The sequence below is a fragment of the Flavobacterium flavipigmentatum genome, from assembly GCF_020911905.1.
Classification (GTDB): domain Bacteria; phylum Bacteroidota; class Bacteroidia; order Flavobacteriales; family Flavobacteriaceae; genus Flavobacterium; species Flavobacterium flavipigmentatum.
In genome coordinates this window covers 1,268,773-1,384,115 of the sequence record NZ_CP087133.1, presented here as the reverse complement: position 1 = coordinate 1,384,115, position 115,343 = coordinate 1,268,773, and the positions used below count along the sequence as shown (strand labels likewise).

The 115,343-nt window shown below is 34.6% G+C and carries 91 protein-coding genes and 1 tRNA gene; 64 read left to right on the top strand and 28 right to left on the bottom strand.

From position 1 onward, the window contains the following. Positions 1-97: 97 nt before the first annotated feature. The 3 genes from LNP22_RS06385 to LNP22_RS06375 all read right to left on the bottom strand — a co-directional run bounded on the left by LNP22_RS06385 (position 98) and on the right by LNP22_RS06375 (position 2,975). The gene (locus tag LNP22_RS06385; RefSeq protein WP_229975826.1) at positions 98-859 is read right to left on the bottom strand and encodes an SGNH/GDSL hydrolase family protein; all 762 of its coding nucleotides are present in this window, start codon (positions 857-859) and stop codon (positions 98-100) included. A 67-nt stretch (positions 860-926) separates the two neighbouring features. After that, the gene (locus tag LNP22_RS06380; protein WP_210666712.1) at positions 927-1,709 is read right to left on the bottom strand and encodes a DUF3050 domain-containing protein; all 783 of its coding nucleotides are present in this window, start codon (positions 1,707-1,709) and stop codon (positions 927-929) included. A gap of 87 nt (positions 1,710-1,796) precedes the next feature. Next, positions 1,797-2,975, bottom strand: coding sequence for an acyl-CoA dehydrogenase family protein (locus LNP22_RS06375; RefSeq protein ID WP_229975825.1), 1,179 nt, complete (start codon positions 2,973-2,975; stop codon positions 1,797-1,799). A gap of 165 nt (positions 2,976-3,140) precedes the next feature. On the opposite strand from LNP22_RS06375, the gene LNP22_RS06370 reads away from it, so the two are divergent. After that, positions 3,141-4,886, top strand: coding sequence for an AraC family transcriptional regulator (locus tag LNP22_RS06370; protein WP_229975824.1), 1,746 nt, complete (start codon positions 3,141-3,143; stop codon positions 4,884-4,886). 25 nt (positions 4,887-4,911) lie between these two features. Here LNP22_RS06370 and LNP22_RS06365 read toward each other — a convergent pair whose 3' ends face one another. Beyond that, a complete protein-coding gene (locus tag LNP22_RS06365) occupies positions 4,912-5,055 on the bottom strand; it encodes an rSAM-modified peptide (protein WP_210666709.1) in 144 nt (47 codons plus the stop codon). 225 nt (positions 5,056-5,280) lie between these two features. Between LNP22_RS06365 and LNP22_RS06360 the strand changes: the two genes are divergently transcribed. Further along, positions 5,281-6,873: a vitamin K epoxide reductase family protein gene (locus tag LNP22_RS06360; protein WP_229975823.1), complete on the top strand. Its 1,593-nt coding sequence runs from the start codon at positions 5,281-5,283 to the stop codon at positions 6,871-6,873. 616 nt (positions 6,874-7,489) lie between these two features. Here the strand turns inward: LNP22_RS06360 and LNP22_RS06355 are convergent. Beyond that, positions 7,490-8,041: a hypothetical protein gene (locus LNP22_RS06355; protein WP_229975822.1), complete on the bottom strand. Its 552-nt coding sequence runs from the start codon at positions 8,039-8,041 to the stop codon at positions 7,490-7,492. 115 nt (positions 8,042-8,156) lie between these two features. Between LNP22_RS06355 and LNP22_RS06350 the strand changes: the two genes are divergently transcribed. Further along, positions 8,157-10,928, top strand: a complete 2,772-nt coding sequence (locus LNP22_RS06350; RefSeq protein ID WP_229975821.1) for a 2-oxoglutarate dehydrogenase E1 component — start codon at positions 8,157-8,159, stop codon at positions 10,926-10,928. An 87-nt stretch (positions 10,929-11,015) separates the two neighbouring features. Continuing rightward, positions 11,016-12,257 carry a 2-oxoglutarate dehydrogenase complex dihydrolipoyllysine-residue succinyltransferase gene (gene odhB, locus LNP22_RS06345; protein WP_229975820.1) on the top strand — a complete coding sequence of 414 codons (1,242 nt, stop codon included), beginning with the start codon at positions 11,016-11,018 and terminating at the stop codon, positions 12,255-12,257. Between the two features lie 94 nt (positions 12,258-12,351). Here odhB and LNP22_RS06340 read toward each other — a convergent pair whose 3' ends face one another. The 5 genes from LNP22_RS06340 to LNP22_RS06320 all read right to left on the bottom strand — a co-directional run bounded on the left by LNP22_RS06340 (position 12,352) and on the right by LNP22_RS06320 (position 18,991). Beyond that, positions 12,352-12,789: a retropepsin-like aspartic protease gene (locus tag LNP22_RS06340; RefSeq protein WP_229975819.1), complete on the bottom strand. Its 438-nt coding sequence runs from the start codon at positions 12,787-12,789 to the stop codon at positions 12,352-12,354. Continuing rightward, positions 12,786-15,410 carry a CHAT domain-containing protein gene (locus LNP22_RS06335; RefSeq protein ID WP_229975818.1) on the bottom strand — a complete coding sequence of 875 codons (2,625 nt, stop codon included), beginning with the start codon at positions 15,408-15,410 and terminating at the stop codon, positions 12,786-12,788. Before LNP22_RS06335 ends, LNP22_RS06340 begins: the two co-directional genes overlap by 4 nt. Before the next feature lie 55 nt (positions 15,411-15,465). After that, complete coding sequence (locus LNP22_RS06330) at positions 15,466-17,418, bottom strand: DUF7849 domain-containing protein (protein WP_229975817.1); 1,953 nt, start codon at positions 17,416-17,418, stop codon at positions 15,466-15,468. A gap of 205 nt (positions 17,419-17,623) precedes the next feature. Further along, the gene (locus LNP22_RS06325) at positions 17,624-18,607 is read right to left on the bottom strand and encodes a hypothetical protein (RefSeq protein ID WP_229975816.1); all 984 of its coding nucleotides are present in this window, start codon (positions 18,605-18,607) and stop codon (positions 17,624-17,626) included. An 84-nt stretch (positions 18,608-18,691) separates the two neighbouring features. Next, positions 18,692-18,991 (bottom strand): hypothetical protein, encoded by a 300-nt coding sequence (locus LNP22_RS06320; RefSeq protein ID WP_229975815.1) that lies wholly within the window; start codon positions 18,989-18,991, stop codon positions 18,692-18,694. A 127-nt stretch (positions 18,992-19,118) separates the two neighbouring features. Here LNP22_RS06320 and LNP22_RS06315 point away from each other — a divergent pair, with 127 nt between their 5' ends. From LNP22_RS06315 to LNP22_RS06290, 6 genes are all read left to right on the top strand, one after another. Continuing rightward, a complete protein-coding gene (locus LNP22_RS06315) occupies positions 19,119-19,700 on the top strand; it encodes an RNA polymerase sigma factor (protein WP_229975814.1) in 582 nt (193 codons plus the stop codon). A gap of 6 nt (positions 19,701-19,706) precedes the next feature. Next, positions 19,707-20,432 carry a tetratricopeptide repeat protein gene (locus tag LNP22_RS06310; RefSeq protein WP_229975813.1) on the top strand — a complete coding sequence of 242 codons (726 nt, stop codon included), beginning with the start codon at positions 19,707-19,709 and terminating at the stop codon, positions 20,430-20,432. Between the two features lie 162 nt (positions 20,433-20,594). Then, entirely contained in the window at positions 20,595-22,253 is a 1,659-nt protein-coding gene (locus tag LNP22_RS06305) for a S41 family peptidase (RefSeq protein WP_229975812.1), read from the top strand. Between the two features lie 106 nt (positions 22,254-22,359). Continuing rightward, complete coding sequence (locus tag LNP22_RS06300; protein WP_210666698.1) at positions 22,360-23,139, top strand: TatD family hydrolase; 780 nt, start codon at positions 22,360-22,362, stop codon at positions 23,137-23,139. A gap of 59 nt (positions 23,140-23,198) precedes the next feature. Next, positions 23,199-24,335, top strand: a complete 1,137-nt coding sequence (locus LNP22_RS06295) for a 1-acyl-sn-glycerol-3-phosphate acyltransferase (protein ID WP_210666697.1) — start codon at positions 23,199-23,201, stop codon at positions 24,333-24,335. Then, positions 24,325-25,353 (top strand): asparaginase, encoded by a 1,029-nt coding sequence (locus tag LNP22_RS06290; protein WP_229975811.1) that lies wholly within the window; start codon positions 24,325-24,327, stop codon positions 25,351-25,353. Before LNP22_RS06295 ends, LNP22_RS06290 begins: the two co-directional genes overlap by 11 nt. A gap of 70 nt (positions 25,354-25,423) precedes the next feature. Here LNP22_RS06290 and LNP22_RS06285 read toward each other — a convergent pair whose 3' ends face one another. Then, positions 25,424-26,665: an MFS transporter gene (locus LNP22_RS06285; RefSeq protein ID WP_229975810.1), complete on the bottom strand. Its 1,242-nt coding sequence runs from the start codon at positions 26,663-26,665 to the stop codon at positions 25,424-25,426. A 91-nt stretch (positions 26,666-26,756) separates the two neighbouring features. On the opposite strand from LNP22_RS06285, the gene LNP22_RS06280 reads away from it, so the two are divergent. After that, on the top strand, positions 26,757-27,629 hold the full coding sequence (locus LNP22_RS06280; RefSeq protein WP_229975809.1) for a LysR substrate-binding domain-containing protein: 873 nt from the start codon (positions 26,757-26,759) through the stop codon (positions 27,627-27,629). Positions 27,630-27,689: 60 nt separating this feature from the next. Next, positions 27,690-27,776, top strand: a tRNA-Ser gene (locus tag LNP22_RS06275). A gap of 43 nt (positions 27,777-27,819) precedes the next feature. Here the strand turns inward: LNP22_RS06275 and LNP22_RS06270 are convergent. Beyond that, complete coding sequence (locus tag LNP22_RS06270) at positions 27,820-28,173, bottom strand: hypothetical protein (RefSeq protein WP_229975808.1); 354 nt, start codon at positions 28,171-28,173, stop codon at positions 27,820-27,822. A gap of 41 nt (positions 28,174-28,214) precedes the next feature. Further along, positions 28,215-29,240 (bottom strand): LacI family DNA-binding transcriptional regulator, encoded by a 1,026-nt coding sequence (locus LNP22_RS06265; RefSeq protein WP_229975807.1) that lies wholly within the window; start codon positions 29,238-29,240, stop codon positions 28,215-28,217. A gap of 162 nt (positions 29,241-29,402) precedes the next feature. Between LNP22_RS06265 and LNP22_RS06260 the strand changes: the two genes are divergently transcribed. From LNP22_RS06260 to LNP22_RS06250, 3 genes are all read left to right on the top strand, one after another. Further along, positions 29,403-32,042, top strand: a complete 2,640-nt coding sequence (locus LNP22_RS06260) for a TonB-dependent receptor (RefSeq protein WP_229975806.1) — start codon at positions 29,403-29,405, stop codon at positions 32,040-32,042. 136 nt (positions 32,043-32,178) lie between these two features. Continuing rightward, a complete protein-coding gene (locus tag LNP22_RS06255; protein WP_229975805.1) occupies positions 32,179-33,399 on the top strand; it encodes an MFS transporter in 1,221 nt (406 codons plus the stop codon). Beyond that, entirely contained in the window at positions 33,389-35,254 is a 1,866-nt protein-coding gene (locus tag LNP22_RS06250) for an alpha,alpha-trehalase (RefSeq protein WP_229975804.1), read from the top strand. The genes LNP22_RS06255 and LNP22_RS06250 overlap by 11 nt, the downstream gene beginning before the upstream one ends. Positions 35,255-35,347: 93 nt before the next feature. Here LNP22_RS06250 and LNP22_RS06245 read toward each other — a convergent pair whose 3' ends face one another. After that, the gene (locus LNP22_RS06245) at positions 35,348-36,322 is read right to left on the bottom strand and encodes a polyprenyl synthetase family protein (protein WP_229976362.1); all 975 of its coding nucleotides are present in this window, start codon (positions 36,320-36,322) and stop codon (positions 35,348-35,350) included. 266 nt (positions 36,323-36,588) lie between these two features. On the opposite strand from LNP22_RS06245, the gene LNP22_RS06240 reads away from it, so the two are divergent. From LNP22_RS06240 to LNP22_RS06200, 9 genes are all read left to right on the top strand, one after another. Beyond that, positions 36,589-37,110 (top strand): YceI family protein, encoded by a 522-nt coding sequence (locus tag LNP22_RS06240; RefSeq protein WP_229975803.1) that lies wholly within the window; start codon positions 36,589-36,591, stop codon positions 37,108-37,110. Between the two features lie 105 nt (positions 37,111-37,215). Then, entirely contained in the window at positions 37,216-37,815 is a 600-nt protein-coding gene (locus LNP22_RS06235) for a TetR/AcrR family transcriptional regulator (RefSeq protein ID WP_210666687.1), read from the top strand. 10 nt (positions 37,816-37,825) lie between these two features. Next, positions 37,826-39,160 carry a TolC family protein gene (locus LNP22_RS06230; RefSeq protein ID WP_229975802.1) on the top strand — a complete coding sequence of 445 codons (1,335 nt, stop codon included), beginning with the start codon at positions 37,826-37,828 and terminating at the stop codon, positions 39,158-39,160. Between the two features lie 11 nt (positions 39,161-39,171). Next, the gene (locus tag LNP22_RS06225; RefSeq protein WP_210667944.1) at positions 39,172-40,239 is read left to right on the top strand and encodes an efflux RND transporter periplasmic adaptor subunit; all 1,068 of its coding nucleotides are present in this window, start codon (positions 39,172-39,174) and stop codon (positions 40,237-40,239) included. Positions 40,240-40,303: 64 nt separating this feature from the next. Further along, positions 40,304-43,480: an efflux RND transporter permease subunit gene (locus LNP22_RS06220; protein WP_229975801.1), complete on the top strand. Its 3,177-nt coding sequence runs from the start codon at positions 40,304-40,306 to the stop codon at positions 43,478-43,480. 213 nt (positions 43,481-43,693) lie between these two features. Continuing rightward, positions 43,694-46,159, top strand: coding sequence for a TonB-dependent receptor (locus LNP22_RS06215; RefSeq protein ID WP_229975800.1), 2,466 nt, complete (start codon positions 43,694-43,696; stop codon positions 46,157-46,159). 56 nt (positions 46,160-46,215) lie between these two features. Further along, the gene (locus LNP22_RS06210) at positions 46,216-46,548 is read left to right on the top strand and encodes a hypothetical protein (RefSeq protein ID WP_210667937.1); all 333 of its coding nucleotides are present in this window, start codon (positions 46,216-46,218) and stop codon (positions 46,546-46,548) included. A 14-nt stretch (positions 46,549-46,562) separates the two neighbouring features. Then, positions 46,563-46,862: a hypothetical protein gene (locus LNP22_RS06205; RefSeq protein WP_229975799.1), complete on the top strand. Its 300-nt coding sequence runs from the start codon at positions 46,563-46,565 to the stop codon at positions 46,860-46,862. Between the two features lie 6 nt (positions 46,863-46,868). Then, positions 46,869-48,422: a PepSY-associated TM helix domain-containing protein gene (locus tag LNP22_RS06200; RefSeq protein ID WP_229975798.1), complete on the top strand. Its 1,554-nt coding sequence runs from the start codon at positions 46,869-46,871 to the stop codon at positions 48,420-48,422. Positions 48,423-48,513: 91 nt separating this feature from the next. Here the strand turns inward: LNP22_RS06200 and LNP22_RS06195 are convergent, their stop codons facing one another. Together LNP22_RS06195 and LNP22_RS06190 are read right to left on the bottom strand one after the other, a co-directional pair. After that, complete coding sequence (locus LNP22_RS06195; RefSeq protein WP_210667934.1) at positions 48,514-48,861, bottom strand: toxin-antitoxin system YwqK family antitoxin; 348 nt, start codon at positions 48,859-48,861, stop codon at positions 48,514-48,516. A 209-nt stretch (positions 48,862-49,070) separates the two neighbouring features. Next, a complete protein-coding gene (locus tag LNP22_RS06190; RefSeq protein WP_229975797.1) occupies positions 49,071-50,066 on the bottom strand; it encodes a TlpA family protein disulfide reductase in 996 nt (331 codons plus the stop codon). Positions 50,067-50,224: 158 nt separating this feature from the next. Between LNP22_RS06190 and aspS the strand changes: the two genes are divergently transcribed. The 17 genes from aspS to LNP22_RS06105 all read left to right on the top strand — a co-directional run bounded on the left by aspS (position 50,225) and on the right by LNP22_RS06105 (position 67,150). Further along, positions 50,225-51,976, top strand: a complete 1,752-nt coding sequence (gene aspS / locus LNP22_RS06185; protein ID WP_229975796.1) for an aspartate--tRNA ligase — start codon at positions 50,225-50,227, stop codon at positions 51,974-51,976. 343 nt (positions 51,977-52,319) lie between these two features. Beyond that, complete coding sequence (locus tag LNP22_RS06180; RefSeq protein ID WP_007137066.1) at positions 52,320-52,514, top strand: cold-shock protein; 195 nt, start codon at positions 52,320-52,322, stop codon at positions 52,512-52,514. Positions 52,515-52,757: 243 nt separating this feature from the next. Then, the gene (locus tag LNP22_RS06175) at positions 52,758-53,123 is read left to right on the top strand and encodes an NADH-quinone oxidoreductase subunit A (protein WP_229975795.1); all 366 of its coding nucleotides are present in this window, start codon (positions 52,758-52,760) and stop codon (positions 53,121-53,123) included. 172 nt (positions 53,124-53,295) lie between these two features. Continuing rightward, positions 53,296-53,844 carry an NADH-quinone oxidoreductase subunit B gene (locus LNP22_RS06170; protein ID WP_127338250.1) on the top strand — a complete coding sequence of 183 codons (549 nt, stop codon included), beginning with the start codon at positions 53,296-53,298 and terminating at the stop codon, positions 53,842-53,844. A gap of 1 nt (position 53,845) precedes the next feature. Further along, positions 53,846-54,367, top strand: coding sequence for an NADH-quinone oxidoreductase subunit C (locus tag LNP22_RS06165; protein WP_210667930.1), 522 nt, complete (start codon positions 53,846-53,848; stop codon positions 54,365-54,367). Between the two features lie 24 nt (positions 54,368-54,391). Further along, on the top strand, positions 54,392-55,630 hold the full coding sequence (locus LNP22_RS06160) for an NADH-quinone oxidoreductase subunit D (protein WP_229975794.1): 1,239 nt from the start codon (positions 54,392-54,394) through the stop codon (positions 55,628-55,630). A 147-nt stretch (positions 55,631-55,777) separates the two neighbouring features. Then, positions 55,778-56,308, top strand: coding sequence for a complex I 24 kDa subunit family protein (locus LNP22_RS06155; protein ID WP_229975793.1), 531 nt, complete (start codon positions 55,778-55,780; stop codon positions 56,306-56,308). Position 56,309: 1 nt separating this feature from the next. Continuing rightward, complete coding sequence (gene nuoF, locus LNP22_RS06150) at positions 56,310-57,677, top strand: NADH-quinone oxidoreductase subunit NuoF (RefSeq protein WP_229975792.1); 1,368 nt, start codon at positions 56,310-56,312, stop codon at positions 57,675-57,677. A gap of 89 nt (positions 57,678-57,766) precedes the next feature. Further along, positions 57,767-58,798 (top strand): NADH-quinone oxidoreductase subunit G, encoded by a 1,032-nt coding sequence (locus LNP22_RS06145; protein WP_229975791.1) that lies wholly within the window; start codon positions 57,767-57,769, stop codon positions 58,796-58,798. Between the two features lie 3 nt (positions 58,799-58,801). Further along, the gene (gene nuoH / locus LNP22_RS06140; RefSeq protein WP_210667919.1) at positions 58,802-59,854 is read left to right on the top strand and encodes an NADH-quinone oxidoreductase subunit NuoH; all 1,053 of its coding nucleotides are present in this window, start codon (positions 58,802-58,804) and stop codon (positions 59,852-59,854) included. Between the two features lie 158 nt (positions 59,855-60,012). Then, positions 60,013-60,558 (top strand): NuoI/complex I 23 kDa subunit family protein, encoded by a 546-nt coding sequence (locus tag LNP22_RS06135; protein ID WP_229975790.1) that lies wholly within the window; start codon positions 60,013-60,015, stop codon positions 60,556-60,558. Next, entirely contained in the window at positions 60,559-61,098 is a 540-nt protein-coding gene (locus tag LNP22_RS06130; RefSeq protein WP_229975789.1) for an NADH-quinone oxidoreductase subunit J family protein, read from the top strand. Continuing rightward, positions 61,098-61,418 carry an NADH-quinone oxidoreductase subunit NuoK gene (gene nuoK / locus LNP22_RS06125; protein ID WP_017494599.1) on the top strand — a complete coding sequence of 107 codons (321 nt, stop codon included), beginning with the start codon at positions 61,098-61,100 and terminating at the stop codon, positions 61,416-61,418. Before LNP22_RS06130 ends, nuoK begins: the two co-directional genes overlap by 1 nt. A gap of 6 nt (positions 61,419-61,424) precedes the next feature. Further along, entirely contained in the window at positions 61,425-63,308 is a 1,884-nt protein-coding gene (nuoL, locus tag LNP22_RS06120) for an NADH-quinone oxidoreductase subunit L (RefSeq protein ID WP_229975788.1), read from the top strand. A gap of 10 nt (positions 63,309-63,318) precedes the next feature. Continuing rightward, positions 63,319-64,758, top strand: a complete 1,440-nt coding sequence (locus tag LNP22_RS06115) for a complex I subunit 4 family protein (protein ID WP_229975787.1) — start codon at positions 63,319-63,321, stop codon at positions 64,756-64,758. Between the two features lie 65 nt (positions 64,759-64,823). Continuing rightward, on the top strand, positions 64,824-66,215 hold the full coding sequence (locus LNP22_RS06110; protein WP_229975786.1) for an NADH-quinone oxidoreductase subunit N: 1,392 nt from the start codon (positions 64,824-64,826) through the stop codon (positions 66,213-66,215). Positions 66,216-66,376: 161 nt separating this feature from the next. Then, positions 66,377-67,150 carry a Bax inhibitor-1/YccA family protein gene (locus tag LNP22_RS06105; RefSeq protein ID WP_210667909.1) on the top strand — a complete coding sequence of 258 codons (774 nt, stop codon included), beginning with the start codon at positions 66,377-66,379 and terminating at the stop codon, positions 67,148-67,150. Between the two features lie 57 nt (positions 67,151-67,207). Here the strand turns inward: LNP22_RS06105 and LNP22_RS06100 are convergent, their stop codons facing one another. Further along, positions 67,208-67,717 carry a PAS domain-containing protein gene (locus tag LNP22_RS06100; RefSeq protein ID WP_229975785.1) on the bottom strand — a complete coding sequence of 170 codons (510 nt, stop codon included), beginning with the start codon at positions 67,715-67,717 and terminating at the stop codon, positions 67,208-67,210. An 81-nt stretch (positions 67,718-67,798) separates the two neighbouring features. Beyond that, a complete protein-coding gene (gene dinB, locus LNP22_RS06095) occupies positions 67,799-68,881 on the bottom strand; it encodes a DNA polymerase IV (protein ID WP_229975784.1) in 1,083 nt (360 codons plus the stop codon). Positions 68,882-69,002: 121 nt separating this feature from the next. Between dinB and LNP22_RS06090 the strand changes: the two genes are divergently transcribed. From LNP22_RS06090 to LNP22_RS06080, 3 genes are all read left to right on the top strand, one after another. Beyond that, on the top strand, positions 69,003-69,737 hold the full coding sequence (locus tag LNP22_RS06090; protein WP_229975783.1) for a metallophosphoesterase family protein: 735 nt from the start codon (positions 69,003-69,005) through the stop codon (positions 69,735-69,737). Positions 69,738-69,785: 48 nt separating this feature from the next. Next, complete coding sequence (locus LNP22_RS06085; RefSeq protein WP_229975782.1) at positions 69,786-70,313, top strand: DUF6646 family protein; 528 nt, start codon at positions 69,786-69,788, stop codon at positions 70,311-70,313. Positions 70,314-70,802: 489 nt separating this feature from the next. Then, the gene (locus LNP22_RS06080; protein WP_229975781.1) at positions 70,803-73,568 is read left to right on the top strand and encodes a pectate lyase family protein; all 2,766 of its coding nucleotides are present in this window, start codon (positions 70,803-70,805) and stop codon (positions 73,566-73,568) included. Between the two features lie 82 nt (positions 73,569-73,650). Here the strand turns inward: LNP22_RS06080 and amaB are convergent, their stop codons facing one another. Beyond that, positions 73,651-75,204, bottom strand: a complete 1,554-nt coding sequence (gene amaB, locus LNP22_RS06075) for an L-piperidine-6-carboxylate dehydrogenase (RefSeq protein WP_229975780.1) — start codon at positions 75,202-75,204, stop codon at positions 73,651-73,653. Between the two features lie 180 nt (positions 75,205-75,384). On the opposite strand from amaB, the gene LNP22_RS06070 reads away from it, so the two are divergent. Beyond that, a complete protein-coding gene (locus tag LNP22_RS06070; protein WP_229975779.1) occupies positions 75,385-76,344 on the top strand; it encodes an MBL fold metallo-hydrolase in 960 nt (319 codons plus the stop codon). Positions 76,345-77,142: 798 nt separating this feature from the next. On the opposite strand, the gene LNP22_RS06065 is transcribed toward LNP22_RS06070, so the two are convergent. Both LNP22_RS06065 and LNP22_RS06060 read right to left on the bottom strand, forming a co-directional pair. Then, positions 77,143-77,682, bottom strand: a complete 540-nt coding sequence (locus LNP22_RS06065) for a 3-hydroxyanthranilate 3,4-dioxygenase (RefSeq protein WP_229975778.1) — start codon at positions 77,680-77,682, stop codon at positions 77,143-77,145. An 89-nt stretch (positions 77,683-77,771) separates the two neighbouring features. Beyond that, positions 77,772-78,869, bottom strand: a complete 1,098-nt coding sequence (locus tag LNP22_RS06060) for an endonuclease/exonuclease/phosphatase family protein (protein WP_229975777.1) — start codon at positions 78,867-78,869, stop codon at positions 77,772-77,774. Between the two features lie 229 nt (positions 78,870-79,098). Between LNP22_RS06060 and LNP22_RS06055 the strand changes: the two genes are divergently transcribed. From LNP22_RS06055 to LNP22_RS05985, 15 genes are all read left to right on the top strand, one after another. Next, entirely contained in the window at positions 79,099-79,998 is a 900-nt protein-coding gene (locus LNP22_RS06055; RefSeq protein WP_229976361.1) for a S66 peptidase family protein, read from the top strand. Between the two features lie 33 nt (positions 79,999-80,031). Further along, positions 80,032-80,391: a YraN family protein gene (locus tag LNP22_RS06050; protein ID WP_229975776.1), complete on the top strand. Its 360-nt coding sequence runs from the start codon at positions 80,032-80,034 to the stop codon at positions 80,389-80,391. A gap of 118 nt (positions 80,392-80,509) precedes the next feature. After that, positions 80,510-81,166: an aspartate kinase gene (locus LNP22_RS06045; RefSeq protein WP_089477609.1), complete on the top strand. Its 657-nt coding sequence runs from the start codon at positions 80,510-80,512 to the stop codon at positions 81,164-81,166. 568 nt (positions 81,167-81,734) lie between these two features. Then, positions 81,735-83,915 carry a glycoside hydrolase family 97 protein gene (locus LNP22_RS06040; protein ID WP_229975775.1) on the top strand — a complete coding sequence of 727 codons (2,181 nt, stop codon included), beginning with the start codon at positions 81,735-81,737 and terminating at the stop codon, positions 83,913-83,915. An 876-nt stretch (positions 83,916-84,791) separates the two neighbouring features. Next, the gene (locus LNP22_RS06035; RefSeq protein WP_229975774.1) at positions 84,792-85,586 is read left to right on the top strand and encodes a hypothetical protein; all 795 of its coding nucleotides are present in this window, start codon (positions 84,792-84,794) and stop codon (positions 85,584-85,586) included. A 337-nt stretch (positions 85,587-85,923) separates the two neighbouring features. Beyond that, a complete protein-coding gene (locus LNP22_RS06030; RefSeq protein ID WP_229975773.1) occupies positions 85,924-86,475 on the top strand; it encodes a hypothetical protein in 552 nt (183 codons plus the stop codon). 150 nt (positions 86,476-86,625) lie between these two features. Continuing rightward, complete coding sequence (locus LNP22_RS06025) at positions 86,626-87,240, top strand: DUF2306 domain-containing protein (protein ID WP_229975772.1); 615 nt, start codon at positions 86,626-86,628, stop codon at positions 87,238-87,240. A 185-nt stretch (positions 87,241-87,425) separates the two neighbouring features. Beyond that, positions 87,426-89,006, top strand: a complete 1,581-nt coding sequence (locus LNP22_RS06020; RefSeq protein ID WP_229975771.1) for a delta-60 repeat domain-containing protein — start codon at positions 87,426-87,428, stop codon at positions 89,004-89,006. A gap of 179 nt (positions 89,007-89,185) precedes the next feature. Beyond that, positions 89,186-89,749: a hypothetical protein gene (locus tag LNP22_RS06015; RefSeq protein WP_229975770.1), complete on the top strand. Its 564-nt coding sequence runs from the start codon at positions 89,186-89,188 to the stop codon at positions 89,747-89,749. Positions 89,750-89,941: 192 nt separating this feature from the next. Beyond that, on the top strand, positions 89,942-90,454 hold the full coding sequence (locus LNP22_RS06010) for a hypothetical protein (protein ID WP_229975769.1): 513 nt from the start codon (positions 89,942-89,944) through the stop codon (positions 90,452-90,454). Positions 90,455-90,599: 145 nt separating this feature from the next. Further along, positions 90,600-91,574: a hypothetical protein gene (locus LNP22_RS06005; protein ID WP_229975768.1), complete on the top strand. Its 975-nt coding sequence runs from the start codon at positions 90,600-90,602 to the stop codon at positions 91,572-91,574. A gap of 57 nt (positions 91,575-91,631) precedes the next feature. Continuing rightward, positions 91,632-92,372: a DUF4919 domain-containing protein gene (locus LNP22_RS06000; protein WP_229975767.1), complete on the top strand. Its 741-nt coding sequence runs from the start codon at positions 91,632-91,634 to the stop codon at positions 92,370-92,372. 177 nt (positions 92,373-92,549) lie between these two features. Continuing rightward, positions 92,550-92,897 carry a hypothetical protein gene (locus LNP22_RS05995; protein WP_229975766.1) on the top strand — a complete coding sequence of 116 codons (348 nt, stop codon included), beginning with the start codon at positions 92,550-92,552 and terminating at the stop codon, positions 92,895-92,897. Between the two features lie 1,125 nt (positions 92,898-94,022). Then, positions 94,023-94,940 carry a HamA C-terminal domain-containing protein gene (locus tag LNP22_RS05990; protein WP_229975765.1) on the top strand — a complete coding sequence of 306 codons (918 nt, stop codon included), beginning with the start codon at positions 94,023-94,025 and terminating at the stop codon, positions 94,938-94,940. A 1-nt stretch (position 94,941) separates the two neighbouring features. Then, the gene (locus tag LNP22_RS05985; RefSeq protein WP_229975764.1) at positions 94,942-97,047 is read left to right on the top strand and encodes a DEAD/DEAH box helicase; all 2,106 of its coding nucleotides are present in this window, start codon (positions 94,942-94,944) and stop codon (positions 97,045-97,047) included. Between the two features lie 165 nt (positions 97,048-97,212). On the opposite strand, the gene mfd is transcribed toward LNP22_RS05985, so the two are convergent. Both mfd and LNP22_RS05975 read right to left on the bottom strand, forming a co-directional pair. After that, positions 97,213-100,578, bottom strand: coding sequence for a transcription-repair coupling factor (mfd, locus tag LNP22_RS05980; RefSeq protein WP_229975763.1), 3,366 nt, complete (start codon positions 100,576-100,578; stop codon positions 97,213-97,215). Then, positions 100,571-101,176, bottom strand: a complete 606-nt coding sequence (locus tag LNP22_RS05975) for a hypothetical protein (protein WP_229975762.1) — start codon at positions 101,174-101,176, stop codon at positions 100,571-100,573. Before LNP22_RS05975 ends, mfd begins: the two co-directional genes overlap by 8 nt. A 316-nt stretch (positions 101,177-101,492) precedes the next feature. Between LNP22_RS05975 and LNP22_RS05970 the strand changes: the two genes are divergently transcribed. Together LNP22_RS05970 and LNP22_RS05965 are read left to right on the top strand one after the other, a co-directional pair. Continuing rightward, complete coding sequence (locus tag LNP22_RS05970; protein ID WP_210665434.1) at positions 101,493-102,431, top strand: L-threonine 3-dehydrogenase; 939 nt, start codon at positions 101,493-101,495, stop codon at positions 102,429-102,431. A gap of 190 nt (positions 102,432-102,621) precedes the next feature. Then, positions 102,622-103,821: a DUF418 domain-containing protein gene (locus tag LNP22_RS05965; RefSeq protein WP_229975761.1), complete on the top strand. Its 1,200-nt coding sequence runs from the start codon at positions 102,622-102,624 to the stop codon at positions 103,819-103,821. A gap of 224 nt (positions 103,822-104,045) precedes the next feature. Here the strand turns inward: LNP22_RS05965 and LNP22_RS05960 are convergent, their stop codons facing one another. The 5 genes from LNP22_RS05960 to LNP22_RS05940 form a co-directional block, all read right to left on the bottom strand. Continuing rightward, on the bottom strand, positions 104,046-106,868 hold the full coding sequence (locus tag LNP22_RS05960; protein ID WP_229975760.1) for a DUF2135 domain-containing protein: 2,823 nt from the start codon (positions 106,866-106,868) through the stop codon (positions 104,046-104,048). Positions 106,869-106,933: 65 nt separating this feature from the next. Next, positions 106,934-108,079: a S1 family peptidase gene (locus LNP22_RS05955; protein ID WP_229975759.1), complete on the bottom strand. Its 1,146-nt coding sequence runs from the start codon at positions 108,077-108,079 to the stop codon at positions 106,934-106,936. A 442-nt stretch (positions 108,080-108,521) separates the two neighbouring features. Continuing rightward, positions 108,522-110,399: a M1 family metallopeptidase gene (locus tag LNP22_RS05950; protein ID WP_229975758.1), complete on the bottom strand. Its 1,878-nt coding sequence runs from the start codon at positions 110,397-110,399 to the stop codon at positions 108,522-108,524. A gap of 31 nt (positions 110,400-110,430) precedes the next feature. Beyond that, complete coding sequence (locus tag LNP22_RS05945) at positions 110,431-112,062, bottom strand: S8 family peptidase (protein WP_229975757.1); 1,632 nt, start codon at positions 112,060-112,062, stop codon at positions 110,431-110,433. A gap of 128 nt (positions 112,063-112,190) precedes the next feature. Beyond that, the gene (locus LNP22_RS05940; protein ID WP_229975756.1) at positions 112,191-113,048 is read right to left on the bottom strand and encodes an MBL fold metallo-hydrolase; all 858 of its coding nucleotides are present in this window, start codon (positions 113,046-113,048) and stop codon (positions 112,191-112,193) included. A 420-nt stretch (positions 113,049-113,468) separates the two neighbouring features. On the opposite strand from LNP22_RS05940, the gene LNP22_RS05935 reads away from it, so the two are divergent. Both LNP22_RS05935 and sufB read left to right on the top strand, forming a co-directional pair. Next, entirely contained in the window at positions 113,469-113,798 is a 330-nt protein-coding gene (locus tag LNP22_RS05935) for a HesB/IscA family protein (protein WP_210665430.1), read from the top strand. 92 nt (positions 113,799-113,890) lie between these two features. Then, on the top strand, positions 113,891-115,339 hold the full coding sequence (sufB, locus tag LNP22_RS05930; RefSeq protein WP_210665429.1) for a Fe-S cluster assembly protein SufB: 1,449 nt from the start codon (positions 113,891-113,893) through the stop codon (positions 115,337-115,339). Positions 115,340-115,343 lie beyond the last annotated feature (4 nt).

Here is a 115,343-nt window from a genome sequence, read left to right as displayed (position 1 = left end):
GCGACATCCTCTTGTGGCGGGGTTCGTCATAAGAGATACAGCGAATAGCGGGACAGGTGTTGTTCTGGAAACAAAACTGCTGCTCCTAAAAAAAAGATTAGTCCTGCAACGCAATTTTTACTTTTGGCAACATGCGCTCTACAAACAGGGTATAAGCAGATTTTGAAGGATGCAAACCATCTGAGGCTACTAAACTGGGAATTTCGATGCCTTTTCTGGTGATGTCGGTGATGGAGGCAAAAACTACTCCGTTGGCGATGCAATAATTTTCTGCAAACTTATTGTAAGCGTCTATTTCTTCTGAAATTTTATTTTTTCCAGCAGCATCGTAAAGGGTGCTGTAAGGTGTGTAGGCATAATCGGGAATAGAAATGACCACTACATTTTTTTTGTCTCCTTTGGCCAAGGTTATTGCTTTGGTCACGAGTTCTGGAAATTCTTTCTGGTAGACCGAGAAATTGATGCTTTGGTACTGATTATTGACTCCGATTAATAACGTAACCAAGTCATAATTGGGTGTGAGATTTTGTGTATTTAGTGCCGAAATTAAGCTGGAAGTTGTCCAGCCTGTGGTAGCGATAACTTTTAATGAAAAGCTGGCACCAGGATAAACCGAACTAAGACTTGATTTGAGCTGTTCTGGAAAACGACATGTTTCGCAAACACTTTGACCAATGGTATAACTGTCGCCCAAAGCCAAATAATGGATATTGCCCACAATTGGAGTTACAGGATTGGGCTGTATGATAACAGGCGGCGTGACCTGCGGTATGGTCTCTGAGGACATTTCCTCGGAGTTACAGCTAAAAAGCAGTAGGGAGAATAAAAACACAACTATTTGTTTGGACTGTATTTTCATAATGTATAGCGATTATATTATGGGACATTCTAAACAAATAGTTACGTTAAAAAAGTAACAGCGGTTTTTAAGCCATTTCGGCTTTCATCACAATCTGCTCTTCGATAGAGTTCCAGAGTCCAATGCGTCTTTCTAAAGCGAGAATTGAAATTTCTTCAACTTCTTTCCACTTTTGTGCATCATTCTCACACAAATCATTGATCATTTGCATTGCCATAGGACCGTGCTCATCGGCATCCAATTCGATATGTCTTTCAAAATAATAAAGCAATTTGCTTAAATTTATTTCAGGTAAGTTTTTCTGGAAGTTTTTTAGGATCGCCGTAAACATACTCGGAATTAAATCTTCTCTTCCGAAAGTAAAAGCAGCTGCAATTTGATGTGGTTTTCCTTCTTCGATTACTCTAAAAGTAAAATCAAGAAAAGCTTTTACATCCGGATGCAGATTACTTTGTTTGATAGCGACAAAAATATTATGAAGCGAATTTACCTCGGCCAAAAAGTTATTGATTCCCGATGTGTCGGCACCACAATCTTCCATTGCCTCGAGATACATTTCGTAATGGCTTTGTCTTCTTCCGTCTATTGTAAGGTCTGTTTCTTCGGCAAGAACGATTTCATTAATCAAATATCTTGTCTGCGGATTTTTGGTCGCAAACCACGGTGTTGTAGTACAAGTAAGTTTGGCTTGCAATGCTTTTAATAAAGACATAAAATCCCAAACGGCAAATACATGACTTTCTAAAAAGCGATGCAAATCGTCTATATTTTGAATTTTATTGTATAATGAATGTTGTAGAAGTTGCTCTTTTTGAGGTTGAATGCTGGTATTGATGGCTTCAATATTCATGTGTGTAATTTTTATGCAAATATAAAAAGCTTCTTGATAACAAGAAGCTTTTTATATTGATTTTGTATATCGGCTAATAGTTGCCTGCTATTTAAAAGCTGGAATGCCCGTTACATCCATTCCTGTAATAAGCAAATGAATATCATGAGTTCCTTCGTAGGTAATAACACTCTCCAGATTCATCATGTGGCGCATGATCGAATATTCGCCTGTAATTCCCATACCGCCTAGCATCTGACGTGCTTCTCGCGCGATATGAATGGCCATATCTACATTGTTTCTTTTTGCCATAGAAATCTGTGCCGTAGTTGCTTTTCCTTCGTTTCTTAAAACACCCAGACGCCATGTTAGCAATTGTGCTTTGGTGATTTCGGTGATCATTTCGGCCAGTTTTTTTTGTTGCAATTGTGTACCGCCAATTGGTTTCCCGAACTGAACTCTTTCTTTTGCATAACGCAAAGCGGTATCGTAACAATCCATAGCAGCACCAATGGCTCCCCATGCAATTCCGTAACGAGCCGAATCCAGACAACCCAGCGGCGCTCCTAATCCTGACTTATTTGGTAATAAATTTTCTTTAGGCACTTTTACATTGTCAAAAATCAATTCGCCGGTAGACGAAGCTCGAAGTGACCATTTATTGTGCGTTTCTGGAGTTGTAAAACCTTCCATACCGCGTTCTACAATTAATCCGTGTATTCTACCTTCTTCATTTTTGGCCCAAACTACTGCAATATCTGCAAAAGGAGCATTTGAGATCCACATTTTAGCACCATTTAAAAGATAATGATCGCCCATGTCTTTAAAATTGGTAATCATACTTCCTGGGTCAGAACCATGGTCTGGTTCGGTCAAGCCAAAACAGCCCATGAATTCTCCTGTTGCCAATTTTGGCAAATATTTCATTCTTTGTTCTTCGTTTCCATATTTCCATATCGGGTACATTACCAAAGAAGACTGCACCGATGATGTTGATCTTACACCAGAATCACCGCGCTCGATTTCCTGCATAATGAGTCCGTATGAAATTTGATCTAGCCCTGCTCCTCCATATTCTACAGGAATATAAGGGCCAAAACCACCTATTTCTCCAAGTCCTTTTATAATTTGTTTTGGAAATTCTGCCTTTTGAGCGTACTCTTCTATAATGGGTGAAACTTCTCTTTTTACCCATGCACGAGCCGATTCGCGAACTAATTTATGTTCTTCTGATAATAAATCGTCGAGGTTATAGTAATCTGGCGCTTGAAATAAGTCTGGTTTCATTTTTTCTAGTTTTTAGAAAACAAATTTACGGAATAAAAATATAACAAAATATACTTAAATTGTTATATTTTTTATAAGAGATCAAAAATTTAAATAAAATAAGAAGCATTAATTCTAGCTTTTTGGTTATTTATAAGCTAAATTTGAGTTTCCAAAACAAATTGAATGAGGTTTACCATCTCTATTTTGCTTCTTTTTATCTTAAATAGTGTTTTTGCTCAACAAAAGAATGTTTTGAGCCAGGAAGAGTATATCCAATTGCAAGCAAAGATCAGACTGAGCGCCAACTCTAACATTGACAGCTCTTTTATATATGCCAAGCAGCTCGCCAAATCCAATAACAATAAGCATTTGGCTTTTGCTACTGCTGCCATGTCTTATTTATACCAACTCAAAGGAAAACCGGAAAAATCAAAAGAAAACTACATTTTGGCTTTTAAGTATTTGGATAAGATGCCAGATTCTAATGATAAAATACAGCTAAAATCCTATATATATAATTATGGAGGATTAAGTGAATGGAAAAGAGGTAATTTTGGGAAAGCTTTAGAAATTTTTCATACCGGAATGAAGCTCTCGGTAGCACTGCAAGATATTATTCAGATCGCCAAGTTTAAAGGCAATATTGCATTGATCAACGACAAAGTTGGCAATTATCAACTGGCAATAAAAAATTTACGCCAGTTAAATGATTTTGTAGATCAAAACGAAAACGTTTATAACAAAGAGCAATTTTTAAACATTAAAAGCAATACCAATCTTACTTTAGGTTCTTCGTATGAAAGTTATTTTATGAAGAATAAAAATAAAAGATTCCTGCTCGATTCTGCGGAGTATTTTTATAAAAAAACAGTTTACTATTCTGAGCTTTTTACAGATAATAAAATGGTCGCTAAACTTAGCTTAGGTAATATTTATAGCATAAAAAGCGATTATGCCAATGCAGAAAAAATTTATTACGATATTATTATTTTTGCCCAGCAGAATAAGCTTCAGGACGATTTATGCGTTGCCAACTATAACCTTGGGGATTTTTATTTTGTTCAGAAAAAATACCGTAAAGCATTGGTGTTTTTTAAAAAAACCGATTCGATTGCAGCTTTATCTAAGGCCAATGAAATAGATTTTCTAAAATCAAATTATTATCAGGCAAAAATTTACAACATCCTAAAAGAGCCCGAACTCGCTTATAAGCATTCTAAAATTTATCTCAATAATTACGAAAAATTCGAAACCAAACTTGATCATGATGTGTTAGAGGTAAATTTAAAACTAGGACTTAATGATCTTGATGCTGAGATGCTTCTTATTGAGGAAAAATACAAATATGATGTCTTATGGAATAAAATTTTAAAGGCATTTTACGGAGTATTAGTTGTTGGTATCATTTTTTTATTGATAAAAAACAGAAAAGATAAAATCAAAGCGCGCAAAAAAATGAATGCCTTGATTGAAGAATTTAAAATCAACCTCGAAAAGAAAAACAATCCAGAACCAGAATTAGCCGTACCTGAAGCGATAGAGGACAGCCCAATTAAAAAGGACGTTGTCAACTTAACTTTGGATGAGGCTAAAGAAAATAGGATTGTAGAAAAATTATTAGCCCTCGAAAATAAACTGGAATACCTAAACGCCGATTTTACGTTACCTTATGTAGCCAAAAAAATCAAAACAAATACTACCTATTTATCGTATGTGGTGAACAAAAGATTCGGAAAATCATTTGGAGAATATTCTAACGAATTGAAGATAAATTATGTAATCAATGAAATGATTACCAATCACATGTATCGAAAATATTCTACACAAGCCATCGCAGAAAGTGTAGGCTTTAAGAATGCCGTTTCTTTTGCAAAATCATTTCGCAAAAGAACTGGAGTATCTCCAGCTCAATTTGCGAATAATATCTAACTAGAATTTTATTTGTATTAAATTCTTAGTTGTTTCCATTACCACCGGTTTTTCCCGGATCAGATCCCGAATTTGGATTTGCCCCATCTCCTCCACGGACTGTTTTTTGCTGATTTTTTGATAATTTTTCGCTTTTGAAATCTTCTAATTTAAATGTTGAAATTGACATAATTTTACGTTTTGTGGTTAGCACTATTTCAAAACTAGACAAAAAGCAAAGCCTTTAATCAAGAATGGGGTTTCGGGCGTTTTACACAATCAATAAAAATCGTAATCTTTTTAAAATCAAATATTTAATTGCTAATACTGTACTTATATAATTTATAAATTGTATGATCTATTATTAATAAAAAGTGTGATTGGAGCATCGTTTTTCAAATAAAAACCCCAATATTTGTCTTATTATTTCGATTATAATAGTTCAAAAGTGATGGTTAAAATTGTTCAAAAATATCTTCAAATCAATAAGTATTCAAACCTAAAAAATGAGTTTGAAGACTTGTTTCTATCGCACCCAAATTATCCTAGTTTGTTTGCGATAACAGACTCTTTAGATTTGTTGTCAATTGAGAACGCAGCGGTAAGAATTTCGAAAGAACAGATACTTGATTTACCAAAATCATTTTTAGCTTATTACAAACAAGAATTGACTTTGGTCGAAAAAAACAAGAAAAACGTAAGAATTTATTCGGACAAAGAAGGCATTCAAAAAATATCGTACGAAGAATTTTTAACTGGTTGGGACGGCGTAATTGTCGCTATCGAAGAGAATAAATTGTTACTAAATGAAGAATCTTCGATTGGTTTTAAATGGCTAAAATATGCATTGCCAGTATTCTTGTTAGCTGGATTATCTTTTGTTTACAATCACTACAACACTTTTAGCATTGCTTTTTTAATTACATCCTTATTAGGGTTCGCATTTAGTGTTCTTATCGTAGATAAAAAAATAGGTTTAAGTCCTAATTTAAATTCAAGATTCTGCAATCTAGGTTCGGCGATTTCGTGTGATTCGGTGATACGATCCGATTTACGAAGAATCAACAAATGGATCAGTTTTACCGATTTACCGCTGATTTTTTTCAGCTCAAGTTTGTTGTCCATTTTGTTATTACCATTTGAATCAGCTGTTTTCGTAGGGTTCTTAAGTTTACTTTCTATACCTATTATTGTATTGTCTGTGTGGATTCAGAAATTTGAAATTAGAAAATGGTGCACACTTTGTCTTATTGTATCTTTTTTGATCGTTTCGCAAAGTATTGTCTGGTTTACCTCCAGCAACTTTACATTGGTCTTTAGTACATCAAATGTTTTTCCTTTTCTGTTTTCTTTCGTTTTATTATTGACGATTTGGCTTGGGATAAAATCTATTCTTAAAAACAGAATCACCAACGAGGTTTCTCTTAACGAATTGAAAAAATTCAAGCGAAACTATTCCGTACTGAATTTCTTATCGCAAAGAATCCCTAAAATAGATGGATTTTCAGATTTAAGAGGTTTGCAGTTTGGGAATAAAAAAGCAAGTATCAATCTTTCGATCATTATAAGTCCGAGTTGTACACATTGCCATAAAACTTTTCAGGAAGCATTCGACTTGGTTTTGAAATTTCCGGATAAAATATTTTTGAATGTTTTATTTAATGTCAATCCGGAAAACAATGAAAATCCGTTTAAGACAGTGGTAGAAAGATTACTGATGATTTATAGATCGACCCCTGGAAAAACGGTTGAGGCGATTTCTGACTGGCACATTAAAAAAATGGAACTAGACAAATGGCTAAAAAAATGGTCTATCGATGGCACAAGCGCGATGATCACACAGGAGATCAACAAACAATATGAGTGGTGCCAGAAAAATAACTTTAATTACACTCCGGTAAAAATTGTTAATGAAAAAGTTTTTCCGAACGAATACGATATTAGTGAGCTTAAATATTTTTTAAACGATTTTGCCGAAGAAATTCATGTTTTAGAAAGAACAGCATAAATAGAATTGTAATAAAAAAACACGAGCGAATAATCTCGAGTGATAAAAAAAAGCTTTAATTAAAAAACTATAATTATGATACAAAATATACTAACCCTAGAAGATGCTGAAGAATTAACAGTAAGTGAGCAAAAAAGCATTCAAGGTACTTATTTGCACGTTTGTACTGGATAGTATATTGTACAAGTCTTAACATAAGAGGATGTATAATAAAAATGTAGCGCTTTTTCAATCTATTGAAAAAGACTAAATATAACGAATACAAGAAGTTGACAATTTGCCTTATTTAAAATTTAGTCATGTTTTTTTTAATTTGTAGGCGCTCAATAATGAAAAAAGTTGAGCACATTCCGATATTGATGGTTGATATTGGAATTCTCAGGAAAATGGTTACTGCGTTAAGCACTAATTTAGTAGGTTTAACCAGTACCATATCCTAGAGGAAATTATTTTGAAGATAAAATCTAAAAAATACTTAAAAGAGAGGAAAACAATTTCTCTCTTTTTTTGTTTAAAAAAACTCCGTTTTACTTTTTTGAAAAATATTGAACAACCAGAGCTAACTTAGAAGAAAATAAAACAATAATTAATAATCCCTTTCTAAAACTTAACCAGGCTAGAAATAAACCCTGACAAATGGCATAAATGCTGACCCGTAAAGACTTTTTTTGTCATTATACAAAACATCGTAGCGAGCTCCAACAGTAACGCCTCCGTTTCGGTAACCCGCTCCGAGATATAAAGCAGTGTTCCAATAATTATCCGAAAACGCGGGCCTTACATTATTTGCTTTGTAATCTGTATTTACGCGCACCTGCTCTAATTCTGCAGACAATTGAAGTTCCGGAATAGGATTTACAAGCGTAACCAAACTTCCTCCATAAACAAAAGAATTATAATAATTTTTTGATGCTAAATAACCAAATTGCAATCCGGCACCAACTGCAATAATCTCATTTACATTATAGATAGCACTTGGCATGACAGAAATATCCGTGTAGCCAGAACCTATCCCTAACCCAAGACCTCCACCAAATTGCACTTTATCCCAGAAATTACTACGATTATCAAAACTCTCTTTTTCCTGAGCAATTGCAAAACTTGAAACCAAGAGTATTAAAATCACAAAAAAGGATTTGAAAACGATTGAGATTTGATTTTTCTTCATTGTTACATCAATTTTTAACAAATTTTTACGTAAAAGTAAACAAAAAAAAGATTTAAATAATATCGATTGTTGTACTTTTGCCATTCTATTTAACAAAAGTATATTCAAAAATATTATGGATAGGTTTTCATTTTTAAATGCAGCGCATACAGAGTTTTTTGCACAATTATACGATCAATATACAGTAAATCCAGACAGCGTTGAGCCTAGCTGGAGAAGTTTTTTTCAAGGTTTTGACTTTGGAATGACTACTTATAATGACGAACACCCTGTACAACAAATAGTTGAATTTGCTGCCAATACTACAGATTATAGTTTAGTTTCGGAAAAATTACAAAAAGAATTCAATGTCCTAAAATTAATTGATGGCTACCGTTCGCGTGGTCATTTGTTTACAAAAACAAATCCAGTTCGCGACCGTAGAGTTTCTTCTCCTTCTTTGGATATAGAAAATTTTGGTTTGTCAGCTGCTGATTTATCAACAGTTTTTGATGCTGCCAAAGTTATTGGAGTTGCGCCTTGCTCTCTACAGGACATCGTGATACGTCTTCAATCTATCTATTGCCAGCACATTGGTATTGAATACATGTACATCAGAAATCCTAGTGTCGTAAAATGGATTCAGGATAAACTAGCAGTAAATGTTAATCAGCCGAATTTCTCTGCTGAAGAAAAGAAAACCATCTTAAACAAATTAAATCAAGCCGTTTCTTTCGAGAACTTTTTACATACGAAATACGTAGGTCAAAAACGATTTTCATTAGAAGGTGGAGAATCTATTATTCCTGCTTTGGATGCCTTGATCGAAAAAGCAGCCGAAAAAGGTGTTGAACAATTTGTAATGGGAATGGCGCACCGCGGGCGTTTGAACGTTTTGGCAAATATTTTTGGCAAATCAACTCAGGACATCTTCGGAGAGTTTGACGGAAAAGATTACGATCAGGAATATTTTGATGGTGACGTAAAATACCACTTAGGACTTACTGCTGACAAAAAAACAAGAACCGGAAAGAATATCAATATCAATTTGGCACCAAACCCATCTCACTTAGAGACCGTTGGAGCCGTAATTGAAGGTATAACCCGAGCCAAACAAGACAAATATTATGCTGATGATTTCTCAAAAGTATTACCTATCGCTGTACACGGTGATGCCGCAATTGCAGGTCAGGGTATCTTGTACGAAATTATTCAAATGGCTCAGCTTGACGGATACAAAACTGGAGGTACCATTCATATTGTGATCAACAATCAGGTTGGATTTACAACCAATTATTTAGACGCTCGTTCTTCTACTTACTGTACAGACGTTGCAAAAGTTACGCTTTCGCCGGTATTACACGTAAATGCAGATGATGCCGAAGCTGTAGTTCACGCCATTTCTTTTGCCTTAGATTACAGAATGGAATTTGGCCGTGACGTATTTATCGATTTATTAGGATATAGAAAATACGGTCATAACGAAGGTGATGAGCCTCGTTTTACCCAACCGGTTTTATATAAAATTATAGCAAAACATAAAAATCCAAGAGATATTTATGCTGAGAAATTATTGTCTGATGGCATAATTGATGCTAGTTATGTAAATGCTTTAGAAAAAGAATACAAATCTTTAATGGAGGAGAATTTAGAAGCTTCCCGTAAAAAAGATTTGACGATTATAACACCATTCATGAAAAACGAATGGGAAGGATTTGTTCAGGTAACCGATACACAAATGCTTCAAAAAGTAGATACAACTTTTGATAAAAAAGGCTTAGATTCTATTATAAATACAATCTCAACTTTACCATCAGATAAAAAATTCATCAATAAAATAACTAAAATTGTTACCGACAGAAAAGCCGGATACGATAACAATACCGTTGACTGGGGAACTGCAGAAACATTAGCTTATGGTTCTCTTTTGACCGAAGGATTTGATATTCGTATTTCAGGTCAGGACGTAGAGCGTGGTACATTCTCTCATCGTCATGCTGTGGTAAAAGTGGAAGATTCTGAAGAAGAAGTAATTTTATTGAATGGTATCGAAAACAAAAAAGGAAAATTCGGAGTATTCAATTCACTTTTGTCTGAATACGGAGTTCTTGGTTTTGATTATGGATATGCCTTGGCTAACCCAAAGGCATTGACAATTTGGGAAGCACAATTCGGAGATTTCTCTAATGGTGCACAAATTATGATCGACCAGTACATTTCGTGTGGGGAAGACAAATGGAACAATCAAAACGGAATTGTTTTATTATTGCCTCACGGTTACGAAGGCCAGGGAGCAGAACACTCTTCTGCCAGAATGGAGCGTTACCTACAGCTTTGTGCAAGACAAAATATGTATGTTGCCGATTGTACAACGCCTGCGAACTTTTTTCACTTGTTAAGAAGACAAATGAAGACCAATTTCCGCAAACCTTTGATCGTTTTCTCTCCAAAAAGTTTATTGCGTGACCCAAGATGTGTCTCTACAGTAGAAGAATTGGCAACCGGAAGTTTCCAAGAAACAATTGATGACAATGCAGTAGACAAAAAAGCAGTAAAAACTTTAGTTTTTGTTACAGGTAAATTCTACTACGACATTGTTGCCGAAAGAGAAAACAATGGTAGAAAAGACGTTGCAGTTGTTCGTATCGAACAATTATTTCCGTTGCCAGTTGAGCAATTAAAAGCGATTATCGCGCAATATCCAAATGCCGACGATTATGTTTGGGCACAGGAAGAACCTAAAAACATGGGAGCCTACAGCTTTATGTTAATGAACTTTGATCTTGTAAAATGGAGATTGGCTTCATTAAAAGCTTATGCTGCACCGGCATCAGGAAGTTACACACGTGCAAAACGCCGTCATGCCGATGCCATTAGAATGGTATTCGATAAAGATTTATTTAGATAAAAAAGAATTGTTTCAAGTTTAAAGTTTCAGGTTTAATGTTAAGCAACTTGAAACTTTAAACAAATTAAACTTTAAACAAAGAAGAAGATGATTTTAGAAATGAAAGTCCCATCACCAGGGGAATCAATAAAAGAAGTTGAAATTGCAACTTGGTTAGTAAAAGACGGAGATTATGTAGAAAAAGATCAAGCTATTGCTGAAGTTGATTCAGACAAAGCAACTCTTGAGTTACCAGCAGAAGCAAGCGGAATCATTACGCTAAAAGCAGAAGAAGGCGATGCAGTAGCAGTAGGTGCAGTAGTTTGCTTAATTGATACAGGTGCAGCAAAACCAGCAGGAGATGCTCCGGCAGCTGAAGCTCCAAAAGCAGAAACACCGAAAGCAGAGGCTGCAAAGGCCGAAGTAAAAACAGAAGCTCCAAAAGCAGCGCCAGCAGCAGCAACAACTTATGCATCTGGCACTCCTTCTCCGGCAGCAAGAAAAATATTAGACGAAAAAAATATAGCGCCAACAACTGTTTCAGGAACGGGCAAAGATGGAAGAATTACTAAAGAAGATGCTTTAAATGCAGTACCTTCAATGGGAACCCCAACTGGTGGAAACCGTGGTTCTGAGCGTACAAAACTTTCAATGTTGCGTCGTAAAGTAGCAGAAAGATTAGTTGCTGCTAAAAACGAAACAGCCATGTTAACGACTTTCAACGAAGTTAACATGACGCCAATTAACTTGATTCGTAACGAGTACAAAGATGCTTTCAAAGCTAAACATGGTGGTCTTGGTCTAGGTTTCATGTCTTTCTTTACAAAAGCTGTAACCAGAGCATTGCAATTATATCCAGACGTCAACTCAATGATGGATGGCGACTACAAAGTATCATACGATTTTGCAGATATCTCTATCGCAGTTTCAGGACCAAAAGGTTTAATGGTTCCTGTAGTACGTAATGCCGAAAACTTAACTTTCCGTGGAATTGAAGCTGAAATTAAAAGATTAGCATTAAGAGCACGTGATGGTCAAATCACAGTTGATGATATGACAGGTGGAACATTTACAATTACTAACGGAGGTGTTTTTGGAAGTATGTTGTCTACACCAATTATTAACCCACCGCAATCAGGAATCTTAGGAATGCACAACATTATTGAGCGACCGATTGCTGTAAATGGTAAAGTAGAAATTCACCCAATGATGTACTTAGCGCTTTCTTACGACCACAGAATTATCGACGGACGTGAGTCAGTTGGTTTCTTGGTTGCTGTAAAAGAAGCTTTAGAAAACCCAGTAGAATTATTGATGAATGGTGATGCTAAAAAAGCTTTAGAACTATAGTTTTAAAATAATTTATAATATTAAAAATCCCAAAATCCAATTATAAGGAGTTTGGGATTTTTTATTTTGCTCAGAAACCACGTTTTGAAATGTATTATTTAAGGTACAAATAATGATTATAATAATCAATAATTGCCTTTCCTTCCATCAAAACATCGGCGCCAATAATGCCATGCACGGCTTTTGCTTTGTATTGCTGCAAGGCTTCATTGACATGTGAAAGGTCAAAAATAACGAGACTAAAATCGTCGTTTTTCCAAGAACCGATCTGCAAAAAATTATGTTTCGAAATTTGAGTATCCATTCCTGTTCCTCCTGCTCCTGCGGCTTTGGTTTCAGAGTTTTTTGTGGTCAGTTCAAAACGTTCAATGCTTTCGTAGCCTACACAGGAATTGGAAGCGCCCGTATCCAAAATAAAATTACCCAACACATTATTGATTTTTATTTTTATTAATAAATGCTGTGTTTTGATGATTTTGAATTTTATTTTTTTATACTTTTCTTTTTTCAGAATTTCGTGTAAGTCTTTCATTTTCGATAGCGATTGAATATCAAAAATAAACCAATTAGTCCCAAAAAACTAAGAAAGTAAACAATATAATTTGTTGGTTTTTCGGGAGGCGAAATAGTACCGTAATACACAAAAGCACTCCAATAATAAGGTGATTTTTTGGCGTTTGTAATGTCGGGATTATTCAAAAAATCATGTTTGACATTGGCATTTGCTTCAAAATAAGATTGGTTATTTTTAATGTTTTGATAAAAATCATCCATAAAAACAGCCGTTGTATAATCGTTTACTTTCCATAACGAAAACAATAAATTTTGGGCTCCTGCCAACTGAAACCCTCTTGCAATGCTCATCGCGCCTTCGGCTTTGTAGAGCTTTCCAATTCCGGTTTCGCAAGCACTTAAAACGACTAAATCTGGCTTTATAGTAAGTCCATATAATTCAGAGTAGAGAATTTCGCGATCATAAAATTTGATGCTGGCAGGTGTTTCGATATCGCCCGAAGAAGCATGAGTACTTAAATGTAAAATAGCATATTGGGCAGCATTATTTTTAAAATTAGCATACGTTGCAGCGCTATTTTCTAAATATTTCCCTTGAAAATTAACCCTTATCGATTGTAGTTCTTTTTTAGAATACGTCAATTCAAAATTGGTATCTTCGAAAATAGGAAAAACACCTAAAATGCTTTTTTCATTGGATGAAAGAGAACTGGAATTCAAGTAAAAACTGGCCGAATTGTTGTAGGCTATATTGAAATCATTGAGGAAATAATGCATTTTAGCAAAATTGATTGTATTGGATTCCTCGGTAATCAACGCTTCAAAAGGCACAAAATTTAAGATACCGTCTGGAACAATGATGAGGTTTTTGTAATTGTTTTTTTTGGGCAATTTTAGTACATCATATGCAATCTTACCATATTTATTATATCCTGAAATATCATTATTGATCGAATTTGAATCATTAAAATAATCAATAAATTGCACGATTTTCGGAATAGCAGTATGAGTAATATTGATATAATTTAAAGCTATTTTTTGGTCCTCAAGTGTAAAAAAATACATCTTTTCGTTGCCCATAAAGTAATAAATCATAAAAGCTTTTTGTTTTTCTAACTTAGATAACAACGCTTCTGTATCAATTTTTTTGGCATCTAAATAATCTTTTTCAAATTGTATTTTCTTTAGCGAAAGCATGACTTCATTTTGCTTTCTAATTGCTTTGTTAATAATCTCAATACTAGCCAAACTTCCTTTTTGTTGCTCTTTTACAATTTCGTTATTAAGGTTTTGAAGCTGTCTCAAAAGCGATTTTTCTTCTGAAGAAGCTGTTTTAACAGTCGCAAGATAATCTTTCAGGATACCTGATTTAGTCTTTTCTGCCAACTCAAAAGCCCTTAACAAATAGGAAGTCTTTTTCTCTTTAAAATACAAATTTTCATAAATCGAAATACATTTTTCGGTACGGTTTCTGGCCCGTAATTGGGTGATAATTTTAGCATTTTCATACACCATTATATTCATGAGTAAATCTTCGATATAAAAAGAAAGTTCAAATGCTTCAAGCGCTTTTTTAGGCTTATTTTGTTTCAAAAAAATCTCGGCCTGAAGATCAATCGCATCCATCAAAAGGGTTTCGGGATACAAATCATTTGTATATGGCAACGTGTTTTTTGCTGTAGTATAATTTGGAAGTAAAATAGACAATATTGTTTTGATTTGCTCGTCACTTTCTCGGTATTTTTTTTGATCAAAAAGCAATACTGCTTTATCATAATAGAGTTTTGTTTTTTTTCGAATTGGCGGATTCTGAATTTCTAAAAATAATTTTTCCGCTTCTTCAAAATAACGATTTGCTACATCAAATTGTTGCCGTTGACGATAGAGAGAAGCTAAATTTCGATACGAATTAGAAAGCGTTTCAGATTGATTTTTTTCGTCTTTCAAATATTGTATTGAGGCATTAAAAGCCTTTTCTGCCTTGTCATCAGAATTTCGAATCAGTAGGATATTCTTTGAACTTAGTAAATAAGCATTCCCTAAATTATTCGACAAAACCCCTTTTTGAATAGTCGATAATTTTTCTGTTTTCAAAGTGTTTTCCAGCAACTCAATCGCCTGATTGTTTTTTCCTGAACTTTGATAGACATTTGATAAATTTAAAATCGCTGCAAATTTTTGACCCGCAGCATCAGGATAATCTGGAGTTGTATTTACTATAAAAAAATACTGCTTTATAGTGTTCTCAGCACTGTCATAGTCTCCTAAAATGGTGTATAAATTGCCCAGAGGTTTCAGGCAATACTCAATGATATCATATCCCTGAAGCTTCTTTTTTTGGTACAATTGCCAGGCTTTTTCGTAACTTTTTATGGACGAACTGGTCTGACCCAATTGATTTTCATAGTAGGCTTTGTTGCAGTTTAAAACCACAATAGCCAGCCATTCTTCTTTGGTTTTTGATTTCGAATTTTTCCAGAAATTGGCTTCTGCAGCTGAAAGTTTCTGCAAACTTTGCATGTTTGGATTTGCAACAAAAACATCAATTGCCCGATATATTGCCTCTTCCGGATTTACATCTTTTTGTCCGAATAAAATCAGAGTAAAAAAGAAGAAAAAATAACAATATCGTTTTGTCATCAGGATTTTATTTCAAAAAAATTAAAATAATTTTGTCTATCGCTGCGCAAGACTATTAAAACCTCCATATTCCGTACAATTGAATATAATTAAAATTTTGCTCCAAATTCATTACATATCGGGCTCCAAAACTGGGTCCGATTCGGGAAAAACCAGCCGTGAGATCCAACAGAAGTCCTGCATTATAACTAGTAAAAGAATTTTTAAAAGAACTAGATTGGGTTCTGGTATTTATTAAAAACCTAGAATCTGCTCCTTCAAAATTTTCAATTTTTATCGTTTGATCATTCTCTTCCGAAACATTTACGTTCGCCTGTATTCCTGCACCAATACCAAAATAATTATTGATGTTGTATCGAATTAGAATCGGGATTTCCCAATTGACATTTTTGTTTTCTGCACTGATTGTAGTACGTTGCAATTGTTTTACACCGTTTGGGTTAACGACAATTTCATCCGTTACACTGGCTTTACTTTCATACTTATTGAGGGCATTAAGCCATTCGACCTGCCAATAAAACCGGTACGATTTGAAAGGAGAAATCGTAGCGCCCACAAAATAACTCGTCGCTTTTTCTAAATCTGAGTAGATATTGTAACCCGCCTTAGCTCCTATCGAAATACCCGGCAAAAATCGTGTCGTAGCATAATTGGTAATAATGGGCTCATTTTTATCAAAAATAATTGCCGTTCTGCTTTTGGTTTTTACTTTATGAAAATCTTCATTAAACTTCATAGAATAACGTACAAAACCTTTGGTACTGTCAATTTCTTTGACATTTTTCTGATTACTTCCGGGCAAATAGATGTTTTTGAAAGTAAAGAAAATTTGTTTTTGCTTGATAATTGTGTCCAGGCAACTTATAGTAGGCACCTCATCTTTTGGACAAATAGGGCACTCGGGATACATACTCTCTATTTGAAACGTTTTTTTGTCAAACATATCCGGAATATCGGTTTCTAAACGAATCATTCTGGCGGGACCTTCGCCATTGTTCTGAAAACGGGTTTTGAATTTTACTCTCTTAAAACGCACCAATCTATAATTGATAAAACTTCCGTTAGAGCCCATTTTATTGGGATCGTGAGAGGTTACAATTTCCATTTCGAGATTCTTGATTTTATGATTTTTAAAACTTCTGTTCGGTACAAAAATCCCACGCATAGTAACGGTTGCGCTGGTGTCTTTTATCATTTCTGGAGTAGTTTTGAAAGTATAAAAAATATTGCGCGTTTCACCGGGATCGGCATTGTCAAAATCCAGAATCGAGACATTTTTATAAAGACTGTTCGCTTCTGCCAGACTGGCTTCTAAATCTTCTTCGGTGGTCGTATTTTTATATTTTTTGCTTTTAAAAGTATTTTCGGCAGAAGCCAAATACGTTTTAGACTCATCAAGATCGGTTGCGCTTGCAAGCGTATTTTCTTTTACTTCGTACTCGCCTGCATAGGTTCTGAAATCAAGAAGTTTGAAATTATTATTTTTGAATTGTTTCTCGTTATAAAACAGATATAATTTTCCGCTGGCTACATAATTTTCCAGATTCTGATAACTCAGCACAACTACCATTTCCTGATCCGGAATGGGATCGCAGTTTTTTTGAATCGCAAATCCGTTTTGGTCTGCTATGGAAGCAATGTCCTGATACAAATCATTTTCTATTTCGTTTACCGCAACTTTTTTTGGTCGTGTCGCAGGAGGTTTGCCGTTATCATAATTGTTGGTAACGGTCAGGCGGGCGGTATAGGTTCCTTTTTTTTTGTAAACATGTTTAGGTTCTGCCTGTTTACTGTAATGGCCGTCGCCGAGTTCCCACAGGTAAGAATAACTAGGTTTTGGGGCTCCTGCAATCGGGATTAAAGGCGGTGTTTCGGGCTTAAAAGTTACCGCATTGGCTTTTTGATTGTAGGTAATATTGGCTCTTCGGGTTATGGTATCTTTTACTTTTGCTTGCGAAAACACCATTACTGATGAGAGACACATAAAGTAGTACAATAGTTTTTTCATAGTCGAGGAGTTTTTAGCCCTGATGGAAGCGGCATCTCCCGATTTAGAAAAACAAGGCTTTTTAGCCGTAGTTTTTATTTATCGGGAATACAGCGGACAGCAGGATTAGCTTCTGAAATTTATAAAAAAGAATCTCAAATTATTTTTAAATGTAAAAAAAAGTGATGAGCAAATCATCACTTTTTCCTGAAAAGTATTTTGTAAGTTACTGAATAGCATTGATAGCCGCTACCAATTGCGCTTCGCTGCCCACTGTTGTTTCTGCCAAAGTAAAGCTATAAGTGCTGCCCGCTGCGATCGTAACCGCTTTGATTGCGTAACGCCATTGACCACTTTCTTCGGTTGCAAAAATAATGTGACAAGCCAATCCTACCGGAATTTGTCCGTAATGCTCGCTAAATAAACCTGCTGTTGTATAGGTGTCTAATTTTGCCAAAGCATTTTGACCTTCGCCATCGTAAGACAAGTAAATTGCACAATTGTTGTTATCGTAGCCCTCTGGAGCATCTACCAGAATAGTCGTTTTTGGTCGTGGATCACTATAAAATTTATCAACGTTTGTCCAGCCGAAGTTTCCAAAAGTTACATAATAATTGTTTCCTTCGCCTTGCACACCACCTTTTCCGCCAGTTCCGTCTGCATTTGGATTAGCTTCTCTCCAAACCAGATTTTCCGGGTCTTCTACATTTCCAAACCACAAAGTCATTTCGTTGTCTAACCCATTTGTCAACGCTGTAGGAACCAAAAGATTAATATTGCACGAGGTTGCCAATTCTTGTCCGCCTTGTGTGGCTTTGATAAAAAATTCACCACCAGAAATAAGCAAGTTTTTCTTTCCGTCAGCGGTTAAACCCATTGTTGGTTTGTTGGTCACCAACATGTTTCCTTTGTCAAAAAGTTCGATGTATTCAATAGTAACGGCACCTGTTACAGGAACTCCTACTTTTGTTAAGCAGTTACCATTGATGTTAATTTTTACGCCTTTGGCCGAAGTTAAAGAAATGGTTCCCGTTCCCGCAGTCGCCGTAAACTTTTGAGTTCTTGTCTCGATAGCAATATTTCTTACATTGGCAAATGCTGTAGCAGATGGTGGTGTTACAATAATATCGTCGCCGTCTGAATTATCGCAACTTACAAATGAGGCTATGGCTAAGAATAATAATCCGATTTTTTTAAAATTTGTGTTCATGATTTCTAGTTTTAAATAGTTATATAGTAATAGATGTTTTTAGTTTTATAATTGTTACCCCTTTTTTTAATTTTTTTTTGAAATTTATTTCGAAAGGCACTTTTCTTCAAAAACATTCCCGTCTTCATCTACCGCCACCAGAATGTTTTTGGTCTTTTTATAACGAATGATCAAATACAGCCAAATAAAAGACCAAAGACCTATAGTAGCAAAAACAAGAAACAAATGAAGAGAAGAATCAATTTGTTTTTTCTCTTTTGTTAAAACAACGTACGGCGATTTGTCGTTACGCTCTGTAATGACAAATCCGTTTTGAATTTTTGTTGAAAGTATTTTTTGAAATTTGGCAAAATCTTTCTCGGTTGTAAATTGATAACTTTCCATTGGATACTAATTTTGTATTTAAAAAATGCTTCTTTTTACCCTATATCCATTTATGTCTTGATTTGTTACCTCTTTATAATCCATTTTTTTCCGAATTCTTTTTTTACATTAGCTAATAATTTTCAATATGGAAAAAAGAACCATTCATCCCGATCAAATGTATATCGACGGACTCGCGAGCAACAATTCGGCAGTGATTCAGTCTATTTATAAAAAGTTTGTTCCGAAGGTGGTTGCTTATATAAAGAATAATTCGGGCGATGAAGATCAGGCGCAAGACGTGGTTCAGGAAATTATGATTCTGCTTTTTAATCAGGCCAAAGCCAATGCGCTGCAGCTGACCTGCCCTTTTGATGCGTACTTTTTTTTACTGTGCAAAAGGAAATGGCTGAATGAACTGAAAAAAACAGCGAACAAAGGGGTAACAATCAACGAAGATTTAGCATCTATAAATGAATCCACTCAGGAGATGATTGTGCAGACCGAAACATTTGACGAAAAACAGCAACTTTTTGATACCATGTTTCAAAAGTTAGGCGACAAATGCAAAGAACTTTTGCAATGGAGTTTTACGCTTAAAACAATGGAAGAAGTTGCAGAAAAACTTCAGGTAACGTATGGTTATGTACGCAAAAAAAAATCGTTGTGCGTAGGACAATTGACCCAGTGGATTCAGGAAGCCCAAGTCTATAAATCGTTAAAAAAGTAAGCCGCCATGAACGAAGAAAATTACCTATTATTTGATCAATACCTTCAGAACGAAATGTCTGTAGAAGCTAAGAATGCTTTTGAAAAACAATTGGCAGCAGATAAATCTTTGGCTTTAGCCTTTGAAACGTTCAAAGAAATGCAGTTTCAATTGACCAATAAATTTGCATTTGAAAAAGATAGAGTAGCTTTTAAAACCAATCTAAAAACAATTTCGGAAGCACATTTCCGATCTTCAAAAGCAAAAGTCATCCAGTTAAAACCTTGGTATTTTACAGTAGCCGCTTCTGTCGCAATTTTGATTGGGATTTTCTTCCTGAATCAAAATTCGAATCCGCGTTTTGAAGATTTCAATCAGCCTGAAGAGGCCTATTTTACAGAAAGAAGCAGTAGTAATAAAACTCTCAAACAAGCCGAAATTGCTTTTAATGCAAAAGAATATAACAAAGCTATTCCGCTTTTTGAAACTCTCTTGAAAGAAAATAAAACGGCTGAAATACAGTATTTTTATGGAATTTCATTATTAGAAGAAAATCAATTTAAGCAGTCTGAAACTGTTTTTAATGAGTTAAAATCGGGAACTTCTGCCTATAAAAACAAAGCTATTTGGAGTCTTGCTTTATCCAAATTAAAACAAAAAGACTACAAAGCCTGCAAAGAAATTTTGTTGACCATACCTGCTGATTATGAGAATTTTGAGGAAGTTCAAAAGTTATTAAAAGAGCTGGATTGATTGTTTTAAGGTATTGGAATTCATTTTTTTTGAATTTTAATTGCACAAATCATCTCTTTTTTATAAAAAATCATCTTTTTAAATATTTAAATAATAAATTCGGGTTGATTTTAAGAAGATCATCAACCCAAATTATTTTTATAAATTTTACCTATTTAGTAAATGAAGAAAATTTCTTTATTGTTATTTGTCCTATTTGTTCAAACATTATTTTCGCAAACCAAAATTACCGAAACCGAGAAATTGGCTACTACTTGTAAAGTTTGGGGTTTCTTAAAATATTATCATCCAAAAGTAGCCAGCGGAGCATTTAATTGGGACAACCAACTTCTTGAAATCCTGCCAAAAATTAATAAAGCGCAGACCAAAGAGGCTTTTTCTCTAGTTCTAGAAAACTGGATTGATAATTTGGGCGAAGTAAAAACAATAGCACCAATTCTTGTTCCAAAAGAGGTAAAATATTTTGACAAAAACTTCGATTTAAGTTGGTTAAAGAGTAAATTATTTTCGAAAAAACTTTCAAAGAAATTAAAATTTATAGAAGAAAATAGATTTCAAGGTGTTCCATTTTATATTGAAGGACAAGAACATGTTGGAAATGTTTCTTTGAAAAATGAAAGTTATGCAAATCCAGATTTTAATAACAGGAATTCAAAACTTAGAATGCTGTTCATGTATTGGAATTTAATTGAATATTTTTTTCCTTATAAATACAAAATGGATCAGAAGTGGAGTACGACTTTAGAGAAAATAGTGCCTTTGGTTGTTACATCTGAAAATGAAGACGATTTTTTTATAGCAATGAAAAAAATGGCCTCTAAAATAGATGATAGCCATACTGAATTCTTTGTATATCCGTCTTTATCAGGTCGTAGAATTAAGAGATATTTTCCTGCTGACGCAAAAATAATTGATAACAGCATAGTTGTCACAGAAATTTTAGGCGATAGTCTGGCTGAGGCAGATGCTATAAAAATTGGAGATGTAATTACTAAAATAAATGATAAATCAATAAAAGACATAATTTTAGAAAACAGAGATTTTATTTGTGCGTCAAATGAGCCTGCGTATTTAGATAAGTTGGTTAAGAAAATATTAGTAAGCGATTCGGATACTGTAAAAGTAGAGTTTTTAAAAGACAGTGAGTATGTTACAAAAACAATGACTTGGTTTAATTATCATGACTCACACCGAAATGAATTTAAAAAAGGAGCCCGAAAAAAGAAAGAAAAATTCAAAGTGTTAGAAAATAATATTGGTTACGTGGATATGGGAATCCTAAAAACAAGAAATATTCCTGACATGATAGAAGCATTGAAGGCGACCAGAGCAATTGTTTTTGATATGAGAAATTACCCCAATGGCACGTACCAAGAAATATCGAATTTTTTAAATGCTCAAGAAAAAGAATTTGCAATTTACACGCGTCCAGATTTAAGCTATCCTGGGAGATTTAAATGGAGCGGTGGAACTTTGAGTGGATTTGAGAACAAAGATCACTATAAAGGTAAAGTTATTGTGCTGCTTAATGAAGACTCGATGAGTCAGTCAGAATGGACTGCAATGTGTTTTCAGACAGCAGGAAACACGACGATTATTGGAAGTCAAACCGCCGGAGCAGATGGAAATGTTTCTGAATTTGATTTTAAAGGATTTCATACATTATTCTCAGGAATTGGGGTTTATTATCCTGATGGTCGAGAGACACAAAGAATAGGAATCGTTCCAGATATCGAAGTCAAACCCACTATAAAAGGTATTCAGGAAGGAAGAGACGAAGTTTTGGATCGTGCTTTATTGTTTATTGAAAGTGGAAAATAATTTTTTGTGTTTTGTTATTATGTGTCGACTTGTCAATCTTCGTTTTATCCAATCAATTGTTATTCTTTTAATATTGTCGTAATTTTGCTTTTTTAAAAACAGACAATTGAATTCGACCACCATAATTACCGATACACACACACATTTATATTCTGAAGAATTTGATCAGGATCGTGACGAAATGATACAAAGAGCCATAAACGCTGGAGTAACACGTTTTTTTATTCCTGCTATTGATGCCGCTGCGACACAATCTATGTATGATTTGGAGCAAAATTATCCCGATCATGTTTTCCTGATGATGGGTTTGCATCCCACTTACGTGAAAGATAACTACGAAGAAGAATTGCAGCACGTAAAAACAGAATTGGCCAGAAGAAAATTTTATGCAGTTGGTGAAATAGGGATCGATTTGTACTGGGATAAAACGCATCTTAAAGAACAGCAAATTGCGTTTCGAACACAAATTCAGCTAGCAAAAAAATACAAATTACCTATTGTAATTCATTGTCGAGAAGCTTTTGATGAGATTTTTGAAATTTTAGAAGAAGAAAAATCAGAGGAATTGTTTGGGATTTTTCATTGTTTCAGCGGCACTTTCGAACAGGCGCTTCAAGCCCTTTCGTACAATATGAAATTAGGAATCGGAGGCGTAGTAACTTTCAAAAACGGAAAAATAGATCAGTTTTTAAACCAAATCGACCTGAAACACATCGTTCTCGAAACAGATTCGCCTTATCTGGCGCCGATTCCGTACAGAGGTAAACGAAACGAAAGTTCTTATTTAGTAAATGTTATTACGAAACTGGCTCAGATTTATGAGGTGACAGAGGATGAAATTGCAGCAATTACTACACAAAATTCAAAAGACATTTTTGGTATTTAACTTGTAATGTACAATATTTTGATTTTTTTTTTGTTCTTTTGCCCACAAAAATAGATATAATGCAAAAATTTGATGCTATTCGACCGTTTTATGATTCCGAAATAAATGAAGCTATTCAAGGCGCTGTCAATCATCCGATGCTAAAAGCCATGATGAATTTTACTTTTCCGGAATTAGAAGATCATGTTTGGAAAGAACAATTAAAGAAAACGCATTCGATTCGCGATTTTCAATGCAATTTTATTTATCATACAATCCAAAAAGTACTTGAAAAAAGTTCTGAAGGATTGACGACCTCTGGTTTTGAAAAACTGGAAAAAAATACATCTTACCTCTTCATTTCCAACCACCGTGACATACTTTTAGACACAACTTTGCTAAATGTGAGTTTGTTTGAACATGGATTGGTAATGACTGCATCTGCAATTGGTGACAATTTGGTACAAAAAGCGTTCCTGAGCACCTTGGCAAAACTAAACAGAAACTTCCTGGTTTTAAGAGGTTTAACCCCCAGAGAAATGCTGCAAAGCTCTAAATTATTATCTGAATATATTGGTCAGTTGCTGCTTCGCGAAAATCGCTCTGTTTGGATTGCCCAAAGAGAAGGACGTACCAAAGACGGCAATGACGAAACGAATCCGGGTGTTCTAAAAATGATTGGAATGGGCTCTGATGAAAAAAACTTGATGGATTATTTCAAAAAATTAAAAATTGTCCCAGTTTCTATTTCATACGAATACGATCCTACTGATGTTCTAAAAATGCCACAATTGATGGCAGAAGCAAACAATGAGGTTTACATCAAAGAAAAAAATGAGGATTTTATGACCATTTTAAGTGGTATCATGGGAACTAAAAAAAGAATACACATTCACGTAGGTGATGTTTTAGATACTGAAATTGATAAAATTGCAGCTGAAAACGACAATTCTAACAAGCAAATCCAGGCACTTGCGCAAGTAATTGATGATTCGGTTTTGAAAAACTATCAATTATGGCCAACCAACTTTATTGCATACGATATTTTAAATGAGACTGAAAAATTTGCTCATTTGTACAAAGAAAGCGAAAAATCTCTTTTTGAGCGTCGTTTAGAAATGCGAATCGGAAGTGATAATCCTGTTACACGACAAGGCTTTTTGTCTATGTATGCCAATCCTGTGGTCAATAAATTAAAATACGAGGATGTCATCTAAACCAAAAATACTACTCATCTACACTGGTGGAACCATTGGTATGAGTAAAGATTTTGAGACTGGTGCGCTCAAAGCTTTTGATTTTGGAAAATTGTTGAAAAACATTCCCGAAATCAAACAATTAGACTGCGAAATCGAAACCGTTTCTTTTGAAGATCCGATAGATTCTTCGAATATGAATCCGACGATGTGGAAAAAAATCGGCGAAATTATAGAAGATCATTATATCATTTTTGACGGATTTGTAGTTTTGCACGGCTCAGATACTATGTCATACTCTGCATCGGCGTTGAGCTTTATGTTGGAAAATTTGACTAAACCCGTAGTGTTTACGGGCTCGCAACTGCCTATTGGTGATCTGCGTACCGATGCCAAAGAAAACTTAATTACAGCCATTCAGATTGCTTCGTTACAGGAAAACGGAAAACCGGTTATTCATGAGGTTTGTCTGTATTTTGAGTACAAATTATACCGCGGAAACAGAACTTCAAAAGTAAATGCCGAGCATTTTAGAGCTTTTACAGCACCTAACTATCCCGAATTAGTAGAATCTGGAGTACATCTTAAATTAAATTCACATTTATTTCTTCCAATAAAAACAAATGCAGAATTGATTGTACATAAAAACCTCGACAATCATGTAGCCATTATCAAAATGTTTCCCGGAATGAGTGAGACCGTTTTGGCTTCGATTTTGGCGATCCAAGATTTAAAAGGAATTGTATTAGAAACGTATGGTGCAGGAAATGCTCCCACAGAAGATTGGTTTTTAAAACTCATTGAAAAATCTATTAAATCGGGTCTGCAGATTGTAAATGTGACGCAATGTTCTGGCGGAAGTGTCAATATGGGACAATATGAAACCAGCACCGTTTTGAAAGAATTGGGCGTTATTTCTGGAAAAGACATTACAACCGAAGCCGCAATCACCAAATTGATGTATTTATTGGGTCATGACATTCCACCAGCTGATTTTAAAACAATTTTTGAAACTTCCTTGCGTGGGGAGATTTCATAGTACAAAATAAAACCTCAATAGTAAAATTTCAATCTGAAAAGCAAAGGTAAAGATTGAAACTTGGAATTTCTTAATTATTGGAATTTCTGTAATGAACTTGACAAGTTTCTAATTCTTGAGTTGATTTGTGGTTTTTGTAATACACATAAACTACCACCGAAAGAATGCAGATCATGCCTTGCAATGCTACCGTGTGTCGTGTACCTATTTCATTAGAAACATACCCAATTAATAAACTTCCCACAGGAATCATCCCTTGGTATGCCATTAAATAATAGCTAATGCTTCTCGAACGCATATTTACGGCGCTTTTAGTTTGCACATAGATGTTTATAGAAGAAGTTTGCGCCATCATACCAACGCCACTTAAACCCATACAGATAAGTGCCACAGTTAAGTTGTTTGAATAAGCCAAAATAATAATACTGAAGCCTAACAATACACTGGCTGATATCATTATTTTATTCATATTTTTTGATGTTTTTAGGTTGGCAAGGTAAATAGCAGAGACAATAGAGCCAATACCTGCCGCACTTTCAAACCAACTAAAAGTTTGTGCGTTACCACTAAAAATATCCTTGGCAAAAACCGGCATCAAAGTATTAAAAGAAATCACAAACAAACTGCTGCATGTTAACATCAAGAGCATTTTTGCCATTTCGGTTTCTTTTTTTACATAATCTAAGCCTTCTATAAAATCTTCTAACATTTTAAGTTTATCGGTTGCCTTAATATGCGGTGTAATTTTCATCAGTAATAACGAAATCAAAACTGGAATATAACTCAGGAAATTTCCAATAAAACAAATGTCCTCACCATAGGTATGCAATATAATTCCGGCTAATGCTGGACCGGCAATTCGGGCAAAATTGTTTAGTGTCGAGTTGAGAGCAACAGCATTAGACAAGTCTTCTTTATGGTCTACAATGTCGATCATCATGGTCTGTCTGCAGGTCATATCAAAAGCGTTGATAATTCCCTGAAAAAGGCTCAATGCTAAAATAAAATTGATGTTGTAAATTTTCAGGTAAATCAATAATGCCAGTGCTCCCGCTTGCAACATCGCCATAGATTGTAAAAAAATCATGCTTTTGTGCCTGTCGTAACGTCCAATAATACTTCCGGCCAAAGGAGCCAAAAACAAAGACGGAATCATGCTTAAAAAAGTTGTCAATCCTAATAAAAATACCGATCCTGTAATGCTGTAAACCATCCAACTTACAGCTGTTTTTTGAAGCCAAGTACCAATAACAGAAACAGACTGGCCATAAAAAAATAATTTGAAGTTTTTTGATCTTAGCGCTTTAAACATAATGCGAGCTATTTTTTGACAAAGTTCGCAATTATGATTTCATTAGAAAAATTAATAATTTTACTTATAATAAGTATTTAAAATTATCAATATGGAAATCTATCAATTGCAATATTTTATCAAAACGGCGGAGATTTTGCACTTTACAAAAGCGGCCGAATTGTGTTTCGTAACCCAATCTGGTTTATCACAGCAAATAAAAAAGCTCGAAGAAGAACTCGGAATGCCTTTGTTTATTAGGATTGGGAAGAAAGTCAAACTAACCGAAGCTGGTTCTGTATTTTTAATTCACGCCAAGCAAATTATAGAAAATGTGCAAAGTGGCAAACAGGCGATTGATGATTTGAACCAAATGATTGGCGGAGAATTGCGTATTGGTGTGACTTATATTTTTGGACTTTTGGTTTTACCGATTGTCAATGCATTTGCCAAAACCTACTCAAATTTAAAAATTGTTGTCGAATATGGTACGACAGAACCTTTGGAAAAAAAATTATTAAACAACGAACTGGATCTGGTCTTGGTGATTTCGTCTAATGAAATTGAGCTGCCTTTTCAAAAAATTCCCTTATTTACTTCGCAATTGGTTATGGCCGTTTCCAGATCAAACGAATTGGCTGTTTTGGATAAAATTCCTTTTAAAAACATCGAAAATATTCCGCTTATTTTACCTGTAAAAGGATTTAATTCGAGAGAATTTCTGGATGAACTCTTTTTAAAAAACAATATGAAACCTAAAGTGTCGATCGAGCTAAATGCAGTTCACGCTCTTTTGCGATTGGTAGAAGAAAGCGATTGGGCCACTATTGTTACCGAAAAAGCGCTGAGAGATTGGAATAACCTAAAAGCAATTCAGATTGTTGGTGTAGATACCAAACGAGATTCGTTTATTTTAACCATAGATGGAACCTATCAAAAGAAGGCTGTAAAATTATTTATTGAAGAATTTAGAAAAAGCATGTAAAGGATTGTTATAAATAGTTTTTCTAACTCGTTTTTTTTTATGTTATTTGCAAACCAATTTAGAGAGGTGTCCGAGTGGTTGAAGGAGCTAGCCTGGAAAGCTAGTATATGGGTAACTGTATCGTGGGTTCGAATCCCATCCTCTCTGCAAATTAAAAATCATTATTTGCTCTTTTTATGAGCGAAGTATTTTACTTGTAGTGATTTCTAAACCAGACTTTTTGCCATTCTCTTTTTAAAATTAAAAAGGAAACTTGCTCAGCTAGCAGTACCAAATCAGAGCCATCCAGTTTTTTAATTTCACTTTCAGAAACATCGATAATATAGAGCAGATTCAGATATTCTGCAAATTTATACTGAATCATTCGGTAGATTTTTTCATGTAACTGAATTTTCAATTCTTCTGGAGAAACACTCAATGGAAAATCGATTCCTTCATTTGCCAAATTAAAATCCTTATTAATTTGCTCAATTAAGTTAAGATATAAATTTTTGCTTTCGGCATTAGCCAATAAAAAATCGGTATTTTCAGGAATTGGAAACATGGATGCCATTTAAAGATTGAGACAAAGTTAAAACTAAAAAATCACTTAACGGTCGATTCTCTTTCAATGATTCTTGTGGGAAGTTCTACAGTTTGATACTTTACAGGACGATGTTCTTTAAGGTCTGTAATTTCATCTATTAAAATAGAAACTGCTTTATGACCCATTTCAAATCCTGGCTGATCGATTGTCGTTAATTTCGGAGATATTACCGTGCTCATAAACCAGTTGCTAAACCCAAAAACAGCCACTTGTTCAGGCGTTTTTATTCCTGCTTCATTAAAATATTTGATAATTCCGATGGCAACCAAATCCGTAATGGCAAAAATGGCATCTACATCTGGATGCTCTGCCATTATTTTTTGGGCATTCTCATAACCGTCTTCAAAATCTGTATTATTATCACAAACATAAACCAATTTGGAGTCATACTCCATTCCGTGCGCCTCGAGAGCTCTTTTGTATCCTAAAAACCGGTCGATAGAATTTTGTGGAACGTATGAACCTCTAAAATGAGCAATCTTTTTAAAACCTTTATTGATAAGATACGACACAGCATCGTAAGCTGCTTTTGCATCATTGATGATCACCTTAGAGCAATCGACTCTTTTTGCAATTTTATCGAATAAAACAACGGGAATGTTTTTTCTAATCGTTTCATTAATATGAAAAAAATCGTCTGTTTCGTTAGAAAGGGACATTAAAACACCGTCAACGCGCTTTTGAATCAGGAGCGCCAATTGTTTTTTTTCTAATTCATATTTTTCGTTAGACTGAAGAATAATAACCAGATAACCTCTTTTTTCTGCTTCCTCTAAAATACCATTGAGAACACTGGAAAAAAAATGATGTACGGTCGCCGGAATGATGACTCCTATAGTTTTGGTTTCGTTGGTCCTGAGATTTACGGCCACAGAATTAGGCATGTAATTCATTTTATCCGCCATCTCAAGAACTCGTGCACGAGTCGCCTTACTGATGTCCGTGTACCCTTTTAAAGCTTTTGAAACTGTTGTAACTGAAATACCTAATGCCGAAGCAATATCTATTAACTTAGTATCATTCATGAAATAAATGTACTAAAAAAAAGTAGCATCCATAAAAAATAATATTTCGAAAACGTTTTCGGTGTTTTCGAAAACGTTTTCGATTAAAATCAATTACATTGTTGTTAATTACTTGTTAAGTTTACTCTACAAAACCAAAAAAAATCAAAAAAAAGAAAAATTATGAAACAGCTTAATTCTTATTTGGGCATTATCCTTTTAATGTTATGCCTCTTTTCGCTGCCAGGCAGTATGTTTGCGCAGGGAAAAAATTCTGTTTCTGGAAAAGTAGTAGACGAAAACGGACAGACAGTTCCAGGAGCCAATGTGTCTTTACAAGGCACCGACAAAAATACGATTACAGATGAAAACGGTGGATATCTTTTTTCGGATATTGCGGCGGGAAACTACACAATCGTAGCAACAAATGTTGGTTACAAAAGCTTTTCAAAAGAAATCCTAGTAAAAGAAGGAGAATCTGTGCAGGAAAATTTACTGCTGGAAGGAGAATCACAAAACCTAAAAGAAGTTGTCGTTACGGGATCATCAGCACCAAGATCTAAGCTGGAATCAAGTGTTGCTATCACTACTTTGGGCGCAAAAGCGATTGAAGACAGAGCCCCTTCGAGCACCGCTGCCTTGCTTCAGACTATCCCCGGATTTGTCGTAGAAGCTTCTGGTGGAGAAATTGGAAACAACCTTTTTGCAAGAGGAATTCCTTCTGCAGGAGCTTATGAGTACGTGCAAATTCAAGAAGATGGATTACCTGTTTTTGAAGATGGTGCACTACAATTTGCAAATGCAGATACCTTTTACAGATTAGACGAAACGGTGAGTAAAATGGAAGCCGTAAGAGGAGGTTCTGCCTCTATTTTTGCCAACAATGCTCCTGGAGGAATTATCAATTTTATTTCTAAAACAGGTCAAAATGAATTCAAAGGAAGAGCTAAATTTACGACTTCTGATTACGGAATGTTCCGAACTGATCTTAACTTATCTGGTGCTTTAATTCAGGATAAATTATTTTTTAATGTAGGCGGATTTTACAGAGCCGATAATGGCGTGAGAAATACTGGTTTTACGGCTAATAAAGGAGGCCAGATCAAAGGAAACTTGACGTATAAATTTAATGACGAAGATTATTTAAGAGTTAATTTTAAACATCTGAATGACAGAAATACGTTCTATCTACCAATTCCTTTAAAAAGTAATAACGGAAAAATTGAAGGTGTAGCTGGCTTTGATCCCAACTATGGTACTTTGACTTCTGTAAATTTTAGTCTTTTGAATGTTCCTCAATATGGAGGAGGAACTTTTAGCGCTGATTTGGAAGATGGTTCTCATCCTGTAATCAACTCTATTGGAGCAGAATTTAAAAAGAAAATATCTGAAAAAGTAACTTTCAAAAATGCTTTCAAACAAACCACTATCGATTTAAATTACAATGCTATTTTTCCAAACGGTGGTCCATGGACACAAGAATCTTATGCTACAGGTGTTAAAAATACAGCAGTTGCAAATCTAGATTATACCTATGTAGATAATGGTGCAACACTCGATCCTAATACTTTGATTATGAGAGCCGATCTTTGGCATATTCAGAAAAAAATGGATAATTTTGCTAATAATTTCTCTTTTTCTTTTGATTTAGATTCTGTAAAATTGACGGCTGGCTACTATTATTCTAATTGGAAATCCAACCAATACTGGAACTGGAACTCTTATTTAGTGGGTGTTTCTGACAATCCTAGATTATTAAATGTAAAAGACAATACTACTGGAGTCGATCATACCTGGAATGGAGTAGAAAGAATTACTTGGCTAGAAAGAGATGCACAAACAAAAGGCCTTTTGAATGACATTTATGCTGATGCCGAAATCAAAGCGACAGAAAAATTAACCTTTAATGCGGGTTTACGCTACAATAAAGACAAATATTCCGGGTACAGAGATAACGCAAGATTTTTTGCTGAAAACTTAGGTCTTTTGGACAATAATACGGCTGATGACGCGGTAACTACTGTAAAAGGAAATCCTTATACCTACTGGAGATATGATGTGAGCGAGTGGTCTTATACTGCCGCAGGGAACTACAAATTCAATGATAATATGGCTTCTTACATTCGTTACAGCCACGGTTTTAGATCGCCTATCGAAGAATCATTTTATGATAATGCTGCCGATCTAAGCAAATTAGAAAACACAAAAGTCAATCAGCTGGAATTGGGTTATAAATATTCTAACTCGTTTCTTTCTGTAAATGCGAATCTGTTTCACATGAACTTAAAGAATGTTGCTTTTACCGATATTTTATCTGATGGATCCTCAGAAAATAAATTTGCAGACGTAAACAATATTGGTCTGGAAGTAGAAACCAACGCCAGATACGAAATGGTAAAATTAGGTTTTACTTTTACAGTTCAAAAACCAGAATACGAAAACTTTACAGGAACAAATGCAGATGGTTCTACCTTTGATTTTAATGGAAACACAGCCCGAAGAATTCCGAAATTCTTCTGTAACCTGAGACCAGAAGTTGACATCACAAAAGATTTATCTGCTTATGTTCAGTTTTCTTATTATGATAAAAAATTCACCAATCAAGACAACAGACAGGTTTTACCTGCTTACAAAGAAGTAGGAGCCGGTTTAAATTATACGTATAACAACCTTCGTTTTGCAGTAGATGCTTCGAATTTGTTTAACGAAATTGGGTTAACTGAGGGCGATCCTAGACAAACGACCTCTGCAGCAAGTGATGTGTTTATGGCAAGACCTATTTTAGGGCGCGCTTTTAGATTTTCGGTTGCTATAAATTTCTAATTATTGTTAGGTTGGTTAATAAACTCTCCAAGTGCTGTTTTAATGAAGCGGCACTTGGTATTTTTATTATTTTAAATTAGTCTTTAAATACCACTATAATAAAAGTTTAGGAAACAAAACTAAATTGTAAAAGCTGATGAAAAACATTGGAATCAAAATCTCCTTATACCTCAATTACTTTGTCTTTGCTATTTTACTAAATAGCGTGGGTATTGTTATTCTAAAATCACAAAAAAATTATGGCGTTGATGAAGTTCAGGCCAGTATACTAGAAGCTTTTAAGGACATGCCCATTGCAATAGTATCTTTTTTTATCGCTTCATTTTTACCTCGAATTGGCTTTAAAAAAGCAATGCTAATAGGTTTAGGATTAGTAACTCTTGCCTGTATTTCGATGTATTTTGGAAACTCATTTGATAATGCTAAAATACTTTTTGCAACGGTCGGGGTTTCATTTGCTCTGATCAAAGTTTCGGTTTATTCCTTAATTGGTACTGTTACTGAAAACCAAAAGCAACACAACGCATTAATGAGCAGTATTGAAGGTGTTTTTATGATAGGAATTGCACTGGCTTACTTTTTGTTTCCTGCTTTTAATGACGAGAGCGATCCCAATTCCTGGCTCAACGTCTATTGGTTTCTCGCTGCTTTATCCCTCTTATCCTTCGCCTTTTTATTCTTTACTAAATTTGAAGAGCCCAAAACAACCTCTGAACAAAATTTTAAGGATGACTTTTTACAAATGTTCAAACTCATTGCCAAAACACTTACTATAGTTTTTGTCATTAGTGTCTTTTTATTTGTAATGATAGAGCAAGGAATCCTTTCGTGGTTACCTACTTTTAATACCAAAGTGCTTCATTTACCAGAAAACATCAGCATCATGATGGCGAGTATTTTGGCGATCTCACTAGCTGTTGGACGCTTAATAGCCGGAATTGTAACGCAAAAAATCAATTGGATTTGGGTACTGACTTTTTGCATCATTGCGGCTATGCTGATCGTGATTTTTGTGCTTCCAAAAGTAGTCGGGCTTGAAGTAAAAAGCATTAATAGTTTGACAGACATACCGCTCATTGGATTTGCATTTCCGTTAATAGGACTGTTTATTGCGCCAATTTACCCGTTGTTAAATTCTATTGTATTAAGTGCATTGCCCAAAAACCTGCAAAGCTCCATGACTGGATTAATTGTGATTTTCTCCGCTCTTGGCGGAACATTAGGATCTCGAATTACAGGTTGGCTATTTAAGAATCAAAGCCCCGAAAAAGCGTTTTATTTCACTTTAATTCCGATGTTTTTATTATTGATATCCTTTTTTATTCTAAAAAAAATAACTGCAAAAGATGAAATTTAAATTACATATACGTCAGACTTTAGAAAAATTATTAGCTCAGGAAGATACTGATGGTGATAAAAAAATAACGATTGATGACAAGGGTCCAAAAAGCTTTACGATTGAAGCCGAAAACGGAAATGCAGTAACTATAGAAGGAACCTATCACCTATCTAACTTATTGCAGGAATTAGCTTTAGCCAAAAAAAATAATACTGAATTTGCCGAAATAAACATCACCGAAATTACCGAAAATCCTGTAGAAAGAATTTCCCGAAAAATAAAAAATTTATATTGGAATGGACTCACCAGAACGATTGACGCAGTTGGCGTAAAAAAAATTCTGGAAGATGATAAAATCGAAAACGCTATTTCTTATTTGTACGTGCCTTTTGGTGATGAGATTGTTTTTGATTATTTCAAAAAATTGGAGGCCGAAAATTCAAAGCTAAAAGTCATTCAATTACCCAAAAACATAACACCTGAATATGTGTTATCACTCAACGAAAAACCGGGTATTCTTGCCTTAGCGCTTCAAATAAAAAACAATCAAATTTCGGGTGTTCCGTTTGTAGTTCCAGGTGGAAGATTTAACGAAATGTACGGTTGGGACAGCTATTTTATCGCACAAGGTCTTTTGATTGATGACAAAATTGATCTTGCGCTGGGTATCGCCGAAAATTTCAAATATCAAATTGATCACTACGGAAAAATTCTCAATGCCAATAGAAGTTATTATTTGACCCGAACACAACCTCCGCTTTACACCTCTTTGATAAGAGCCATTATAGAAAAATCAAATCCTGAAATTTTCTGGGTAGAAAGACATCTAAAAACGGCCATAAAAGAGTACCAAACGGTCTGGATGGAGGAAGGAAAACGGCTAACATCAAATGGTTTGAATCGTTATAAAGCAGAGGGAATTGGAATTCCATTTGAAGTCGAAGAAGGTCATTTTGACGATATTTTAGAACAATTTGCTCCAAAATACAATCTTTCAACTCGGGAATTCGAAAAGAAATACCTCAAAAGAGAGATTGTCGACACAGCACTCGATAATTATTTTTCGCATGACCGCAGCATGCGCGAAAGCGGTCATGACACCACCAACAGATTGGTCGATATTTGCGCCAATCTTAACACTGTTGCTATCAACAGTTTGCTTTACAAATATGAGACAGATATTGCTTTTTTGATCGAAACACTTTTTAATAAAGAATTTCAATATGATGAGCATGTTTCCTATTCGAGCGATTATTGGCAAACAAAAGCTCTTTTCAGAAAAGAAAAAATTAATAACCTATGCTGGAACGAAGTCAAAGGCATTTATTTTGATTATAATTTTGTAACAGAAGAACAACATATCTTTGAGGCTGCCACTACTTTTTATCCACTTTGGGCAAAAATAAGTACTCCCGAACAAGCTGAAATTTTAGTAAAAAAGACATTACCAAAATTTAAAATGAAAGGTGGGATTGCAGGAAGTACCAAAGAATCAATAGCTAGTTTAGATAAAAATTCCCCAACAAGACAATGGGACTATCCTTTTGGATGGGCACCTCATCAAATGCTTTTATGGGAAGGTTTATTGCACTATAATTTTATCGAAGAAACTCAGGAAATGGTTTATCGCTGGCTCTGGCTGATTACCAGAAATGCTGTTGATTATAATGGTACGATTCCAGAAAAATTTGATTTGGAGATAAGTTCACACAAAATTTTTGCCGAATATGGCAACGTAGGAACTGAGTTTGATTATATCACCGAAGAAGGTTTTGGTTGGATGAATGCTTCGTACCAATATGGTTTAACTCTTTTGAATGACCAGTTTAAACAAAAACTATCCGATTTGATTGATCCGGATACACTTTTTTAGAACTTGTCGGGTTTATTATGCAAAAAACAGCCACAGATTAAAATATTTCAAGGATTAAATCTGTGAAAATTATTAAATCTGTGGCTAAAAATTTTAAACCTTTCTTCCCATTAAGTTCTCACCAAATGCTCTTAAAATATTTTTCTTATCAGTATTAAGATCCATTTTGTCTAAAGTCTGAAATGCTTTATAAGTGTACATTTCTATCGCTTCCTGCGTTGCATTTGAAGCGCCAGATTCGTTAAAAATGGCTTTCGCAGTAATTATTTTGGCTTTATTATCTTCTAATGTTACACTAAATAATTGCTGCAATTCTGAAGCTTTATCAGGAGAAGAAAATTCTAATGCTTTAATGTACAAATACGTTTTTTTATTTTCGATAATATCTCCTCCTACTTGTTTTCCAAAGGTTTCGGGATTTCCAAAAGCATCCAAGAAATCGTCTTGCAACTGAAAAGCAAGTCCTAAATTAAGCCCGAAATCATAAATTAAATTGGCTTCTTTCTCAGAAGTTTTTGCGACAATTGCACCCATTTTCATGGCTGCTGCCACCAAAACAGCTGTTTTATATTCGATCATTTTAAGATAGTCGGCAACTGTTACGTCATTTCTTTCTTCAAAATCAACATCCAATTGCTGACCCTCACAAACTTCGAGTGCCGTTTTGCTGAACAATTTAGCCAAATCTCTAAAAATTATCGGCTCGTATTGTTCAAAATATTGATATGCCAAAATAAGCATAGCGTCGCCGGATAAGATTCCGGTATTAATGTTCCATTTTTCATGCACGGTTTCTTTACCTCTTCTTAGAGGCGCATCATCCATGATATCATCGTGAACTAAAGAAAAATTATGAAAAACTTCTACTGCCATTGCAGCCGGAAGCGCTACTTGATAATCGGTGTCAAAAACTTCAGAGGCCATCAGGGTCAGTACAGGACGCATCCTTTTTCCGCCAAGATGTAAAATATAATCTATTGGTTCATAAAGATTTTTAGGCTCTTTATTAATGCTTTGATTTTTTAGATAAGTAATAAAAAAATCCTGATACTGGCTAATAGTGTGCATAAAATGAAAATCTGATTTACAAGCCTCAAAGATACAACTCAAATATGAAATATTAGTTTCTATTTTGACAGTCAATCTATGATTTTAATTTAGTTGTAAAATATTCAATTACAACTTATTAAAAATAAACATAAAAAAACACGGAAACTTTTTTGGTTTTTAAAGTTTCCTTCTTATATTTGCGCCATCGAATGGAAACCTACAACACTATAAAAGTTTCCGAAAGAGTTTTAAACGATTTACAAAATCAACAAAACCAAATAATTATGAAAACAACATGGACCATAGATTCTAGTCAATCAGATGTTTTAATTAAAATGAGACATTCTATTATTGCTTATTTAGGAGGTACTTCAAACAAGTTTGATGGCTTTGTAAACATCAAAGACAACGAAATTGAAGATGCATCCGTTGAGTTTTCATTAGATATAAACAATAAAAGCGATAGTTTTCAGCAAATTGATACCTACTTGCAATTACAGGATTTATTTGATGTAAATGAGCATCCTATTATCAGTTTTAAGTCGACTTCTTTTCAGAAAGTAAATAATAATATCAATTTTTTTAAAGGAGATTTAACGATAAAAGATGTAACACGAGTAGTAGAACTTGATGCTGAATTTATTGGGGTTAACACGTATAATGGAAATAAAAAAGTAGCTTTTGAAATTACCGGCGATATCAAGCGTCAGGATTTTGGTTTGGATTATCATTCGTACAATCAAAATGGCGGATTGGCTCTGGGAAAAGACATCAAACTAATCGCCAATTTGGAGTTTAGTATATAAATCTCATAAATTAAAAAAATAATGTAAAATTATTACAAAAATAACGGAAACTCTTTTAGAATTTAAAGTTTCCTCTTTATATTTGTAATGCAATTTGACAGTAAAATGAAAGAAAAAATCATATCTAAAGCAAGTGAATTGTTTTTAAAACTAGGTTTTAAAAGTGTCACTATGGATGACATTGCGGGAGAAATGTGTATTTCTAAAAAAACGATTTACAAATATTTTTGTAATAAAGAAGTTTTGATCGAAGAAAGTACTTCGATGGTTCACAAACAGGTACACCAAATTATTGATACCATTGTTGCTAAAAATTACAACGCAATTTATGAGAATTTTGAAATTAGAGAAATGTTTCGTGACATGTTTAAAAACAATACCGACACCTCTGCAATTTATCAGTTAAAAAAACATTATCCTGAAATTTATCAAAATGTAATGTCGCACGAAATTGAACAGTGTAGTCATTATTTTAGAGAAAATATCGAAAAAGGAATTCGGGAAAATCTCTATCGCAAGGACTTGAATATCGATATCTACGTCAAGTTTTATTACACCTTAATTTTTCACATTAACGAAACAACTATGTCTGAAAAAGAAGCACAGAAAATAGAATTAGAAGCGCTGGAATATCACACCAGAGCAATGGCAACATCTGAAGGAATACTGGAACTAGAAAAACAACTTAAAAAAATTACTACTTAATCATCAATCTATGAAAAGAATAATTCTTATATTTTTGAGTTCATTTGCCTTAACGGCAAACGCTCAGGTAAAAACTTTAACCCTGAAAGACGCTGTAAGTTATGCATTGCAAAATAAAGCAGATGCTAAAAAAGCAAAATTAGAGGTTGAAAACAGCGAATATAAAATACAGGAAGTGCGTTCCAGAGCACTGCCTCAAATTTCTGCAAATGGTAACCTGACTTACAATCCTGTATTACAAACAAGTGTTATTGATGGAGCTGGATTTGGTGCTCCGGGAACAACTATTCAGGCAACTTTTGGCCAAAAATGGACATCAGGTGCTGGGATTTCGTTAACGCAAGCTATTTTTGACCAATCGGTTTTTACTGGTTTGCGAGCTGCAAAATCTACTCGTGAATTTTATCAAATAAACGATCAACTGACAGAAGAACAAGTTATTGAAAGAGTAGCCAACAACTACTATCAGGTTTATGTTCAACGTCAGAAATTGATATTATTAGACAGTACTTTTGCCAACACAACCAAAGTTCGTAATATCGTAAAAGGACAATTTGATAATGGTTTGGCTAAAAAAATAGATTTAGACCGTATTGTGGTAAAAATGTCAAACATTAGCACACAACGCCAGCAAATTTTGAATGCTGTACAATTACAGGAAAATGCTTTGAAATTTTACATGGGAATGCCAATAGAAACTCAGATTGAGATTCCTCAAACTGAATTTGAAGTAACCCCTGCTGCCTTGACAGAAGCTCCCAATCTGGCCAATAGAACAGAATATTTGCTTCTGAAAAAACAAGAAGAACTTTTGGTTTTACAAAAAAAATCTATCGAAGCAGAATATTACCCAACTTTATCATTATCAGCCGGGTACAACTATCTAGGCCAAGGTCCAGAAATGCCTTTATTTGCAAAACCTGCAGACGGCGTTTATTGGTCTGATTATTCTGCAATTGGGCTAAATCTAAGAGTTCCTATTTTTACAGGATTTGGTACTCGCGCAAAAGTGAGACAAGCTGATGTTCAAATTAGATCGCTTCAGGAAGATCTTAAAGACACTAAACTTTCACTTGATTTAGATTATAAAAATGCAACTACTCAAATCCAAAATAGCATTATTACAATAGAAAACCAAAAAGAAAACATGCTTTTGGCTGGAGAAATACTTAAAAACACAAACAATAATTACTTACAAGGTTTGGCTTCGTTAACCGATTTACTAGATGCAGAAAACGCATCCATTGAAGCACAGAACAATTATACTGCGGCAATTTTAGATTATAAAGTAGCAGAAATAGCATTAATAAAATCAAAAGGAGAACTAAAAACACTTATTAAATAATAACTAACAAAATGAAGAAAATTATTATAACCATCGTAGTCATAATTGGATCTCTAGCTCTAATTGGATTCGTATTAACTAAAAATAAAGCCGAGAACAAAGCCAAAACTGATATTGTGGCTCAAAAAAATGCTGCAGTTTCTGTAAAAGTAGCACAAGTAAAAACTCAGGAAGTGTCACTTGATTTTGTTGCCAATGGTAGTTTTCAGCCTATTCAGGAGCTAACTTTTTCTGCAGAAAAGTCTGGAAAAGTAATCAGTGTTTTGGTAAAAGAAGGTGACTATGTAAGAGTTGGCCAACCTTTACTGACAATGAGAGGTGATGTAATCAATGTGAGTGCACAACAAGCTGATGCAGCCTATCAAAATGCAAAATCTGATTATAACAGATACGAAAATGCATTTAAAACAGGTGGTGTTACCAAACAACAACTGGATCAGGCAAAATTGGCTTTGACCAATGCTGAATCAAATTTAAAACAAGCCAGAATTAATGTAGGCGATACAAAAGTAAAAGCACCGATAAGCGGTTTTATCAACAAAAAATATATTGAGCCAGGGTCTATTCTAGCAGGAATGCCTGCAACTGCAATGTTTGACATTGTAAATGTTTCGCGATTAAAACTGGTAGTTACAGTAAACGAGAACCAAGTTGCCGGACTAAAAGTTGGCAATAAGATCAATGTGGCTGCTAGTGTGTATCCAGACAAAACATTTACGGGAAAAATTACTTTTATTGCTGCAAAAGCTGATGAGAGTTTGAGTTTTCCGGTTGAAATTGAAATTGCAAACAACTCAAATAATGATCTAAAAGCAGGTATGTACGGAACTGCAAATTTTGCTTCGAACCAACAAAAACAAAACTTGATGGTGGTACCTAGAAACGCATTTGTGGGGAGTGTAAGCAGTAACCAGATTTTTGTTGTTGAAAACGGTATTGCTAAATTAAGAAAAGTAACTGCCGGAAGAATTTTAGGAGATACTGTAGAAATTATCAACGGACTATCTGATGGTGAAACTGTAATTATTACTGGTCAAATTAACCTTCAAGACGGTAATACAGTAGAAATTATTAAATAATTTAAAACAGTAAGCTACACGCCATAAGCAGTAAGCTTATTGCCTAAAGTCTAAAGCAAAAAATATGAAATTAGCCGAAATATCCATAAAACGTCCGTCGTTGGTAATTGTATTGTTTACAATTCTAACACTTGGTGGATTATTCAGTTACAGCCAATTAGGCTACGAGCTGATCCCTAAATTTGAGCAAAACGTTATCACAATTTCTACTATTTATCCAGGAGCTTCTCCGAGTGAGGTAGAGAACACTGTAACCAAGAAAATTGAAGATGCAATCGCATCTCTGGAAAACATCAAGAAAATTGACTCAAAGTCCTACGAAAGTTTGTCTATCGTATCGATTACACTGACTTCTACTGCCAAAGTCGATATCTCTATGAATGATGCGCAGCGAAAAATAAATGCCATCATAAGTGATTTACCCGATGATGCCGAAACTCCATCGCTGACCAAATTCTCCTTGAGCGATTTACCAATTATGACAATTGGTGCCAACGGAAAGATGGATGAAGCTGCATTTTATGATTTAATTGATAAAAAAATCGCACCTGTTTTATCTCGTGTAACTGGAGTTGCGCAAGTAAATATTATTGGTGGACAGGAACGTGAAATTCAGGTAAATCTTGATGCATTAAAAATGCAGGGTTACGGGCTTTCAATCCCACAGGTACAACAAAACATCCTGTCATCCAACTTAGATTTCCCAACAGGAAATATTCAAACTCGTGATCAGAAAATATTAATTCGTTTAGCGGGTAAATATAAAAGTGTTGAAGAATTAAGAAATTTAGTGGTTTCTTCTCAAAACGGAATTCAGATTCGTTTAGGAGATATTGCAGACGTTCAGGATACACAAAAAATTGCTGAAAAAATATCGCGTGTCGATCAAAAAAGCGCGATTGTTTTACAAATTATCAAACAATCTGATGCCAATGCTGTGGCAGTAAGTGAGCAATTATTAAAAACAATTGAAACTCTTGAAAAAGATTATAAAGCAAATAAACTAGAATTAGAAGTCGCAAAAGACAGTACTATTTTTACGTTGGAAGCTGCTGATTCTGTAGTTCATGATTTATTAATAGCCGTAATTTTGGTGGCTTTTGTAATGTTGTTCTTCCTGCACAGTATAAGAAACTCATTGATTGTAATGGTTTCGATACCAGCATCTTTGATTGCTACTTTTATCGGAATTTATTTAATGGGATACACCCTAAACTTAATGAGTTTATTAGGATTATCTCTGGTGGTCGGTATTCTGGTCGATGATGCGATTGTGGTACTTGAAAACATCTACCGACACATGGAGATGGGTAAAAGCCGTATTCGAGCATCGTATGATGGAACTGCAGAAATTGGCGGAACCGTAACTTCGATTACATTGGTTATTGTGGTCGTGTTCTTGCCTATTGCAATGAGTTCTGGTTTGGTTTCTAATATTATTACACAATTTTGTGTAACGGTAATTATTTCAACCATGTTATCACTTTTGGCTTCATTTACTATTATTCCTTGGTTGTCTTCTCGTTATGGAAAATTAGAACATATTGAAGGAAAAAATCTTTTTGGAAGAATTATTCTTGGTTTCGAAAGTTATTTGACACGTTTTACAAACTGGATCTCTGGTTTATTAGAATGGAGTTTAGATCATTACATCAAAACAATTGTGATTGTTTTAGTATTATTTTTTGGATCAATCTTCTCTTTACTAGGCGGCGGATTTATCGGTGGTGAATTCTTTGCTTCTTCAGACAGTGGTGAGTTTTTAGTTCAAATCGAAATGCCAAAAGATGCTTCGTTGGAGCAAACCAACTTTATGACACAAAAAGCAGAAGCCTTTTTGAAAACTCAGGAATATGTTCACAGCCAGATTACAACTGTAGGACAAACTAGTGAAGGTCTTGGAGCCTCACAAGCCACGGCGTACAAAGCTGAGATTGATGTAAAAATGATCGAACAGAAAGATCGTGATGATGATGCTTCGGTGTATGCTGCAAAAATCAAACGTAAACTTGAAAAAATATTGGTTGGAGCAAAAGTAAAAACAGTTCCGGTTGGTATTTTAGGTACGGCAGATAATGCTACTTTAGGATTAATTGTAACAGGTCCATCAACTGAAAGCGCCATGGCATACGCTAAATTAGCAGAAGCTGAATTGCGCAAAATTCCTGGAACAACAGAGATTAAACTAACTGTTGAAGACGGAAATCCTGAAATTAATGTTCAGGTTGACCGTGATAAAATGGCTGCTTTAGGTCTGACTCTTCAAACAGTAGGTCTCACCATGCAGACTGCCTACAGTGGAAATACGGATGGTAAATACAGAGCTGGTGAATACGAATACGACATCAATATTAAGTACAATGCTTTTGACAGAAAAAACATTACCGATGTTAGTAATCTAATTTTTATTAATGCCGCAGGACAGCAAATCAAATTATCTCAATTTGCTACCATTAAAGAAGGTTCTGGACCTAGCCAATTAGAGCGTAGAGACAAAACAGCTTCGGTAACAGTGCAAGGTCAAAATGTTGGGGTTCCTTCCGGAACAATTGTAACGCAATGGCAGGAGAAATTAGATAAACTTGAAAAACCAGTTGGGGTAAACTACATCTGGGGTGGTGATCAGGAAAACCAAAGTGAAGGTTTTGGTACATTAGGAATCGCTTTGTTGGCCGCTATTGTTTTGGTTTACCTTGTTATGGTGGGACTTTATGATAGTTTTGCACACCCGTTTGTGGTATTATTTGCTATTCCGCTTTCGTTTATCGGGGTATTATTAGCTTTGGCTTTGACCAACAACACCTTAAATATATTTACGATTCTTGGGGTTATCATGTTGATTGGTCTGGTGTGTAAAAACGCGATCATGCTTGTCGATTATACCAACCAGCGAAGAGCGGCTGGAGAATCTATCAGAACGGCATTGATTCAGGCAAATCACGCACGTTTACGTCCGATTTTGATGACTACAATTGCGATGGTATTTGGTATGTTTCCAATTGCATTGGCATCTGGAGCGGGAGCTGAATGGAAAAACGGATTGGCTTGGGTAATTATCGGAGGTTTGATCTCTTCTTTATTCCTTACTTTGATCGTGGTTCCTGTGATTTATAGTATCATGGAAAAAATCATCCACAAGTTTAGTAAAGGAGAAAAAATTGATTATGAAGCTGAAATGGTTGCCGATTATGAGCATATCGAACTAAGCGAAGACGGTTTTAACCCGAAACACACCCATTAATACATAAATTAGTTTTTGATTCTAAAACCTGTTCATTCATTTGAGCAGGTTTTTTTTATTTAGAATTGATTTACGCATCAATAATATGTTAATTTTTTATTGAAATGAAAAAAATAATTATCGTTAAGTTTTTTATTTAGAATAAATAAGAATAGCTTGTTTTGTTGCTGATCATGTATTAGATTTGCATTATTAAAACCAATTCTAAATAACATGACATCTAAATTTACAATATTTTTGTTAAGCTTGTGCTTTACTTTGTTACTAAATACAACCGTTTGGTCACAGGAAAAAGCAACCTTAAAAGGACAGATTACCACAAATGATGATCAATCGCCTGAAAATATTTCAGTGATCTTAAAAGGCACAAGATTAGGCACAATAACAGACTCAGAAGGAAATTACAAAATAAAAAATGTTAAACCAGGAATCTATACCTTAAAAATTTCTGCCGTAGGATATACTTCAAAAGAAAAAAAAATAACGATCAATGAAGGTCAGGAATTGGTTGAGAATTTCAGCCTTACTTCAAACTCAGAAGAGCTAACAGAAGTGGTTATTAATGGTGGCAGGAAAAATCATTTTGCACGCAAAGACAATCAGCAGGTTTCCAGATTACCGCTAAAAAATTTAGAAAACCCACAGGTTTATACTACCATTACAGGAGAATTATTAAAAGAACAAGTAGTCACCAATTTTGATGATGCCTTAAAAAATGCTTCAGGCATCACGCCTCTTTGGGCTGCTACTGGCCGTGGTGGTGATGGAGCTGCCTATTATTCTCTTAGAGGATTTGCTGTACAGCCTACTATGGTAAACGGTTTACCGGGACTAACAAACGGAAGTTTAGATCCCGCTAATATTGACAGGATCGAAATTATTAAAGGTCCATCGGGAACCTTGTTCGGAAGTAGCTTAATCTCTTACGGAGGTTTAATCAATACCACAACCAAAAGACCTTACAAAACATTTGGAGGAGAAATAAATTACACAGTTGGAAGCTTTGGTTTAAACCGCGTAACTGTAGACGTAAACACGCCTCTTAATGAGAACAAGACTTTAAATTTTAGAGTAAACTCTGCTTTCCACACACAAAACAGTTTTCAGGATGCCGGTTTTAAAGAATCGTATTTTATTGCGCCTTCGCTATCTTACGAGGTAAACGATAGATTATCATTTTTGATTAATACTGAATTTATGAGTAATGAAGCTACCAATCCAACGATGTTGTTTCTGGACAGAGGTGCGCCGTTACGAGTTCATAACATTAATGAATTAAAGTACGACAACGAACGTTCTTACACGAGTAACGAACTTACTCTTAAGACTCCTTCTTATAACATTCAGTCTCAGATGCTTTATAAGCTTTCAGATCAATGGACTTCACAAACCGTATTTTCTACAAGTTCAGCAAAATCTCAAGGAAATTACGCTTATCTATACGAGGGAACTCAATATACAACCATCACAGACGGAATTGTATTGGGTCGATATTTCAATTATCAGGATAATTTAAATCTTACTACTGACATTCAACAAAACTTCAATGGTGATTTTAAGATTGGAAGTTTAAGAAATCGAATAGTGGTAGGTTTTGATTATTTCAAAAGAACCACTTCAGATCGCAGTTCGGGATATTTTGGAAATGGAAACATTTACATAGGAGATAATTTACAAGCTTTTAATGCTGTTTTTGGCCCTTCAAACGGCGATACAGGAAATTTGACAAAAGCAGGATCGGATGCAATTGTTGGAGATAGTCCGCGCAACAACAATAAAACCAAGCAAGAAATTTATAGCGCATATGTTTCTAATGTAATCAACTTTACGCCTGCCTTATCTGCGATGTTGAGTTTACGTGCGGACCGTTTTATGAATGCTAAAAATGACGGATACAATCAAACTGCTTTTTCTCCTAAATTTGGATTAGTTTACCAACCGGTTTTAGATAAAGTATCACTTTTTGCCAATTACATGAACGGATTTGTTAATGTTGCTCCTGGTCAGAATCGTACTGCTACAATTGCCACGCCTTTAACCTTTGATCCAGAAAAAGCCAACCAGTTTGAAGTTGGAACAAAATTGAATCTTTTTAAAGACAAACTCTACGCTACTTTTAGCTACTATGATATTAAGGTTACTGATCAAGTTTATGTAGTAGAAACTCCATACGTTGATCCTGCAAACCCAACTGTTCCGCAGCCAAACAACCAGACTTCTTACCAAAATGGAGGACAACACAATAAAGGTTTTGAAGCAGAATTTGTTGCAAATCCGGTCAATGGATTAAATATTATTTTAGGATACAGCTATAATGATGCTATTCTAACGGCTGGAGACGCTGATTTCGTTGGCTTTAGACCTGAAAGCGCAGGAGCTCAGAATCTTGCCAACCTTTGGGCAAGCTACAAATTTACAAATGGTATTTTAAGAGGTTTCGGTCTTGGTTTTGGAGGAAACTATGTTGGTGATAATAAAATTATGAATAGAAAAGTTGCCGGAACATTTACAATTCCGGAGTATACAGTTTTAAATTCATCTTTGTTTTATACTGCTGAAAAATTTACCATTACAGTACGATTAAACAACATCACAAACGAAGATATTTATGATGGTTGGTCAACAATTCATCCTAAAGATCCGCGAGCCCTTGCAGCAAGCTTCTCTTATAGATTCTAAAAAAAACAAAAACACCTTTCTCTTGGTAGAAAGGTGTTTTTTAAATTCATAGAAAAATGATAACAATAGCCAGTTTACTGCTTTTTTTAGCTTTTTACACTTTATATTATACCTCAAAAAGAGCCTCTTTATCGTATGATCTTGGTTTTGAAAAATGGATGCAAAAAAATCCAAAACAAACCAAAGCAACAGGATTGATTCTTCTGCTTTTGGCCTACATCATGTGGCTTTTTACACAATCCTTATGTTGTGGTACGCTAATGTTTTGTATCCAGTTGATGACTGTTGGCAGTTTGATTATCATTTTGAGTCCGCTAAAAAAAATAGATAAAAAAGCCATTTTTATGCTTTTTTTTATAATTGCTTTTTTAGAATTTTATTATAACTAAAATTTGCTACCAATATGCCTGCAAACCCTAAATACTTAACACAATCAAACTGGCAAAGATTTGCCAAAATTACAGCTGCCATTGTGGGCGGCTATTTTGTTTCTGTAAGTTTTCATTTGGCTTTAGCTTCTTGGTTCAGCCGGGTAAACATCATGATTACGATGGCTTTTAGCGGTTTTATTCTTTGGGTTGTGCTTATGATTATTGCCTTTTTAGCAAAAAGTGCCTTAAAAATCTGGGGGCTTTATTTGCTCCTTATCTTAGTCTTTTCTCTTTTAATTTACTTGGGTCAGACCTATAATCCAGCAGTCTAACAACTTATGAGCAACCGTAATTACAATATTTATTTTCACACACATACCGTTAGCGGAATTGTTATTAGCGTCGTGCTGTTTGTGATTTTCTTCGCTGGTTCTTTTTCTTTTTTTAGGGATGAAATCATCAATTGGGAAAGAAGTGAATCGACAGTTATTACAAAAGAAATTCAGTTAGATTATGATACTGCTTTACAAACGCTTGACAAAAAATACGTACTGCACGGAAGGGCTTTAACGATTTCTAAACCAAGTATCGAAAATCGTGTTGCCATCTCTCTTGAAGGCACCAAAGACACTTTGGCTCCAGCCAAACAAAAGGCAGGAGATTTTTTCTATTTGGATACCAAAAGCTTCAAAACCTTTACTTATGAAGAATCCTACTCGCTTGGAGAATTTTTATACCGATTGCATTTCCTAGCTCAAATTCCGTATCCAGTTGGCTACTATCTTTCCGGGTTTACAGCCTTATTTTTTCTGTTTGCCATCATAACCGGATTATTGTTGCATTGGAAAAAAATCGTTTCTAACTTTTATGTTTTCCGGCCAAAAGAAAAATTAAAAACCTTATGGACAGATGCGCACACATCATTAGGAATGTTAGGGCTTCCTTTTCAGTTTGTATACGCGGTTACAGGCGCCTTTTTTATGATTAAACTTTTGATCGTTGCTCCAAGTGTCATGGTATTGTACCAAGGCGATCAAAACAAATTGTATAAAGAATTAGAATATACAGAACCCACATACGATTTTGAAAATAAAACTTTAACTGCGCCCTTTAGCATCACTAAATTGGTAGAAAAAGCCAAAAGCAATTGGAAAGATTTTCAAATTACACGTGTTTACATTCAAAATTATGGAGATGTGAACATGCACGTCTTAGTTGAAGGTGAATTGCTAAATCACAAAAAATTTACTGGAATCGGAAAAATCCTGTATCGCGTTGCAGATGGAAAAGAGGTCGCTAAAAAAGATCCAATTACACAAAACAGATATCTGGATGCTGTAAAAAATGTATTATATCGAATTCATTTTGGTGATTACGGAGGTTATGCCTTAAAAACCGTAAGTTTCATTTTAGGCATTATTACCTGTTTTGTCATTATTTCCGGAGTGATGATTTGGTTGGTGGCCAGACAAAAAAACAATATTCCCGAAAATAAAAGGCGCTTCAATCGCAGAGTTGTGCGCATTTATCTGGCGATTTGTTTGAGTATGTACCCGATCACTGCTTTGGCATTTAGTACAGCCAAAATATTTTATCCACTTAGTCAATCCAACCTTTATACAATTTATTTTACAGGCTGGCTTTTGCTGGCGGTATTTTTTATCCTTAAAAGAAATGATGCTTTTACCAACAAATACTGTTTGATTTCAGGAAGTCTTTTAGGCTTTTTAGTACCCATCAGTAACGGAATTATGACAGGTAACTGGTTGTGGAATTCTTTTCAGCACAATCAAATTCAGCTATTTTTTATAGATGCCTTCTGGATTGTTTTGGCTTCGATTACGCTTTACACAGCTCTGTCATTACAACCCAAAGTCAACAAAACAGCTTAAAAAAATTTAGAAGTTGTATTCTTGAGCATAAAAATTAAAACATAAAAAAACCGCTAATAAAAGCGGTCTTTTCTATTTATAAATAAACATATTAATTTCTATCAGCTAAAGCATTTTTTTGAAGATTCTTAACAGATTCTATTTTATTGTCTGAATACGCCACCTGATTGATGGTTTTTTCATTAAAATACATCCATTTTCCAGTTTTCACACCTTCTTTATATTCTGCAACAGCTGTTTTATTTCCTTTTTCGTCGTAAGACACCCAAATTCCATCTAATTTACCATCCTTAAAAAAGCCTTCTTGTTGAACGTTACCATTATCATAATAATAAGTAGCTTTTACTGTATTTCCAACAACTTCTAATTCGGGTTTTGATTCTTGTGCAACTAAAATTCCAGAGAACAATATTGCAACTAAAATTACACACTTTTTCATATCTTGTAGGTTTTAATGTTATCAAATCTTTATCAAATATATAAATTAATTTACATTAAAAAAACTTTTGCTTAACAATTTGGTAACATTGAATAAAAACTTAACATTGGAAATGAATTGTTTACAAAAAAACCAATGCCGAAGCATTGGTTTTACTGGAATTTTTACTAAAAATAAAAAATTACGATATCGTTGTAATTCGTGCTAAATTACTTCAAAAGTGCATCTAATTGTGTCTGAAGTTCTGGTGAAGAAGGTCTTTCGGCATCCGCGTTAACAATATTACCTTTTGGATCAATCAAAATAAATCTCGGAATTCCTGTCACTCCGTACTTTACAACAAAATCTGATTCCCAATCTTTATCCGCAAATAATTGAATTCCCCCTAGTTTTTTATCTGCTACAAACTTCTTCCACTTTTCATTGTCTTTTGCTTTATCAATAGAAATACTCACAAACTCAATATTTTTGCCATGATATTTTTCTTCTATTTTTTGCAAAAAAGGAATTTCTGCCCGACAAGGAGCACACCAAGTGGCCCAAAGATCAATATAAACATACTTTCCTTTTAAGTCGGCAAGTTTTGTTTTTCCTCCTTTGTAATTATCAAAATTAAACTCAGGTGAAGGATTCCCGTTTAATTTTCGCATCTTAGACGTACTCGAATATTGCTGAAAAGCATATTGATTGAATTGCTCAAACGAATCCAACAACACCTTTTTAAACTCTGCATCAAAGTCGCCTTTGTTAATGGCTTCCGTATCCGCTTTTTTCTTTTGTTCTAATAAAGCAGTAAATTCAGCAGGTTCTTTTAAAAAAGCTTCCGCTTGAAATTTTTCATTATTCAAAGCATACTGAGCAAGAAAATTGCTCTCGTTGACACCTTTACCTTTATATACAATGCTCTCATCAAACTCTTTGGCATTCATCGTCAGGTTTACTTCAGAATCCGGTAATAAAAATAAACTTGTAGATTCTGTACCATCCGTAAAATTGTAAAACCCTTTTGGAGCTTCAAAATTAGCGGCAAAAATCTCGTCTTTGCTTATGGGTACAATTTGCTTAAAGCCATTAGCGCCTCTAATTACAAGAGTATCACTATTTCTATTGGCAATTTTAGCCGTAAATTTTACTTGATTTTTGGCTTGACCCACCACATTCAAAGTGCTAAAAATCAGTAAACCTGCAACAAAAAGTTTCTTCATGATCTGTTTAATTAAATTTAATGTAATTCAAATCTAAAGAAATTACAGCTTCAAATTTTAGCAATTAACAAAATATTTCAAATTAATACATATCAAGTGACGAGTTTACTATATTATTTTGAATTTTGTGTTTACTTTTGCAATCTAAAATTTTGATCATGTATAGAAGTCATAATTGTGGCGAATTAAACGCCTCAAACATTAATACCGAAGTTACACTAGCGGGTTGGGTTCAAAAATCACGCGATAAAGGATTTATGAATTGGGTGGATTTGCGCGACCGTTACGGAATTACACAACTTATTTTCGACGAAAGTCGTACCGATAAAACTGTTTTTGAACTGGCAAAAACACTTGGTCGTGAATTTGTAATTCAGGTAAAAGGAACTGTAATTGAGCGTGAAGCCAAAAACAAAAACATTCCCACTGGTGCTATCGAAATTTTAGTTACCGAATTGACCATTTTAAACGCAGCCCTGACTCCTCCTTTTACAATTGAAGATGAAACAGATGGTGGAGAAGACATCCGAATGAAATACCGTTATTTGGATATCCGAAGAAATCCTGTAAAAAACAGCTTGCTTTTTCGTCATAAAGTAGCGATGGAAGTTCGTAAATATTTGTCTGATTTGGATTTTTGTGAAGTTGAAACGCCTTACTTAATCAAATCTACTCCGGAAGGTGCGCGAGATTTCGTAGTACCTAGCCGTATGAACGAAGGACAATTTTATGCTTTACCACAATCGCCTCAAACCTTCAAACAATTATTGATGGTAGGCGGAATGGATAAATATTTCCAGATTGTAAAATGTTTCCGTGATGAAGATTTACGTGCCGATCGTCAGCCTGAGTTTACCCAGATTGACTGTGAAATGGCTTTTGTAGAGCAAGAAGATATTTTGAATGTTTTTGAAGGATTGACAAGACATTTATTAAAAGAAATAAAAGGTATTGAAGTAGATAAATTCCCGAGAATTACCTACGATTATGCCATGAAAACATACGGAAATGACAAACCGGACATTCGTTTCGGAATGAAATTTGGTGAATTGAACGAATTTGCACAACACAAAGATTTTCCAGTATTTAATGCTGCAGAATTGGTAGTGGGAATAGCCGTTCCAGGAGCTGGAAATTACACTCGTAAAGAAATCGATGCCTTAATTGATTGGGTAAAACGTCCACAAGTTGGCGCTTCGGGAATGGTTTACGCAAAATGCAATGACGATGGAACTTATAAATCATCTGTAGATAAATTCTATGATCAGGATGATTTAGGACAATGGGCAAAAATTACAGGAGCTGAGCCAGGAGATATGATTTTTGTACTTTCCGGTCCAGCCGATAAAACTCGTGGTCAGCTTTCTGCACTGCGTATGGAATTGGCAACACGTTTAGGATTGCGCAAACCAGAAGAATTTGCACCTTTATGGGTTGTAGATTTCCCGTTATTAGAGCTTGATGAAGAAACCGGTCGTTATCACGCCATGCACCACCCATTTACGTCTCCTAAACCAGAAGATATGGCTTTGCTAGAAACAGAACCAGGAAAAGTACGTGCAAATGCCTACGATATGGTCTTAAACGGAAATGAAATTGGCGGTGGTTCTATTCGTATTCACGACAAAGCAACACAACAATTAATGTTTAAATATTTAGGTTTTACCGAAGACGAAGCAAAAGCACAATTTGGCTTTTTGATGGATGCTTTTCAGTTTGGAGCACCACCACATGGAGGATTAGCTTTTGGTTTAGACCGATTAGTAGCTATTTTGGGCGGACAGGAAACCATCAGAGATTTTATTGCTTTTCCAAAAAATAATTCAGGTCGTGACGTCATGATTGATGCTCCTGCCGCAATTGATCATGCTCAACTGAAAGAACTATCCATAAAATTAGATTTGAAATAATTTTTAGACATAATTTTTAGACATAATTTTTAACTAATAAAAACTGTAATTAGAGAATTTTAATTGCAGTTTTTTTATGTTCTTTTTTGAATAAATAATTCAAAAAAAGAAAAATAAGTCAATTTGATTAAGTAGTTAATTTAGTACAACATTTTTTGATGTTGCAGATTTTGAGGTATCATTAATGATTCGTTATTTATCGAGTTACATATCAAATTTGATGCAAAATAAATAGCGAAAACACTGTAAATCAATAATTTTTAGAAAAATTTAACACTCCGTTGTCTTTTGTATGAATTTATATGCTACATTTGCTTCATTATAAATTATTATTACAATTACAATGCGTACAGGTACAGTAAAATTTTTCAATGAGTCTAAAGGTTATGGATTCATTACAGACGAAGAAACAGGAAAAGATATCTTCGTTCACGCTTCAGGAATTAACGCGGAAGAATTACGCGAAGGTGACCGTGTAAGCTACGAAGAAGAAGAAGGAAGAAAAGGGAAAGTTGCTGCTAAAGTAGCAGTAATCTAAGAAAAATATAGCAATTTATTTTTTTTGCCTCTGAATGGTTTAAAAACGTTTCGATTTATTTCGAAACGTTTTTTTTTGCTCTTTACTGGAAAACAAACCCTAAAAAACAGCTTATTATTTATAATGAATAAAAATTAGACACAAACTCCGTTTCATAACCTACTTAAATCATTTTTTAGCTTGTGATTTACAGACCTGACAGTTATCTTTGTGTCTTATTTTTTAAGTAAAAACCCTAAGTTTATGCAATCTGACCAATACAGTTATCTTCCTATTTTAATGCAGCTTATTCTAGCAGTAGGTTTTGTGGTAGGAACTATTCTTATTTCCGGAAAATTAGGCCCAAAAAGAACATCAGAAATTAAAGATAAAAACTTTGAGTGTGGTATCGAATCTGTTGGTAACGCACGTATTCCTTTTTCTGTAAAATATTTTCTGGTAGCTATTTTATTTGTTTTGTTTGATGTTGAGGTTATTTTTCTTTATCCTTGGGCAGTAAACTTCAAAGAATTAGGTATGGAAGGAATGCTGAAAATGATTGTTTTCATGGCATTGCTTTTAGTTGGCTTTTTCTACATCATCAAGAAAAAAGCATTAGACTGGGAATAAATAATTTTAGATTTTAGATCGGTGATTTTAGAAACACTTGTTAACTAACTTATCACCAACTACAATTTAAAATATAATTTCTCTAAATTAATATTATTGATTTAAAAAAATTGATTTTAACTTTTATGATTTCCCCAAATCAGAAATCTAAAATCAGAAATCTAAAATAAAAATGAGCGATTCAAAAGTAAATATGGTTGCCCCTCCTGAAGGCGTTGTTGGTGAAGGCTTTTTTGCTACTAAGCTAAATGACGTTGTAGGTATGGCTCGCGCGAATTCTCTTTGGCCTTTACCATTCGCAACTTCTTGTTGTGGTATCGAGTTTATGGCGACAATGGCCTCTCATTATGATTTGGCACGATTTGGTTCTGAGCGTGTGAGTTTTTCTCCCCGTCAAGCGGATATGCTAATGGTAATGGGTACAATTTCTAAAAAAATGGCCCCTATTTTACGCCAGGTTTACGAACAAATGGCCGAACCTCGTTGGGTGATTGCTGTAGGCGCTTGTGCCTCGTCAGGCGGGATTTTTGACACTTATTCTGTCCTACAAGGAATCGATAAAGTTATTCCGGTTGATGTTTACGTACCCGGATGCCCACCAAGGCCAGAGCAAATTGTTGATGGCGTAATGAAACTACAAGAATTGGTAAGAAGCGAATCTGTAAGACGCAGAAGTTCGCCAGAGTACCAAGAATTATTAGCTTCATATAACATTTCATAAGATGGCTTTAGAAAATACCCTGATTCAAGATAAACTTACAGAAACATTTGACACAAGTGTTTTTAACTTTCAACAAGAAAGAGATATTTTTTCATTAGAAACCACAGCAGATAAAATTACTGCTCTGATTCTTTTCCTGAAAAATGATGCGGATTTGCGTTTTCACTTTTTGACCGATTTATGCGGTATTCATTATCCGGATAACAGCACAGATCGTCAATTTGCCATTGTCTATCACCTGCACAACTGGTACGAAAACAAACGTATCAAAATCAAAGTGTATCTTAATGGAGAAAAACCGGAGATCAAAACTATTTCGAATATTTTCTTAAGTTCTAACTGGATGGAAAGAGAAACATACGATTTCTTTGGAGTGAACTTTATTGGCCACCCACAATTGAAACGTATTTTGAATATGGATGAAATGGTATCGTTCCCTATGCGTAAAGAATTTCCGATGGAAGATAGCGGACGAACAGATAAAGACGACAGATTCTTTGGAAGAACAACAACAAATTGCTAAAAATAAATAATTCAACATTATAAAATGTCAGAACTATTATTACCACCAGAGCATCGTTATGCTAAAATAATTAAGGAGAAACTAAACGAAGACGGAAGCGAGCTTTCGGTACTGAATTTAGGTCCTACTCACCCGGCAACACACGGTATTTTTCAGAATATCCTGTTAATGGATGGAGAAAGAATCCTTGAGGCCGAACCTACTATTGGTTACATCCACAGGGCTTTCGAAAAAATTGCCGAAAATCGTCCTTTCTACCAAATTACACCACTTACAGATCGTATGAACTATTGTTCTTCTCCTATCAATAACATGGGATGGTGGATGACTTTAGAGAAACTTCTGGGTGTTGAAGTTCCGAAAAGAGCACAATATTTAAGAGTGATCGTAATGGAGTTGGCTCGTATTACCGACCACTTAATTTGTAACTCGATTTTGGGTGTAGATACTGGTGCGTATACTGGTTTCTTGTACGTTTTTCAATTTAGAGAAAAAATCTACGAAATCTACGAAGAAATTTGCGGAGCTCGTTTGACAACAAATATGGGAAGAATTGGTGGTTTTGAAAGAGACTGGTCTCCAGAAGCTTTCAAAAAACTAGATCTTTTTCTTGAAGAATTTCCAGTTGCCTGGAAAGAATTTGAAAACCTATTCGAAAGAAACAGAATTTTTATTGACAGAACTGTAAATGTAGGTGCAATATCTGCCGAAAAAGCCATGGCTTACGGATTTACAGGTCCAAATTTACGTGCTGCCGGAGTTGATTATGACGTTCGTGTAGCGCAACCTTACTCGTCTTACGAAGATTTTGATTTTATTGTTCCTGTTGGAAAATCAGGTGATACTTATGATCGTTTTTGTGTTCGTAATGCCGAAGTTTGGGAAAGTTTAAGCATCATCCGTCAGGCTTTGGCAAAAATGCCAGCTGGAAACGAATATCATGCAGAAGTTCCAGATTACTACCTTCCTCCAAAAGAAGATGTGTATACTTCTATGGAATCTTTAATCTATCATTTTAAAATTGTGATGGGAGAAGTTCCTGTACCAGTGGCAGAAATTTATCATCCTGTTGAAGGAGGAAACGGAGAAATCGGTTTTTACTTGGTTACAGACGGAAGCAGAACTCCTTATAGATTGCATTTTAGAAGACCTTGCTTTATTTATTATCAAGCTTATCCAGAAATGATCAAAGGAGCTTTATTGTCAGATGCAATTGTTATTTTGTCAAGTTTAAATGTAATTGCTGGAGAATTAGACGCGTAAATAAATTGTAGAGTTTAGATTTTAGAATGTAGATTGAATGATCTTACTCTAAAATTAGAAATCTAAAACTAATAAAGATTGCAGAATATGGATTAAGGACAAAGATTGAAAAATCTAAAATCCAAAATCTAAAATCTAAAATTAAGAATGGAAAGAAAACATTACAAACAAGAAATAAATATGACGGAAGCATTGATGACCCGCATCAATGAATTAATCAGTCATTATCCGGAAGACAAAAGAAAATCAGCTTTGTTACCTGTTTTGCACGAAGTGCAGGACGCACATGAGAACTGGTTAAGTATTGAATTACAGGATAAAGTAGCCGAAATTTTGCACATCAAACCAATCGAGGTGTACGAAGTGGTTACCTTTTATACCATGTACAACCAAAAACCAATTGGAAAATACATGTTTGAATTTTGCCAGACTTCTTGTTGTTGTTTAAATGGTGCAGAAAATTTGATGGATTACACTTCTGAAAAATTAGGCATTAAAATGGGAGAAACAACTCCAGACGGAATGTTTACCATTGCTGGTGTAGAATGTTTAGGTGCTTGCGGATATGCTCCGATGATGCAGTTAGGTGATTTCTACAAAGAAAAATTGACAGAAGAAAAAATCGACCAGCTAATCGCTGATTGTAGAGATGATAAAATAATATTACACGATAAATAATATGTCACAAAAAATATTATTAGATAAAATCAATATTCCAGGTATCAAAACCTACGAAGTATATCGCCAAAATGGTGGTTATACTTCTGTAGAAAAAGCTTTGAAAACACTTACGCCAGACGAAGTTGTGGAAGAAGTAAAAAAGTCAGGACTTCGTGGTCGTGGTGGAGCAGGTTTTCCAGCAGGAATGAAATGGAGTTTTATTGATAAAAAATCAGGAAAACCAAGACATTTAGTTTGTAATGCAGATGAATCTGAGCCAGGAACTTTCAAAGATCGTTATTTGATGGAATTTATTCCTCATCTATTGATCGAAGGAATGATTACCTCAAGTTTTGCCTTGGGTGCCAACCTATCTTATATCTACATTCGTGGAGAATATATGTGGGTGTATAAAATTTTAGAAAGAGCCATTGCCGAAGCTAAAGCTGCTGGTTGGTTAGGAAAAAATATATTAGGATCAGGATACGATTTAGAACTTTATGTTCATTGTGGTGCTGGTGCTTACATCTGCGGAGAAGAAACTGCACTTATCGAATCACTGGAAGGTAAAAGAGGAAATCCTCGTATTAAGCCACCATTTCCAGCAGTTTCGGGACTTTGGGCAAATCCAACCGTGGTAAACAATGTAGAAACAATAGCAACTGTGCCGTGGATTATCAATAATTCTGGTGATGATTATGCTAAAATAGGAATTGGTCGTTCGACTGGAACGAAATTAATTTCGGCTTCAGGTCACATTAAAAATCCTGGTGTTTACGAAATTGAATTGGGTCTAAGCGTAGACGAATTCATGAATTCTGACGAATATTTAGGAGGAATGTCTTCTAGCAGACCTTTGAAAGCTTTTGTTCCCGGAGGATCTTCAGTGCCAATTTTACCAGCTGAATTAATTTTTAAAACAGCAAATGGAGAAGATAGATTAATGACTTATGAATCTTTAAGTGATGGTGGTTTTGCAACCGGATCTATGTTAGGTTCTGGAGGATTTATCGTTTACAACGACACGGCCTGTATCGTTAGAAACACATGGAATTTTGCCCGTTTCTACCACCACGAATCTTGCGGACAATGTACACCTTGTCGTGAAGGAACAGGTTGGTTAGAAAAAATATTATGGAGAATCGAAAACGGTCAAGGCCGTGAAGAAGATATCGAATTATTGTGGAGCATTCAAAGTAAAATTGAAGGAAATACTATTTGTCCACTTGGTGACGCAGCATCTTGGCCAGTAGCAGCAGCAATTCGTCACTTTAGAGATGAATTTGAATACCACGTTCGTTTTCCAGAAAAAATAAAAAATAGAGAGCATTTTGTAGCTGAGCCTTTCTCGCAAGTGAAACATTTAGTTGCAAAGCAAACAATATAGTCAAAAGTTAAAAAGTCAAAAGTTGAAAGGTTAGAAAGTCAAACAAATTGACTTTAGACTTTAGACTTTAGACATTAAGACATAAAAAGATGAAAGTAACCATAGACGGTCAAAGTATAGACGTAGAGCCAGGAACAACGATCCTGCAGGCTGCACGTATGATTGGTGGAGATTTGGTGCCACCAGCCATGTGCTATTACTCAAAATTAAAAGGCAGTGGCGGAAAATGCCGCTGTTGTTTAGTTGAAGTTTCTAAAGGAAGCGAAGCTGACCCAAGACCTATGCCAAAATTAATGGCCTCTTGTGTAACAGGATGTATGGACGGAATGGAAGTGAACAGTAAATCTTCAGACAGAGTTACGGAAGCCCGTAAATCTGTAACCGAATTTTTATTGATCAATCACCCTCTAGATTGCCCGGTTTGTGATCAGGCTGGAGAATGTGATCTTCAAAACTTAAGTTTTGAACACGGAAATCCAAAGTCTCGTTTTATTGAAGAAAAAAGAACATTCGAACCAGAAGATATTGGTCCGAATATTCAACTACATATGAACCGTTGTATTTTATGTCAGAGATGTGTGCAAGTAGCAGATCAATTGACAGACAATAGAGTTCACGGGGTATTAGACCGTGGTGACCACGCTAATATTTCTACCTGCATTTCAAAAGCTATTGATAATGAGTTCTCTGGAAACATGATTGATGTTTGTCCGGTTGGAGCTTTGACAGATAAAACTTTCCGTTTCAAATCGAGAGTTTGGTTCAACAAACCTTATAATGCGCACAGAGAATGTACAACTCCTGGATGTTGCGGAAAAACAACCGTTTGGATGTTTGGAGGAGAAATTCAACGTGTGACCGGTCGTAAAGACGAGTATCATGAAGTAGAAGAGTTCATTTGTAACTCTTGTCGTTTTGATCATAAAAATGTAAATGACTGGGTTATTGAAGGGCCAAGAGAATTTGAAAAAGATTCGGTTATCAACCAAAATAATTATACTCAAAAATTAGAGAAGGTAGAAATTGCAACAGAAAAGAACATTCTTTTAGGTAGAGATGAAGACCGAAAAAAAATTAGTATGGCTGAAATTCCGTTAAACACTAACAACCAAAATTCTTAAAAAATGGATAGTGCCTTTATTATAGAAAAAAGTGTTGTAATTGTTGTGGTTTTTGCTGTTACGATGATTATGGCGATGTACTCAACTTGGGCTGAGCGTAAAGTTGCGGCTTTTCTTCAGGATCGTGTGGGACCTAACCGTGCGGGTTGGGGAGGTTTATTGCAACCTCTTGCCGATGGTTTGAAATTATTCTCGAAAGAAGAATTTTTCCCGAATACGCCAAACAAATTTTTATTTGTTGTGGGTCCGGCAATTGCCATGAGTACCGCTTTAATGACAAGTGCTGTAATTCCTTGGGGAGACAGACTCCATTTGTTTGGAAGAGATATTTTATTACAAGCTACCGATATTAACATCGGATTATTATACTTCTTTGGAGTTGTCTCTGTTGGCGTTTATGGTATCATGATCGGTGGATGGGCGTCTAACAATAAATTCTCTCTGATGGGAGCTGTTCGTGCGGCGTCTCAAATGGTTTCGTATGAAGTTGCCATGGGATTATCAATGATTGCTTTGTTGATGATGACGGGAACTTTGAGCTTAAAAGAAATCTCTGAGCAACAGGCAGGAATGAATTGGAATGTTTTTTATCAGCCTTTATCGTTTTTGATCTTCCTGATTTGCGCTTTCGCGGAAACTAACCGAACGCCTTTTGACTTAGCAGAATGTGAGTCGGAATTGATTGGTGGTTACCATACCGAATATTCTTCTATGAAAATGGGATTCTATCTGTTTGCTGAATATGCGAATATGTTTATCTCGGCTACCATTATTTCGGTATTGTTTTTTGGAGGCTATAATTATCCGGGAATGCAATGGATCGTGGAGAATGTGGGCGTAAATACAGCAAATCTATTAGGAATTGGAGTTTTATTTGTAAAAATATGTTTCTTTATCTTTTTCTATATGTGGGTACGCTGGACGATTCCAAGATTTAGATATGACCAATTGATGAATTTGGGTTGGAGAATTTTGATTCCGCTTTCGATCATCAATATTATGATTACAGGTGTTGTCATTTTAAGACATGATATCGCCTCCTATTTCGGATTGTAATTAACGAGTGCCCTAGCCCTGATAGTAGCGGTATCCTTTTGTTTTTTTCTTTAAAAAACAAAAGATACAAGCGGATAGCAGGATGAGCTACTAAATAAAAAATAAACTGATTTGATTTGTTTGATACAAATTGTAAATCGTAAATCATAGATTAAAAAATGTCAATAGAAACTATATCATTATCGGGTAGAAAAAAGATGGTCTCTAACAAAGAGATGACTTTTTTGGAGCGATTGTATCTTGTGGCCATTGTGAAAGGGTTGTTTATTACCATTAAACACTTATTTAGAAAAAAAGTTACGATTCACTATCCGGAGCAAGTACGCCAGATGAGCTCGGTTTATCGTGGTCAGCACATGTTGAAACGTGACGAGCAAGGTCGTGAAAACTGTACCGCATGCGGATTGTGTGCTTTGTCATGCCCTGCAGAAGCCATCACGATGAAGGCTGCGGAGCGTACAGCAGATGAAAAACATTTGTACAGAGAAGAAAAATATGCTTCTATTTATGAAATCAATATGTTGCGTTGTATTTTTTGTGGTTTGTGCGAAGAAGCGTGCCCAAAAGATGCTATTTACTTAACGACTTCGAAAGTTTTGGTTCCTTCTAGTTATGAAAGAGAAGATTTTATTTTTGGAAAAGATAAATTAGTAATGCCTTTGGAAATGGCGATTAAAAATACTCAAATTAAAAACGCTAACTAAATGATAAACATTCCTGATTTTGCACACGCAACTACGGTACAAATTATATTTTGTTTCTTAGCGTTTATAACGGTTGCGACCGCTTTTTTGACTATTTTTAGCAGAAACCCGATTCATAGCGCCATTTATTTGGTGATTTGTTTTTTCTCTATTGCGGGTCATTATTTACTTTTAAATGCTCAGTTTTTGGCTGTTGTACATATAATAGTCTACTCGGGAGCGATTATGATTCTGTTCCTGTTTACGATCATGTTGATGAATCTGAACGAACAACGAGATGTACACCGCCCTAGAATTACACGTTTGGGAGCAATTGTTTCTTTCTGTTTGATTTGCATTGTATTGATTGCCATTTTTATCAACTCGAAACCAATTGTGGGAGAATACGATTCGACTGGAGAAGATTTTCAATCGATTAAAGTATTAGGAAAAATATTATTGAACGAATATATGGTTCCGTTTGAATTTGCTTCTATATTGCTTTTGGTAGCCATGATTGGAACTGTGTTATTGTCTAAAAAAGAAAAATTAAATAAATAATGGGTAATATATTAAATCAAATAGGTATTGAAAATTACATCTTTTTAAGTGTTGTACTTTTCTGTATTGGTATTTTTGGTGTATTGTACAGACGAAATGCGATTATCGTTTTTATGTCTATCGAAATCATGCTGAATGCGGTAAACCTTTTATTTGTTGCTTTTTCGACTTATCATCAAGATGCACAGGGACAGGTTTTTGTATTCTTTTCGATGGCAGTTGCAGCAGCAGAAGTTGCAGTAGGATTGGCAATTTTGGTTTCTATTTTTAGAAATTTAGGCTCAATTAGTATCGATAATTTAAAAAACTTAAAAGGATAGATGGAAATGGATACCAATTTAGCTTTAGTATTAGTATTAGCTCCTTTTTTAGGATTTTTAATCAATGTTTTCTTTGGGAAAAGCTTAGGAAAAACGGTTTCGGGAATTATCGGGACTGCTACCGTAGTCGTTTCTTTCATTGTTACGCTTTTCTTTTTCAACCAGATTACATCAACAGAAAAAACCATTCAAATTACTTTATTTGATTGGATTCAGATCAGTAATCTTAAAATCAATCTTGGATTTTTATTAGATCAATTGTCAGTGCTTTGGTTACTTTTTGTAACCGGTATTGGTTCCTTGATTCACTTATATTCGATCAGCTACATGCACGATGACGAAAACATACACAAGTTTTTTTCGTATCTGAATTTGTTCGTGTTTTTTATGATTACCCTTGTAGTGGGAAGCAATTTATTAGTATTGTTTATCGGTTGGGAAGGTGTTGGACTTTGTTCGTACTTGTTAATTGGATTTTGGTACAAAAACCAAGATTATAATGATGCTGCCAAAAAAGCATTCATCATGAACAGAATTGGAGATTTAGGTCTTTTGATCGGAATGTTTATTTTGGGTTCAATGTTCTCAACATTAGATTATGCTACGTTACAAACTGCAATTGCCGGCGCAACTAACTTAAATATTCCGTTGCTTTCTTTAGCTGCTTTATGTTTATTTGTAGGAGCTTGTGGTAAATCTGCACAAATTCCGTTGTACACTTGGTTACCAGATGCGATGGCAGGACCAACTCCAGTTTCGGCATTGATTCACGCGGCAACTATGGTTACTGCGGGTATTTTTATGGTAACAAGATTGAACTTTGTTTTTGACTTGGCGCCAGACGTTCAGATGATAATTGCAATTGTTGGTGGTGTTACATCATTAGTAGCTGCAACAATTGGTTTGGTTCAGACCGATATCAAAAAAGTATTGGCCTATTCTACCGTTTCACAATTAGGATTAATGTTTTTAGCCTTAGGATTCGGTGCTTACGAAGTAGCCGTTTTTCACGTAATTACTCATGCCTTTTTCAAAGCTTGTTTATTCTTAGGATCAGGTTCTGTGATTCACGGTTTGCACGGAGAGCAGGATATGCGTAAAATGGGCGGCTTGCGTAAAGCAATGCCAATAACATTTTGGACAATGTTGGTTTCATCATTAGCCATTTCGGGAGTTCCTTTTTTCTCAGGTTTTTTCTCGAAAGACGAAATTTTATTGACTGCTTTTCACAATAACATTCCATTATATGTTGTAGGTTCTGTAGCCTCAATCATGACCGCTTTTTATATGTTTAGATTGATGTTCTTGACTTTCTTTAAAGATTTTAGAGGAACTGAAGAACAAAAACATCATTTACATGAAAGTGATGGTTTGATTACTTTTCCTTTAATGATTTTAGCACTTCTGGCTACTTTTGGCGGATTAATAAGCCTTCCGGGAAACAGTTGGCTAAACGAATATTTGGCTCCTCTTTTCACGAAAGTGGCAGGAGAAGAACACCATTTAGGCACTACAGAATACATCTTGATGGGAGTTGCTGTTCTAGGTGGATTACTTGGGATTTTCATCGCATACATCAAATATTTCAAACAAGACAATATTCCTGAATCTGATGAAAAAATCACAGGTTTAACCAAAGTTTTATACAACAAATATTATGTAGACGAAGCTTACGATACGCTATTTGTAGCTCTAGTAAATGCTTTATCTAAATTTTTTAGAGATTATGTTGAAACAGCATTATCTGCATTTGTTCTCGGATTAGGAAAAGTAACCAACGAAATAGGTTTTCAAGGTAAAAAAATACAAAATGGAAGCATCGGATTGTATCTGTTTGTTTTTGTTTTGGGTCTTTGCGCCATTGTTTCCTATATATTTTTAGCTCAATAATTTTATAACTATGAACGTTTCTCTCATATTAATTATTCTTTTGGTTGGTGCATTTGCCACTTATGTAGTTGGTGACAAACTGGCTTCAAAAGTAGCTTTGTTCTTTAGTTTAGCAGCTTTGGGCTGTTCGGTTGTATTGTTAAATCATTTTTTGGCTGGTGAAAACATCAGTTTAATGAATGCCTGGATTACACAACCTAAAATTTCATTTGCCCTAAATGCTGATGGTTTGGCAATCGCAATGCTTTTATTAACGGTAGCCCTAACACCAATTATTATATTTTCTTCTTTTGGAAATGAATATAAAAATGCAAAAGCTTTTTATGCTCTGATTTTGTTTATGGCTTTCGCAATGACAGGAACTTTCCTGGCAGCAGATGGTCTTTTATACTATATTTTTTGGGAGTTGGCTCTGATTCCTATTTATTTTATCGCCCTAATTTGGGGTAATGGCGATGCCGAAGAACGCAGAAAAGCGGTTGTAAAATTCTTTATTTACACACTTGCCGGATCATTATTTATGCTAATTGCTTTTATTTATTTGTACCAAAAAGCAGGAAGCTTCTTAATTGATGATTTATACAAATTAAACTTATCAGCTACAGAACAGCTTTGGATATTTTTGGCTTTCTTTTTAGCGTATGCGATTAAAATTCCGATTATTCCTTTTCATACTTGGCAAGCCAATGTGTACCAAAAAGCACCAACTGTTGGAACTATGTTGTTATCGGGTATCATGCTAAAAATGGGACTTTATAGTGTCATTCGTTGGCAGTTGCCAATTGCTCCTCTTGCTGCCAAAGAATACATGAATATTTTTATTGCTTTAGGAATTGCTGGTGTAATTTACGGATCAATCGTTGCTATTAGACAGAAAGATTTAAAAAAATTATTAGCCTATTCTTCTCTAGCGCACGTTGGATTAATCGCTGCTGGAACTTACACTTTGACTATTGACGGTTTACGTGGAGCGGTACTGCAAATGATAGCGCATGGTTTTGTTGTTGTTGGATTATTCTTTGCTGCAGAAATTATTTTTAGAAGATTTGCAACCCGAGAAATCAGTGAAATGGGCGGAATTCGTATCCAATCTCCTAAATTTACTTCGATGTTTTTAATCTTGGTATTGGCTTCTGTTGCCTTGCCTTCTACTTTTAACTTCGTCGGTGAGTTTACCGTTCTGTACAGTTTATCGCAAATTAATATTTGGTTTGCCGTTTTGGGCGGAACTACCATTATTCTTGGAGCGTATTATATGCTTAAAATGTTTCAAAATGTAATGTTGGGTGAAGCAAATACTAAAACTTTCTCGGATGTAACGATCAATGAAGGAATTTCATTAGTCGCAATTATAGCAGTTTTACTCTTTTTCGGATTTTATCCAAAACCAATTACAGATTTGATTACACCAAGTTTAGAAACTATTTTGAACGTTATCAACAAGAATTAAATATTTTAAATAAAAATAAATTAGGGCATCATTAGTTTTGGATTACCTAAATCAAAAAAACAAAAATGAATACATTAATAGCTATAACAGGATTGGGTATTTTCTGCCTATTGTTTGAAATTCTTAATTTAAGAAAAGCAATTGTTCCCATCACAATTCTAGGATTATTGGGTGTTTTGGCACTTAATTTTTCTGAATTTGGCGCTACAGAAAGTTACTACAACAATATGATTACAGTGAGTACATTCTCTACTGCATTTTCGTCATTGTTTATTATTTTGACTATTTTCCTTGTAGCATTAAGCCATAATTTTTACGAAAATCATCCCACCAAAATCTCCGATTTTGTAGCGATAAAAATATTTCTTTTGGCTGGTGGAGTTGCGATGGTTTCTTTTGGAAACTTAGCGATGTTTTTCTTAGGAATTGAAGTACTATCTATTGCATTATACGTTTTAGCTGCCAGCGAAAGATTAAATTTAAAAAGTAACGAAGCTGGTATGAAGTACTTTTTGATGGGGTCTTTTGCATCAGGGATTATATTATTTGGAATCTGCTTGATTTACGGAGCAATGGGAAGCTTTGATGTGGCAGAAATTAGCGAAAATTCGCTGTCTGCAGAATTGCCAATCTGGTTCCCAATCGGAATGGTGCTAATGGTGATCGGAATGCTATTTAAAATTGCAGCGGTACCTTTTCACTTTTGGGCTCCAGATGTTTACGAAGGTTCTCCTGCTTTGACCACTGCGCTTATGAGTACTTTGGCAAAAGTAATCGCAATTGCAACTCTTTATAAACTGGTTTCGGCTTTAAATCTGATTCCTTCTCTCGAAAATCAAGATCTTTTAGGAACTTTTCAAACGATCATCGTCGTAATTTCTATGGCATCGATGACTATTGGTAATATAATGGCATTGCGCCAAACGAATGTAAAACGTATGCTGGCTTTCTCAGGAATTTCGCATGCCGGTTTTATGCTAATGACTTTATTGAGCATTTCTACTTCTGCAGGTGTTTTATTATATTATACTAGTGCTTATGCTTTGGCAGGAATCACATCTTTTAGTGTTATTCTTTATGTTTGTAAAAATCAAGATAACGAAGACATCACAAACTTTCACGGCTTAGGTAAAACAAATCCTTTATTGGCTGCAATCCTTACGGGTTCATTGTTATCAATGGCTGGTATTCCGATTTTTTCAGGATTTTTTGCCAAATTATTTTTATTCAATCAAACCATAGAAGCGGGTCATCTGGCTTTAGTAATCGTAGCGGTCATCAATTCTATCATCAGTGTTGGTTATTATTTTAAATTAATTTTAGCCATGTACTCGAAAGAGCCAAACGAAGAGCGAAAAGGAAAACCAGTATTAATTTATGCTGTAGCAGTAATCTCCATTGTATTGAATATTGCTTTGGGCTTGTTTCCATCTTTAGTAGTTGATTTATTGAACTAAAATTTTAATCCAAATAAATACAAATCCATCAAGAATTTCTTTTGATGGATTTTTTTTACATCCAATGTATTCGAAAGAAAAATTGATGTTAAAAATTTTAGAGAAATAAGGACAGCTCAAAAAAACTCCATATATTTGAGTACAATTAAATGAATTAAAACATGAACTTCAATTCAAAAAATCCATTTTTAAGCAACAAACGTTTTTCATCAAACGCTGTTTCTAAAGCTGAAGAAGTGCACCAGGCTCAAATTATTGATTATAATCAAGAAATGACTTTGTCAGGCACTATCAATAAAACAGCTATTTTATTTCTAATTTTATGTGCCTCCTCTATGATTACATGGTGGATGGCTTTTAACGGAACAAGCCCAATTATTCCTGCTTTTGGAGGTGCTATTGTTGGCCTTATTTTAGTAATAATTTCAGCATTCAAACCTCAGGCTTCGCCTTACCTCGCTCCCGGATATGCCTTTTTTGAAGGATTATTTATTGGAGGTATTTCTGCAATCTTTGAGTTGCGTTATCCTGGAATCGTAATCAATGCTGTGGGTGCAACTCTGGTAACTTTTTTAGTATGCTTAGGTCTGTACAAATTTAAAATTGTAAAAGTTACAGAGCAATTTAAATCCGTTGTGATTGCAGCAACTTTGGCTATTGCAACCTATTACTTGATTTCTTGGGTGGCATCACTAATTTTTAATTTTACTCCTGTACATTATGGTAACGGAATGATGAGTATCGGGATTAGTGTTTTTGTAATTATAATTGCGGCTCTAAATTTGTTTTTAGATTTTGATCAAATCGAAAAAGGAGTTCAACAAAGAATGCCAAAATTTATGGAATGGTATGGCGCAATGGGACTAATGATTACATTAGTTTGGTTGTATATAGAATTTTTAAGACTACTTTCAAAATTATCGAGCAAAGATTAATTGCCAACTTCAATCATCTTATAAAAAAGCCTTTTTGATATTTCAAAAAGGCTTTTTTTATGCTGCTCTCTCAAAAGCTATATAATGTGATAGTTGTCCTTTTATATTAAAAATAGGGAAACAATTGATCTTACACTTATACGTACTTCCGTTCTTTTTATGATTAATAACTGTTTTATCAAACGGAACAGATAGTTCAATAGCTTTTCTGATTTCTTTACGAACGGTCGGAGATGTCGATGAACCCTGAAACATCTTAGGCTTCTGCCCTACAACTTCCTCCTTAGAATAACCCGTCATATTTAATATTCCGTTTGAAGCAAAAACAATAGTTTGATCAACGTCTGTTATAATAACAACTTCCTGACTAATTCGTTGCTTAATATTAAATTTTTCTGTGTTCCAACGAAACTTACTTGAAAATTCATCAAGTTTCTTCAAATCTTCATTCACTGCTTTCAGTTCGTTGACAGATTCATAATGAAAATCCCAAGCCAAAATAGGGACAGAATTGCGACTTGAAATTTCTTCCTTTGAACTAAAATTGTATTTCACAAGAGTATCCATTACCAATCAATTTTTTCCAAAGGTAAAATGAAATTTGGATAGATTGTAATCCGATCCCTTATTTAACTTATGTTTAATGCATTAAAATGCAAATTTTAGCTGAACAACAACGGCTTTTTTCTCTTCTGTGTTCAAATTACTCAGAGAAATGCCCAGTAAACGAACAGAGTCCTTCATTTTTTCCTGGTACAATAACTCTTGCACCGTTTCCAGAATCAAATTTTTATCAGATACAAAATAAGGCAATGTTTTACTTCTGGTTTGCTGACTAAAATCACTGTATTTTATTTTGAGAGTGACCGTTTTTCCCGAAACATTGTGTTTTTTTAAGCGTTTTTCTAATGATGCCGCAATACGATCCAGTTGCTCCAGCATAAAAATTTCTGAAGAAAGATTTACATCAAAAGTATGCTCTGCTGCAACCGATTTTGTAATTCGATGTGGCTTTACTTCGCTATTATGAATTCCACGCACAACTTTGTAATAAAACGCTCCCGACTTACCGAAATGTTTCTCTAAAAATTCTAACGATTTACTTTTTAAATCTACCCCCGTAAAAATACCAAGCTGATACATTTTTTCGGTGGTAACTTTTCCAACTCCGTAAAACTTTCTGATCGGCAAGTCTTCCAAAAAAGCCAAAACCTCATCGGGATTAACCGTTTTTTGACCATTAGGCTTGTTGTAATCACTAGCAATTTTTGCTACAAATTTATTGATCGAAATGCCTGCAGAAGCAGATAAACCGACCTCATTTAGAATTCGCATCCTAATCTCCTGAGCCAATAAAGTAGCACTCGGATTCCCCTTCTTATTTTGAGTAACATCCAGATAAGCTTCGTCAAGCGAAAGTGGCTCGACCAAATCTGTATAATCGTAAAAAATTTTGTGAATTTTATTCGAAATTTCTTTATAGCGATCAAAACGAGGCCGAACAAAAATAATCTCAGGACAATATTTCTTGGCCAAAACACCGCTTATGGCACTCCGCACTCCAAATTTTCTTGCTTCGTAACTGGCCGCCGAAACCACACCTCTATTCTCTGACCCCCCAACAGCAACAGGTTTTCCCCGTAGCGCAGGATTATCCATTTGCTCTACAGAAGCATAAAATGCGTCCATATCAATATGGATAATTTTGCGATATGTTGGCACTTCAGACATAAAAACAAATTTATGACATCAATTGCAAAAATCTGGAAAATTGCTAGTTAAAGATTTACAACTTATATCTGTCAAACAAATCATTTTCTCTATTTTTGCATCCTACACCAAATAAAATAAAATGCGAACATTTGTCATAGGCGACATACACGGTGGTTTACTTGCGCTTGAACAAGTGATGAAGAAAGCCAATGTTAATGAAAAAGATACTTTATTATTTCTTGGAGATTACGTTGATGGCTGGAGCCATTCTCCGCAAGTAATCGACTTTTTAATTGATTTGAAAAACAAGCAAAATTGTATTTGCATAAGAGGTAATCACGACGAATTAGCACTGGATTGGCTCGAGGACAGAATTGAAAATATAGATGAAAAAATGTGGTTTAAACATGGCGGACAAGCCACTGTAGAAGCCTATTCTAAAGTTTCTAAAGAAAAAATAGCCACTCATATCGAATTTTTAAAATCATTGCAAGACTATCATCTTGATTCTCAAAACCGCCTTTTTGTCCACGCTGGTTTTACCAACGTAAACGGCGTTGAATATGAATATTTTCCGAAAATGTTTTATTGGGACAGAACGTTGTGGGAGATGGCGCTTTCTTTAGACCAAAATCTTTCGATAGATGATTTGTTTTATCCAAAAAGATTGAGTCTTTACAAGGAAATCTTTATCGGTCATACTCCTGTTACCCGAATTGGACAAACCGTACCTGTACAAAAAGCATGTGTATGGAATGTAGATACAGGAGCCGCTTTTAAAGGACCTTTGACAATTATGGACGTCGATACCAAACAGTTTTGGCAAAGCGAGCCTCTAAACGAACTTTATTTTGATGAAAAAGGTAGGAATTAATAGGTAAAAAACTATTTTTGCAGTTCGAAATTAATAATAATTACATTTATGAAAAAAGTTATAACACTTTTGTTTTTAGTAACATTCGGATTTACACAGGCACAACAAGCTTTTAAAGGAAAAGGAGATGTAAAAGTGAACGTTGGAGCCAACATTCAAAATGGTGGAACAGGAATTCAAGGTTCAGTAGACTTTGGTTTGGGAGAAAATTTCTCTTTCGGATTTGTCTCAACTTATCTTTTAGGAGTAGATGAGTATTCAGGTTTTTATAATGGTGGAACTATCCAATATTATGGTGAAAAACCAGAATTTCAAGATCGTTTTGATGCTAAAGCGAGAATTAATGCTAACTTGAGTAGCGTAATTGGCGTAGAACAACTAGATGTTTACCCGGGTTTAAGCTTAGGATTGCATAATTTTGGTGGTCACGTTGGTGGTCGTTATTTCTTTACTGAAGGTTTTGGTGTATTTACTGAAATCGGATTTCCAATTGCAAAATATGGCAATAACGATGGTTTATTTGACCATTTAAACAATCAGACTACATTTAGTTTAGGTGCTTCTTTTAACTTGTAAGCAAAAAAATTAAACATACAAAAAGCGTTCATCTCATGGTGAACGCTTTTTTTATTCTTACCAGAATCATCTTCCAATTAATGTTTTAATGAGACATTATTTATTTTCTCTTTCTTGAAAAAAACTACAAAATAGTAAATCTTTATTTTAAAATTAATTATTTTTCCTATTAAAATAAAGATTTAACAATTTTTACAAAAAAACATATTTTTTTATTTTTCAGCAAAATAATTCTATTCTAGAAGAGCATTATTCCTTCAAAACCGAGAACACATAAGGTATGTAATTTATTACAATTTATGTAATAAATTACACTATTTATATATTATACCATAATTATTTATGTAATATGTTTTTTTTAAGTATAAAAAATATCAATTTCAAAAAAATTTATATTTTTGTGTAATCGATTACAAACTAAAACTAAATTTCAATTGTAGTCTTAAAACCACTTTTATATTACACTACTAACTATTAAACCACATTATTATGAAAAAAAATCTACTAATTCTAATGCTCACGCTCTTCGCAGGTCAAATCTGGGCGCAGCAAGTTACTATTACAGAATCTACCGGCTGGCTGGAATCTGCATTTGTAAAATGGCAACCCGTGACAAACGCAACAAGTTATAATGTTTATTATACTGGAAACGGAAATGTTGATAAAAAAATAGACAACGAATTGATTCGCAGTTACGGATCTTATTATCGAGCAGACATTCCCGGTCTTAAAGCAGGCAGCTATACCATAAAAATCAGGCCTGTTATTAGTGGCAGCGAGGGAACTGGCTCTACAACAAGTGCAATCACAGTACTCGCACAAGATCGTGCAGGGTTTGCATTCTCAAACGGAAGAGTTCCAGGAGCATATAACGCAGATGGTACACCGAAAAGCAATGCTGTAATTTTATACATCACCGAACAAACCAAAAATACCATTTCGATGACAGTTACTGGCGCCACCACAAATCCTTGTGTTGGACTGCAAACGATTTTGGATGCCTATAAAAAAGGGAAAGATTTGCGACCAATAATTATACGATTAGTGGGTCAAATTACAGATCTTTCGTATATGCTTGATGGAGATTTAGTTGTAGAAAACAACAAAACAGCCAATTGCTACCTCACATTAGAAGGAGTAGGAAATGATGCTGTAGCAGATGGGTGGGGAATCCGAATTAAAAATGCAGCTAATATCGAAGTGCGCAACATTGGTACAATGAACTGTAATAGCGGCGAAGGCGATAATATTGGGTTGCAACAAAACAACGATTACATTTGGGTGCACAACTGCGATTTCTTTTATGGAGATGCGGGCAGCGATGCCGATCAGATAAAAGGCGATGGCGGACTGGACTGTAAAAAATCTACTTATGTGACTTTTTCATACAATCACTTTTGGGATTCTGGTAAATCAAATTTATTAGGCTTGAGCGAAGGAACAACAGCCGGGCTTTACATCACGTATCATCACAATTGGTACGATCATTCAGATTCGCGTCATCCACGTGTCCGTTATTATTCTGCTCACGTGTATAATAATTATTATGATGGAAATTCAAAATACGGAATTGGATCCACTTTAGGATCATCTGTATTTGTAGAGAATAACTTTTTCCGCAACTGCAAATATCCTATGCTAACGTCTATGCAGGGAACAGATGTTTTCGGTGGTGCCGAAGGAACTTTTTCCGGAGAAGCAGGAGGTACGATAAAAGCGTACAACAACACAATGAGCGGACAAAATAGATTTATAGCTTATGATGCCACCAACTATCCGAAGGAATTTGATGCTTATGTAGCGAGTACCCGCAACGAAACCATTAGCAGCAGCATTACATCAAAATCAGGTTCTAATACTTACAACAACTTTGACACCAATTCGAGTGTTATGTATTCCTATACGCCAGACAGCCCGGAAATAGCCAAAACAAATGTGATGCAATATTCGGGACGTGTATCTGGCGGAGACTTAAAATGGACATTCAACAATGCCGTTGATGATGCGACAGATGCAGTAAATACAGGACTTAAAGCAGCCCTTCTTGGATATCAAACGAGTCTGGTTGCCGTACAGGGCGGCACCAATCCTCCAGCGGGCAACCAAACACTAACTGTACCTTCCAACAACAATCAAACGGTAACAAGTGGTACCGCAATAGCTTCGATAGTGTTTACATGGGGCGGAGATGCAACCGATGCAACCGTAACAGGATTGCCAGCATCTGGAATCACTTTTGTAAAAAACAGTAGTAATAAAACAATTACTATTTCGGGAACTCCAACAGCAACTATAACCTACTCCATTTCCACTACGGGAAGCATCGGAACAGCTGCAACAGGATCAGGAACTATTACAGTTACCTCAGCAGGTTCTCAAACACTTACTTCTCCAACAAATAATAGCCAAACCGTAGCAAGCGGAACTGCTATAACTACAATAGTATATACTTGGGGCGGCACCGCAACCGATGCCACCGTAACAGGGTTGCCAGCATCTGGAATCACTTTTGTAAAAAACAGTAGTAATAAAACGATCACCATTTCGGGAACTCCAACAACAACTGTAACCTACTCTATTGCCACTACAGGAACAGCAGGAGCTGTCGCGACAAGATCCGGAACTATTACGGTTACTACCAGCACACCATCAAGTGATCAAATTCATAATTTTACTACATCTGGAAAAACGAGTAGCTTCTATACTATTACAGGAAACATGAACTCAACAGCAGGATCTGTAACGTACCAAGGACTGACACTGACCGCTCGTTTAAAAATAGAGTCTAGTACATCGATTACCTACACAACAACCGCTGCTTCAACTTTAACGTTGGTGTTTGATACTGGTTTTTCGGGAACAATAAAAGTCAATAATACTTCTTACACTGCTGTGAATGGAGTAGCCACTATATCAGTTCCAGCTGGAAGCAACACGATAACTAAAAGTTCTGTTGCCAATTTATATTACATTAGCACAAAATTTAATACAGGAATGCTGCGTATTGCTCCTACAAAAGAAGCAGAAACAAAAGTGGCGATATACCCAAATCCTGTGAGTACAACTTTATACTTAACAGATCCTGAGCAAAAAATTGAAAAAGTTATACTTTACAATATTGCCGGAACTGTGGTAAAAAGCGTAGGAAACAATATTGAGAACATAGATGTGAGTGCGCTAACCTCTGGAAACTATATTCTAAAACTGATTAACAAAGATGGTTCATCAACCAGCCAAGTAATTATTAAAAAATAAAGTTCTACTTGTGTTTAAAACCTAAAAAGGCTTCCAAAATTTTGGAAGCCTTTTTTATAAAATATCATTTGATAATCTTGTGTTACAAATCAAATTTGATGCCTTGTGCCAAAGGCAAACTTGTTGTATAATTGATCGTATTGGTTTGGCGACGCATGTAAATTTTCCAAGCATCAGAACCCGATTCGCGACCGCCTCCTGTTTCTTTTTCTCCTCCAAAAGCACCACCAATTTCGGCTCCGGATGTTCCGATGTTTACGTTTGCAATTCCGCAATCTGAACCTGTAACCGACAAAAATCTTTCGGCTTCACGCAAATTATTCGTCATAATTGCTGACGATAATCCTTGTGCTACGCCATTTTGAACCTCAATAGCGTCTTCTACGTCTCCAGAATATTTAATCAAATATAAAACCGGTGCAAACGTCTCATGCTGTACAATTTCGAACGAATTTTGTGCTTCTGCAATCGCAGGTTTTACATAACAACCGCTTTCATAACCATCACCAGAAAGTACGCCGCCTTCTACTAAAATTTTACCTCCTTCAGCCACTACTTTATTCAATGCTTTTGCATACATTTCTACCGCATGGGTATCAATAAGTGGTCCGACATGATTGTTTTCGTCAAGCGGATTACCAATACGCAATTGTTTGTAAGCTGCAACCAACGCATCTTTTACTTTTTCGTAAATACTTTCGTGAATGATCAATCGACGTGTTGATGTACAACGCTGTCCCGCCGTACCGACTGCCCCAAAAACAGCTCCGATCACGGTCATTTTTATGTCGGCATCTGGCGTAACAATTATAGCATTGTTTCCGCCTAATTCTAATAATGATTTTCCTAAACGACCCGCTACTGCTTGTGCAACGATTTTTCCCATACGGGTAGAACCTGTTGCAGAAATCAAAGGAATTCGAGTATCAGCAGTCATCAATTCTCCTATTTTGTAATCGCCATTGATCAAACATGAAATACCTTCAGGTAAATTATTTTCTCTGATGACTTCTGCCATAATGTTTTGACAGGCAACGCCACAAAGAGGTGTTTTTTCTGAAGGTTTCCAAACACAAACATCTCCAGAAATCCATGCTAAAGCGGTGTTCCAAGCCCAAACTGCGACTGGAAAATTAAATGCCGAAATGATCCCAACCACTCCTAATGAATGATATTGCTCGTACATACGGTGTCCAGGACGCTCAGAATGCATCGTCAAACCGTGTAATTGGCGCGATAAACCTACTGCGAAATCGCAGATATCAATCATTTCCTGTACTTCTCCATATCCTTCTTGCAATGATTTCCCCATTTCATACGAAACCAATTTGCCTAAAGCTTCTTTATTTTTACGCAATTTCTCTCCAAACTGACGCACAATTTCTCCCCTTTGCGGAGCAGGAATCAATCGAAAAGTTTTAAAAGCTGCTGTAGCTGCCTGCATTACTTTTTCGTAATCTTGAGGCGTTGTCATTTTGACAGAAGCGATTAGTTTTCCATCAACTGGAGAATAACTCTCTAAAATTTCTCCCGAAGAAAAATTTTCCAAACCTGTTGATGTTCCTTCATTGATCGCTTTGATGCCCAATTTTTCCAGAGCTTCATTCATTCCAAATTGTGATGCTATTGTTATCATTGTAACTTTTTTAGTTAAAATTGTTATATTATTTCGTAAAGATAAGAGTTCAAGTTGAATTTTAATCGATCCGCTTTGTTAAAATCAAAGTAAAATTAGGGTTAATTAATAGTATTTTCATGAATTCTCGGCAATTTATTCGGTTTAATTAATGAAATTTGCGTTTATAAATATACTTCTATGACCCTTTTTAATCGTTTTCTGATTGGTTTTCTTTTTCTCTCTTTTTCGTGCATAGCGCAAAAAGCGCCAAAATCAGCTTTTCAGGTCGTGCCTTTGGGCATAAAAGGCGGCATTGATGAAAAGAATCTTTCTGCCTATTTATTGGCCCCTTCCAATACCAAAGATTTTATTTGTTTGGATGCGGGTACGGTACATGCGGGAATTGAAAAAGCGGTTGAAAATAAAGTTTTCAAAATTGCAACAAGTGACGTTTTACGAAAATACATCAAAGGATATTTGATTTCGCATGCCCATTTAGACCATGTTTCGGGTTTGATTATCAACTCGCCAGCAGATTCCTCCAAAACAGTTTATGCGACAAATAAATGTATGGAAATGATGGAAAACCATTATTTTAATGATCAGACTTGGGCGAATTTTGGAGATGCAGGAGTTGGTTTTCCGTTGAAAAAATACCATTTTCAGACTTTAACCCTAACCGAAGAAACGCCCATCACAAATACTACTATGACTGTAAAAGCATTTGCATTGAGTCATGTAAATCCGTACGAAAGCAACGCTTTTCTGATTAAAAACGGAGACAATTATGCTTTGTATCTAGGCGACACGGGACCTGATGTTGTGGAAAAAAGTGACCATTTGCGCACACTTTGGACGGCGATTGCACCACTCATTCAAAACAAACAATTGAAAGGTATTTTTATTGAAGTCTCGTTTCCGAATGAGCAACCGGACAAGTTTTTGTTCGGACATTTGACTCCTAATTATTTAATGAAAGAATTGCACACCCTCGAGGAATTGGCTGGAAAAGACAGCTTGAAAGGCTTTAAAATTATCGTTACCCATTTGAAACCCCCTACTACAAATATCATTAAAATTAAGGCGCAACTTAAACAAGTAAACGATCTGGGCGTACAACTTATTTATCCTGAACAAGGGAAAAAATTTGAATTGTAATAACTTTTTCACCTTACTACTGAAGCACAAAAAAAGTATAATTATGATGATCACAATTGGAACACGTGGGTCAATGTGATGAAAAATGTTGGGCTTTTTTTTGAATAAGAATACTGAAGCCGTCATAACTGCTAGTGCAGAACAAAGTAAATACCCCAGCTCTCCATCTTTTTGGTCTTTACGATTTCTGCAATTAATATCTAAATATTCTTTGTCCTTGTCGACCAGTGAATGAATTTCGCAAGTAGTTTCGCTGTCAATACGTTTTAAATCTGTTTTTAAAATTTTAATCGAAATTGTATCCTCAATCTTTATTTCGCTTAATATTTCTTCCTTCTTTGCACAATAATAGTCACAACCTGCAATTTTAAATGTGGTTTTGTTGTCAATACATTTGAACTCAATCCATCTTCTTTTGTTTTTACCTCCAGTTTCTTTGAATTCAGGTTTTTTTTCAACGATTAAATTTTCAATGGTTTCAAGTTCTGATGGTACTAGTTCGTAGTTGCCAATTACTAAATTGATAAAACAATAAGATCCGATAAGAAAACAAATTACGGCAACAAATAAATATTTCTTCCGTTTAAGGTCCCACTGTTCTTGATTTTCATCCATGAAATACTATTGTTTTTTTTAGGATTAGCTCTAACTCATTCCTATAAATCACTTCATTTCTTATGGAGCAAAATGTTTTGTTCTGAAAAACAAGTGCCCTAGCCCCGATAGAAGGGAAAATCCTTTTGTGCCGGGGTTCGGCACAAAAGATTGGAATGATAGCGGGATTAGCTTCTAATTAGACTACTTTTTGGCAACAAATCTCGGATCTGACTCCATGAAAGTACCGCAATTATCGCAAGTTCTTAACGCTTCTGAATTGTAGAAATGCTCGAAATGCGGCAGAAAATCTTTCTCGATATTGTGCAGCTCAAAATAAACTTCATACAATTTATGATTGCAACTGTCGCAATGCCAAAGCAAGCCGTCGGTGTATCCTTTTCCGGCACGTTTGCGTTCGATCACCAGACCAATCGAGCCTTCGGAACGTACGGGAGAATGTGGCACTTTTGCAGGATGCAAGTACATGTCGCCGGCGTGAAGCTCCATTTCTTTACGTGCTCCCTCTTCCTGAATAATGACTTTTATACTGCCTTCGAGTTGGTAAAAAAGTTCTTCGGTCTCGTTGTAATGATAGTCTTTTCGAGCGTTCGGACCCGCAACAATCATGACAATGTAATCGCCGGAATCTACATAAAGATTTTTGTTTCCGACTGGCGGTTTGAGTAAATGACGGTTTTCGTCAATCCATTTATTTAGGTTGAAAGGTGGTGCTATAGCCATTTTTTTAAAGATACTAAGTTGCTAAGTTTGTGAGAGGCTAAGTTAATAAAAAGTTTTTGTAGAGACGCACTGCTGTGCATCTCTATGTTTTACATTTGTTTTATCAGATAAATATAAACGGGAAAATGATCGCTAAAACCAACTTCGGTCTGGCTATGCCGCAAAGGATATCCTTTGAATTGCCCCGAAGTTTGAATGAGGTACGATTTATTGAAAATTCCGGCTTTCCAGAACCGAAACGATGTAAAATCGGGTTGTATAAAAGAGGCTGTCACGATGATCTGGTCGAAAATATCCCACGAATCCCTGAAAGCAATGGTGCCTAAACCACGTTTTGCCATCTCTTCAAACGGGTTAAAAGTACCCAATTCTGGCACCTCAGCCTTTTTTGGTTTTGCACCCAAAGCTACTTTTACACTCTTGTTGTAAGGACCATCGTTTAAGTCTCCCATAGTAATCACTTTGGCCTGAGGGTTTATTTGTTGCAGAGAATCGATGATTTTTCGATTTAATTGACCGGCAGCTTCTCGAAATCTACTGGTCGCTTTCTCACCTCCCGAGCGGGAAGGCCAGTGGTTGATGATAATATGAACTTCTTCACCATCCAGAAAACCAGACACCAAAAGTTGGTCACGCGTAAAAACCCGATTGCTTTTTTTATCGGTTTCTATGGCTGCCTCTTCTGCTTGGTTTGATTTTTCTTCTTCCGCAAGCATTTCGGTTTTATACACATACAGAGGAATGTTTGAAAAAGAAGTTGGTTTAAAGTATTTCTTCTGAAACAGCAGCGCCACATCGATTCCGCGTTTGTCTGGCGAATCAAAATGAATGATTCCATAATCATAATCGAGGAGTTTGGGTTCTTTTATCAAATCTTCCAGAACGCCCCTGTTTTCTATTTCTGAACCTCCTATAAAAGTAGGCGCATTGGGGTTTTCTGGTGTTCCGATTTCGGATAAAACTTTTGACAGATTTTGTAGTTTTTGGACATATTTTTCAATTGTCCAGTGCTGTGTGCCCTGCGGCGTCCATTCGTCATCATGGGTTGTGGGATCGTTTATGGTATCAAAAAGATTTTCGAAATTGTAAAAAGCAACCGTATGAATGGCGTATTTCTTGGGTTGGGCTTGCGCCGAAGAAAAAAGCACCAACAAAAGGAGACTAATTCTATATTTAATAAAATACATAAACTTTAAATATTTAAAAAAAGTACAATTTAAGTGAATTAATTTACATTTGTAAGAAAAATCTAAATAAATTATACCTTTAAATCTCTATATTTGTTTTTAATTAAAATAATTTCGATTAAACATGAATACCACTCTATTGATAAAACTCAACAAACAAGCCGCTTTTGCCACATTAGTCGTTATCTTTTTTGTTTTATTTTCAGTAAACTGTTCCGCACAGCAAAAGATGATCACACCTCCTTATCTACAAAAAGGAGACACCGTCGCTTTTTTGTCTACGGCACGCAAAAACATTACCGACAACTTAAAACCGGCCATTGATTTGCTTCACAGTTGGGGATTGGAAGTTAAAATTGGCAGTACTATTGGGCTTGATCTTAACCAATTAGCCGGAACCGATGAGCAGCGTGCAGCCGATTTTCAGCAACAGCTGGATAATCCAAACATTAAAGCGATTTGGTGCGTTCGCGGTGGTTACGGGACTGTGAGAATGGTTGACCTTCTTGATTATACAAAATTTAAACAACACCCAAAATGGGTTGTTGGTTTTAGCGATGTTACCGTTTTACACGAACATTTGAATACAATGGGGTACAAATCGATACATGGCACGATGCCCATAAGTATTCCCCGCGCTACTCCAGAGGCTATTGCAACATTAAAAGCAAGTTTGTTCGGGGAGCCACTTTCGTATACCCTTCCTCCCGATCCTAAGAATCGCTTTGGGACAGCCACTGGCGAAATCGTAGGCGGAAATTTATCAATTGTTTACAGTTTAATAGGTTCTCCATCTGCCTTTGACTGCAAAGACAAAATTTTATTTATCGAAGATCTCGATGAATACCTCTATCATATCGATCGTATGATGATGAATTTGAAACGTAATGGCTGTATCGAAAACTTGAAAGGAATTGTAATTGGAGCCATGTCTGGCATGAAAGATAACGATATTCCATGGGGCAAAAATGCATTAGAAATCATTGAAGACATCACCAAAACCTACAAAATCCCGATTATTTTTAATTTCCCTGCAGGACATATCAGAGACAATCGCTCTCTTATTATGGGAAGCACGGTTAATATGGAAGTAAATGCCGCCGGAAGCACGCTTTCTTTCCAGCCGTAACACGAACAAGAACGGTACTAAATATTAATTGTTATGGCAGAACACAACGAACTCGGAAAAAAAGGAGAAGATCTTGCCGTAGCCTATTTACAGCAAAATGGTTATGAAATTCTGGATCGAAACTGGACGTACCAAAAAGCAGAAATAGATATCATTGCCCAAAAAGAAACTATTTTGGCAGTCATTGAAGTCAAAACACGATCTAGTTTGGATTTCGGACTCCCACAAGATTTTGTAAAACCAAAAAAGATTCAGCTACTTGTAAAAGCAATAAATGCCTACATAAACGATAGGGAAATAGATTTTGAGGTGCGCTTTGATATCATTTCGATACATAAAAACAACGAAACATTTGCAATAGAACACCTTACAGACGCTTTTTATCACTTTTAACATAAATTTTTATTGTTATAATTGTAACAAATTGTTTTTTTATTTATATTTGCGCAGATTTATAACATCGCAATTAACTACATTAAACCAATTACATTACAACCAAAAAAAAAGAATTATGAAAACTGTTTCTTCAATTGTAGAAAATTACATCAAAACAAAGCCCTTTTTATTAAATGCTTTATCACTTGGAATTATCAATCTAACATCGCTTTCCAGAAACATCATGACCGAATTAGAAAGTGAATTTGGTAAAGAAGTAAAACAAGGTGCTGTTGTAATGTCGCTCAAACGACTTACTGAAGAATTAGACTTTAAATTAAATCATAAAATCAATAAGGTTATTAAGAATATTGGCGAGATCACCGTTCGCTCTGAATTGACCGACTACACTTTTGCCGCTTCAGAAACGGTTTTAAACAAACAAGCCGATTTGATCTCTGATATTAATGCATTATCTGATATTTTTTATACTTCGTCCCGTGGCGTAAACGAAACCAATATCGTGGTGAGCAGCAGCGTCAATCATTTGGTTGAAAAACATTTTGTACGCGAAAAACTGATTCAGAAATTAGACAATCTGGCTTCAATTACGGTAAAATTACCCAAAGAAAACATCGTAGTGCCCGGAATTTATTATTTTATTTTTCAGCGTTTGGCGTGGGAAGGAATCATCATCAACGAGGTAATTTCTACTTCTAACGAATTTACTATTTTGGTTGGAGAAGATCAGGTAGATGTTGCTTTTAAAGTAATTAAAGACCTGAAAAACTAGGCGAATATTCATAAACTAGCATTCTGTATACAATCCTTTTTTCTTTTTCTCAGAAAAGATTAAAGGATTTTTTTATGCCAATAACCTAAATGATTTTCTGTGTTATTACGAAACATTTAAAAAAATTAAAATAATCAACTACCTAAAACGAGCTTTAAAAACCTGCTGCAAATCACCTTATAAAATTTCACAAAAAAGTAGCTTTATGTTTTTTCGAGAGCGCTTATTGCGAATAATATTTTTATATATTTGCTAATACGATACACTATTAGCGCACTCGTTTTGACAGTATGATAATTTAACACAGCTTAAATTATTACTGCCAAAAAAATAAGGAAAACGAACGATAAAAAAGAAAAGGCTTAAAGTTGGGGAACTACAAATTCACAACAAACTAAATAATATAATTAAACTACACTATCAACCATTAAAAACCACCTTTATCGGGTGGTTTTTTTTCTTTTAAAGAGTCTGAATGCCAGAAAAAACAATGTCTCGCCAATATTTAATCGCAAAATTGCTGTAATAAAGTCTTTAATAAATTAGCTTTGCAAAAAACTAAATAAATATGAATTTTCAACCTGAAAAAAACCTGCTTACTATTCGTTTGAGCAAAAAAATAGCACTATTCCTTTTTTTATGTGCCAACTCTTTATGGATTCACGCACAAGAAATAACTTCGCCGAATAAAAATCTTTCTTTAAAATTTGAATTAAAAGAGGGCGGAATACCATCTTACCAATTATCATACAAGCAAAAATCCGTTATCGCACCAAGTTCATTAGGATTAGAACTAAAAGACCTGCCTTCGTTTATGGAGGGTTTTACGGTAACAAATACGGCACAATCCTCGGTAGATGAATCTTGGAATCCTGTTCTTGGCGAAGAAAAAACGATTCGCAACAACTACAACGAATTGGTTGTCACTTTAGCGCAAGCGAAAAACAATAACAGATATATTCGTATTCGTTTTAGATTATTTAATGACGGACTGGGTTTTAGATACGAATTCCCGAAGCAGAATGATTTGAATTATTTTGTAATTAAAGAAGAGCGTTCTGAATTTAATTTGGCGGGAAATCACAAAATTTTCTGGATTCCCGGAGATTATGACACCAACGAATATGCCTACACAACCTCGAAGATTTCTGAGATTCCTTCGTTGATGAAAAAAGCAACTATCGAAATCAATTCGCAATGGCCCATCAAAGAATTATCGGTGCAAACACCAACAATGATGAAGTCTGACGATGGTTTGTATATCAATATTCACGAAGCCGGCCTGATTAATTATCCCGCCATGTATCTTGAAGTAGATGCTGCCACCCATAAAATGCGCAGTCATTTAGCACCCGATGCTGTGGGAGCAAAAGGTTATATGCAAACCGATGCACAATCTCCCTGGAGAACGATCGTTGTAAGTGATAAAGCAACCGATATTTTGGCTTCAAAATTAATTCTGAACCTAAATGAACCCACAAGTTATAAAGATGTTTCATGGATCAAACCTGTAAAATACATCGGAATCTGGTGGGAATATTTTGTGGCAGGAAAAAGCACTTGGGCATTCGGGAAAGAAAACAATGTAAAATTGACCGATGATTTCTCGAAGTTAACACCAAACGGAAAACACGGCGCAACGACCGAAAGAGCCAAAGAATACATTGATTTTGCTTCTAAAAATGGTTTTGATGCCATTCTTATCGAAGGATGGAACATTGGCTGGGAAGACTGGATTGGTAACTGGAAAGAAGAGGTTTTTGACTACGTAACGGCTTACCCAGATTTTGATGTAAAAGCAGTTCATGACTATGCCGCTTCTAAAGGGGTAAAAATTATCATGCACCACGAAACTTCGGGATCTGCGACCAATTATGAGCGTCGTTTAGACCGTGCTTTTCAATTTATGAATGACAATGGTTACGATGCTGTAAAAACGGGTTATGTGGGCAAAATTATTCCGCGTGGCGAGCACCATGATGGGCAATGGATGGTCAATCACTACATTAATGTGGCCAAACGAGCTGCCGATTACAAAATTATGATCGACAGTCATGAAGCCGTTCGCCCGACAGGTTTGCACCGCACTTTTCCTAACTGGATTGCGCAAGAATCTGCTCGCGGAACCGAGTTTGAATCTATGGGAGGATTATCACCAGATCATACCACTATTCTGCCATTTACACGTCTTATGGGCGGCCCAATGGATTATACCCCAGGAATTTTTCAGACCGATCTTTCGTATTACGGAACCGGAAGCACACAACGTGTCAATACTACTTTGGTAAAACAACTGGCCTATTACGTGACCATGTACAGCCCATTGCAGATGGCAGCCGATATTCCAGGTAATTACGAGCGTTTTCCAGATGCTTTTCAATTTATAAAAGACGTTGCTGTCGATTGGGATAACAGTTATATTCTAGAAGCTGAGCCGGGAGACTACATCACAATTGCCCGTAAAGCCAAAGGAAAAGACGCTTGGTTTGTAGGCGGAATTACCGACGAAAACGCAAGAACGGCCAACATTACTTTTGATTATCTTCCTGCGGGAAAGAAATTTATCGCTACTCTTTATGCCGATGCAAAAGAGGCCAATTGGAACCAAAATCCTCAAAAATATACGGTTACCAAAGTGGTTATCACTTCTAAAACCGTTTTAAAACAGTATTTAGCTTCCCGTGGCGGTGTTGCCATTAGCATTAAAGAAGGAACTGCTGCAGAACTAAAAGGATTGAAGAAATTATAAATTCTTTACTCAAAAAACAAATGGCGTATGAAAATTTTCATACGCCATTTGTTTTAAGAAACGACCATCATCAATACATACTCATTACCATTTGATTTTTTCTAGAATGCTATCAAGATTAAGTGCGGGATCATTTTCTTTCGGAGAACCCAAATATTCCATCAAGAATCTATTCTATTGTAGAACACAATCAATCCATTCAGAACACTATAAAGAGTACTACCCAACTTAAAAACCCTTTTGAAATCTGACTCTCAAAAGGTTTTTTTCTGAAGTAAAGGCTCAAAAAACAGCTCGTTTGGGGTTCTAAGCCCCATCGATGGCGTCCTGAACCCCAAATTTGGGGTGTCGAGCCCCATCGATGGGGTTCCCGACGTCAAAAATGGGGTTCCCGACGTCAAAAATGGGGTTCCCGACGTCAAATTTGACGTCCTTGGGGGCCAAATTTGGGGTTCGGAACCCCAATCGAGCACCTCAGAACCCCAACCGAGGGGTTCGGAACCCCAAAGTTTAGGTTGTAGACCCAAACACTTCATGACAAAACTAGAACACTCCCCAAAAACAGGTATAAATACCTGCTCATCAACATTTATTTAATAGTATACTTGTCTGAAAATAAATAATCTCTCATTACGGTTTCCCTCAGAGATGATGATGAGAGAATTGTTATATTTGTTTTTAGAATGTAATTAAGGACGTATATTGTTGGTTTGTTATGAACAGAATACAAAATAAAAAACGAAACAAAACTTCGTATATACTCCTTAATTAGGGTAGATTGTCGAATGTTTATTTCGGGTATATACAAGTTAGCAGACATTTTGACAAACAGGCAGTAAACCAGCAACTTATAACAAAAAACTAAACTTTTAAATTATGGTATTAGGCGAAATTGTTTTTTATATTTCTATAAGTCTAATAGTTATAGTTCAAGTATGCAAATTTTTTAAACAATCAGATGAAGATAAAGAATATGATAGAAAATTAAAAGAAAGTCTGAAAGATGAATTTATTTATGATCCTGAAACAGGAACTAAACTTACATTAGAACAAGCAGAATCTGGACATTGGATTCCTCATAATAATTTAAATCGTGTAAAAAGTAAGGAAGAAATTGAGAAATTTTATTTTGGTAGAGAAAAAGATGCAGAAGAGTTAATAAATCATCTAAAAGTAAGTGGATATGAATATAATAAACTTACGAACTCACAAATTAAAATTTTAGAACATACAAAAATATTTGAAAAATATGATGATTGGTCATATTCAAATTCATTCTCGTTTGATAATGGGAAAAATTTTATATTTTTCCCTGCTGTGGAATATAAAGCACAAAATAATTATCAAAATAACTTCAATGAATCACAAATTATGTTTTGGATTAAAAATGAAAAATTAACAGGTCATTTTTATTTGAGAGAAAAAACAAACTTTGAAAGTATATCTGATTTATTAAGAAATGACGATGATATAAAACTGAATGATTATGAGATTTTTACATATAAAAAATCAAATAATATTCTAAATATAATTCGAACTTTAAAGTTCTTTGAAAAGGAAAAAGAACTTGAGATTGAAATTAAAGGAGAAAATTTATTAGTTAAAACATTAAAATTTCCAAATATGGAAGACTTTTTAAGGGTTGAAAAAATAATAAAAAACGTCCGCTAACATCGGTTTCACAGCTGGCGCGAGCGTCACGCTCGTGAACACAAAGTATAAAAATAGCAACTCAAAGGCATTACTAATCATCTAGACTAGAAATATAGTACGGTAAGAAATTATGGAGACAATGACCAAACTGTTTTATAAATTGATATTAATTGATGTTGAGAACTTTCACGAGCGGGACGCTCGCGCTAGCAGGGGAATTTTGTGGTAAGTTCACGTTCACGTTTCGCAAGAATTTTTATCTTTAACAGAAAATAATTCGTTCCGAACTTCGCAACTGACGAGAAGCCCCGAACCGTTATACATCATTTTTAAAAAAGAAAAAAGACAAGAAGAATTGAGTAACATATCAGAACATTTCGACAACCTAATTGAATTGTCAAAGCAGAATAATTCTCGTTTTAAAATAATTGGGACTGAAAGCAACTTTGTCATAAAAGCTAAATCTGACAATATATTAATTGGAATTTGTTCAATAATTATTTTAGGAATGCCTTCAGTACTAATAATAAAAAATCCGCATGATATTTTTATCTGGCTTTTTGTAATACTTGAAATTGTACTAATTATAAGCTATTTTAAATTTTATCCAACAACAAATAATATTGAAATTGATATAAAAAAAAGAAAAATTCACGTAAAAAGCAACAATCTAATTGGAAGATTTTTCATTCCAAAAATAGAAATAGATTTTTCGAAATTTAATAAATTGACAAGTGAAAAGATAATTTCAAAAAATACTGGGATGAAAAATATTTATAACAGGATATATATTAAATATGATAATAAAACTCAACACTTAATAGATTTTTTGGACGGGCCTTTTTATTATTTTAAACATAAGGAATTTATGAATCATCTTGCACAAATTATAAAAAACAAGGCATAACAGCCACTACAACGGATTTGGGCAATTGGCTTAATGGAAAGTTGTTTTTGTATTGGATGTTTGGCAAATCTGAAGAATGGGCTTAATTTAGTCCCTAACTTCGTGTAGTGCTGGAACGTTATGTGGCAATTTAAAAGAACAATAAATACTATGACAAAAAAAATAATGTGGATTTTACTAATTGTATTTGCAATTATAATTGGACTCTACCCAAGCATTTATTTTTTTATAGACAGAAAATTTGGATTATTAAGTTCGAAACCAGCCGAGTTGTTGACCAACACATTTTGGAACATTGGCTTCTATACTCATATTCTTTTAGGGGGAATGGCTTTACTTATTGGTTGGACACAATTCAGTTCAAAAATTAGGTTAAAAAATCTTAGACTACACAAGCAAATTGGTAAACTTTATTTGATTTCAGTTATGCTAAGTTCAATTGCTGGTATTTATATTGGTTTTTTTGCAACAGGAGGACTCCCCTCTTCTTTAGGATTTATTTCTTTAGGCATTGTTTGGTTCTATACGACTTTAAATGCTTATTTACAGATAAAGAACAAACGTATTGCACAACATCAAAAGATGATGGTGTATAGTTATGCAGCGTGTTTTGCTGCTGTAACATTAAGAATATGGCTTCCGCTTTTGACCATAATTTATGGTGATTTTTTAAAAGCCTATATTACTGTAGCTTGGTTGTGTTGGATTCCAAACTTGTTTATTGCGCATCAAATAAATAAACAACTTGCAAGACAAAAAGTATAAACTGCTACAAACAAGAATCTTTATTCAGACGGGCTGAAGTTCAAAATTAAACGGTAGTTTTTTTAAGTGAAGTTTAGTAATAATATTGGCTTTTGTGCTTCTATTTTCCGCCAGAACGCAAAGCCCTAGAACGTTAGCAAAGATTTTGAAACAGTTAAACAAATCAAATTTAAATAATCTAAAAAATGAAAAACATTACAAAAAATTTAATTATACTTTTTACAAATTTATTAATATCAAATATTTTATATAGTCAAAATGGTTCATTAGATACTACTTTTGGAATTTTAGGAAAAACATCAAATAATTTTGGACAAAATAACCAAGCTTATGATTCAAAAATTCAAAATGATGGAAAAATAATTGTTGTTGGAAATACTTATTCGATTGCTCCAGGATCCTCATTTCTGGTAACTAGGTATTTAACAAATGGAGACTTGGATGTTTCTTTTGGAGATTCTGGCTATGTTACAACATTAGTCGGAGACCATTGTAGTGCGAGCAGTGTTTCACTACAAAACGATGGTAAAATTGTAGTTGCCGGTACAACTTTTACACAATCTGGAAATATTACTGATTCTGATATCATGATTGTTAGATATAATAATGATGGAAAATTAGATTTAACTTTTGGGATAAATGGTATAAAAATTCTAAAGTTGAATTATTCACAAACAATAAATTCAATATTGATTCAGAGCAATGGTAATATTATAGTTGGAGGAGGATTTACTTTAATGACTAACCCAAATCAAGATACATTTGGATTGGCAAGATTAACTCCAAATGGAACTGTTGACACTACTTTTGGAGTAAATGGTTATGTATACACCCCAAACATATACAGAGGTGAAATATTAGATATGAAATTTATTGACAACGAAGATATAATTGCTGTTGGCAGAAGACATATTATAAGTAATTACTTAATGGTTAGATATAATTCAAATGGTCAAGTAATTAATTCTTTTGGCAATAATAATAATGGTATTGTAGAAGTGTCATATAATAATATAGCGCAATTGAATAAATGTGTTATCTCTAGCAATAATGAAATTTATGCAGCTGGTAGTACTTATAATAATATTAAGTATAAAGCTTTTATCACAAAATATAATTCAAACGGCATTATTGATAATACGTTTGGAACAAATGGTATAATATTAAGAGATTTTGGAAATACATCAACGGGAGTTTCAATATCAAGCTTTGCAGATGATATATGTTTTGATAATAATAATAATTTAATCGTTGGTTATGGTGTGGGTCCTATAAACGATTACGATTTTGGTTTAGAATCTTTTAATTCTGCAGGCGTGTTAAATAATTCTTTTGGTAAAAATGGATTTTTTACCACCACTTTTGGAGATGGTCATGAATATTTTAGTACAATGTTAATACAATCTGACAATAAAATTGTAATGGCTGGTAATAAAGGGAATCAAGTATTAGCTAGAATAAACAATCAAACTAACTTATCAAATTATTCAATTGACGAGGTTAAAAATATATCGTTTTTCCCAAATCCTTTTAACGGCTTAGATGAAATCTATATTAACATTAATGGTTCAGGCAAAATAAATATTGATTTGTATGATTTAAATGGAAAATTGATTTCAAAATTAATAACAGATAAAATACTTTATGATACTTTAAATGTTGAAAAACTAAATTTATCAAGAATTGATCTTCCAAAAGGAATGTATCTTTTAAAAATAAATCTAAATGATCAAGTTTTTAAAGCAATTAAAATAATTAAAAATTAAAACCATCTACCACCACATGGTAAATCTAATGGCTAGTTGTTCGGTACATTGTTCGTTTCCTTTTCCTAACTTCGCTGGGTCGGCTATGGAAAAAAGCCTTCCATAAGCCGCCATAAGCTCTAGCAAGGAAACGTTGGCAGTAATTTTACAGAACGACCACAGAACTAAAACAACAAGATATGGACATTAACGAATTTAAAGAAAATTGGGGGTTGACCGCAATTCCAACCGAATTAGAGAAACTAATTTACTTTCAAACAAATATCTCTTCTTTTGAAAATTACTCACAAGGTTTTGGAGTATTAATTGACGACAAAACAGGACTTAAAAGTTGGAACAAAGAATCATTATTTATAGACAAATTATTTCCTTTTGCGCAAGCAAATGGTTCGGGTTCTTTTTATGCAATTTGGAATGACGAAACGACGAAACCAATGAACGAAATGCCAATTGTTGTATTTGGTGACGAAGGCGGTGTACATATTGTAGCCGAAAATATTTTGCAACTTCTGCATTTAATAACATTTGACACAGAGATTTCAGTTGATTTTGAAGAAATCTATTTTTATAAAGACGAAGATGATTATGAAGAAAGCGAAGATTTGGATGAATTCTTAAAGTGGTTAAAAGGAGATTATGGGTTAGACCAAATTCAAGAACCTTCTGCTGTCATTAGTTCTGCACAAGAAAAATACAAAGAAGCGTTTGACAAATGGTTTGGACAATATTATGACGCAGAATAAATAAAAATTAGTGCCAAGACACGCTACAAGCAATTTGGGTATTAGGCTTAATTTGAAATTGGTTTTGTATTTGGGATGATTTGCTTCGCCTGTTCGCTATTGCTCGGGTGGTAAATCTGAAAATAAGACTTAATTTAGTCGCAAACCTGCTTATCATCAGAACTTTATACCACATTGTAAAAAAACAAAATCTTGAAATTAAAAGAGATAATAAACGCGAGACAAATAATTGATATTGACACTGCTCCAAATACAGACAATGTTTATACTGGAGTGTGTTTAATAGCAAACTCAGAAATTGTAATGCTTCTTAATTTTGATCAAGAAAATGGAGAGTTTGATGGATTTACAATTGTTCAAAATAGAGACTTTGAGAAATTTAGAATATGGGAAGACGATGAATATTCAGAATTAAAAAATGATAATTCAGAAAATGTAATAGCCACTATTGATCTAAATAGTTTTATAGATTTAGAAACTTCGTTGAAAAACTTAAAATCTAAATTAGTAACAATTTTTACTTATAATGATGAAGACACCTTTTTTGTTGGAAAAGTTTTAGAGGTAAATAATGATTCTGTTGAATTACATTTGATTACTCAAGATGCCAAATGGAGTGATGTTGAATCTTTTAAACTCAATGACATTAGCTATTTAGGATTTGAAACTTCATACGAAAAAGAAATAGAAAAAAACGTAACATAACAGCTCCAACAAATTTGAGCAATTGGCTTAATGGAAAGTTGTTTTGTATTTGGAAGATTTGACAAATCCGAAGAATGAACTTGATTTAGTCTAAAACCCGCTGTAGTAGAGGGAAGTTACCAGCAATAATACAAGAAAATAAGTAATGAAAACACCAAAATTATTAATATTAATTTTTCTATTATTAGGAGAATATGTAAATGCTCAAAATAAAATTGACCAATTTTTTAAAATAAAAATAGAACAATCTCTAATTTCGAGAGGGGATAATTTTCCGGATTTTAGAATAGAAAAAGACAGTTTGGACGTGTTTTTATTTACACTTCATAAAGGTTATACTCCAAATGACTTTCAAAACTTTACAAAGTTTAAAGACGAAAAAATGTCAAATCTAATTTCCTTATTAAAATCCAAAAATTGGCTTCATCAAATAAATAATCAATACAAGCCAACAGTTTTCATTGCCGACTCAAAAGATGGAAAATTACTTTATAAATATGCAAAACCCATTTCTAAAAAAATTACAAAATCAATAACTAAAAATTTATCTGAAATAAAATCACAATTTGACAAAACGGAAATTTCAAAAAAACAAAATTTTCAAAAATGGTCATTTCTGATTTTAAGTGATGTTTTATTAGATTCTTGGCAAATTGATAACGTTGAAAAAGATTTTCTTAAGCAAGAAGATAGACCTTTAAGACATGGAAATCATTATTATTACAAAATCAGCGAAAATACAAATCCACAAATAGAATCTTTTGGGATTTATGGCAATCAATCTCAAAAAAGTGGAGATAGATATAATAGCGTCTATGGAAATAACAGACTTAATTTAAGAATATCTTCATCTGAAAATCTAATTTCAAGATCAGACAACAAAATTTTCGATGAAATGGCTAAAATCTACTTACCTGACTTATTAAAAATTTTAGAAGAAGAAAGAAATTATAGCAAAAAGGTATATGCTAAATTAGGCTATGACAAAGAAATATCTTTTGAAGAATTTTTTATTTGGTGGTATCATTTCATTTATACACAATCAACTGACGAAATGAATAAAAAAGGAATTTTAACAATACCAGCAGATGGAAATTTTGATTATGTAACAGAAGATTAAATAATTACTGCTTGTAGCGCGGGAACTTTATAATCCATTTTAAAACGATACACAACAATGACAAAAATATTTAAAACGTTTGGGCTGATTCTGATTATTACATCGGGACAAATTATGTTTGGACAAACAACATTTAATTACAAAGATGACTTTAAAAAAGTGCTTCTGAAAACGAACGATCTAAATGACAGTCTTTCTTACGAAAAACTATTAAAACGTTTTTATGTAAACGATACTACGATGACCAATTTTGAAGTTTTAGCTTTGTTAATAGGTTTTACTGACAAGAAAGAATATAAACCCTACCAAGACATTAACACAGAAAGAGAAATTTACAATCTTAACGGAGAAAAAAAATATCAAGAAGCACTAGACAAAGGAATAAAATTTATTGAAACACATCCTTTAAGCGTTAAAGTACTTTTTGAAATTGCTTATTCTTATCAAAAACTTGAAAAAGAAGAGAGTGCAAAATTTTATTCTTATAAAGGGCAAAGGATTTTTGAAGCTATGTATTTCAGCGGTGATGGTACGACAATTGAAACACCTGCATTTGCTTTAGGGCCAGCTGATGGACAAGATTTTATTTATAAGGTTGTTGATGCGGACATTGGCACAATGGGTTCCGGTAGAGATAAAAATGGAAACTTCATCGACATACTTGAAGCAAAATTTGAAGATGGTAAAAGAATGAACTTGTATTTTATCATTCAGCACGCAACAGACAAAATGTTTGCTGAAAAAAGTATTGAAGAAGAACTGAAAGAACAAAATAAAAAAAAGAAGACAAATAAATAACCGTTGTGCTCAAAAAAACGGCTTATAACAACTACTACAACGGATTTGAGCAATTGGCTTAATGGACAGTTGGTTTTGTATTTGGAATGATTTGGCATATCCGAAAATAGGCCTTAATTTAGTCCCAAACCCGCTGTAGTGCCAAGACGTTGTAGCCAATTTTAACAAACAATCACAATGAATATTAAAGATGAACTAAAGAATGAGCTGATTTCAAATACTTTTTCAGTTAAATGGAAAGTTCGTAGTGATATTGGGCCTAATTGGATTGGAAGTAACCGAGAAATTTGTTTTTACAAAAACTCGAAACCTATGGATGAAAACCTGACTCATTCTTTTTTAAAAGAATCCTTAATTAAAAAATTAAATATTCCTGAAAAAAGTGAAGACGATACGATTGAAGGTGACGGTGATTTGTTTATGTTAGGTAATGATTTAGTTATAAAGTATACCATTTCATATACAATACCATATGACTATCCTCATAAGTATGAAAACGGAGAAGTTGTTTTAATTTCCGAATAATTAAAGGATCTCAAAATATGATTGGAATAAAATACTATTCGGAATATTTTGAAGTGATAACAGCCCCCTGCTAGCGCGAGCGTCCCGCTCGTGAACACAAAGTATAAAAATAGCAACTCAAAGGCTTTACTCGTCTAGACTAGAAATATAGTACGGTAAGAAATTATGGAGACAATGACCAAACTGTTTTATAAATTGATATTAATTGATGTTGAGAACTTTCACGAGCGGGATGCTCGCGCTAGCAGGGGGAACCCAAATATTCCATCAAGGATTTATTCTATTGTAGAACACAATCAATCTATTCAGAACACTATAAAGAGTGCTACCCAACTTAAAACCTCTTTTGAAATCTGATTCTCAAAAGGCTTTTTTCTAAAGTAAAGGCTTAAAAAACAGGTCGTTTGGGGTTCTAAGCTCCATCGATGGCGTCCTGAACCCCAAATTTGGGGTGTCGAGCCCCATCGATGGGGTTCCAGACGTCAAAAATGAGGTTCCAGACGTCAAATTTGACGTCCTTGGGGGCCAAATTTGGGGTTCCGAACGTCAAATTTGGGGTTCGGAACCCCAACCGAGCACCTCAGAACCCCATCCGAGGGGTTCGGAACCCCAAAATTTAGGTTGTAGACCTAAACGTTTAGGTTCCATCATGAAGTGTTTAGGTGCTGAAGGCAAAGTTTTAGGTTCCCAACCTAAACGTTTAGGTTCCCGACCTAAAGTTTTACGTCTCCATACCTAAAATTTTAGGTTCCCGACCTAAAGTTTTGGGTGCTGCACCTAAAAATTTAGGTAAACAACCCAAACACTTCATGATAGAACCTAAAAACTTCGTGAAAAGACCTAAAAACAGGTATTAATACCTGCTCTCTAGTTTTTATTTAGTGGTATACTTGTCTGAAAATAAATAATCTTCAATTACGGTTTCCCGTAAAGATGATAATTATAGAATGGGGATATTTGTTTTTAGAATGAATGAGGCTTGATGCCTTATATTAAAACGAAAACGTACTATAAAACTGAACTTCGCATATACGCCTTAATTAGGGTAGATTGTCGAATGTTTGTGTCCGGTATATGCTAGTTGGTGGTGATTATAACAGAAATCCTCTGAAACAAGACAATAATATGAAATTTGAAGTAATAGTTAACGACATATTTGATAATCTAAAGTTAGACACAACACTAACACCAACCCAGAACAAAAGAGTTCTTGGACTTATGAACGACTATGAAAACGGAAGTTGGAGATTTGACAAATTTCAAAATTTCATTTGGGATAACATTAAAGAAACTGCATTAAGTCACAGTGAAAGAAAAGCTCTAATTGACAAAGGAGGAGAAGGTTCTGTTTTATCAGAATCCGCTAAAAACTTAAGATTAATTGAAACTACAAATGGTCGTGGTAGTGAAATAGGCGAAATAGTTCTTTATGGAATTATGAAAAATCATTACAAAGCTTTGCCAATTGTACCTAAAATATTTTACAAGCAAAACAAAAATGATGAAGCCAAAGGTGCTGATAGCATTCATATTGTTGTTGAATCTCATGATTCTTTTTCGTTATGGTTTGGAGAATCAAAATTTTACAACAACATTGAAAATGCAAGACTAGATGAAATTGTAAAATCAGTTAATGACTCTATAAGTTTAAATAAATTAAAAAAAGAAAATAGTATAATCACAAATCTGAGCGATATTAACGATTTTGAGGGAATTTCGAATGAGTTGAAAATTAAAATCAAATCAAGTTTGGCTCAAGATGTATCAATTGATAATATAAAACCAATTCTGAATATACCAATCTTGCTATTGTATGAATGTAAAGAAACTAAAAAGCAAAATTCATTAACAGATGAATACAAAAATAAGATAATTGAAATTAATAAGGATAGAGCCACAGCATATTTTAAGAAACAGATTGAAAAATCTAAAGACATTCATCTTTATGAAAAAATAAACTTTCACATTATCCTTTTTCCTGTTGCAGAAAAAGCAAAAATCGTTGATACATTTATTTTAAAAGCTAAAGCTCACCGTGCATAATATGGAAAACAAAATTTTTGAACAATGTCAAATAATCAATGAGTTATTGATAGCTGATAAAGAAAATGATGCAAGACAAGAACTCATTAAACTACTTGATTTTCACGAATCAAATAACATAAGATATACCCCTCTTTTAAACCATCTAATTCGTGAGACAGGTCTTTTTCCTTATCTAGAGCTTGAAACATCAAATTGGGAAGAAAGATTTATTTTTGATGTCTTTAAAGTTGATGTTGGTGAAGATGAGCCACTAACTCTTCATAGAGAACAATCATTGCTTCTTAAACAACTTCTAGAAGGCAAAAATATTGCGGTTAGTGCCCCAACAAGTTTTGGAAAGAGTTTTGTAATTGATGCATTTATCAAAATAAAAAAACCTAAAAATGTTTTGATTATTGTGCCAACAATTGCATTGACTGATGAAACAAGAAGGCGTTTGTATAAAAAATTCGCTTCTGATTATAAAATAATTACTACCACAGAAGTTGAACCAGCAGATAAAAACATTTTTATTTTCCCTCAAGAGAGAGCAATCAGTTATTTAAACAAAGTAGAACGCTTTGACATAATGATAATTGATGAGTTTTATAAAGCGAGTAAAAAGTTTGATAAAGAGCGTTCACCAAGTTTGATAAAGGCAATTATTCAACTTGGAAGTAAATCAGAGCAAAGGTATTTTTTAGCCCCAAACATATCATCTTTAGGAGAAAATCCATTTACAAAAGAAATGGACTTTATAAAACTTGACTTTAATACTGTTTTTCTAGATGTAAAAGAGTTTTATCAAGAAATTGGAAAAGATGAAGAAAAGAAAACTGAAAAACTTATTGAAATTTTAAACGCACAAGACACCAAATCTTTAATTTACGCAGGTACTTACTCAAATATTGATATTATATCAAGCATTATCAATATTCGATTTGAAGAAAAAAATAGTGAACTTCTCAATAATTTTTCAAAGTGGTTATCTAAAAATTATAGTTACAATTGGTCATTAACCAATTCTGTTAGAAGAGGAACAGGTATTCATAATGGTCGGTTACATCGTTCGCTAAGTCAAATCCAAGTAAAGTTGTTTGAAGAAAAAGATGGACTTAATAATATTATCTCAACTTCATCTATAATTGAAGGAGTAAATACGTCTGCTGAAAACGTAATCCTTTGGATGAATAAAAATGGACGATCAGGATTAAATGATTTTACTTATCGCAATATCATTGGTAGAGGTGGTAGAATGTTTAGACATTTTATTGGAAAGATTTATATTTTGGACAAACCACCAACAAGTGAGCAAACGCAATTAGACTTGCCTTTTCCTGAAGAAATATTAGGTGGCTTAGACACAGAAAATGACAGTGGTGTTTTGACAAAAGAACAAGTTGCTAAAATTCAATATTTTCAAGAAGAAATGTCAAATATTTTAGGAGTAGATATTTACAAAAAACTAAAAGACGAAGGTGCTTTTCAATCAAGCGATTCAGAATTTATTAAAGCAATTGCTATAGATATGGTAAGTAATCCAAACGAATGGAATGGGCTTTCCTATTTGAACTCTTCAAACAGGGATGAATGGGACAAAAGCATTTACCGAATTATCAATTTGAAACCTGGTTATTGGGAAACAAAAAGTAGCACTTTTGTTGCTTTTATCAAAATTCTTAGGGATAATTGGTTTAAAAGCATACCTGAATTATTGAAATTATTAGAACCTCATAATGTTGGAATTGATGACTTTTTCAAGTTAGAAAGAAATGTATCATTTAAGTTTTCTTCACTTGTAAAAGACGTAAATACACTTCAAAGAGAAATATTAAAAGGAAAGAACTACGATATTTCTCCATTCGTATCTTATGTATCGCACGCCTTTTTACCCTCTGTTGTTTTTCAACTTGAAGAATATGGACTTCCGAGAATAATTTCAAAGAAAATACATAAATCTAAGATGATTAACTTCTATGATAAAGACCTTACAATACATCAGACAATAGAAATATTCAATGAAATCGGTATTGAAACAATTAAAGAAAAAGTTGACCTTGACGAATTTGACAAATATATTTTGGACTATTTTTTTGACGGAATTAAAACCAATGAGAAAAAATAACGAACCGCCAACACACACTACAAGCAATTTGAGCAATTGCCTAAATAGGAAGTTAGTTTTGCATTTGTGATGATTTGCTTCGCCTGTTCGCTATCGCTCGGGTAAAAGAGATATCAAGACTGATCGCCTTTTGAAACCCAATTGTTCCGCTGCTAAAAAAACAATTTACTCCCCCAACATCTCCATCAATTCTAACGCTCTTTTGGTCGATTTTACATTGTCAAACGTCAATAAAAGTCGCAAACCATTTGGTGTTTGTTTTTCTTTCATAGTGCAAAGGCTGCTTTGTTTTTGTACAAATTGCAACACCTTTCTAAACTTCGAAGATTGGTAATAATCAGATTGCTGATCGGATACAAAATAGCCAATCATTTTGCCTTTTTTCATGACCAGTTTCTCAATTCCGATGTTGGTCGCAATCCATTTGATACGAATGCTGTTCATCAACGCATTGGCGCGCGGAGGCATTGGCCCAAAACGATCGATTAATTTGTTTTGGAAAATCACCAATTCGGCTTCGTTTTTTACAGAACCCAACTCGTTGTACAAACTCAAACGCTCAGTAACATTATTGATATATTCATCAGAAAACAACAACTCAAAATCGGTATCAATTTGTAAATCTTTTACGTATTCCTTTGTTTCAATATTATTTTCTTCGGGATATAAATCTTTAAATTCGTTTTCTTTTAATTCCTCGATGGCTTCGTTCATGATTTTTTGGTAGGTATCAAAGCCAATCTCGTTAATAAATCCGCTTTGTTCTCCGCCTAATAAATCTCCTGCTCCACGAATTTCCAAATCCTTCATCGCAATGTTGAAACCACTGCCCAATTCACTAAATTGTTCCAAAGCCTGAATTCGTTTTCGGGCATCTTCCGTCATTGCAGAATAGGGCGGACAGATAAAATAACAGAATGCTTTTTTATTGCTTCGACCCACTCGCCCACGCATTTGATGCAAATCTGACAATCCGAAATTGTTGGCATTGTTGATGAAAATTGTATTGGCATTAGGCACGTCCAAACCACTTTCGATAATGGTGGTGGCCACCAAAACATCAAAATCACCGTTCATGAAGCCCAACATCAATTCTTCGAGTTTGGCGCCTTCCATTTGTCCGTGACCAATTCCGACTCTCGCATTGGGTACCAAACGCTGAATCATTCCTGCCACTTCTTTTATGTTTTCGATACGGTTATTGATAAAGAAAACCTGTCCGTTACGCTGAATTTCATACGAAATCGCATCACGAATTACTTCTTCATTAAAACTAACCACATTGGTTTCGATAGGATAACGATTCGGCGGAGGCGTTGTAATTACAGATAAATCGCGCGCTGCCATCAAAGAAAACTGAAGTGTTCTCGGGATTGGCGTTGCCGTCAAGGTTAGTGTATCTACATTTGCCGCAATGGTTTTAAGTTTGTCTTTTACGTTTACTCCAAACTTTTGTTCTTCATCCACAATCAACAAACCAAGGTCTTTAAAAACGACATTTTTGTTGACCAATTGATGCGTTCCGATGACAATATCAAGTTTTCCTTCGGCTAAATCTTTTAAGGTTTGCGCTTTTTGTTTGGCGGTTCTAAATCGGTTTAAATAACCAACAGAAACCGGCATGTCTTTTAATCTTTCCGTAAAAGTTCTGTAATGCTGGTACGCCAAAATCGTGGTCGGAACCAAAACGGCAACTTGTTTGCTATTATCGACAGCCTTAAAAGCAGCACGAATAGCAACTTCTGTTTTCCCGAAACCTACATCGCCGCAAACCAGGCGATCCATTGGGCGATCGCTTTCCATGTCGGCTTTTACTTCTTGTGTAGATTTGGTTTGATCCGGTGTGTCTTCGTAAATAAATGAACTTTCGAGCTCGTTTTGCAAATAACTATCTGGCGCAAACTGAAAACCTTTTTCAAGGCGGCGTTTTGCATACAACTGAATCAAATTGAAGGCAATGTGTTTGACGCGTGCTTTGGTTTTTTGTTTTAAAATCTTCCAGGCATTCGAACCTAATTTGTAGATTTTAGGCGGCGTTCCGTCTTTTCCGTTGTATTTTGAAATTTTATGAAGCGAATGAATGCTAACATACACAATATCATTATCGGCATACACCAATTTGATGGCTTCCTGAGTTTTGCCTTCCACCTGAATTTTTTGCAAGCCTCCAAACTTACCAATTCCGTGATCGATGTGTGTTACATAATCGCCAACCGAAAGCGCAGTAAGCTCTTTTAGCGTGATATTGTGCTTTTTTGAATAGCCGTTCTTTATATTAAATTTATGGTACCGCTCAAAAATCTGATGATCGGTGTAGGCTGTAATTTGATTTTCTTCGTCAACAAAACCTTGGTACAAAGGCAATACGACGGTGTGATATTGTTTTCGGATGTTCTCTGAATTGGCTTCGTCTAAAGTCTCGAAAATATCATGAAAACGCTTTGCCTGTGCTTCATTCGAACAAAATAAATAATTTTTAAAACCGTTAAAATGATTCTCGCTCAAATTATTCAATAACAAATCAAATTGTTTGTTGAAGGAAGGCTGTGGCTGAATGTGAAAATCAAATTTTTTGGTTGTTCTGAAGATGGGTTTACACGCCAGTTCGACAATAGAAAAATCTAAAGCGCGTTTGATAAACGACGTTTGATTTAAGAACAATTGTTCTGGTGTCGCGTGTTTTATTTCTCCCGATAGTTTCGCAAAAGCTTCTTCGGCTCTTGCAAATTGTTTGTCTAACTGACTAAAAAGACCGTCGGTATTTTGAATAAAAATAACTGTTTTCTCAGAAATATAATCTAAGAAACTTTCGCGGTTTTCCTGAAATATTTTGTTTTCGACATTGGGGATAATCGTAATTTTTTTATGTGTTTCGACAGACAATTGCGTCTCAACATCAAAACTTCTGATACTGTCTACTTCATTTCCGAAGAATTCAATTCGGTACGGATGATCATTCGAAAAAGAGAAAACATCGACAATTCCTCCACGAACTGAAAATTCGCCCGGTTCTGTAATAAAATCGACTCTTTTAAATTCATATTCAAACAAAACTTCATTGATAAAATCGATCGAAATCTTGTCATTCAGCGCCACTTTTAAAGTGTTTTTGTCCAATTGCTGACGGGTAACGACTTTTTCAAAAAGAGCTTCTGGATACGTGACTATAATCGCTGGTTTTTTACGCGAATTTATTCGGTTTAAAACCTCAGCACGAAGCAAAACATTAGCGTTATCCGTTTCTTCTATTTCGTAAGGACGACGAAACGAGCCCGGATAAAACAAAACATCCTGTTCTCCTATCATTTGTTCCAAATCGTTCAAATAATAAGCAGCTTCTTCTTTATTGTCTAAAACGACCAAAAAAGGCAATTCGGCTTTCTTAAAAACCGCACGAATTATAAATGAAAATGCAGATCCCAACAAACCGTTAAGATGCATTTTTACAGAACTTTCTTCTAGTAATTGTGTGGCAATTTGCTGTGTTTTAGGCAAATTATCATACATCGAATATAAGGCGTTTTTACTCAACTTGTAAATTTTTATCTAAAGGTGCAGGTGTATTCGGAATTGCGCGGGTTGTGTCTAACATTCTCAAGAAATCAGCTTCTCCTTCTTCTTTAGGAATTTTACTTTTCTCGACAATTTTGTCCATTTGTCTTTCTAAAGAAACCAATTCTTTGTTGATTTCACCAATTAAAAAAGTTACTTTTTCGTCTGGAATTCTGTCTAAATGAAGAAACAAATCCATCATTTTGACTTTGGTAATCAAAATCGAAATCCTGCTTTTTATCTGTGGAATATTAAACTCGGGAGGAATATTCTCGTTTAATGCCATTGCTTTTTTGGCAATCGCAGTCGATTTTTTCTGAAAAGCACCAATTGTTTTTCTTGGTTTATCATCAAGTTCTTTTAAAAATTCACGCCATTCGTTCCAGGTTTTTACTTTTTGCTCCGAAACTTCATTGATCGGTTCGTCAATAAAAACCCAGCCTTTATTGATGTTATTAAAAATCACTTCCTTTTTTTTGGCTTCTTTTGCGTTTTCAGCAAGACGTTTTGCGTTTTCATTCTGACACGAATTCAGTGCAAAAACAAAAAGCAGCAAAAGAGATATTTTATATTTCATTAGACAAAACATTAAGCTACAAAGTTACAAAGTAAATTTACAATTACGAATGCTGTTTTTTGCCAAAGATTCTATAAATCAAGATTGTTTTTTTGCCATTCATAAAAAAAATTAATAGTAATTATTTTTACAGACAAGACATTAAAAATCATTTTGATCTTTGACATCTGTGGCTCAACTTTTTTTTGGAATAATTATAAAGCTAGCTAATAATCCAAAAAACAAAGTTCATTATTGTTAATTTTATAAATTTAGTCTCTAAAAAGTAAAATTATTTACGAAACCGTTATATTTGCAGTATTAAAACCCTCTCAAAATGAATCCAAAAATATTGATAATTGGTGCTTGCGGTCAAATTGGTACAGAACTGACACAAAAGCTACGCAAGTTGTACGGAACAGAAAATGTAATTGCTTCTGATATCCGAAAATTAAACACTGAGGTTGTCAATTCTGGTCCGTTTGAAGTGGTTAATGCTTTGGATTTTAATCAAATTGAGCATCTTGTCGAATTGCATCAAATTACAGATATTTATTTGATGGCGGCTCTTTTATCGGCTACAGCCGAAAAAAATCCTGCTTTTGCTTGGGATCTGAATATGAATTCTCTTTTCCACGTTTTGAATTTAGCGAAAGCAAAAAAAATAAAAAAAATATTCTGGCCTTCCAGTATTGCCGTTTTTGGGCCCACAACTCCGAAAGAAAATACGCCTCAATATACCATAATGGAGCCTTCGACAGTGTACGGAATTAGTAAACAAGCCGGCGAAAGATGGTGCGAATACTACCATAATATCTATGGAGTTGATGTGCGCAGCATTCGCTATCCGGGCTTGATCAGCTGGTCAACACCTCCAGGCGGCGGAACGACAGATTATGCTGTCGATATTTTTTACAAAGCGATTGCCGATAAAAAATACGAATGCTTTTTATCTTCAGAAACCAAAATGCCGATGATGTATATGGATGATGCGATTGAAGCAACGATTAGTATTATGAAAGCACCGGCCGAAGAAATCAAAATACATTCTTCTTATAATTTGGCTGCAATGAGTTTTACGCCAACAGAAATTGCTGCTGAGATTCAAAAACATATTCCTGAATTTGAAATCACTTATAATCCTGATTTCCGTCAGAAAATTGCCGATAGCTGGCCTGCAAGTATTGATGATACAGAAGCCAGAAAAGATTGGGGCTGGAAACATACTTTTGATTTGGAATCGATGACCAAAGACATGTTGGAACATTTGGGGTAACCTAAATTCTGAGATAATTTAAAGCGTGTTATTTTAAAAGGTAGACTTTTAGAATAACACGCTTTTTTTGTGCTACATATTTGTAAGATAAAAATAGTTGCTTTTATAATTTTATTACATTTGGACACTTTAGAATAATTTTGAATATATCTAAAATCATCAATCAAATCACAACAAAAAAGTTAATCCAATGACAAATTCTTATCATCCTGTCGAACAAAGCAAAAGAACTGCGATTGTCGACATCCTTCGCGGCTGGGCAATTCTGGGCGTTGCAATTGGCAATTATTCCGATTTTTTATTTATTGGTGCGCCTCACAAAATCAAACACAGTATTTTATCTGAAATACTTATGACTTTTAATCGCTATTTTTTCGCCGCAAAATCCTGGACATTATTAACGCTTTTATTTGGTTATGGCTTCGCTATTTTAATTAATAATGTTGCTAGTAAAGGTAAAAATCCTGTCACTTTTTTTGCTTGGAGAATGATTTTACTTTTTGGCTTGGCTTTTATTAATTCCGCTTTTTGGCTTGGCGACATCTTAAAAGATTACGCCTTTTTAGGTCTTGTAATGTTACTCTTTTACAAATGCTCTGCCAAAACATTAGCGATAATTTCTGGCATTCTTGTCCTTATCATTCCTTTTGTGATGGCTTATGCCAATGGCTTTGAAGTCGAACATCCCGAAATTGCAACAAATCCTGAATATTTGAAATTATATCATTCTGGAAATTGGCTAGAATTTTTTAGATTTAATTTACTCGCTTCTTTTTATGAACAAATCATTATTCCGGGTTATGCTATTACTGCGCATATTGTAATGTTTGCGTGCATGCTGTTTGGATTTTTACTTCAAAAAATAGACTTTTTTAATCGTTTAAACGAATTCAAAATGATAATAAAACGCACACTTTGGATTAGTTTGGTTACCGCTATAACTATTGGCGTTTGTTTTAATCTCATCATTTTGTACAAAGAAGTTGCTGTTTTTAAAATCTTTCACCCACTATATTGGCTCGTTCTAAGTAGTATGATTTTTATAGCTACGGGAATTTGTTTATTGTATAGTAATGGCAAGCTTAAAACGATTTTCAGTTATTTTAGTGCTGGCGGAAAAATGACATTGACCCATTATATTGCTCAAAACATTCTAGCTGCATTTATTTTCTCTGGTATAGGCTTAGGAATTGGTGATACAATGCCATACTGGTTTTATTTTTCATTAGCCATCTTCATCTTTATTATTCAACTATTTATAAGCAAATGGTGGTTATCAAAATATAATTATGGCCCGATAGAATGGTTATGGAGATCGGCAAGCTACAGGGAATGGTTTCCGCTTAAAAAAACCACACCAAAAAATATTACCGCAATAAAAACGACCTAATTTATTTTAGTAAATTGTAAAAAAACAAAAGCCTTTAAAAAAAATTTAAAGGCTTTTTATATGAAGTTTCGTTTTGATTATTTCACTTCAAAAACATTGTTTGCACCTTTTCCTAGCATTATGAAACCAATATTAGCTTTTATAAAGAACTTTTGTGGAGTAGAAAATTTTTAAACAAAAAAAATGCCGAAGCGTTAATCTTCGGCATTTTTATATGCTTTTTTCTAAAATTCAAATTCTCCAATCAGAATTTTGCTATCGTTTTCGCGTTTATTTTCTTTCTGACTTTGGAAAACGGCAATTTTGCGTTCTTGTCTTCCATCAGAATAATACAAATATACTTCGACCATCACTGTTGTTGGCCCGGAAAATATATTCTGTCTCTCTCCGAAAAAATTAGTTTTAATTTTATATTTACCCTTTATCGCTTTTTTTAATAAAAACTGTTCAGGACCAAAACCCTGAGTAAAATCATTACTTAATCGGCCTCCAATTTCTGTAGACTTATGAGAGTATGAGCAATCTTCTCCTCTAGGATCTGTAACCCAAAGATCTATATCTGTGTTGTCTTTATTCCAGTTAATTACAACGCGTATGTCAATTGGTAGATCTGCTTTTAGACGATCATCTATTTTGCTCGCATCTACATTTTTGTTTTGGTTCAGAATATTATTAATTTCCATAATCAAAATCTCCTCTATACCATTGTCTCTTACTGAAATCTCATCGGTGTATTCCTGATAAAGCATTGATTTATATACATTAAGCGCTTCTTGAGGTTTTTTATTGTCAATCAAAGCCAATGCATAATCTCTGTGACTTTGAGAATCGAATGGTCTCCATTCCAGAATTTTTTGGGTTATCCACAATTCTTTTTCATAATAACCTCTCTGTTTTAATAGATAATATATTGTTTTGTACAATTCTTCATTCTCTAAATCAAGCTCTGCTAATGTGCTTAAAACTTTTAAAGAAAGTGCTTTATCTCCTTTTTTGAATAGCAATTTAGAAACATCAAAATAATAAGTAACCTGCTTTTCATATTTTGAACGATTTTCAAGATATTTCTGGTAGATCAATTCGGATGTCTGTAGAGTTTGAAAATCTTTCATATACTCTTCGTTGCTTTCTACATCTATCAACGTTATTTTACCTTTTGATTGTGTTGGTTCCGCACTCAAGTTACTTTCAGCTCTTGCATTAGCAGAACTAAAAACAACACTTTCTTCTAATTGATCTTTATTTGCTGATTCTGCTAACGCCTGATTAGAGATCTTAGGATACTGCTTTTTTTCAACAGGTTTAAACTCAGTATTCCACCAAGTTATCAGTTCGCGAGTTATATCAAAAGATTTGGATAACAGATTTTTTCTTTTTTCTAAAATTTGCTTTTTATTTTGCGAAACAATTTTGTTGTATTCTGATGCTAATTCCTGAGGCGGTGTGATTCTGAAACGTACATAATCATTGACGTCATCTAATACAATAAGACTGGTGTTTTTGCTAACCACCCCAAACTGTTCGCTAAGATTTTTGATTTCATCACGGTTTTGAGTTGAATTGAGTTCAAGATCATTGATTTTTCTTTGTGCCCAAAATTGCGCAATAGGCCATTTATCTACTTGCACAGCGGTATTAAAATCTATAGGCACTTCATATTTCTTGTCCCCTACAGCAAAAATAGCAGTAAGTTTACCCGCATTTGCAGATGTAATTCCAAATATATTGACTGGCTCATTTACTACAGATCCAACATTTGGAAACAACTCCTGAAGAGTTGTGTTTTCTTTAAATCCTAAAAATTTAACAGGCAGTTTGCTATATACTTTGAGTGCAGACGGAGTGTCTAATTCGTTAAGATTGATGAAATTTCCTCCTGATTGTGATGCCAAAAGTTTAAGCAGGTTAAAATCGGAAGTAGGCGTACTTACTATACTGTTTAGTGGTTTTTTGAATTTTAAAGTTAGATCACCAAAATTTGAAATTCCATCAGAAAATAAAAGATACTCTTCTATTTCGGGAATTTCTTTTAATGCACCAAAGTCGGTTCCACCATCATATTTCAAGTTAACAATTCTATTTTTTAATGTGCTCCAGTTTCCTCCAGAAACAGTAAATTGTTCTGCTTTCTCAAGCATATTATTTAAAAGAACAAAAGTTACTGAAATATCTTTGTTACTAGAAAAATAGGCATTAAGAAAGTCAAGTTCTTTTTCAAAGTTTCTTTTTGATCCACTGAATGAATTGTCCCAAATAATAGCGATTTTTTGAGATTTCGGCTTTTCTTTTACAGGAAAATCCATAGAAACACTGGCAGCAAAATAAAACTTATCATCAGAAGCTTTCTGGAACAACACATTTGAAGACTGGTTTGCTTTTGGAATTGCTATTTTAAGACTTTCGTTTGGCGTAAAATTTTCTTTATTTATCTCAGCAATCCATTGGCTTCCCTGCTTCTGAAAAGTAAAACTTCCATCTGGATTTTCCTCAATTTTAGGAGCGATCAGACCTTCATTAATCAACACTTTTAGGCTAAATTTTGGAATACTGACTGCATTGGCAAAGCTTAAAAAATAAAGATACTCTGAACCTAAATTTTTTAGTTCCTGATGATACGTAATTTTAATGGTTCTACTGCCATTCACAGGAATAGGATAAATTCTTGTTCTGAAATTATTCCCAACTACTTTTTCAATAATACCTGGATCTATATTTCTTTTTTCAAGGCTTTCAAATACTTCTTTCGCTCGTTCTTTAGGAACAGGAACTGCATCTCTCAATTTTCCGTTGATATCTAATGCATAGCCGCTTATGCTTACGCCTTCAGGTAACGGAATCGTAAGTTTTCCTTCTAAAATTCTGTTGCTCGGATTGTAAAATGTGTAAATAGCTGTTGTTGTGGCAAGATTCCCCAAAATCTTGGTCTCAATTTTTGCTTCCTGCAGGATCACTGGATGTTTTGTTGGGATTTCTACATCCAAAGTTGGGATTTGCGAAAAAACTGCACTAAATACCATTAATGCACACATAGTAAAAACTTTATTCATATTAAAAAGTGCTTTTTTATTTAATTACAAAAGAGAAAAACTACTAAATTCTTAAGATGTTCTAATTAGAAATTGCGAATATGCTTAGCGACAATTCCAAAATTAAATCCCTGCACCTGATCTACTCCGCTAAAATTGACTGCAATCAACTGACCGCACTCATTAAAAACGGGAGCGCCACTAGCTCCATGTGTAGAAGTGATACTGTACTGAATTTTATTCCCGTCTGATTCTTTACTTATTTTACCATCATAAAGCTGCACTTTTATACCTGAATTTGTCATTGCCAAATCCATTCCCAAAGGATAGCCAATCATTATTGCTTTTTGTCCTGGATTTAAAGAAGTATCATCCTCTACTACATTGTCAAGATTGATGATGTTTGCAACACTTTCTGGGGTTTTATGATCCGTTAGTCGCACAATGCCTAAATCTATATTGGTGTCTTCTGAAATTTTTTCGATCTCGCAACTAAGCCATTGGTCATCCGAATCATGAAGTGCAACGGTAATATCTACAGTTTTTACATATACCTCAATATCTTCCTTCGACACATATTCTTTAACCGGAATAGCCGCTGCAATATCTGTTGCTACTTTGGATGTATCTGTTTCTGTATCATTTGAACTGATAAATTCTTCACCCGCTGGTTCTTCAGTTGTTTCTTCACCTTCGCCTTCATAATCGCCTTCGCCTTGATTTTCGTCATAAGCAGATGCCGTTTCCCAGTTTCTTTCAATAAAACTTTCATACTGATCTTCTGAAATATCAGTAGTAAGGATTGAAGCAATTTTCAATCTTAGATTTCTTATAGCAGTATTTGATTTTTCCTGCTCTTCATCTGATGAGTTCCATGGCTGCAAAACATGGCTGTTGGTCAATATTTTTCCGTCTCTATCCACGAAAAAACCTGTCCCAAAAACCGTTTCTTCTTTTGCATCTTGAGTAGTAAGCTGAATTTCTTTTCCCTTGATTTTTGCAAAATAACCATACTTGTGTTTTATCAGTACAACAGCGTCTTTGTATTCGTTATAAACTTTTGTATCTGAATCTAAACAAATAGCATCAGGTTGCTTTTTAAAATATTTAAAGCCAAAAAAAGCTGCTGTTGAGAGAATGATTACAGCAAAGAAGATAATTTTATAAGGTTTTCTTTTTTCATTGTTATTATAATGCAAATCATTGTTGGTTCCGATTTTTCTAATTTTCATTTGTAAATAGGTAAGTTTTATTAATTTGGTTATGGATTGTTAATTCACAAAATTACTGATATTTGGAATTTTAACGGCCCGAAGGTAGTAATTTAATTGTTAAACTTTACTGTAAGAAACTATTGTATTTGGCATTGGTAATAGTTGTTTGCCGCTCAGTATCTTTTTAATCGTTCTAACAACTCATCGTTATTAGCATTTTGTATTTCATACTTTAAAGCTTTCAGATCTGGACTGAATTTAATATCTTCCTTCTAATGTAAAGTACTCTACGGTAGAATTATATCCCAATAAAAAATATAGTAATTATAAATTTCTGTGCAATGAAGGCAAAGCAGTATTGATTAAAATGAATACTCTTTTTAATCCTTTTTTAAAACAATAAAGCCAAAACCAGATTAAAATCTTGCTTTGGCTTTATTACAATAATAATTTTAAATTTTTACTTTACTTCAAAAACATTATTTGCAGCTTTTACATCGGCCATTAATCCGCTTGGATCGATAGTGATTTTTTTGATCGCTGTTTTATTTTTATCAATTGTAAAATTATAATTTGATTGTGCCCAAGCCCAATCGTCTAAAACCGTTCTTTTTACATTTGGATTTGGGTTTGGCTTAACAAAATTCATCATTCTTAACGGAATGTAAAAACTTTCTGAAGTACCATCTGTATACTCAACCGTCAAATCAATTGGCATTGGCATTCTTCCTATTCTCTCAAGAGTAATGGTAGTTTTTCCTGCATTATCAGCTACGTCTTTAATTCCGTAATCAATTGTATTTGCCGTTTCCGCCCAATCTATCAAATACCAATCCAGCTCAGCTCCCGAAACTCTTTCTGCAGATCTTTTAATATCATTAGGAGTTGGGTGTTTGAATTTAAAATCGTTGTAATATCTTTTTAAGGTAGCATCCAGATTCTCTTGTCCGATTACATAAACCAATTGCGACAAAAAGAGACTTCCTTTTACATACGATGAGATGCTGTAAGGTCTGTTTTCGTCGTAACGATCGCCGTGTGTAGTTTGTGGCTGCTCTTTTCCTGATTGCACCAATTGATAATAGGCTGCGTAATTTCCTTTAAAAGGATTTACCTCTTTTTTAGCTGCCAATTCATTCAACACTCTGTCTTCGATGTAAGTGGTAAAACCTTCATCCATCCAAGGGTGTTTTGATTCGTTTGAAGCTAAAATATGCTGAAACCAAGAATGTCCTAATTCGTGCGTTGCAGTGCCTAAAATTCCTTCAAAAGTTCCGTTTCCTAACATCAATGTACACATGGCATACTCCATTCCACCATCACCACCTTGAATAAAAGAATATTGTTTGTATGGATAAGCTCCCACTGTTTTATTATAAAAATCCATCACTTTTACCATCATTGGCTCCAGTTTTTTCCAATTTTCTGCCACTTTTGGATTGTTTTTGTAAAAGAAATGCAAATCAACATCATTGGGTCCTTTTACGATATCATGCGCATACTCTTTGTCTGCTGCCCAAGTAAAATCGTGAACATTTGGCGCAATAAAATGCCATGTTAACGTTTTTGTTTTTTTAGGATATACAACCGTTACACCTGCATCCTGATATCCATGACCAATTTCGTTTTTGTTTTGCAAATAGCCAGAACCACCAATTGTGTAAGCTGAATCTAATGTAATTTTCACATCAAAATTACCCCAAACACCATGAAATTCTCTTGCAATATAAGGGTCGGCATGCCAGCCTTCGAAATCAAATTCGGCTAATTTTGGATACCATTGCGACATAGACAATTCTATTCCTTCGGAATTATTTCTTCCCGCACGACGAATCTGAACAGGAACTTGTCCGTCAAAATCTAATGTAAAAGTCGTTTTAGAATTTGGTAAAATTGGTTGAGCCAAAGTCACCTCTAAAATGGTTCCTGAAGTCCTAGTCTGAGCCGTTACACCATCTTGTTTGAAGTTCGTGATTTTCAAAAAACCTATTTCATTAGGTTTCAAGGTTTCAATTCGGCTTTGTTTGGTCTCTTTTCCGTCTGCGCCTTTGACTTTGTTTACCATTCTTCCGTCAGGATCTTTTATAGAATGTAAACGAGCATCCATTTCGCTTCCTGGCTGAAAAGCATTAAAAAACAAATGGTAATACACTTTTTTTAAGGTATCTGAAGAATTATTGGTATACACCAACTCTTGTTTTCCTTTATACTGATAGGTTTTTACATCCATCGAAACCTCCATTTTATAGTCAACATGTTGTTGCCAATAGGGAGTATTTTGAGCGAAAACTGAGTTTAAGCCAAAACTCAAAAATGATAGTAGGATAATTTTTTTCATCGAAATTTAAACTGGTATTTAAATAAAACAATTATTTTTTAGACATTTTTTCTGCCAAAAGTAATGCATTATAAGCATTTACCATTTTTGCCGTTCTGGATGATTCTGTTGCAGCAACCGGCTCAGGTTTTTCATTTGGATTTGGGTTTTCGCCCAAAACTACCATCGTTGGCAGCAATACTCCAGAATCCATTAAAATCTTTTTTACTTGTGCTGCTTTCAATTTTGGATAATACGAGCGAATTAGAGTCGCAACTCCAGCTGCGTTAGGCGAAGCCATTGAAGTCCCTTGTAAATATTTGTATTTGTTATTCGGAACAGTTGCGTAAATCTCTTCGCCTGGAGCAAAAACATCTACGTTTATTTTTCCGAAATTAGAAAATCCAGCCACCACATTTTCTCCATACACGTTATTGATAGCGCCAATAGTAATTACGTTATCAGCAAATTCTTTAATGTTATCTTCAGAATCATTTGGATAGTTAATGTTTTTTGTTTCATCAATATTGTATCCATCGTTACCTGCCGCATGTACAATTAAAACATCTTTTTTAGCAGCATATTTTATAGCATCATACACCCATTTTTTATGCGGAGAAAAACTTTTTCCAAAACTTCCGTTGATTACTTTTGCTCCATTGTCTACCGCATAACGAATAGCCAAGGCAATGTCTTTATCATACTCATCACCATCCGGAACAGCTCTTACTGTTAGAATTTCTGCATTTGCAGCCACTCCGTCTGCGCCTAAATTATTATTCCGAATTTGTGCAATAATCCCCGCTACGTGTGTTCCGTGAAGCGCTTTTTCTTTATCCGGACCAAAAACAATATTATTGCCATAATGATTGTCTTTGATGTCTTCAGGATTATCTCCTAAAGCTTTTCGACCATTAAAATCTTTATTTAAGTTATAATTTAACTCGTCATAAACATGTGCTCTGTAATCTTCCAATTCTGCTTCAGGATCAAAAGTTGACCCTGCATTGGTAAAAATCTGAGTCATCACCATCTTGCTTCTAGCCACTTTAGAATCTGTAGAGGTGATCGTACTTAAATCCTCTATTTTATAAGTAGTTTTATTCAGTTCTTTTTTGATAGTGCTGTGTACATCCAATAAAAAATCTACTTGTTGTTTGTCTTCAAGTGCTTTTTTATATTTTTCTTCATATTGTGCTAAAGCATTTTTGTATTCCGCAGAACCATCATCACCTTTTTTTACAATACGGGTCATTTCTAGATTTTCGGCAACAACGTCTCCAAGAAAATTCCATCCGTGAATATCGTCTATAAAACCATTTTTATCATCATCAATTCCGTTTCCAGGAATTTCTTTTGGATTGGTCCAAATCATTCCTTTTAGATCTTCATGCTCAATGTCAACGCCAGAATCTACAATACCTACGATAACTTTTATACCTTTTTTTCCTTGTAATAATTCGGCGTAAGCCTTATCAACACTCATTCCGGGAATAGTGTCTTTAACCAAATCAAGGTGGCTCCATCTTTTTAATTCATTTTCAGAAAGTGGTGCTTTTTTGACAACAACTAATGGAGAATTTGTTGTTATTTGGGAAGTAGCAACTTGTGCTTGTAAGGTTGCACCTGAAGCTAAAAGAAATAATGCGAAAGCAGATAAAGTAATAGATTTTATATGAGTCATATATAAATTTTAATAAAAGTTGAAATATTGGACTAAATTATAATTTTTTGTTGCAAAAAAGCAGAGATTAACACCTCATTATGAAAATTTGGATAAAATATAAAGGTTTTCTGAAAATAAAAGGAGCCTTAAAAAACATCCTCACAAGTAAAAACGTCTCTCAATCGAACACCCTTTTCGGTATGTTCTACCGTTATAATTTGATTGTGCGCATCGTGTTCCAGAAATAAATAATGGTTGTTATCTGCTGCCGCATTCAAAAATTTAGCCTTTTCAGGCATCGTCAAAAGTGGTCTGGTATCATAACCCATTACATACGGTAGCGGAATATGTCCGGCTGTCGCCAATAAATCGGCACAAAAAACAATCGTTTTCTCCTTATATTGAATGTGTGGAATCATTTGTTTTTCGGTATGTCCATCGACATAATAAATTCCGAAGTTTAATTCTTCCGAATAACCATAATCTGATTCTGACCTTTGAATGAAATTTAATTGACCGCTTTCTTGCATTGGTAAAATATTTTCAGACAAAAAAGATGCCTTTTCTCGCGCATTAGGTTGTGTTGCCCACTGCCAATGATTTTCATTTGTCCAGAATTTAGCATTTTTAAAAGCCGGTTCGTAACCTGTTTTATTTGCGTTCCATTGTACACTTCCACCACAGTGGTCAAAATGCAAATGCGTCATAAAAACGTCTGTAATATCATCACGATGAAAACCATATTTTGCCAAAGAGGCATCTAATGAATGGGAACCCCACAGAGAATAATACCCAAAAAACTTCTCAGATTGTTTGTCTCCCATTCCGGTATCAATCAAAATGAGTCTATTATTATCTTCAATCAATAAGCAACGCGCCGCAATATCAATCAAGTTATTGGCATCTGCAGGATTTGTTTTGTTCCAAATAGTTTTGGGCACTACTCCAAACATTGCTCCTCCGTCTAATTTAAAATTTCCGGATTCTATAGGGTAAAGTTTCATAAATAAATTGCTAAGATGAAAACAAAACTAGCAAATCCAAACTCGTCCTGCTAAAAATTCAATTTAAAAATTACAATTTTATTTTAAGAGAATAAAAGATTTGCCTCTCCGTATGTATTTTTTTTTAATGAATTTTCAGTAACCATTAAAATAAATAACTGTTGACTGGTTTTTTCCCCTAATTTGATTGATTGGAGAAAACGATAAGCAAAAGCGGTTGTAGTTTTAATTGTGCAAATAACTTTTATCTATTTTAACATTTGTTATAATAATGTGAACTGTTATGGAAAAAGGTTTTTAAATACTATCTTTGCAGATAATTTATCCGTTACCGTGCATATATTTTTAAAATTGTAATCCTTTGACTGCAATTTAAATACGGGTAAATCACAGTTTTATAAAAACAAACAATACAAACACATGATAAAAGTTTCTGATACTGCCAAAAAGAAAATTATCGACTTGATGAAAGATGATGGTTTTGACGCGGCACACGACTACGTGAGAGTAGGCGTAAAAAGTGGTGGATGCTCTGGTTTGTCTTATGATTTAAAATTTGACAAAGCCAAAGGCGACGACGATAAAATATTTGTAGACAACGATATAACAATTGCAGTTGAAAAAAAATCATTTCTATACCTGGCTGGAACAACTCTAGAGTTTTCGGGCGGATTAAACGGTAAAGGATTTGTATTTAATAACCCAAATGCAAGCAGAACTTGTGGTTGCGGCGAATCTTTTTCTCTTTAAAAATAATTAAACGATAGCAAAATTTAAAGATTTTAAAGATTACGGAAGTATTTTTTACTATTTAAATTTTTAAATCTTTCAATACATAAAAAATGTCAAAATACACGGAAGACGATTTAAAAATCGAACTCGAAACTAAAGAATACGAATACGGATTTTATACCGATATAGAATCGGAAACGTTTCCTATTGGCTTAAATGAAGATATCGTAAGAGCCATTTCTCTTAAAAAAGAAGAACCTCAATGGATGACCGATTGGCGTATTGAAGCTTTTCGTGCCTGGAAAGAAATGGTTGAGCCGGAATGGGCCAATGTCCATTACGTAAAACCAGATTTTCAAGCGATTTCTTACTATTCTGCTCCAAAGCAAGTTGACCCAAACAAAACTTTAGATGATGTAGATCCGGAACTTTTAGAAATGTACAAAAAGTTAGGCATCTCTGTTGACGAACAAAAAATGATGAACAATGTCGCTATGGATATTGTAGTCGATTCTGTTTCTGTGGCCACCACTTTTAAGAAAACATTGGGAGAAAAAGGAATTATTTTCTGTCCTATTTCTGAAGCAATAAAAGAACATCCCGAATTAGTAAAAAAATATTTAGGTACGGTTGTTCCTCAAAAAGACAACTTCTATGCCGCATTAAATTCAGCTGTTTTCTCTGACGGAAGTTTCTGTTATATTCCGAAAGGCGTTCGTTGCCCGATGGAACTTTCTACTTATTTCAGAATCAATCAGGCAGGTACAGGACAATTTGAAAGAACCTTGGTTATTGCCGATGCCGGAAGTTATGTTTCTTACCTTGAAGGTTGTACGGCTCCAAGTCGTGACGAAAATCAATTACACGCTGCTGTGGTGGAATTAATCGCTTTGGATGATGCCGAAATTAAATATTCTACCGTTCAAAACTGGTTTCCAGGAAACAAAGAAGGAAAAGGTGGTGTTTATAACTTCGTAACTAAAAGAGGTATTTGCGAAACCAATGCCAAAATTTCATGGACACAGGTTGAAACGGGTTCAGCTGTAACTTGGAAATATCCTTCTTGTGTATTAAAAGGAGACAATTCGGTAGGAGAATTTTATTCAATTGCTGTTACCAATAACCACCAGCAAGCTGATACGGGAACAAAAATGATTCATTTAGGAAAAAACACTAAATCGACTATTATTTCTAAAGGTATTTCTGCTGGAAAATCGCAAAACAGTTACCGTGGATTGGTGCAAATTAGTGCCAGAGCAGAAAATGCAAGGAATTTTTCGCAATGTGATTCGCTTCTAATGGGTAATAATTGCGGCGCACATACTTTTCCTTATATCGAAAGCAAAAATCCATCAGCAAAAATAGAACACGAAGCAACGACAAGTAAAATTGGAGAAGATCAGGTTTTTTATTGCAACCAAAGAGGTATCCCGACAGAAAAAGCGATTGCCTTAATTGTAAACGGTTTCAGTAAAGATGTATTGAACAAGCTTCCAATGGAATTTGCTGTTGAAGCTCAAAAATTATTAGAAATTTCTTTAGAAGGATCTGTAGGGTAAAAAT

Bases quoted from the DNA above. Each gene is read 5' to 3' on its own strand.
- LNP22_RS06025 (WP_229975772.1), top strand. From the start codon at position 86,626: ATGACAAAAAAAATAATGTGGATTTTACTAATTGTATTTGCAATTATA.
- LNP22_RS06155 (WP_229975793.1), top strand. From the start codon at position 55,778: ATGGAAAGAAAACATTACAAACAAGAAATAAATATGACGGAAGCATTG.
- LNP22_RS05990 (WP_229975765.1), top strand. From the start codon at position 94,023: ATGAAATTTGAAGTAATAGTTAACGACATATTTGATAATCTAAAGTTA.
- LNP22_RS05940 (WP_229975756.1), bottom strand. From the start codon at position 113,048: ATGAAACTTTACCCTATAGAATCCGGAAATTTTAAATTAGACGGAGGA.
- LNP22_RS05950 (WP_229975758.1), bottom strand. From the start codon at position 110,399: ATGAAAAAAATTATCCTACTATCATTTTTGAGTTTTGGCTTAAACTCA.
- LNP22_RS06050 (WP_229975776.1), top strand. From the start codon at position 80,032: ATGGCAGAACACAACGAACTCGGAAAAAAAGGAGAAGATCTTGCCGTA.
- LNP22_RS06045 (WP_089477609.1), top strand. From the start codon at position 80,510: ATGAAAACTGTTTCTTCAATTGTAGAAAATTACATCAAAACAAAGCCC.
- LNP22_RS06270 (WP_229975808.1), bottom strand. From the start codon at position 28,173: ATGTTTCCAATTCCTGAAAATACCGATTTTTTATTGGCTAATGCCGAA.
- LNP22_RS06230 (WP_229975802.1), top strand. From the start codon at position 37,826: ATGAAAAGAATAATTCTTATATTTTTGAGTTCATTTGCCTTAACGGCA.
- LNP22_RS06105 (WP_210667909.1), top strand. From the start codon at position 66,377: ATGAACTTCAATTCAAAAAATCCATTTTTAAGCAACAAACGTTTTTCA.
- nuoK (WP_017494599.1), top strand. From the start codon at position 61,098: ATGGGTAATATATTAAATCAAATAGGTATTGAAAATTACATCTTTTTA.
- LNP22_RS05945 (WP_229975757.1), bottom strand. From the start codon at position 112,062: ATGACTCATATAAAATCTATTACTTTATCTGCTTTCGCATTATTTCTT.
- LNP22_RS06225 (WP_210667944.1), top strand. From the start codon at position 39,172: ATGAAGAAAATTATTATAACCATCGTAGTCATAATTGGATCTCTAGCT.
- LNP22_RS06210 (WP_210667937.1), top strand. From the start codon at position 46,216: ATGATAACAATAGCCAGTTTACTGCTTTTTTTAGCTTTTTACACTTTA.
- LNP22_RS06055 (WP_229976361.1), top strand. From the start codon at position 79,099: ATGATCACACCTCCTTATCTACAAAAAGGAGACACCGTCGCTTTTTTG.
- sufB (WP_210665429.1), top strand. From the start codon at position 113,891: ATGTCAAAATACACGGAAGACGATTTAAAAATCGAACTCGAAACTAAA.
- LNP22_RS05955 (WP_229975759.1), bottom strand. From the start codon at position 108,079: ATGAAAATTAGAAAAATCGGAACCAACAATGATTTGCATTATAATAAC.
- LNP22_RS06130 (WP_229975789.1), top strand. From the start codon at position 60,559: ATGATAAACATTCCTGATTTTGCACACGCAACTACGGTACAAATTATA.
- LNP22_RS06035 (WP_229975774.1), top strand. From the start codon at position 84,792: ATGGTATTAGGCGAAATTGTTTTTTATATTTCTATAAGTCTAATAGTT.
- LNP22_RS06205 (WP_229975799.1), top strand. From the start codon at position 46,563: ATGCCTGCAAACCCTAAATACTTAACACAATCAAACTGGCAAAGATTT.
- LNP22_RS06380 (WP_210666712.1), bottom strand. From the start codon at position 1,709: ATGAATATTGAAGCCATCAATACCAGCATTCAACCTCAAAAAGAGCAA.
- LNP22_RS06340 (WP_229975819.1), bottom strand. From the start codon at position 12,789: ATGAAAGACTTACACGAAATTCTGAAAAAAGAAAAGTATAAAAAAATA.
- LNP22_RS06365 (WP_210666709.1), bottom strand. From the start codon at position 5,055: ATGTCAATTTCAACATTTAAATTAGAAGATTTCAAAAGCGAAAAATTA.
- LNP22_RS06195 (WP_210667934.1), bottom strand. From the start codon at position 48,861: ATGAAAAAGTGTGTAATTTTAGTTGCAATATTGTTCTCTGGAATTTTA.
- LNP22_RS06250 (WP_229975804.1), top strand. From the start codon at position 33,389: ATGAAATTTAAATTACATATACGTCAGACTTTAGAAAAATTATTAGCT.
- LNP22_RS06325 (WP_229975816.1), bottom strand. From the start codon at position 18,607: ATGAACACAAATTTTAAAAAAATCGGATTATTATTCTTAGCCATAGCC.
- LNP22_RS06285 (WP_229975810.1), bottom strand. From the start codon at position 26,665: ATGTTTAAAGCGCTAAGATCAAAAAACTTCAAATTATTTTTTTATGGC.
- LNP22_RS06070 (WP_229975779.1), top strand. From the start codon at position 75,385: ATGACCCTTTTTAATCGTTTTCTGATTGGTTTTCTTTTTCTCTCTTTT.
- LNP22_RS05975 (WP_229975762.1), bottom strand. From the start codon at position 101,176: ATGAAATATAAAATATCTCTTTTGCTGCTTTTTGTTTTTGCACTGAAT.
- LNP22_RS06335 (WP_229975818.1), bottom strand. From the start codon at position 15,410: ATGACAAAACGATATTGTTATTTTTTCTTCTTTTTTACTCTGATTTTA.
- LNP22_RS05985 (WP_229975764.1), top strand. From the start codon at position 94,942: ATGGAAAACAAAATTTTTGAACAATGTCAAATAATCAATGAGTTATTG.
- LNP22_RS06015 (WP_229975770.1), top strand. From the start codon at position 89,186: ATGGACATTAACGAATTTAAAGAAAATTGGGGGTTGACCGCAATTCCA.
- aspS (WP_229975796.1), top strand. From the start codon at position 50,225: ATGTATAGAAGTCATAATTGTGGCGAATTAAACGCCTCAAACATTAAT.
- amaB (WP_229975780.1), bottom strand. From the start codon at position 75,204: ATGATAACAATAGCATCACAATTTGGAATGAATGAAGCTCTGGAAAAA.
- LNP22_RS06145 (WP_229975791.1), top strand. From the start codon at position 57,767: ATGAAAGTAACCATAGACGGTCAAAGTATAGACGTAGAGCCAGGAACA.
- LNP22_RS06065 (WP_229975778.1), bottom strand. From the start codon at position 77,682: ATGGCTATAGCACCACCTTTCAACCTAAATAAATGGATTGACGAAAAC.
- LNP22_RS06260 (WP_229975806.1), top strand. From the start codon at position 29,403: ATGAAACAGCTTAATTCTTATTTGGGCATTATCCTTTTAATGTTATGC.
- LNP22_RS06265 (WP_229975807.1), bottom strand. From the start codon at position 29,240: ATGAATGATACTAAGTTAATAGATATTGCTTCGGCATTAGGTATTTCA.
- LNP22_RS06375 (WP_229975825.1), bottom strand. From the start codon at position 2,975: ATGAAACCAGACTTATTTCAAGCGCCAGATTACTATAACCTCGACGAT.
- LNP22_RS06165 (WP_210667930.1), top strand. From the start codon at position 53,846: ATGGCTTTAGAAAATACCCTGATTCAAGATAAACTTACAGAAACATTT.
- LNP22_RS05935 (WP_210665430.1), top strand. From the start codon at position 113,469: ATGATAAAAGTTTCTGATACTGCCAAAAAGAAAATTATCGACTTGATG.
- LNP22_RS06355 (WP_229975822.1), bottom strand. From the start codon at position 8,041: ATGAAGAAAAATCAAATCTCAATCGTTTTCAAATCCTTTTTTGTGATT.
- odhB (WP_229975820.1), top strand. From the start codon at position 11,016: ATGATTTTAGAAATGAAAGTCCCATCACCAGGGGAATCAATAAAAGAA.
- LNP22_RS06135 (WP_229975790.1), top strand. From the start codon at position 60,013: ATGTCAATAGAAACTATATCATTATCGGGTAGAAAAAAGATGGTCTCT.
- LNP22_RS06080 (WP_229975781.1), top strand. From the start codon at position 70,803: ATGAAAAAAAATCTACTAATTCTAATGCTCACGCTCTTCGCAGGTCAA.
- LNP22_RS06320 (WP_229975815.1), bottom strand. From the start codon at position 18,991: ATGGAAAGTTATCAATTTACAACCGAGAAAGATTTTGCCAAATTTCAA.
- LNP22_RS06255 (WP_229975805.1), top strand. From the start codon at position 32,179: ATGAAAAACATTGGAATCAAAATCTCCTTATACCTCAATTACTTTGTC.
- LNP22_RS06170 (WP_127338250.1), top strand. From the start codon at position 53,296: ATGAGCGATTCAAAAGTAAATATGGTTGCCCCTCCTGAAGGCGTTGTT.
- LNP22_RS06215 (WP_229975800.1), top strand. From the start codon at position 43,694: ATGACATCTAAATTTACAATATTTTTGTTAAGCTTGTGCTTTACTTTG.
- LNP22_RS06100 (WP_229975785.1), bottom strand. From the start codon at position 67,717: ATGGATACTCTTGTGAAATACAATTTTAGTTCAAAGGAAGAAATTTCA.
- LNP22_RS05970 (WP_210665434.1), top strand. From the start codon at position 101,493: ATGAATCCAAAAATATTGATAATTGGTGCTTGCGGTCAAATTGGTACA.
- LNP22_RS06330 (WP_229975817.1), bottom strand. From the start codon at position 17,418: ATGAAAAAACTATTGTACTACTTTATGTGTCTCTCATCAGTAATGGTG.
- LNP22_RS06115 (WP_229975787.1), top strand. From the start codon at position 63,319: ATGAACGTTTCTCTCATATTAATTATTCTTTTGGTTGGTGCATTTGCC.
- LNP22_RS06060 (WP_229975777.1), bottom strand. From the start codon at position 78,869: ATGTATTTTATTAAATATAGAATTAGTCTCCTTTTGTTGGTGCTTTTT.
- LNP22_RS06090 (WP_229975783.1), top strand. From the start codon at position 69,003: ATGCGAACATTTGTCATAGGCGACATACACGGTGGTTTACTTGCGCTT.
- LNP22_RS06240 (WP_229975803.1), top strand. From the start codon at position 36,589: ATGAAAACAACATGGACCATAGATTCTAGTCAATCAGATGTTTTAATT.
- LNP22_RS05995 (WP_229975766.1), top strand. From the start codon at position 92,550: ATGAATATTAAAGATGAACTAAAGAATGAGCTGATTTCAAATACTTTT.
- LNP22_RS06005 (WP_229975768.1), top strand. From the start codon at position 90,600: ATGAAAACACCAAAATTATTAATATTAATTTTTCTATTATTAGGAGAA.
- LNP22_RS06280 (WP_229975809.1), top strand. From the start codon at position 26,757: ATGGAAATCTATCAATTGCAATATTTTATCAAAACGGCGGAGATTTTG.
- nuoH (WP_210667919.1), top strand. From the start codon at position 58,802: ATGGATAGTGCCTTTATTATAGAAAAAAGTGTTGTAATTGTTGTGGTT.
- LNP22_RS06385 (WP_229975826.1), bottom strand. From the start codon at position 859: ATGAAAATACAGTCCAAACAAATAGTTGTGTTTTTATTCTCCCTACTG.
- LNP22_RS06190 (WP_229975797.1), bottom strand. From the start codon at position 50,066: ATGAAGAAACTTTTTGTTGCAGGTTTACTGATTTTTAGCACTTTGAAT.
- LNP22_RS05960 (WP_229975760.1), bottom strand. From the start codon at position 106,868: ATGAATAAAGTTTTTACTATGTGTGCATTAATGGTATTTAGTGCAGTT.
- LNP22_RS06000 (WP_229975767.1), top strand. From the start codon at position 91,632: ATGACAAAAATATTTAAAACGTTTGGGCTGATTCTGATTATTACATCG.
- LNP22_RS06350 (WP_229975821.1), top strand. From the start codon at position 8,157: ATGGATAGGTTTTCATTTTTAAATGCAGCGCATACAGAGTTTTTTGCA.
- LNP22_RS06305 (WP_229975812.1), top strand. From the start codon at position 20,595: ATGAAGAAAATTTCTTTATTGTTATTTGTCCTATTTGTTCAAACATTA.
- LNP22_RS06110 (WP_229975786.1), top strand. From the start codon at position 64,824: ATGAATACATTAATAGCTATAACAGGATTGGGTATTTTCTGCCTATTG.
- LNP22_RS06295 (WP_210666697.1), top strand. From the start codon at position 23,199: ATGCAAAAATTTGATGCTATTCGACCGTTTTATGATTCCGAAATAAAT.
- nuoL (WP_229975788.1), top strand. From the start codon at position 61,425: ATGGATACCAATTTAGCTTTAGTATTAGTATTAGCTCCTTTTTTAGGA.
- LNP22_RS06370 (WP_229975824.1), top strand. From the start codon at position 3,141: ATGAGGTTTACCATCTCTATTTTGCTTCTTTTTATCTTAAATAGTGTT.
- LNP22_RS06310 (WP_229975813.1), top strand. From the start codon at position 19,707: ATGAACGAAGAAAATTACCTATTATTTGATCAATACCTTCAGAACGAA.
- LNP22_RS06290 (WP_229975811.1), top strand. From the start codon at position 24,325: ATGTCATCTAAACCAAAAATACTACTCATCTACACTGGTGGAACCATT.
- LNP22_RS06175 (WP_229975795.1), top strand. From the start codon at position 52,758: ATGCAATCTGACCAATACAGTTATCTTCCTATTTTAATGCAGCTTATT.
- LNP22_RS06200 (WP_229975798.1), top strand. From the start codon at position 46,869: ATGAGCAACCGTAATTACAATATTTATTTTCACACACATACCGTTAGC.
- LNP22_RS06235 (WP_210666687.1), top strand. From the start codon at position 37,216: ATGAAAGAAAAAATCATATCTAAAGCAAGTGAATTGTTTTTAAAACTA.
- LNP22_RS06220 (WP_229975801.1), top strand. From the start codon at position 40,304: ATGAAATTAGCCGAAATATCCATAAAACGTCCGTCGTTGGTAATTGTA.
- LNP22_RS06180 (WP_007137066.1), top strand. From the start codon at position 52,320: ATGCGTACAGGTACAGTAAAATTTTTCAATGAGTCTAAAGGTTATGGA.
- LNP22_RS06085 (WP_229975782.1), top strand. From the start codon at position 69,786: ATGAAAAAAGTTATAACACTTTTGTTTTTAGTAACATTCGGATTTACA.
- LNP22_RS06160 (WP_229975794.1), top strand. From the start codon at position 54,392: ATGTCAGAACTATTATTACCACCAGAGCATCGTTATGCTAAAATAATT.
- LNP22_RS06315 (WP_229975814.1), top strand. From the start codon at position 19,119: ATGGAAAAAAGAACCATTCATCCCGATCAAATGTATATCGACGGACTC.
- LNP22_RS06245 (WP_229976362.1), bottom strand. From the start codon at position 36,322: ATGCACACTATTAGCCAGTATCAGGATTTTTTTATTACTTATCTAAAA.
- nuoF (WP_229975792.1), top strand. From the start codon at position 56,310: ATGTCACAAAAAATATTATTAGATAAAATCAATATTCCAGGTATCAAA.
- LNP22_RS06040 (WP_229975775.1), top strand. From the start codon at position 81,735: ATGAATTTTCAACCTGAAAAAAACCTGCTTACTATTCGTTTGAGCAAA.
- LNP22_RS05965 (WP_229975761.1), top strand. From the start codon at position 102,622: ATGACAAATTCTTATCATCCTGTCGAACAAAGCAAAAGAACTGCGATT.
- dinB (WP_229975784.1), bottom strand. From the start codon at position 68,881: ATGTCTGAAGTGCCAACATATCGCAAAATTATCCATATTGATATGGAC.
- LNP22_RS06020 (WP_229975771.1), top strand. From the start codon at position 87,426: ATGAAAAACATTACAAAAAATTTAATTATACTTTTTACAAATTTATTA.